We start from the raw sequence: 115,343 nt of genomic DNA on the forward strand, positions 1-115,343 counted from the left end.
GCAGCACAGTTTGGTGCAGCTGGTCGGCCAGCGTCACGGTGGCCAGCAGGCGCCCATCTACGGCCCGCATCGACACGAGCTGGCGGTATTGCTTGGTATCGAACTCTTGCGTGTGTACCTGCCCACCGCGAACGTTGTAAGCGGCCACCAACAGGCGGCCCGGCATGATACGCGAACGAAACAGGGCGTATACCACGCCCGGCTCGCTGCTCAACCGCACCAGGTCATACTCGTCTTTTATGGTTACTGCCTGCTCGTGGCGCAGCGCCAAATCGGCGCGGTACTGCGCGAAGTAGTATTGCGGGGGCCCCATTAGCTTGGGCTGGCGGCTGATAAGCAGCACTACGGCCGAGTCGGACGGCAGGCTTTGCACGGCCACCTCATCGGTATCGGGGTCAAGCAATAGCTCGGTACGAGCGGTTTGAACCGGAGCGCCGGGGGGGGACGGGGCTTCGGCTTGCTGCGCCCACGAGGCCAATGACCCCAGGCATAGCAAGAGTGCGCAGAAGTGTTTCATAGCAGTCGAGGTTAACGGTGTGAACAGCCGACCCCTAGGCCGCCTGCCCTCCTTACGAAGATACCTTATTTGATGGCTGTTCGCAACCTCAACCGAGACCTAATTTGCCCCTAATTCGAGCACAATATCAAACTCTTCGGGGCGCACGGGCAGCACCGATAAGCGCGACTGCCGCAGCAGCGCCAGCTGCCCCAGGCGCGCCTCAGCCTTGAGGGCGGCCAGCGGCACTGGGCGGGGTAGCGGGGCATGCGGGCGCAGGTGCACGGCCACCCAGGGGCTGCCGGCCTCGGCTGTGGCATCGGGGGCGGCGGCGGTGTGCACCACGGCCACGCCCACTACGGCTTTTTCGCTTACGCTGTGGTAAAAGAGCACCAAATCGCCGGGCTGCATGGCCTGCAGATTGTTGCGCGCCTGGTAGTTGCGCACGCCCGTCCAGTCGGTGCCCGTTTCGCGCACCAGGTCGGCCCAGGCGTAGGCCTCGGGCTCCGATTTAACCAACCAATAGTTCATGGCCGCAAAGGTCGGCAGCACCGCCCTAGGTCGCACCTAGGGCGTGCGGATAACCTCTACCGCGGGCCGCTCGGCTAGCCGGCGCAGGCGCAGCACACCCTGCTTGTACGAAACCAGTTCTAGCTCGTAGTCGGGCTCGGTGGGCTCTAGGTCGGGCAGGTGCACGAGCAGGCGGCCGGTGCTGGTTTCGGTCCAGGTGCCCTCCTGCGCCAGCAGCCCGCCGCCGGGGGCCACATCGTAGCGCACAAAGCTGCCGGCCGGCCCTAGGCGGAAGCCCGGCCGCCCCCCAGGCCGGTAGCGGAAGCGGTAGGTATTGCGCCGGTACGTGAGCGTGTCGGCACGGCTGGCCTCGGGCACCAGCAGCCACGTGCCATGCAGCCCCGCCAGTGTACCTAGCGGCAGCTGGGCGGGGTGCTGGGGCTGGCAGGCGGCCGGGCCCAGCAGAAAGAAGAAAGCCGCTAGTCGGGCTACTCGAGGGGAAAACATAGGCGTAGATACTACGAGAAGTTGCCTCCGGGCGGCGAGGTGTACTTTTGATTGTGGATGGCGGCGGGGCTTTTGCGTCGGCCGCCGGGCCCGCTCCTGCGTAAGCCCTCCTACCCTTCCGCCCTAACCTGACTCACGCTAGTGGATAACCGCGCCCTCATTCGTGCCTTTAAGCTCACCGCCCAACTGCTGGAGCTGCACGACGAGAACCCGTTCAAAATCAGAGCCTACGACGGCACCGTCACGGCCCTCGAGCAGCTGGAGTTTCCGGTGTCAGAGGTAGACCGCCCTGGCCTGCCCGACCGCACCGGCCTCAGCAAAACCCAGGCCGCTAAAGTAGCCGAGCTGCTCGACACCGGCACCTTTAAGGAGCTGCAAGAGCTGCTCGATAAAACGCCGCCCGGCGTGGTAGAGCTGCTAAATATCAAGGGCATCGGCCCCAAGAAAGTGCGTGCCCTGTGGCGCGACGCCGGCATTGAGGGCCCCGACCAGCTGCGCGAAGCCGCCGAGGCCGGCCAGGTAGCCAAGCTCAAGGGCTTCGGGGCTAAAACGCAAGAGAGCATCTTGGCCGCCCTTGCCTTCACCGACCAAAGCGCGGGCAAGCTGCTGTTTTCGCAAGCCGAGCGCCTAGGGCACGACCTGGCCGAGCGCCTGCGCCAAGTGCCCGGCGTGACTGAGGCCGCCGCTACGGGCGAAGTCCGCCGCGCCCTTGAAATCGTGGAAACAGTAGAAATCCTGGTTGCTACTACCGACCTCGCGGCCATTCATGCCGTGCTCGATGCGGCGCCCGGCCTACGCGCCGAGCCCAGCCGCTCGGGGCCGTGGGCGTGGGTGGGCACCGCCGTAGAGGGCGGCGTGGGCGTGACGGTGCGCTTGGTAGACCCCGCCGACTTTGTTAATCAACTTTTCCTCAGCACGGGCACCGAAGCGCACCTAGGCGCGCCGCTACCCAATGCCACGCCTCCCGCTCCGCGCACATTGCGCCAGTGGGCCAAGCGCGAGCAGTTTGCCAGCGAAGAGGCACTGTATGAGAAAGCTGGCCTGCAATATGTGGTGCCTGAGCTGCGCGAAGGCCTGGGCGAAATCGAGCTGGCAGCTGAGCGCAAAATCCCACAGCTCTTGCAAGACAGTGACTTGCGCGGCTCGCTACACAACCACAGTACTTACTCAGACGGCAACCACACGCTGCGCCAGATGGCCACTTTCCTGCGCGACGCGGGCTACGAGTACCTCGGCATCTGCGACCACTCGCAGGCGGCGCACTACGCCAATGGCCTAGGGCCCGAGCGTGTGCGCCAGCAGCAGCGCGAGATTGACGAGTTGAACCAGGAGCTGGCACCGTTCCGCATTTTCAAAGGTATCGAGGCTGATATTCTGAGCGATGGCAGCTTGGACTATGACACTGAGCTGCGCAACTCGTTCGATTTCATCGTGGCCTCCATTCACTCCAATCTGAAGATGGATGAAGCCCGCGCCACCGAGCGCCTGCTGGCCGCTATTTCTAACCCGCATTGCACCATGCTAGGCCACCCCACCGGTCGGCTGCTGCTGCGCCGCGCCGGCTACCCTATTGATTTTAAGGCCGTCATTGATGCCTGCGCCGAGCACCAGGTCATTATTGAAATCAACGCTAACCCTTGGCGCCTCGACCTTGACTGGCGCTGGGTGCGCTACGCCCTCACCCAGGGCGTACAGCTCAGTATCAACCCCGATGCCCACCACACCGATGGCTACGCCGACATGCGCTACGGCGTGCTGGCTGGCCGCAAAGGCATGCTGACTAAGGAGATGACTTTCAACGCCAAGTCGGCGGATGAAGTAGCCGCGTATTTCGCAGCACGCAAAGCCCGGCGATAAAGAATAAATTGTCATGCAGAGCGCAGCGAAGCATCTCGCGTGGTGCAGTAATCTCCCACGTTCGTAAACGTGAACATGCGAGATGCTTCGCTGCGCTCTGCATGATAGACGCGGTACTGACACACCCATGAAGATTCTCGTCCTCCGCTTTTCCTCCATCGGCGATATCGTGCTCACGACGCCGGTAGTACGGCAGCTCAAAACCCAGGTGCCGGGCGCGCGGGTGCACTTCGCCACCAAGCCTGCCTACCGCAGCTTGCTCGAAGCCAACCCCTACGTAGACCGCACGCACGTGCTGAGCGGCACCCTGGGCGAGCTAGTGCGTGAGTTACGCGCCGAGCAGTTCGACTTCATCGTAGACCTACACAATAACCTACGCACCCGGCTCATTCGCTTGCAGCTGCCGGGTGTGCTGGGGCGCGCCTTCGACAAGCTGAACTGGCAGAAGTGGCTGCTGGTTAACTTCAAAATTGACCGCCTGCCGCCCGTGCACATCGTAGACCGCTACCGGGCGGCGGCCGCCGCGTTTGGCATTCGCGACGATGGAGGCGGGCTCGACTATTTTATTCCGCCTGGCCAGGAGGTAGAGGTCACGGCAGCGTTGCCTTCCGGCTTCCAAGCCGGCAACTACGTGGCGGTGGCCATCGGCGCCCAGCACGCCACCAAGCGCCTGCCCGTTGAAAAACTTATCGAGCTGGTAGCCAAGCTTGCGCCCCGGCCCGTGGTGCTCCTAGGTGGCCCCGAAGACGAAAGCACCGGCCATGTCATTGAGCTGGCTTTTCAACACCCGCATTCGCCCGTGTTTAACGCGTGCGGGCAGTTTTCGCTGCACCAGTCGGCCTCGCTGGTGCAGCAGGCCGACTTTGTGGTGAGCCACGACACGGGGCTAATGCACATTGCGGCGGCCTTTGGCAAAGAAATTTTTAGCGTGTGGGGCAACACCGTGCCGCAGTTCGGTATGTACCCCTACCGCACTAGTTTTCAAGCCCTCGAAGTGCTAGGCTTACCCTGCCGGCCGTGCTCCAAAATAGGCTTTGCCAAGTGCCCGCAGGGGCATTTTAAGTGCATGCGTGACCAGATATTACCCCTGCCGCCGGCACTCGATTAAGGTTGGTTTAGCTGCACATTAGTATCTTTGTGGCTTCGGCTATTTTTCATTAATAGCTCATTCTTAACAATTTCTTCCCTCACTCGCTCTCGTTTTCACCGAACCATCTGCGCAGCCGGGCCGTTTTATAGCTACTCCCACCCCCCTTCCGGCCGCTGGCTTCTTCGCTAGCAGCCGGAAGGGGGTTATGCATTTCACCTAGCCCTAGGTGGTTCTTCTTCTGCAACTACGCTACAACTACATTAATTATGAATACTTATTCTTCTTCGTCGCATCCTGCCAGCGTTGCTGCTCCCCGCCGTACGCACGAGCTAACTATCTGGCCCGATTCCTTTAGTGCCGTAGCCAATGGCTCCAAGCCGTTTGATGTGCGCAAAAACGACCAGAACTTTCAAGTAGGCGACGCCTTGGTGCTGCGCGAACTCAACCCTACTACCCACGAGTACACTGGCCAAACGCTGATTCGGTGGGTAAGCCACGTACTGCCCGGCAATACCTTCGGCGTAGAAGCCGGCTGGTGCGTATTGGGCCTCAGCACGATGGCACCCTTGCCAGCTGGCATCACAGATACCAAACTGTGGTAGAGTAGGCTGTTTGAGTGGCTTGGCTAGCAATAACTGTTATACTAGGCCCTCAAACTTTTCCTCCACATTGACTATCACTTCGCAGTCGCAGTAGCCCCCCACTGTTTCCAACCAAGCCTTGAGGTTTGCGAACGAAACACCGGCTTCTACTGCGAATTGTGCTGTGTGGTATAGTGTATCATCGCATCCCTGTTCGGAAAGCTTACTATCTAAGTATTCGAACAGAGCTTTTAGCTGATTACCAGCTACTGGCATACCATACAGCAAAGAAGCGGCCTGCGCTGTTTTAAGCTGCTGCATAGCCGCTTTTCGGCGTTGTTTCTCTAGGGCACTAGGCATCAGCGAGTTGTTAATTACTAAGAACAATTCGGGCTTCTTACTCTGGCTTAATCAGCCGGAACTCTACCCGGCGGTTGATGCGGGCATCTTCCTCAGTTAGCTCATTTTTAAGGGGTTTGCTGGAGCCGTAGCCGAAGCTCTCGATGCGATTGGGGCCTAGCTTGCCTTTGCGCTCGATGTAGCGGCGAATCTCCTCGGCCCGGTCCTGCGACAGCTTTTCATTTACGTCGGGGTCACCCCGGCCATCGGTGTGCCCAGCAATATTGAGCCTGAAATCGGGGTGGTCTACTAAAAACAGCGTGATACGGTCGAGCGTGGGCTGCATTGCGGGCCGAATGCCCGACTTATTCGCTTCAAATTCAATATTTTTGAAGATGAGCGGCAGCTTATAGTCGATGCTATTAGTGAGCAGCGACATTACCGTGTCACCCTTCAGAGCAAACTGCTTCTCAACGGTAAAGGCGTCGGGGCTCTGAATGAGCATGACGTAGTGCGAACCTTCTATCAGCTCGAAGTTGAAGGAGCCATCTGGGCGCAGGTATTTGCTAGCTACCTCAATACCACTATCTAGGTCGATAATACTGACAATACCCTGCAGCGGCTTGTGGCTTATCGAATCGACCAACGTGCCAGCTACCTCCGTGGTAGCCTGGGGCTGCGCCTCCATGGGCAGCGGAAACGAGTACAGGTCGAGGTTGGCAATGTCTTGCTCCTCAGAGCGGGCGTAGTAGAGATTTTTACTCTGGCTATCAATGGTGAAGTAGTACTCTGACCCTTTGCCGTTTACGAGCGGCCCGATGTTGCGCGGCTCTTGCCAATGGCCGGCCACGCGGTAGGTTTTGTAGATGTCGAAGTCGCCAAAATTGAGTAGTTGCCCCCGCGAACTGAAGTACAGTACTTGGTAAAGCGGGTGAAAGAAGGGGCTCACTTCGCTCTCGCGGGTGTTCACGACCGGGCCCATGTTTTGGGCGCGGCCCCACTGGCCGTTTTTCTGCTTCACAGTGAAGTAGATATCCGACAAGCCGAAGCCACCTAGGCGGTCGGAAGCAAAGTAGAGCGTGTCTTCCTTGGGCGAGAGTGTGGGCTGCGAATCCCAGGCATTGGAGTTTACTAGTGGGCCCAGGCTCTTGGGCACACCCCACTTACCATCTTTGCCCAGCGTGGCGCTGTATAAGTCGCAGTTGCCGTGACAGGTAGCGCACTCGCAACGCGCAAAAAAGATGGTGCGCCCATCGTGCGAGAAGCACGCCGAGCCTTCGTTATCGGGCGAGTTGATGGGCTTGGGCAAGGGCTTGGCCTCTGACCAATAGTTGGGGCCTTCGCGGTGCGACACGTAGAGGTTTTCGTCGGGCTGCGGATGCACGCCGCGTCGTGCCAGGCGCTTAGACGAGAACAGCAGCACCGAATCGCCAGCGCCCAGGGTTGGGCCGTAGTCAGGAAACTTCGAATTGATGCCGTCACCCATGTTAGTGTACACGTTTTTGGGCGGATGAAACGTGTTCACACTTTTGCGATACTCCACCACGTCGTAATACACCTTGAGCGGCACGTAGAGGTCCGCGTTTTTCTGCTCCAGTGAGTCGTAGTAGAGCTGCACCCGCTTAATATCGGTGCGGTGGTGCTTGAGCGCCAGGCGGAAATACGCCTTGGCTACTTCCTGCTGGGTAGAATCGCGCTGCAAAAGCTGCCCTAGGTGCCACAGCAAGTCGGTATTGCGGTAGAAGTTCTCGATGCCAAACTGCGCCACGTACTTGGTGAGTAGCGTCCGCGCTTCGGCGTAGTGCCGCCGCCGCTCGGCCCGCTGAATGGCCCGCAGCGCTTTCTTATCCTCGTAAAAGGCTATCCTGTTAACATTTACAAAAGTGGGGGTGCCATCGGGGCGCACGCGCAGGCGGCGGCTACTGAGGCGGCCTGGCAGCGCCCGCTGCTGGTAGGCCGGGCGGACTGCTGGTGTTCGCGTAGCTGGGCTGGCTACGGGCGCGGGCTTGGCCTTGGGGGCGCGCGGGCGCGGCTGGGCATTGGCTGTAGTGCCTAGGCCCAGAAGCAGCCACGCTGCCAAAACCCACCGTAAAGAATAGTAATAAACCGATAGGCTACGCATATTAAACTACTTGATAAGCAGAACTAAGGTGCAAGTTCATACATAGCCGCCATTTATGCCGTACACCGCCCTTAAACTGCCCCTAGGTACGCCGCTTTGGCGGCTCTAGGAGGCTGGCACGCCCCTTGAACCCGTATTGTCCATGCGCCGCCTTACCTTAGGCGCGGGCTCGTGGCTGCCACTCTGGCAGCTAGTTGGCCGCCTAGCGGCGCCTTTACCTTCTGCTGATGACCATTGCTACTTCCCGCCCCAGTTTATCGCTAGCTGGGGGCTCCGACTCGGCTCCGGAAGCCATTGCCATTATGGCGGCTGACCCCGACCATCTTATCTCGGCCAACGATGCGCCGGCAGTGCTGGCACTGCTGCCCGTGCGCAATACCGTGTTGTTTCCGGGCGTGGTGCTGCCCGTGACGGTGACCCGCAAGAAAAGCATTCGGCTAGTGCGCAAGCTGGCGGCTAAGAATGAAAAGTTAGTAGGTGTGGTGGCCCAGCGCAACCCCGAAGCCGACGAGCCGGGCCTAGAGGACCTCTACCCGGTGGGCACGTTGGCCCGCATTCTGAAGCTGATAGACCAGCCCGATGGGCAGGTAACCATCATCATTCAGGGGCAACTGCGTTTTCAAATTACGGAGCAGGTCACGTTCACGCCCCAGCTTACAGCGCGTGTCACATACTTCGAGGAGCGGGCGCTGAACGCTGACAAAGACGGCGAGCTAGTGCTGCTACAAAGCCTGCGCGAAGCCGCGAGCAAGGTACTGGAGCTCACGCCCGAAATTCCGAACGAGGCACGGGCCATGCTGGATGGTATTCAGTCGCCGGCCTTCCTCATTCACTTTTTGTCGTCGAACGTGCAGCTCGACCTGCCCGCCAAGCAGCAGCTTCTGGAGTTGGCTGACCCCGAGGCGCAGGCCGGCCAGCTGCTCGAAGCCCTGCTGCGGCAGATTGAGCTGCTCGAAATCAAGAACGACATTCGCACCAAGGTGCACACGGGTATTGATGCGCAGCAGCGCGAGTACTTTCTGCGCCAGCAGCTCAAAACGCTGCAAGACGAGCTAGGGCAAGGCGAGAGCGCCGAGCAGGACGTAGCCGACTTGAAAACCCGCGCCAAAGCCAAAAACTGGCCCGAAAACGTGGCCAAGCATTTCGACAAGGAAGTGAGCAAGCTGGCGCGCATCAACCAAATGTCGCCTGACTATCCGGTGACGCTCAACTACGTCGAGTTTTTGCTCGACCTGCCGTGGGGCGAGTACACCAAGGATAAGTTTAACCTCAAGAACACCAAGAAAATACTTGATGCCGACCACTTTGGCCTCGAAAAGGTAAAGGAGCGCATCCTGGAATACCTGGCGGTGCTGAAGCTGAAGCAGGACCTGAAGGCACCAATTTTGTGCCTCTACGGCCCGCCCGGCGTGGGCAAAACCAGCCTAGGGCGCAGTATAGCCACGGCCCTGGGCCGCAAGTACGTGCGCATGAGCCTAGGTGGCGTGCGCGACGAAGCCGAGATACGGGGCCACCGCAAGACCTACGTGGGCGCCATGCCGGGGCGCATCATTTCGCAGATTAAGAAGGCGGGTGCAAGCAACCCGGTTATTATTCTGGATGAGATAGATAAGGTGAGCAGTGACTTCCGCGGCGACCCTAGCTCGGCGCTGCTGGAGGTACTGGACCCTGAGCAAAACTCGACCTTCACCGACAACTACCTGGAGGTGGAGTATGACCTGAGCAAGGTGTTGTTCATCGCGACGGCCAACTCGCTAGAAACCATTCAGCCCGCGCTGCGCGACCGGATGGAGATTATCGACCTGACCGGCTACACGCAGGAGGAAAAGACTCAGATTGCGAAGAAACACCTCTGGCCCAAGCAGCTGCGTGAGCACGGCCTAGGGGAGCAAGAAGTAAAAATAACCGACCAAGCGCTGCACCGCGTGGCCGACGACTATACCCGCGAGAGCGGCGTGCGCAACCTCGACCGGCAGCTGGCGGCCCTCACTCGCAACTTGGCCCGCCGCAAGGCTGGCAAAGAAACCCTGCCGGGTGTACTGGAGCCGCAGGACGTGCTTAAAATCTTGGGGGCGCCGCGCTTCGACCGTGACCTTTACCAGGAAGCCGATACGGCGGGCGTAGTAACGGGCCTGGCCTGGACGAGCGTAGGCGGCGATATTCTCTTCGTAGAGAGCCTCCTAAGCCGTGGCCGCGGCAAGCTCACGCTCAGCGGTCAGCTTGGCGATGTGATGAAGGAATCGGCCATTACGGCCCTCTCCTACCTGCGTGCCCGCGCCGATGAGCTAGGTATCGATTACCGCTTGTTTGAGCAATACGACCTGCACATCCACTTCCCCGAGGGCGGCATCCCGAAGGATGGGCCGAGCGCGGGTATCGCCATTTTTACCAGCATCGCCTCGGCTTACACCCAGCGCCGCGTGCGCCCGCACCTCGCCATGACCGGCGAGATAACCCTACGCGGACGGGTGCTGCCAGTGGGCGGCATCAAGGAGAAGCTATTGGCCGCCCGCCGCGCCGGCGTGCGCGACGTGATACTGTCGCCTAAAAACCGCAAGGACGTGGAGGAAATCACGGCTGATTACCTCAAAGGCCTAACTATTCACTACGCCGAGCGGGTCGACGACGTGTTGCAGGTAGCCTTGCTCCAAGAGAAGGTAGCTCGCCCGCAGTCATTGCCCGTGCGCGACGAAGCCCCTGCCCCAACGGGCCCCAGCGTGGAAGTACAGTAAACGCAGCTTGGATTTGAACCCTAAGGTGAAGGCAGCGAGCACTACAAGCGTGCTTGTTGCCTTCACCTTGGGGTTATCAAATTCAAGCTAGTTGGCCCCGTAACTTTAGCCTCATGAAGCACCTCTTCGCGCGCTGGTTCGTCGTCCTCTTCGGGAGCCTAGGGGCGCACGCCGCGCAGGCGCAAGTTGGTGGGCGCACAGCCTTTCCTTTTCTAAGCCTACCGCCTTCGGCGCAGCTAGCTGCCAGCGGAGGCATGAACGCTTCGGCTCGTAGCAGCGACCCTACGCAGCTCTTTGGCAGCCCAGCCCTGCTAAACAAAGAGATGGACCAGGTAGCGGCTATTAGCTACGTGGCCTACGTGGGCAGCATCAAGCAGAGCACGGCCGCCTACGCGTTCAACACCGAGAAGCGTGGGCGTTTCGGACTTGGCTTCACCTACCTGAATTACGGCGATATTCCGAGCTTCGATGCGGCTGGCAACTCCCTAGGTACCGTTGGGGTCAATGAATACGCTTTTACCGGGGCCGACTCGTACACCAAGGGCAAGTTCACCTTCGGGCTGGCGGCCAAGCTGGCCGTATCGAGCCTGGCTACCAACCGAGCCGTAGCCCTGGCCGGCGATGTCGGCGTGCTGTATAAGCCCAACGAGCAAGACTTTACGGTGGGAATAGTGGTAAAAAATGCTGGCTATATGCTAAAGCCCTACATAGCCAGCAGCCGCGAGCCGCTGCCGCTCGATGTGCAACTGGGCACCACCATTAAGCCCGAGCACATGCCGCTGCGTTTTACGCTTACGGCCCACCACCTGCAGCAGTGGAATATTCAGTACCTCGACCCGAACGCGCCGGGTACAACTACGGCGGGCGGCGACACGGTGCGCGCCAGCCGCAACTTTGGCGACAACCTGGCCCGGCACTTCACGGTGGGCGCTGAGCTGCTCCTAGGTACCGGTTTTCGGGCGCGGGTAGGCTACAACCACTTGCAGGCCCGCGAGCTACGCCTTGACAACACGAGCGGCGCCGCGGGCTTTAGCTTCGGTTTTTTGTTGCGCATCAGTCAGTTTCAGCTCGACTATACCCATGCTACCCTGCAAGCGGCGGGGTCGAGCAATTACTTCACTCTCAGCCGCAGCTTGAATAACCTGTTTAAAAAAAACTAGTAAAACTTTGTCATGCGGCGCCCGCACAGCATCTTCTTGGGCCAGCAGCTGTTTAGAAGTATTGCTTCCTGACAGCCCGGCCCAAATACCCCACCTAGGTCGCGCCGCCTGAACTACCAGACCCGAATGCTCAACGACACCTTTCTTACCCCGGCCCAGATTGTGGCCGAGCTCGACAAGTACATCATCGGCCAGCACGAGGCCAAGCGCCACGTGGCCATTGCGCTGCGCAACCGCTGGCGCCGCCTGCACGCCCCGGCCGACATGCAGCAGGAGATTGTACCGAATAATATCTTGATGATTGGGGCTACCGGCGTGGGCAAAACCGAGATTGCTCGCCGCCTAGCCCACCTCGCCGATGCGCCCTTTGTGAAGGTAGAGGCCAGTAAATTTACCGAAGTCGGCTACGTGGGCCGCGATGTGGAGAGCATGGTGCGCGACCTGGCCGAGCAGTCGGTAAGCCGCCTGCGCCAGCGCCGCCAGGAGGAAGTGAAGGTCCAGGCCCAGCAGGCGGTAGAGGATATTATCCTCGACGCCCTCATTCCGCCCATGAAAGCCCCGGCTAATGGTAATGGGGGCAGCTTAGGCTTCGGCATCAGCGGTGAGAGCATCGCGGCCGATGCTGTGCCAACCTCTGACCAAGAGTTGAACGAGCGCACTCGCGAGCGCTTTCGCCAGAAAATCCGCAACGGCGAGCTTGAGGACCGCCGCATTGAAATCAATGTAGCACAGTCGGGCCCCAGCGTAGGTATCATGGGCGCACCGGGCATGATGGACGAGGCCACCATGTCGGGCCTGCAAGACATGCTAGGCAGCATGATGCCAAAGAAATCGCGCAAGCGCAAAGTGAGCGTGGCCGAAGCCCGCAAGCTGCTGCTCGATGAAGAAGCCGCTAAGCTTGTGGATATGGACGAGGTAAAGGAAGAGGCCATCCGCCAGGCCGAGAACTCGGGCATCATCTTCATCGATGAAATCGATAAGGTGGCCACCAGTGGCAGCGGTAAGAGCGGCGGTCCCGACGTAAGCCGCCAGGGCGTGCAGCGCGACCTGCTACCCATCGTGGAAGGTTCGGCCGTCAATACCAAGTACGGTGTGGTCAACACCGACCACATTCTATTTATCGCCGCGGGTGCTTTCCACGTGAGCAAGCCCAGCGACCTCATTCCCGAGCTACAGGGCCGCTTCCCCATTCGCGTCGAGCTCCAAAGCCTGACCAAGGATGACTTCTACCGCATTCTGAAGGACCCAAAAAACGCGCTTACCAAACAGTACCAAGCCCTACTAGCGGCGGAGGACGTGCAGTTGGACTTCGACGATGCAGCGTTGTCGCGCCTGGCCGAAATCGCGTTTGAAGTCAACTCGGAGGTAGAAAACATTGGGGCTCGCCGCTTGCACACGGTCATGAGCCGACTGCTGAACGACTTGCTCTTTGACGTGCCCGACCAACTGCCCGCTGGCACCCACCTCACCGTGACGCCCCAGTTGGTAGAAGAGCGCCTGCGCGACATGGTGAAAAACCGCGATTTGAGCCAGTATATTTTGTGAGTAAAACGGGCCAAACTGCCACCTAGGGCAGCCTAAGCCAACGGAGCCGGTAGTCAGCACGTAGCTAGCTGACTACCGGCTCTTGTCTTTAGGGCCCCTGTTCACTCCCGCTTATGCACTACTACCTCATCACAGGCGCCAGCCAGGGTCTGGGCCGCGCACTCGCCGAAGCCATTCTCCAGCGCCCCGATACGCAGGTGCTCGGCATCTCGCGCCACGCCACCATCGAGCACGCGCGCTACCAGCACCAGCCGCTCGACCTTTCGGATATCGAAGCCGTGGAGCACAACCTAGGAAAGATTTTTGGACCGCGGCCCGATGCGCAGAGCCTCACGCTCATCAACAACGCGGGCACGCTGGGCGAAATCGGCTACGTAGGCGAGTTACCCAATGAGCATTTCCAGTTCGTGTTCGACCTGAATGTGGTGGCGCCCGCCATGCTCATGAACACCTTTCTGAGCACTTACGGCGCCTTAGGCAGCATCCCACGCACCGTACTCAACATCAGCAGTGGCGCCGCCCAACGCCCCGTCGATGGCTGGGGGGCTTACTGTGCCTCGAAGGCGGCGCTGAATGCGCTGTCCGAAACAGCCCAGAAAGAGCAAGACCTGCGCGGCTCCGGCGTGCGCGTGTGGGCCTTAGCTCCCGGTGTGGTCGATACGGATATGCAAGCGCACATCCGCACGGCAGCAGCAGGACAATTCAGTGAACATGAGAAGTTCGCAGGACTTCACGCCGAAGGGCAGCTGCGCAGTTCGGATGAAGTGGCTAAAGACATATTGGAGTGGCTGGCTGAGCCTAGACAGCCCGGGACCTCGGTGCTCACACGTATATAGCAGCACATATTACTACTATTCTAGGGACAGGTACAACGTAAAACCCAGCAAAAAGCCCCACCGGAGAATCCGAGTGGGGCTTTTGATTATTCTCTAGCTCCTGTCAATAAGAAGCGAGAGTAGCTACACCGAAATATTGATTAATAGCCGGGGTTTTGCGTAATAACTAACCCGTTGGTGAGCTGCACTTCGCGCAGTGGAAGCGGGAAAAGATTGCGATAAAGCTCTTGGTAAGTAGGGCGAGCTATCTGCACTGTATTGGTCCGCCGCAGGTCGTACCAATACATGCCCTCATACGCAAACTCCAAGCGGCGCTGCAGCAGGATATCAGTCACTAAACCGGCTGCCGTGGTAGCCGTAGTATTAGCCAGACCAGCGCGCGAGCGGATAATGTTTAGGTTAGTGGTAGCTGTAGCTATGTCACCGGTTTGAGCGGCAGCTTCTGCAATAGTCAGGACTACTTCGGCGTAGCGCACAGCGTTGAAGGGGTCATCACGGTTCGCAGTTTGCGTGTATTTAGCCGTGGTGCTGCTCGTTAACACATTGATGGCGAGACGGCGGTCACCAGTGGGGTGCGCGGCAGAAATAGCCGTACCTGGGTCGAACTCATCACGGCCGCCCGGCGAAGGGTACCAGTAGAAAGCGTACTGGCTCTGGTCGGTGTTATTGAAAGCCAGCTGCCAGAGCACATCGGTTGCAGCGCTGCCAGCACCAATGGTAGCGCTGCTAAAGTTGGCTACTACAGGCACCTGCTGGGCAAACTTCAATGCATCAGCGTACTGACGCATACGCAGTTCAAAGCGAGCCCGTAGTGCCAGTGCGGCTGATTTTGTGATTCGAGTACCCGAACCTACGGCCAAGTTTGCAATAGCATAGTCTAAGTCGGCGCGGATAGCTTCAGCCACAGCTGCCTCAGTAGCCCGCGGAATAGCCTCCGTTTCGGTACCTATAGATGTGGTTGGCGTTAGACGCAGGGGCACCCCTAGGCCATTGGGATAGCCGTAGCCTTGGGGCGTGCCACCCCACAGGGCCAACAGATTCATGTAGTGGAACGCGCGCAAAGCGCGGGCTTGTGCGATAGTAGACTGCTTCGCAAACGCAGGGTCATTAATCAATTCGCTCTGCTGAATCAGGTAGTTAGCGCGATTGATACCTACGTAGATGGCATTCCAAGTATTGCTAATCTGAGTATTATCAGGCGAAGCCAAGTTCTGTGCAATCACTCCATAGGTGGTAGTGAAGGTGCCACGAAATGAGATATCACCCGAAATCAAGTCAGAAATGGTAGGAAAGGCCAGGCCTGCATAATCAGAAGATTGCACAGCGTCGTAGGCACCTAGCAGGCCAGCAGCGGCATCTTCCTTTGTAGTGAAGCCAGTGTCAGAACTAACGCTGTTGGATGGCTCCACATTAATAGCCTTTTCGCATGAGCCCGCAGTCAAGCCCAGTGTCAGGAGCAAGGCCGAGCGAGTAGCAAGTTGGCGAATGGTGAATAGGTTCATATCTAGTATAAGGTCAGAGTATTAGAAGCCCAAAGTGATGCCGCCCGTGATAGTGCGCGCTTGCGGGAAGGTGAAGAAGTCGGTACCCAGCGCGGTGTTGTTGCCGCTAAACGAGCTCACCTCCGGGTCGAGGCCCGAGTACTTCGTGAAGGTCACCAGGTTTTGTGCTTGTGCATAAACGCGCAGTGAGCGGATGTGCGCCCGCGTGATAAAACCAGACGTAAATGTGTAGCCCAGCGTCACCGTCTTGAAACGGCCATACGAACCATCTTCCAAGAACCGGTCGGAGTTACGCGCATTCGTATTGGGGTCGCCGTACACTGCACGCGGGATGTTAGTGTTGGTGTTAGTGGGTGTCCAACGATTTAGCACCGCAGCATCCTGACCGTAGTCCGTGCTCATACCTTGGGTATTGCTAGCTGCCGAATTGTAGATTTTGTTGCCCACGTTGTACTGGAATAGTACGCTCAAGTCAAAATTCATATAGCGCAGCGTATTGGTGATGCCCCCGAAGAACTTGGGCTGGGCATTGCCAATAATCTCTTGGTCGTCAGCAGTGATGCGGCCGTCGTTATTCAAGTCACGAAACTTGATGTCGCCGGGGCGAGTCAGGGCAGCCTGGTATATACCAGTAGACGAAGTCCGGTTCAGCGCATTAATTTCTTCCTGTGTTTGGAAGATGCCATCGACGCGATAGCCGTAGAAAGCACCTAGGGGCTGGTCTACGATGAGGCGGCTGGCAAAGCCCGATGGAGTACCAGTAACGCTGGGGTCAGATAGCTTGGTAACCTTATTGCGGTTAAAGCTGATATTGAAGTTGGTCTCCCAGTTAAAGCCTGTGCCTTCGTTGCGCAGGTTTATGGTAGTTAGCGCTACTTCCAGACCTTTATTCTCCAAATTACCTACGTTGGCGCTGTAGCCAGTGAAGCCCGTGTCGGAGGTCAGGCGTTGTGTTAGCAGCAGGTCGTCGGTTTTACGCTTGTACAAATCAACCGACACGTAGAGTCGGTTTTCAAGGAAACCTAAGTCAAAGCCAACGTTAGTTTGGCGCGTACGCTCCCATTTTAGGTTGGGGTTAGCTAGCTGGGTCAGAGACAAGCCGCCTTGGGTCAAATAGTTAGCGCCAGGGCTAATCAGGCCTCGCGAGCCAAAGTTGCCCGTGGGCTGGTTACCCGTTTCGCCATAGCTGCCACGCAGCTTCAATTCGCTCAGTACGGTTTGGTCTTTCAGGAACGACTCGTCAATCACGCGCCAGCCCAACGAGCCCGATGGGAAGTAGCCTACTTGGTTATCGGCGCCAAAGCGTGATGACTGGTCACGCCGCACCGAGGCGCTAGCCAAGTAGCGACCCTTATAGGCATAGTCAACTTTTGCTAGCAGGCCAAACAGCGCGTTGCCGGTCGAGGTAGAAGTGGCGCTCACCTTGGTAGCACCAGCCGACAATTCCCGTATAGCATTGCTGGGAAAGCTGGTGGCTTGCGAATAAGAATCGCTGTAAGAATCACGCTGGTATTCAGCTACAAACAGCGCGTTCAGCGAGTGGTCATCACCAAAGGTCTTGGAGTAGTTCAGCGAGCTGATGTGGTTGTAGTTCAGGTCTTGTAGGGTGGCTAGAGTAGCTTCACCGCGCACCGCTGCACCAGGGTTGGTAAGCGTAGAATAGAACCGGTCGTCGCGGCCGTAGGTAAAGTCTAGGCCGAACGAAGCGCGATACCGGAGGTTTTTGATAAACTCAAACTCAATGAACTGCGAGCCAATCAAGCGGTTGTTAACGCTACGGATAAACGGCTCGTTAGCAGCCGCCACAGGGTTTTCCAGCGACCCAATTTTAAAATAAGTGCCGTTGGTATTGTAAATGGGCAGGTCTGCCGAGTACAGGCGAGCGGTAGTCAGCACCCCGTAGATGCTGTTATCGTTATTGATACGGTTGTTGGTGCTGCGGGTCAGGCCAACAGAGGTACCCATCCGTACCTTATCTGATAGCTTGCTATCAACGGACAAACGCATGCTGCCACGGCTGAAGCCCGAGCCCACGATAGTACCTTGCTGATCGAAGTAGTTCAACGCCAACCGGTACCGGGTAGCATCATTGCCGCCCGAGAATGTTAGGCCGTAGTTGCTGATGGGTGCCGTGCGCAGTACTTCATTGCTCCAGTTAGTGCTGGTAGCCGTACTAGGGTTCTGAAACTGGCTGAGCGGGCGGTACGTGGCGGGCGAGGCATCAACGTAAGATACCAGCCCCCCGGTGCCACTGGTGTTTCTTACCCCGTATAGATAAGCGGCAAGTTCAGCGTTAGTGCGGAAAGCAAAGGGATTGCCAGCTGGCCCCTGGTTAGTAACATAGTTACCGGCCGCGTTAGCCGGAAAGCGGTTGGCTGCGGCTTCCAAAAACAGCTGCGTCTGTTGTTCGCCGTTGAGCACTTCCGGGCGCTTCCAAACTGATTGAGCACCAGTATAGTAGTCTACATCAACGCGAGCCTTGCCCGATTTACCACGCTTGGTGGTAATAAGCACTACCCCGTTCGACGCCCGCGAACCGTAGATAGCCGCCGCCGCCGCATCTTTCAATACCTCAATCGACTCAATGTCGTTCGGGTTCAAGTCATTCAAGCCATTGGTAAGCTGGTTACCAGAACCTAGCTGTGTGGTATTGCCCGTAACTACGGGCAGGCCGTCTACTACATACAATGGTTCGTTGCTACCATTGATAGAGGCGGCGCCACGTACACGCACCGAAATACCCGAACCAGGAGTACCCGAGTTTTGGGTTACCTGCACCCCGGCAGCCCGGCCTTGCAAGGCCTGGTCTACCCCAATCACAGGCTGGTCTTTATACTGAGCCGAGCTGACACTCGCGATAGCACCCGTTACCTCGCGGCGCTCTAGCTGCTGGCCGTAGCCTGTTACTATTACCTCGCTTAGCTCCTTATTATCAGCAGTTAATACTAAGTCAATATTAGTGCGGCTGCCGATAGCTACTTCTTGCGTAGCCATACCCAGCGAACTGATAACTAGCGTACCGCCAGTTTCGGGCACGTTCAGGGTAAAACGGCCATCAACACTAGTTGATACGCCAGTTGTTGTACCCTTCAATAGCACAGTCGCGCCTGGTAGGCCTTCCCCTGTTTTTTGGTCAGTTACCCGCCCTGTCACCGTCCGTGACTGGGCAAATGCCGTGTGGCATGAGGCAACTATGAGCACAGTGCTCATTAGTAAGTTTTTGTTCATTGAAAAATGTAAGAAGGTAAAAGAGAAGATTTAGCTATTCCTTAATAACAAGTTAAAAGTTGGGCATGCAAGATAACTTAAATACCGTTGCCAAACAACATCTTTTTTTCATATCAGGAAGACAATTAATTATAATATTAACTGCAATAAATATACATTTTTGCTATACCCTATTAATTCAGTTAAGAATCACTAAGTTAAACATTAAAGCTTAATGACACCCTATCTATCAACTCACTCCACATTCGCACCATTTCTAATAAGCTGCTTAGTACAGCACTACAGCTATCATGTATCAATATATTAATTATTATTAATATATTGATACATTTGTTTTAATTAATAAATCACTGTTATATTATACTCAGTTCCTCTTCTAATCTATATCACCATGATAGTGCCACTATTATTCTAGCGCTCGCAAGGCTTATTCTACATTTTTATATAGGCCCTAGGGTGGCACAAGAATGTATGGATACTCTTATGCAGCTCACATAGCCCTCTCCCTGTGCCACAAGCTTAGCATTTTTTATGCCTGCCAACGACACTACGAATTGATACTATTCTGATATCCAAGGCTTCAACAGGACTATCTAAGCCCATCTTTTTTTCTGTAACAATTGCCTGTTAATGTTTTACTAAAGCCTTCTTACCTGAGTGTACTACCCTACTGCTGGTAATATTCAAATAATGCAGCGCCCTCTACCTATGCTATAGCTTGCTACGCTATATCTGGTTTTATACTAGCAGATTAAGTTACTAATCGCATCAATTGCCTGCGGCTTTCGCATCACATAGCGCATACACCATACAAAGGCGAAGACGACCTCTTTTAATTAACTTTTTGTGAATATCTTGCCAGCTCAATCCGGTTGATTGGGAAGTTGCTTTTACTCCCCCCATTCTTTTTTCTTTTCACATGAGACAATTTACCCCTTTAGTTATCTTACTCTCAGCGGGCCTCTCCCAAGTGGCTATGGCCCAGAGCCGGAGCATCTCCGGTCGGGTCATCGACCAAAAGAGTGGCGAGGGGCTGCCTGGTGTAACGGTACTAGTGAAAGGCACAACGCTCGGCACTGGCACCGGTAACGACGGCAGCTTTACACTCAACGTACCCGCTTCGGCTACCACGCTTACTTTCAGCTTCGTAGGCTATACCACCGTTGAGCAGCCTATTGGCAGTGGCTCAACTGTCAACGTTTCTTTAACAGCCGATACCAAGCAGCTAAATGAAGTAGTAGTTACGGCACAAAACGTAGAGCGGACCCGCAACTCGCTAGCTTATGCTGCCACTGTAGTAGAGGGCCAGCAAATAACAGCCGCCCGTAACCCTAATGCCATCAATGGCCTGTCGGGCAAAGTAGCTGGTGTGCAGATTCGTCAAAGCAATACCCTAGGCGGCTCGACTAACATTCTGATTCGGGGTACGAAGTCTATCGGTGGCAATAACCAGCCGCTGTTTGTGGTAGACGGTGTTCCGATTAGTAACGCGAACACAAACTCTAGTGGTCAGCAAACGGGCGGTGGCGGCTACGACTACGGTAACGCAGCAGCCGACATCAACCCCGATGATATTGCTACGATGACCATCCTGAAGGGCGCGTCTGCTACAGCGCTCTATGGTGAGCGTGCGGGTAATGGCGTTATTCTAATCACTACTAAGAAAGGCCGTCAGGGCCTAGGGGTTACTATCAATGCAGGTATCACCGCGGGCCGCATTGATAAGAGTACCTTCATCAAGTACCAAAAGGAGTACGGCGCAGGTTACGCTCCGTTCTTCTCGCAGGAGGATGTTGATGGCGACGGTACCCCAGACCTGTACAATGATTTGGCCGCCGACGCCTCTATCGGCCCGCGCTTCGACCCAAACCTGCAGGTATACCAGTGGAATGCGTTCCAGCCCGGTAGCGACCACTTCGGCCAGAAGACTCCTTGGGTAGCTGCGGCAAATGACCCCAGCACCTTCTTCAAAACTGGCCTGACGCTGAATAATAGCATCACCATTGATGGGGCCAATGAAAAAGGCACTTTCAAGCTGGGCTATAACAGTGTTATTGACAAAGGCATACTACCCAATAGCCAGGTTAATAAAAACGTAATCAACTTTGCGGGCTCGTTGAACCTGACGCCGCGCTTAGTTGCTAGCGCCAGCGTCAACTTCTCGGTAGTAAACGGCAAAGGCCGCTACGGCACTGGCTACAGCGGCAGCTTTAGCGAAAACCAAATGACCAACTTCCGTCAATGGTGGCAGACCAACGTTGACATGAAGGAGTTGGAGAAAGCTTACGAATATCAGGGCCTGAATGCCAGCTGGAACCTCACGGGCCCAGGCTCGTCGACGGCGCAGTACTGGAACAACCCGTATTGGTCGCGCCACAAGAGCTACGAAACTGATGCCCGCTACCGGACTTTCGGCAACGTAGCCCTGACCTATAAGGTCAACGACTGGTTCAACGTGCTAGGCCGCGTGACTCTGGATACGAACGATGACCTGCAGGAAGAGCGCCTGGCCTACGGAGCAGTGGGTGTCTCCGGCTACAACCGCTTCAACCGTACCTACCGCGAGGCCAACTTTGACCTGATTGGCAACTTCAAAGCGCGCATTGCAGAAAATTTTAGCTTCACCGGCTTGCTCGGTGCCAACCTGCGTCGCCAGTCAACCAAGTCTATCTACGCTGCAACCAACGGCGGCCTGGTTATTCCTGACTTCTACGCGCTGTCGAACAGTGTTTCGCCCATTAATGCACCTACTGAAGGCGACGTGCGCCAAGCAGTTGACGGGGTATTTGCCAACGCTAACTTTGGCTACCGCGATATGGTGTATTTGGAGCTGACGGCCAGAAGAGACCAATCATCTACCCTACCCAAGGCTAACAATGCTTACTTCTACCCTTCGGTAGCCTTAAACTTTGTTTTCTCGGAGTTGACAAAGGAAACCGCTCCTTGGCTGTCGTACGGTAAAATCCGGGGCAACTATGCCGAGGTGGGTAGCAGCGCAAACCCCTACAACATCACGGACATCTACGACAAGCCTGTTGCTTTTGGCTCAGTTCCCTTGTTCTCGGTACCTAGCACTAAGAACAACCCTGACTTGAAGCCTGAGCGTATCAAGAGCGCTGAGATTGGTTTAGAGACAGCGTTTTTGAATAGCCGCCTTGGCTTCGAAGCTAACTTCTACCAATCGAACACCATCAACCAGATTCTAGCCATCACTACCTCGGCTACTACTGGCTATACTGGCCGCTTCGTTAACGCTGGTACGGTGCGCAACCGCGGCGTTGAACTTTCGGGCTACGCATCACCGTTCCGCAGTGACAACTTCACCTGGACGATTAATGCTAACTGGACGAAAAACCAGAACCGCGTAGTAGAGCTCATCGGCGGTGTTGACAACATCGTACTCGCCACTTACCAAGGTGGTATCTCGACTAACGCCACAGTAGGCCGGCCTATTAACAGCATCCGCGGCCAGAACTTCCAGTACCGCGATGGCCAGCGCATTGTTGGCACCGATGGCTACTACCTCAAGACGCCTGACTCGAACCAAGAGATTGCTAACCCTAACCCCAACTGGACGGCTGGTATCTCGAACACGCTTACTTACAAAGGCGTTTCGCTGTACTTCTTAGTTGACGTCCGCCAAGGCGGCTCTATCTACTCGCTCGACCGTGCTTATGGCCTAGGTACCGGCCTGCAGCCAGAAACTGCTGGTCTCAACGACCTAGGCAACCCTTCGCGCAACACTATCGCCAACGGCGGTGGGGTTATCTTCCCCGGTGTGCAGGCAGACGGAACTCGGAACACTGTGCGTGCTGAGAACAGCGGCCTCGCACTCCAGCCAGATGGTACGTATGAGAACACCAATGCCAGTGCTTACGGTATCGATTTCAACCCGAATGCTGCATTCGTATACGACGCCAGCTACGTGAAGCTGCGCGAAGTATCGCTGACCTACTCGCTGCCTAAAACTGTGGTAGCTAAAATGGGTGGGGTACGCGGCATCGACTTCTCCATCGTAGGTCGTAACCTGTGGCTCATCCACAAAAACCTGCCCGACGCTGACCCTGAAGATGCCGCTAGCTCGGGCAACTTTGGCCAAGGCTATTCTACTGGTGCCTATCCTGCCGTCCGCACGCTCGGTGCTAACATCCGCCTCAGCTTCTAATCTATTATGAAAAAATTACTTGTTCTTGGTGCATCTGCTCTAGCGTTCACGACTTCCTGCGTGAGTAATTTGAGCGATGACTATAACACCAACCCTAAAAGCTCTACCAGCGCTATTGCATCTGGCTTGATTTCTAATGCGGAGCGCACGCTTGTCCGGACGGTTAATAGCTCCAGCGTTAACCTAAACCCCCTGCGCTTCTACGTACAATACTGGGCTGCTACTGATTACCCCAACGAGTCGCAGTACGACCTAATTACCCGTTCTATACCCAATGCAGTTTGGAACGCGCTGTATCGGGATTGCCTACGCGACTTGCGCGAAGCCAAGAATACTATTCCAAACGACATTACCATTCCGGATGCTAGTAAAGCCAATGCCCTAGCAGTTGAGGAAGTATTGGAAGTCTACACTTGGGCAACCTTGGTGGAAACCTTTGGTAATATTCCATACTCGCAAGCGCTTGACTTCAATAATAGCCAGCCCAAGTATGACAGCCAGGCAACCATCTACGCTGACCTAGCCACCCGGCTGGATGCGGCTATTGGTAAGTTCGACGCATCGCAGCCGTTGGGTTTCGGCGCAAACGAGCTGCTTTTCCCGGGTACCACCGCTGCCGCTACTACGGGCCAATGGATTAAGTTTGCAAACGCGCTGAAGCTGCGCATGGCACTGGTTACCGCCGACGTCGACGCTGCCAAATCTAAGACGATGGCTGAGGCTACGGTGGGTAAGCTTCCGACTTCTAACTCGGACGCTGTTGACCTTACCTTCAACGGGGCGCCTCCTAACACCAATCCGCTGTTCGAAGACCTAGTGAGAAGTGGCCGTACTGACTTCGTTGGTGCTAACATTTTCATCAACTCTCTGAAAGGCACTGCTGGCCCATCAACTGGCGTGACGGACCCGCGTTTGGATGACTATTTCAATGCGGCTACGTCGACCAACGTACCAGCTGGCACTTACGCCGGGGGTGTGGTAGGCACTGGTAACAGCAAGACTAATTTCTCACAGCCGGGCTCTAAGCTCCGGGCAGCGACACTGCCGGGGGTGCTCATCTCATATGCAGAGGTAGAGCTATTGCAGGCCGAGGCCATTGAGCGGGGCTTCAATATGGGCGGCACCGCCGAGTCGCACTACAATGCGGGTGTTACTGCTTCCATTCTAGAATGGGGCGGCACTGCTGCTGATGCCAGTACTTACCTCGCGTCCAATAAGGTGGCTTACACAACGGCTCCTGGTGACTACAAGCAGAAAATTGGCTATCAGCTCTGGGTGGCGCTCTACAATCAGCCTACCGAGTCTTGGACGCAGTGGCGCCGCCTGGATTACCCCCAGCTGCCGCTTGCTTCCAACGCCATCTACCCGGTTATTCCGCGTCGTTACCTGTACCCGACTGTTGAGCAAAACCTCAACAATGCTAACTACGCTGAAGCTTCGGCAGCCCTTGGTAGCACTGGCGACAACGTTGCGACTAAGCTCTTCTGGGATAAGTTTTAATCCCATTTAGCACTAGTAAAAAAGGCTGCCCTATTGGGCAGCCTTTTTTATTGATATAGTAGGTAAGAGTGCGAGTTCCTAGCTCTGCATCAGAAAGCCTTTGATATACTCGTCTAGGTCGCCATCAAGCACGTTTTGCACGTCGGTGCGCTCTATGCCCGTACGGAGGTCTTTGATGAGCTTGTAAGGGTGCAAGACGTAATTGCGAATCTGCGAGCCGAAGTCGATACGCTTTTTACCGGCTTCTACTTTGTCGCGCTCAGCGTTGCGCTTGTCCATTTCTAGTTGGTAGAGGCGCGACTTGAGCATACGCAGGGCGTGCTCCTTGTTCATGAGCTGCGAGCGCTCTATCTGCACCGCGATGATGATGCCGCTGGGGGCGTGCGTGAGGCGCACGGCCGTTTCGACCTTGTTCACGTTCTGGCCACCCGCGCCACCGGCCCGGAAGGTATCCCAACTGATGTCGGCAGGATTGATTTCGATGTTAATGGTATCATCGACTACGGGGTAGGCAAACACGGACGCAAACGACGTATGCCGGCGCCCACTGCTATCGAAGGGCGAGATGCGCACTAGGCGGTGCACGCCGATTTCGCTTTTGAGATAGCCGTAGGCAAACGGGCCATCTATCTCGAGCGAGGCCGACTTAATGCCGGCGCCCTCGCCAGGCTGGTAGCTGACCTGCTTCACGGTGAAGCCCTTGCTTTCGCCCCACATGATGTACATGCGCATCAGCATCTCGGCCCAGTCCTGGCTTTCGGTACCGCCGGCGCCGGGGTTGATGTCGATAATGGCCGATAGCTGGTCTTCCTCGTCAGAAAGCATACGCTTGAACTCCAGCGCTTCTACTTTCTGCTGGGTGGCATCGTACTCGGCCTGAATTTCGGCTTCCGTGGCTTCGCCTTCCTTATAAAAGTCGAAGAGCACGTCGGTATCGGCTACGGCCTGTTGCACAGCTTCGTAGTCGTCGGTCCAGGTTTTGATGCTTTTGATTTCTTTCAGCTTGGCTTCGGCCGCCTTGGAATCGTCCCAAAAATCGGGCGCCAGGGTTTCGGCTTCGGCGCTAACTACCTGTTCTTTACGGGCATCGTAGTCAAAGATACCTCCTCAGAGCCTCGGCGCGGCCCTTCAAGTCCTTTATCTGGTCTTGGGTCATGTGGTAGATAAAAAGTAACCTAGGGTGCATAGTACACCTTATGTGGCAACAAAGGTCGGTATAAAAAAAGCCGCCCGTATACCGGGCGGCTTTTCTATGGCGAAGGAGGCGCTACACGGCCACCATCCAGCCGTGCGGGTCGGCCGTGTGGCCTGTGCGGATGGCTTCGAGCTCGGCCCCTACCCGGCGGGCAAACGAGGTATCGGCCAAGGCCGGCAGGTCGTAGTCGTGGCCTTCGTGGCCGATGGTAGCAATGGCCGCGATGGTAGCAGCCGTGCCCACGCCAAAGGCCTCGGTGAGGCGGCCTTCCTGAATGGCCGCCACTACTTCGCGGCTCGATACGCGGCGCTCCTCTACGGGCATGCCCCAGTCGCGGGCCAACTGCAGCACCGAGCGGCGGGTAATACCATCGAGGATGGACGTAGAAAGTTCGGGCGTAATGAGGATGCCGTCGATAACAAACATAACGTTCATGGCGCCAGACTCCTCCACATACTGGTGCTCCGAGGCATCGGTCCACAGCAGCTGGTGGTAGCCTTCTTGCTGAGCCAGCTTGCTGGGCAGCATGGCTGCGCCGTAGTTGCCCGCATTCTTGGCATAGCCGGCGCCACCGGGGGCAGCGCGCACGTATTTCTGCTCGAAGCGCACGCGCACCGGTTTGTTGAAGAATGCCGCTACCGGGCAGGTGATGATGCCGAAGTGATACGTTTCGGACGGCCGCACCCCTAGGAAGCCATCGGTGGCGAACATGAAGGGGCGGATGTAGAGCGAGCTACCCGCCGCGCTGGGTACCCAGCCCGCATCAAGCTTCACCAACTCGCGCAGGCCTTGCAGGTAAATATCTTCAGGGATGGTGGGCATGGCCATGCGCTCGGCCGAGGCATTGAGGCGGCGCCAGTTGTCGAGGGGTCGGAACAGACCTACGCTGCCATCGGCCTGCCGGTAGGCTTTGGCGCCTTCAAAAATGGCTTGCCCGTAATGCAGGGCCGAGTTGGCGGGGCTGACGGCCAGGGGGCCATAGGGCAAGATGCGGGGCTGCTGCCATTCGCCTTGGCGATACTCAACGGCCAGCATGTGGTCGGCAAAAGACTTGCCGAATTCAAGATTAGCCAGGTCGAGCTCGGCGAGGCGAGACGTAGCAGCGGGCTGCACGTCAATGGTCAAAGTGTCAAGCATAGGAGTAGCAGGGATTAGTCAGAAGGCGGCCGCACGCGAACGCCAGAGTGGGTGGGATAGGTAAGAGTAGGGACAGGCAAGCCAGCTAAAAGTTGCAGTAACGCGCTTGCCGCCGCGCTGCAAGCGGCAAGTTACAGCCGAGGCTTCCAGGTAACCTCCTCTACACCTAGGTCGTGGGCCATGGCCCGGCTCAGCACGAAGAGGTAATCGGACAGCCGATTGAGATACATAATAACCAGGTCTTCTACGGGCGAGCTTGCGCGCAGCTCCACGGCCAGGCGCTCGGCACGGCGGCACACGCAGCGCGCCACGTGTCCAAACGACACAGCCGGGTGCCCGCCGGGCAGCACAAATTCGCGCAGCGGGGCCAGGGTTTCATTTAGCTGGTCCATCTCCGCTTCGAGCAGGGCTACGTCGGCGGCGTGCAGGTCGGGCAGGCGCTTGTGCACCTCGTGGTCGGGGTCAGTGGCCAGGTGCGAGCCGATGGTGAATAGCCGGTCCTGGATTTCCTTTAGCAAGCCGCGACGCGGGGCGTTCACTTCCTGGTCGCGCAGCAGCCCTAGGTAGGCATTTAGCTCATCGACCGTGCCGTAGCAGTCGATGCGCAGGCTCGACTTGGGCACGCGTGCCCCACCAATGAGTGAGGTCAGCCCCTGGTCGCCGGTTTTGGTGTATATCTTCATCGCAGATTATAACGGATTTATCGGATTTCGCAGATACGCCTACCTGCGGCAGGCTGCCTATGACTGGCGATGGCGATTACTAAGCCGTAGTGTGGGGTACGCTTTAGTTGAGGTAGCGGCTAAAAGATGCCCTAGGCGCTCAAGGAGTTGATGGCGGGCTGCGTCACGTTGTGGTTTACGTCGTCGGTTTCGATGAGGCCGTCGCGGAGGCGCACAATGCGGTGGGCGTAGTGGGCAATGTCTTCTTCGTGCGTTACCATGATGATGGTGTTGCCCTTGGCATAGAGCGCCTCAAACAAGCCCATAATTTCGTAGCTGGTCTTGGAGTCGAGGGCACCAGTGGGCTCGTCGGCCAGCAGCACACTGGGGGTATTGACGAGCGCGCGCGCAATGGCCACGCGCTGGCGCTGGCCCCCGCTGAGCTCATTGGGGCGGTGGCCGGCGCGGTCGGCCAGGCCCACTGCGCGCAGAGACTCTAAGGCTAGCTCGTTGCGCTCGCGCTTATTGAGGCCCGCGTAGATGAGCGGCAGAGCCACATTTTCGAGGGCTGAGGAGCGCGGCAATAGGTTAAACGTCTGGAAGACGAAGCCGATTTCTTTGTTGCGCACCTCCGCCAGTTGGTTGTCGCTCATGCGGCTTACATCCTGGCCGTTGAGGATGTATTGGCCGCTGCTTGGGGTATCGAGGCAGCCCACAATGTTCATGAGCGTGCTTTTGCCTGAGCCCGATGGCCCCATAAAAGCCACGTATTCGCCGCGCTTGATGTCGATGCTCACCGAGCGCAAGGCGTGAATGTGCTCGGTGCCCATCACGTATTCCTTGGCGATGTTGGTGGTTTGAATAACGAGCGGCGAAGTGTTGGCAGCGAGCATGGGCAGAAAAAGTTAGCGGCTAGAAGTGGGCACGGGCGCAGCGTCGGCCGCAAAAGCGGCCATCGCCGCCGCGTGGGCCGCCCGGCGCGCCGCAAATTGCGTCAGCAAGTTAGCGTAAGTAGCCGCGTCTAGGTGCGTTCGCAGCTGAGCGAGCGCGGGCTCAGCCAGCTCGGCCAGGCCCGCATCGGCTGCTGCCAGCACAAAAGCTTGCTGCAGCGGCACCGAGCTGGGGTTCTCCACCAAGCCTAGGCGCAGAGCCTCATAGGCGTCGCTAGGCTGCTTGCGGGCCGTGTAGAAGCGGGCCGCTGCCAGCACTGCTTTTTCATTGAAGGGCGCTGTACTCAGCAATTGCTGGTAAAGCTTGGCAGCTTTAGCAGGGTCTTGCTCGGCCTGCTGTGCCTGCTTTAATAACTGGCTGCCACTAGCTGGCGCTTGGTTACCCAGCTCTATTTTACTGGTGCTGGCCAGCGCTGCCAATAGCTGCCGCCCGGCGGGGCGCTGGGCTGTGTCGGCGCTTGTAGCCAAGCGCTGCGCTGCCACGCGCGCCGAATCGGCCGGCCCACCTAGGGCCAGCGCCCACCCGCGGGCGGCCGGGGCTAGGGGCAGCCCGTGCTCGGCGGCAAGGTCAAACTGCGCAGCGGCCGTAGCATATTGCTGCTGTTGCAATTGCCAGATTCCCAATAGGTACTGATAGTAAGCCGCCGAGGCGCTCGTGCCCGCCGCCAGCGGGGCGAGCGTTTGGCGGGCGGCTAGCTCTCGGCCTGCTTTGTGCAGCAGCAGCGCTTGCAGAAAAACTAACTGCTCGTAGTACGTACCGTTTTCGGGCTGAGCGGCGAGCTGCTGCAAATGGGGTAGCCAACTCGCTGCCGCACCGCTACGCTGCACTACCCAGAGCACGTCGTGGTAGAGCGCCGCAAACGACGCCTCGCTCAGGAGCAACGGCCCCTTGGCAGTGGCGGGCAAAGCACTAGAGGCTTTCGTGAGCAGGGCCAGCAGCGTTTGATTGCTTCGCAGGGCAGGCTCCTTGGCGGTTGGCTTCATTTGCGCGCTGAGCTTGGTGGCGGCGGGCAATAGGCCTTGCTGCGTCAGGAAAGCCAGTTGGTTAGTCTGGCTAGCGTAGGACTTGGGCGCGAGCTTCTCGGCTTTGTCTAAGTAAAAAGCGACCGAATCGGTGAGGGCCGATTGGGTGAAGAGCTGTGCTAGGTCAGACGTCAGGGCCACGCTGGCAGGAAAGTCCCGGCGGCCTTTGCGCAGGATGTCCAGGCCCTCAAAAAAATCGCTAGGTCCGGCGTAGAGCGCGGCCAGGCGCAAGGTCAGCTTTTCGTCGGGGCGCACCAGCAGGGCGCGGCGCAGGGCATTAAGCTCGTTTTGGCGCTGGTCGTGGAAGCGGTACAGCGCGGCGCGGCCCAGCTGTGCCGTGCGGTTGAAGCGGTCGAGCACGTCGCCGCTTTCGGCGTAGTAGCGCTCAGCCAGCAGGGCCAAAGCCAGGTCGTCGGGCCGCGACTCACTCTGCTGGCGGGCCAGGTCGCCGAGCAAGTTGTATTGGCCGGCTTCTACCTGGTCGAGCAGGGGCCAACTGGCTCGCATCTGCGTCAGCCCGATGGCCGCCAGCCCCAGGATGTACACCGTGAAGAATGGCAACCGGCGCGGCTCAAATACCACCCGGTACACCCGCAGCCGCTGCCGCAACAGCGACCCAAAATTGATGAGCACGTACAGCAGGAAAGCGGCTCCCAGCCACAGCAGCGCCAGGGTAGTGAACGACCGCGCCGCCGACAAAAGCGGGGTATTGACCGTGGCCAGGGCGTAGCCGAGCGCGCCAGCGGCTCCAGCCGCGAGTAGCCAGTAAAGAGACCGGGCAGCGGCATAAGGTAGCCAGGCACCGTAGCTGGGCAGGCGCTGGGGCAGGCCTAGGCCCCCTGCCAACACAGCTGGCAGCAGCAGCACCAGCGGGTCGAGGCGCAGTCCAAACAGTAGCTTTACTTCGCCGTTGCTCCAGTAGTAGAAAGCTAGAGCCCCTAGGTATAGCGCGCTGGCCAGCACCAGCGGCAGCAGGCCATACCGGCTTTCGGGCCGCTCGGCCTGGGTGTTAAACCAAACCAATGCCCGGATATTTTCTACCCCCACCCACAGCACTAAGGCGGCCACCAGCACTGCGCCGCCGGGCGTGGCGTAGGCGGCCAGCTGCAGTAGCGTTTCTTCGACTGGCAGGCTCGTTTTGGCAAAAATCAGCCAGACCAGACCAGCCACCAGCGCGCCAAACAGCAGTATCCGCCACCGAATACCGACTCGGCCTCCGAAGGCGTGCAGCCCGAAGGCTGTGCCACCTAGGAGGCTCAGGCTCAAGATTAAAAACCCCTGTCGGCTGCCCTGAAAGATTTCCAGCGTATCGACATTCAGCGACATCAGCAGGAAAATAACTGGCAGCGTACCCGCCAGAAAAGCTGGGCGGCGCAGCATGCTCACCACCGCCAGCCAGCCGGCCAGGCCCGTGGCCAGCAGCCCCAGCCACACCCCAGCAGCCACGGACTGGGTAAAGGGCCCGGCAAAATCGTGGGTGAGGGTCGTGAGGTACCCGTTGGCCGGCACCGGCAAGTGCGCCGGGCCCACCGCCACCGAGTCGAGCGCGAGCGGCAAGGGTGCTAGGTGCGGCACCAGCACTAGGGGCAGCGTCGCGGCCTCGCCCGTGAAGTAGTAGTAGATGGCCAGCCCTACGGCCAGCGCCGCCAGCAGCCCCGGCACCAGTGCCGAGCGGCGCACGAAAGAGAAGTCAGCCACCGAGGTACAGCGTTAGTCGAGCACCTTGGGCACGCGGAAGTAGTCGGAGTCTTTGCGCGGCGCGTTGCGCAGGCCTTCCTGGTGGCTCACGGTATTGCGGGCCTCATCATCGCGCAGTACGTTGATTTCGTGCGATAAATGCACTAGCGGCTCCACGCCCGTAGTATCTACTTGCGAAAGCTGGTCTACCCAGTCCAGGATGCCGTTTAGGTCCTTGAGCATCTGCTCTTCGCGGGCGGGGTCAAATTCGAGGCGAGCTAGGTGCGCTAGGCCGCGGAGAGTTTCAGTATTCATATGGGTAGTGCGTGTGATTAGAATAATGGAATGAGGAGTAAGCAACGTAATGGGTTCAGAGGTAACGACGTAAGTAGTACACTCATTGTCCATCAGGCTATTTACTCATTACCCCCGCCAGGTGCTGGGCTCAGGAATACCCCGGCCCTCGGGCATAAAGTCGTCGGCAATTTGGGCCGCTACCTGCGCCTTGAGGGCGGGCACGTCGGCCTGGGTTAGGGTTTTGGTTTCGATGGGTGCGTGAAATACGGCGCGCAGCCGCGCATAGCGCACTCGCAGGCCCTTCACGGAGGGCATAAACTTGTGGTTGAAGGGCATGCTCACGGGCACGATGGGTACGCCCGTGGCAATGGCCAATTGAAAAGCACCATCTAGGAAAGGCCCTAGCTCCTCGCCGGGCTTGTCGCCGATGGTGCCTTCTGCAAACACGGCCAGCGACCGGCCTTCCTGCAACTCTTTCTTAGCTTGGGCAAAGGCGCGGCCCCGGCCCACTGCACTGCCGCGGTTTACCACGATGTAGGTGCTGGCAAACAGCGGCCCCCACAGCGGCACCTTGGCCAGCGAGTCTTTGCCCATCATGTTCAAAAACCCCGGAATGGTGCGAAACAGCACTAGAATGTCAATGTATGAGCCGTGGTTGGATACATAAATGCAGGGCTGCGGCACAGGTGCAGTGCTTTCGCGCACCACATCAAGCGGCACGCCCCACATAAAAATTGAGAACCTGGCCCAGCTGCGGTTAAGGGTGTGCAAATGCCGCCGCCAGGCTGGCCGCCGGCTCAGAAGCCACTGTAGCGGATAGGTGACGAAGAAAGGCGTTACAAACCAGAAGGTCGCCCACGTGGTGTAGAGGCGGTGACCGATATAACGAAGCAGCGCACGCATAGGACAAAGGTAGGAGCTACCGCTAGTTGGGGGCCGCGCCCTACCCTAGGGCACTAATGGGTCGGCAACTCCCATAACGCAATAGCTATCTATTAGCGAGCACTTTTTCAGCTTTCAGTAAGCCGGCCACGCTAATGGCGTCAGTTATTTCGTTGCTCATGGCCAAGGCTACTGCTTGGGCCAAGGGCAGCTTCCACAGGCGCAGGTCTTCAGTTTCTTCGGGCTCCCAGTCGGTTTGGGTCAGGTCTTCGGCCAAGAACACGAAGCCTTCTTCATCGGTCACCGAGTTGGAGGTGTGCAGGCGGGCAATGCACGTCCAGTGGTTGGCCAGCAGGCCGGTTTCTTCGCGCAGCTCGCGCTGGGCCGATTCCGTGATATCGACATCGAGCAGGCCGCCGCCCATTGGAATTTCCCAGCTGTATTCATTCAGGGTATAGCGGTACTGGCCTACCAGCCACGTATTTCCTTCTGCATCGATGGGCACAATGCCAATGGCTTTGTTGCGCATCGACACCACCCCGTAAATACCTCGTCCACCTTTAGGGTTGAGCACTTGGTCTTCGCGCACCCGAATCCAAGGGTTTTCATACTTGGGCTCAGTACTCAGCGTTTGCCAAGGGTTGTGCGTGGGGTCGAAGTCGGCAGGCGGTAAAGTTGGCTCCATCAGGTGAGGCACGGGGGTTGGTAACGCGCCAAAATTACAACACCCGCCGCTGTGCCAACCTCCCGCCGCTCGGCGCGTACTATCTAGCACCCGGTGGCTGTTTATTTCCCGGCCGGCCGGCGCTATCTCATGGCTCAAGACAAAAAGAAAGATACCCCCACTACCTCGGCCGACGATTCGCTGCTCAACCTCAAATTTGCTCAGGCCGAAGCCGACCTAGCCGAGAAAACCGGCGGCCTAGGTCCTACCACCAACGTCTATGTATCGTCGGACGAAGACGATGAGATTACGGCTGCCGAAGGTCCCGTGGACAAGCAAGGCCAGCGCCGCGGTGTAACCGACCCCACCGATGAAGGCTCGACGGCTGGCAGCCATAGCTAAGCAGTTTCTTTGTTTATAGCGGCAGCGGCAGTAAAATGCGGACCTAGGCACACTGTTTGCCCTACCTCCGTTTTTTACTGCCGCTCTTTTGCACCTGCTTCTTATGCGTTTTTCCTCTCCTGCTCATCGCTACCCCGCCGCCCGGCTGGCCTTAGGCCTTCTGCTAATTGGGCTGGCGCTGCTCGGCGCCTGCCGGGCTAGTGGGCCGGCCACGCCGGCGCGCACGGTGGCCGCTTTCTTCAACAAATACGAGAAGCGCCCCGGCTTCCACACCACCGAATGGTCGGCCAGCTTACTGCAGCGCCTAGCGCTGGTAAAGGCCGCCAATCTATTCGGAGGCAATGATTTGACTCAAGCCATTACGGGTATTCGGGCCGCACGGGCGCTTACCTTTGCCCCTACCTCTACGAGGGCCCTAGACCTGTCGCAGCAAGGCCTGCTTAATGAGGCTACTGGCCTGCTGCAAGCCGAACGCTACACGCCGCTTTCGGCCGCCACCTCTTCGGGAGGCAACTACAACTCGGTGGTGCGCATGTCGGGCGATAAGGTGAGTGAGCTAGTCGCTACCGGCACTGTGCCCAACGCCGCCGACTCTTTCGTGCTGGTGCAGGTAGAAGGAAACTTCACCCGTGCTCAAGCAGAAGCCCTGGCTAAGGTGCTGCCACAAGTAGTGCAGCAAACAGGCCAATAGCTGAGACTTCACAAGCCCCTAGGTCAGTAAAAAGGCCCCGCGCATCATATAACGATGCGCGGGGCCTTTTTGCTGACCTAGGGACACCTTAAACTTAGAGCTTCTTTAGAATTAGGTCCATTCCGCTCGCGATTTATTAGTTCTCTTCCTATTTATTTTAGGTATCCAACCTCAATAAGAATAAAGCCACCTACTAACAATGGGCTCTCAACTCGACCTCAGAATGGTGGGTGATAAGTATGACGAGCGGCAGCTATCCCCTTTTCTTGGTCGAGATTTTAAGTTTGAAATAGCGGGTGGCGACATCTGGATGGACCGTCCCCCCTTCCTTACTCCAGAGGAAAGGGTACTTATTGAAGGACCTTATTATGAAGATTTTGATGAGTACCCGCCCGTCACAATTAGTCCACTAGAGCTAGCTCGCGTACTAACAAAAATCAAAGACTACCTATGGACGCATCAAGATTCGCTACAGCAGGAAATTAGCCTCGACTACGAGCGAATGGAGCAAGAGGGATTATCCACTTATATAATCGTTAACCAAAGCCATTGCTGGATAGACAATTACCCTGGGCGTTGTTTCAAAGAGTGGTGGCCGGTTGGGAAAACGGAGCATCAAATACGCATTACCAGCTACCCTCTCGAACCCAATGAGGTAGAGCTATGGATGGACGCTGGGGAGCGGCTAGAAATAGAAGGTAGAACCTACTACCTAAAAAGAACTAGTCCGTACGAAAAATTCGCTTCTGCTCTTGATAAAGCCATTATCTTTTGCACGTACGCTGATAGCATCGGCGAACAGGTATTTTGGCTGCACGACTGTTGAACTCATTAGCATTTGCGCATAGATTTTCAACTGTATTGGGCTGCCGCAAGTAGTGCAGCAAACAGGCCAATAATCACGACCTCGTAAGTCCCTAGGTGAGTATAAAGGCCCTGCGCATCCTATAGCGATGCGCGGGGCCTTTGTACTCACCTAGGGATACCACCTACTTAAATATCAAACTTAATACCCTGCGCCAGTGGCAGCTCGGTGCCGTAGTTGATGGTGTTGGTCTGGCGGCGCATGTACACGCGCCAGGCATCGGAGCCCGACTCGCGGCCGCCGCCGGTTTCTTTCTCGCCACCAAACGCCCCGCCGATTTCGGCGCCGCTGGTGCCAATGTTCACGTTGGCAATGCCACAGTCGGAGCCAGGGTGCGCCAGGAAAGCTTCGGCCTCGCGCAGGTTCAGGGTGAAAATGGCCGACGACAGGCCCTGCCGCACGTCGTTTTGCAGGCGAATGGCTTCTTCGACCCCGCCGCTGTACTTGATAAGGTAGAGGATGGGCGCGAAGGTTTCGGCCTGCACCGTAGAATAGTGGTTTTCGGCCGCTACCAGGGCCGGCAGCACGTAGTGGCCACCGTGCAGTTCGGCGCTGCTCACTACCTGGCCGCCCGCGAGCAGGGTGCCTCCCTCCTGCTGCACCTGCTCGAGCGCCGCGGTGAAGTGACCCACCGCATCGGCATCAATGAGCGGACCCACCAGCGTGCCGGGCTGCAAGGGGTGGCCAATGGGCAGCTTGGCATAAGCCGCTAGCAGGCGCTGGCTTACTTCGTCGTAAATGCTGTCGTGGATGATGAGCCGGCGCGTGGTGGTGCAGCGCTGTCCCGCCGTGCCCACCGCCCCAAACACTATGGCGCGCATGGCCATGTCGAGGTCGGCCTGCGGCGTTAGAATAATGGCGTTGTTGCCACCCAGCTCGAGCAAGGCGCGACCTAGGCGCTGGCCCACGGCTGCGCCCACGGCCCGTCCCATACGAGTGCTGCCAGTGGCCGACACCAGCGGCACGCGCTCGTCGGCGGCCAGGGCGGCGCCTACATCGGGGCCGCCCAGCACCAGGTTAAATACGCCTTCGGGCAAGTCGTTTTCGGCAAGCACCTTGCGCAGAAGGTGCTGCACTGCTACGGCCACCAGCGGCGTTTTTTCCGAAGGTTTCCAGATGCAGACATCGCCACACACGGCAGCCAGCATGGCGTTCCAGCTCCACACGGCCACCGGAAAGTTGAAGGCCGAGATAATGCCCACCACGCCCAGCGGGTGATACTGCTCGTACATGCGGTGGGCTGGGCGCTCCGAGTGCATGGTGAAGCCGTGCAGTTGCCGGCTCAGCCCAACGGCAAAGTCGCAGATGTCTATCATTTCCTGCACCTCACCTAGGCCCTCCTGCAAGATTTTGCCCATCTCGTAGCTCACCAGCTTACCTAGGGCTTCTTTGTGGCGGCGTAGCTCCAGCCCGATTTGACGCACCACGTCGCCGCGCTTGGGTGCGGGCACCAGCCGCCATACCGAAAAAGCCGCTTGGGCGGCCTGCACCACGGTTTCGTAGTCGGCCACGGTCGCTACCGTGATGGCCGCGATGGGCTGCCCATCGGCGGGTGAAACGATGGTTTTGGCCGGCTGGCCCGGGTGGCCCCAGTGGCGGCCCGTGCTATAGGCGGGGCTGTGCGCGGGCACCCCGAGCTGGCGCAGCACGTCTTGCATGCCGTGCGGGTCGGCGTGGGGATGGGCCACGGTTACATCGGGGGTGGTTGCTTCTTCGAGGGCCTGTTTCATACACTGCGGAGATAAACTAGAGGCTTCAAAGGTACTTCGCCGGGCTTAGCGGCACGGTAGGCTACGCCCACCACCGGGCTACCCCCTAGGTGGGCAGCTTAACCTTAGCAGGGCCGGAGCTAACCACGCTGCATTTTGCTAGCCTACTGCATCACTGGGCAAGCGTTCTTAGCCACTAGATGCCACCTAGGTTCATAGCCGAGCGAAAAGCGGTCGGACAAGACCACCTGCATGCGGAGACAACTGCTTAGCTCAATACTGCCCACGTAGACCCAACGGTAAGCCGGCCCTACGGCTGCTGCGCCAACCACGTCATCGCTGCGCGCTCCTGGTCGAAGTAGCAGTACTGTGCGCCTTGCGAGGAACCCTGACGGATATTTTCTTGCAAACCGGGGTCGGCCACGGCTACCTCCTGCCCTACCATGGCAAAGTAGGCGACCACCACCGGCTGCCCTAGCAACTGAGGCAGCTGGGGCCCAAACTCTTGACCAAACCATTGGATTACCGCCGCATCGTCGATGCGGCGGCGACGCACATCGAGCAGCCAGTGGCGGCAGCTATCGTGCACGAGTGCTGCCGCGAGCAGCTCCTGGTAATGCGCTTGTAGCTCGCCCAGTGTCACCGGCCGTAGCCACCGGCCAATGAGAATGTGCTGGTCGGGCAAGTAGGCCAGCGTAAAGCTGCTAGGGTCACGAGTCGTAAGCAATTGCATAAGAATAGGCGTAAGTAACTGGCGGACGGCCACAAACTTACTTGCGCTGCTTCTATTCTGAAAAGACTATTCTACCACTAAGCGAGCCACCTGAGGAGCTTGCTGCGGCACAGTGGCCCGCACCAGGTATACTCCGGCCGGCAAGCCTGCCACCTCAAGGGCCGTGGTAGTGGGGCGCACCACCCGGCCTAGATTATCATAAACGGTAAGGGTAGCCCCAGCAGGCAGGCCCAGTACCTGCACGGGGCCACGGGCCGGATTGGGCGCCAGGGTCAGGCTGGCCGCCGCGCCGGCTACCAGCCGCACCGGCGAGTAGATTGCTGTGCCATCTTGGTCGAGCTGCGCCAGGCGGTAGTAGCACTGGCCCGCGGCCTGTGCATCGCGAAACGTATAGGTGTGCGCGGTGGTGCTACTGCCCGCGCCAGCCACAAAGCCGAGCGCCGCAAACGTGGTGCCGTCGGTCGACTTCTCGACCCGAAACCCTAGGTTGCCGGTTTCAGAGGCCGTAGCCCATGTAAGCACCGCCGCGCCGGAGCCATTGCGCTGGGCATCGAAGCGCACCAGCACCACGGGCAGGGGCAGCGAGATAGACATCTGCCCCTGCAGCGGCACTAGGCGGTCAAAGCGCAGTGCGGTGTCAGTGGTGCCATCGCCGAGCTGGCCCGCTTCGTTGGCACCGGTGCTCGACAAAGCCTGCGCCGATGCCGTACGCGCCAACGAAAAATTGCCACTGCTGCCGCTCCCGAGGGTAGCCCAGTCGGTGCTGCGGGTCGCCTCCTGGCTAAAGGCCGCACTGGCTTGGCTCGATACCGTACCTAGGCCCAGCTCGCCGCTGTCGTTGTCGCCCCAGGCGTACAGGGTACCCGCCGCTGTGAGAGCCAGGCTATGGGCCGCCCCCGTTGCCAGCTGCGTCAGGAGGGGCGCATCGGCCACCAGCGTGGGCACACCAACCGCCTGGCCGCTGCTGAGGCCAAGCTGGCCGTAGGTGTTGTCGCCCCAGGCGTAGAGCGCACCGCTAGCCGTAAGGGCCAGGCTATGTTGGCGGCCAGCGGCTAGCTGGGCTAGCGGCACGCCTAGGCTCACCAGCGCCGGCTGGCTGGCGGAGCTGGCCGTACCAAGCTGGCCATAGGTGTTGTCGCCCCAGACGTAAAGCGCTCCGGTAGCCGTGAGGGCCAGGCTGTGCTGCCCGCCAGCTACCACTTGCGCAAACGTGAAGCCCCCCCCCACCGCGGCCGGGGCGGTGCCCCCGGCAGTGGTGCCTAGCTGGCCGGCACTATTGCTGCCCCAGGCGTAGAGCTGCCCCGCGCCGGTCAGGGCTAGGCTGTGCTGCGCCCCGGCTGCAATGCGCGCAAATGTGAGCCCGCCCCCCACGAGGGTAGGCGTAATAGCTGCGTTGGCAGTGCCTAGCTGGCCGGCGTTGTTGCTGCCCCAAGCATAGAGCTGGCCAGTGGCTTTAAGTGCCAAGCTGAAGTTTTGGCCGGCGGCCACCTGCAGCCAGTCCGTGTCAGTGCCTATCTGCACGGGCTGGCGCTGGCTGGTGCGGGTGCCATCGCCGAGCTGGCCGTCGGCATTGCTGCCCCAAGCCCAGAGAGTACCATCGCCCCGAATAGCCAACCCGAAATTGCTGCCTGCGGCCGTGCTGCGCGTGGGGAGGGCTTGGCCGGTAGTCACGGGCGAATACTTCGTGTCAATGGTGCCGTCGCCGAGTTGGCCGTTATCGTTCAGACCCCAGGCCAGGAGGCGGCCACTGGCTTTCAGCGCCTGCGTGAAGTTCTGACCGGCGGCCACCTGCACAAATCTTCCTCCCCCATTCACGGTAGTGGGCACCAGTCTATCGTTCATATCACCGGTACCGAGCTGACCTTGGGCATTAGAGCCCCAGGCATCGAGCTGGCCCGTAGCCCGCCGCGCCAGGCTGTGAAAGCTACCTGTTGCAATGGTAGTATAGGGCACGTTACTATCCACGACTGTAGGCACCAGTTTCGTTTCTTTTGTGCCATTGCCTACCTGGCCGTTACTATTGCTACCCCAGCCATATATGGTACCGTCGACCCGCAGCGCCAAGCTGTGGAGGCCGCCGGCGGCTATCTGCACATAGGCCGCCGCGCCCGCAACAGCTTTGGGCTCTGAACTACTCGTCGTGGTGCTCGAGCCCAACTGGCCGTACGAATTGCGACCCCAGGCCAGCACCGTGCCATCGGCGCGCAGGCCCAGGCTGTGGAAGAAGCCCGCCGCCAGCTGCGTAAAGACTTGGCCGCCGGTTATAGCAGTAGGTACCAGCCGTGACACTAGTGTACCATCACCTAGCTGGCCGCCGCTGTTGTCGCCCCAGGCGTAAGCCTTGCCATCGGCTTGCAAGCCAAGACTAAAGCGGTAGCCCGCGGCCACTTGCGTATACACAGCGCCCGCCAGGGCGGTTGGCGTTGCTACATCGGTGGTAGTGCCGGTGCCGAGCTGGCCATACGTATTATCGCCCCACGCGTACAGCTGGCCGTTGGCTTTGAGGGCGAGACTATGGCTATTGCCAGCCGCCACCTGTACCCAATCGGTGTCGCTGCCGAGCTGCACCCAACTAAGTTGGCCGGTAGCTGAGGGGGCGCCGGTGCCAAGCTGCCCGTGGTCGTTCTTGCCAGTTGCCCACAGTGTACCATCGGCATGAATACTCAGAGAATGCCCGCCGCCTGCGGCAAACGTGCCACGCACTGCCTGGGCCTGGGCGGCCAGAGCCGTTAGCAGCCCCAACAGCAGCGCTAAAAGTCTCTTACCCATTTGCGTACCTGGTGCCTGCATAGCCTGTATTAAGTAATGAGAAAGCCTACCCGACGGGGGAGCCGAGAAAAGCAAAGGTCGCAAAAAGCTTGTATTATGAAAATACTAGGTTGACTGTTACCTATATCCACCCCAGGCTGCCGACCTTACCAGGGGGCAGGCTAGTAGTACAAAGCCCGGCTCCTCTTTCGCATACTTCATTTAGGCAAACTTTTTTTTGGATTGCTGCCCGCAGTAGCAAGTCAAATAAAAAAAGCTCCTGCCAACTAGTGGCAGGAGCTTTTTAACTCTATAATGCTTGGAATAGCTACCCTAGGGCGCCTATTCGCGGCCAATGGGGTAGTACGCCTTGCGGCCGTCGGGGTACACGCCTTCTACCAGCGCACCCGAGTTGTCTTTGGCTTGCTCTAAGAAGTTTTGCACGTCGGCGGGCTTGCGCACGGGGTTTTTGTCGATGCGCGTGATGATGAAGCCTTCCGCCATACCAGTTTCCCGGAAATTGCTGCCCTTCACACCCGTAATCTGAGCGCCACCGTCAATGCCCAGCTCATTCTGCAAGCGTGCCGATACAGGGCCAAACTTGGCACCTTCGTAGGTCACAGCAGCGCTGGCTGGCATCTCTTTCACCACCGAAGTCGTGTTAGAAGCGTTGAAAAGGGTAGCTGTGGCTATCGCTTTGTCGCCACCGCGCAGGTAACCTACTTTAATTTTATCGCCGGGACGGAAGCGCGAGACTTGCTCTTGCAACTGCGCCGAGGTGTTTACTGCAATGCCGTTGATATCAGTTATAACATCACCTACTTTCAAGCCGGCTACTGCAGCGGCACTATTAGGAACTAGGCTCTGCACATACACCCCGTTTAGCGTATTAAGCTTCTTTTCAGAAGCCAAACGAGCGTCTACCTCCGTAAAGCGCACGCCAAGCAGGGCGCGCTGCACTACTTTATATTTTAAGAGGTCGTCTACTACCTTGCTCACAATGGCGCTAGGCACGGCAAAAGCATAGCCCTCGAATGAACCGGTGTGCGACGAGATAGCCGAATTAATACCAATCAGGTCGCCATTAGTATTCACCAGAGCACCACCCGAGTTGCCAGGGTTTACTACCGCATCAGTCTGGATAAAAGACTCAATGCCCATGTTATTCTGGTCGCGCGAAAGGATACCGATGCTCCGGCCCTTGGCCGATACGATACCTGCCGTCACGGTCGTGTTCAGGCTGAAGGGGTTGCCCACGGCGAGTACCCACTGGCCTACTTTCACTTCATCCGAGTTGCCGTATTTGATAAAGGGCAGGTTATCCGCCTTAACCTTAATTACAGCAATGTCGGTGCTGGGGTCGGTGCCCACTAGCTCGGCGTCGAACTTGCGCTTGTCGTCGAGCACTACCGTTATTTTTGAGGCCTTGTCAATCACGTGGTTGTTCGTGACGATGTAGCCGTTGGCGGCAATAATTACGCCCGAGCCGGAGCCTTCGCCCCCACCCTGCGGCTGCTGCCCGCGCAACTGGTCCTCAAACTGGTCGCCAAAGAATTGGCGAAACAGCGGGTCCATCTGCATGCGCTGCGAGCGCTGCCGGGGCTCGGCCTTGTATTCAGTCATTACGTGCACTACGGCGGGCGTAGTAGCAGCGGCGGCGGCCACAAAGTTGAGGCCTTCAGGTGCGGCGTAGGCGCTGCTGCGCATGGCCGACGTGTAGCGTACCTGCGGGTCAGAGGCCACCGTCGACTGAGCCACATTGCCCGGCTCGGCTTCCAGCAGCTTGTACCCCCCTACGGCCACGCCACCGCCAAGTACGGCGGAAGTCAGCAGGCCGAGCATCATGTTTTTAGCTTGCATTGGGGTTACTTAAAAAAAGATGAAAAAAGGTGTTGCGAAGTAACAAAGCGGACCCGAACAGGTCAAGCCCCACTTTTTATAATTAAGCCACCTAAGTAGCCCTTAGTTCCCTACGAGTTTCAACGCAAATTAGAGCTTATTTCGTGCCCGAAGGTTGCGTCTTGCCTAAATATTATGCAAGTTTTAGACCAAAAAAGGCACCCTTGACGGGTGCCTTCTGAGGTTCTTGGTGAGCAGCTTAGCGAACTTCGATGTGCTGCTTAGTCACTTTCTCCGTGTCGAAGGGCAGTGTCACGCGTAGCAGGCCGTCGGTTAGCTCGGCGCTGATGGCCTTCACATTTACCGTGTCGGGCAGGCGGAAGGTGCGGCTAAACTCACCAAAGCGGGTTTCGAGGCGGTGAGCTTTGGGAGCATCTTCACCTTCGGCGGCGGGGGCCGGGCGGCTACCGGCTACCACCAGTTGGTTGTCTTGGAAGTCGATACTTACGGCATCCTTCGCTACACCGGGCAGAGCAAGGTGCAGTTCATAGCCAGTGGCCGTTTCGAAGATGTCGGCAGCAGGCACGAAGGAAGCAGAAGCTTTGGGGGCAGCGGGCAGGGCGTCGCGCAGTACTTCGTTTAGGAGCGAGTTAAAAGCGCGGGCAGGACGTAGGGCAGGCTGATTATAAAGCAGGGCGGCCATGATAATTGATAAGTTAGAAAGGTTTTGGTCTGTTAATAGGCTGCCATTTCTAGCAGCGACACCTCACTATCTATAAACATTATGCCGAACCAGGATTACTGACAAAAAGTCTTTATATTATAATTATTGCTTCAATTAATTTCGAGCAAGAAACACAAAAGGGCCTTCACACTGTCGTGAAAGCCCTTTATAGAAAATAACAAATAAGCCAAATTGTCACTATAACTATTCCTTAGTGTTGGGTTGGGAGCTGCTGCCTGTCGGTTTTACTACCCGTTGGTAGCAGCGTAAAGCGAAAATCCAGCCCTAGGGTCGGATACACGTTATTGGTGCGCCCGCCTCGTACCTGCACCATCATACCATTCGCATCTTGCTGGTATTGGGGTAGCGCTATACTGTATTGTGTTTGATAAGCGACCCAGGGCGTGACATCGATAGCCGATGACAAACGCACGCCTACCTCGCCCCGCAAGCTGGTAAATTGAATAGTACGCTCATCAGGGTCACCCGTGTCCTTTTGAAAACGTAGATGCGTACTGGCTGCATAGCTTATACGGGGCCGCAAAGCAAACCCGGCTGCATCGCTTTGCAGCGGAAAAAGCCGCTCAACATCCACGCGCAGCCGGCCCCAAAATTGGCCATCGGGCCCAGGGCCACCCAGAGAACGCCGGATGCCATAAAACTGCCGCTCTACCCCTAAGCGCTGCCCGAAAGTGAGGCCGCCAAAAATGGGCGAGCGGTGCCGCAGCAATACTTCTGGCACCAACATATCACCGCCGCTACCCGCTTCAAAGCGGGCGTCTGACTCGTAGCGCAGGCTCCCGCCCCAGCTCCAGGTAGGGCTCCAGAAGTGCTCGTAAGTAGCACTCACACGTCGGGTATCAAACCCTAAGGAACGGCTAGACTGTACATCCGTGGTATTACGCTCGCCCCGCACACTCAGCAGTAAGTAGTCGCCGTTGCGAAAGGCTACTTCGCCTTGCAGCTCGGGCCACAGCTCCAGCTTCTGCACCAGGCGCTGGGTGGCATCGGGGTCATAGGCCGGAGTTGTAGTCTGGGCCCGTACTGCTTGGCTAGTAGCTAACAGACTACCTAGCACTATTACTGAAGCAAATAAAGAACGCATATAAGTACTTAAATTACAATAAAATATACCATAAAATTCGACTAGCCAAGCTCTTGCAACGTGAGCCAAGCCATCAGCCCCGCCCCTACGCTCAGCGCCTGCTCGTCGATGTCGAAGATGGGCGTGTGCACCGAAGCAGCAAAGCGCCCATCGGTGGCGCGCGTACCTAAGCGGTAGAAGCAAGCCGGCGCGGCCTGGGAAAAGTAAGCAAAGTCCTCAGCGGCCAGCCACTGGTCGAGCTCAATCACATTTTCGGCACCTAGGTAGGCTTCGGCAGCGGCGCGCACGCGGGCCGTTACGGCGGGGTTGTTGTCGAGGCAGGGGTACCCCCGGCGGATTTCCAACTCGCATACGGCGCCCATGCTGGCGGCCAGCCCTTCGCAAAGCTGCCGCAGGTGCTGGTGGGCCTCGTCGCGCCACGTCTCATCGAGGGTGCGGAAAGTGCCTTCGATGTACACCTCGTCAGGGATGACGTTGGTGGCGCCATTGGCGATAACCTTGCCGAAGCTCAGTACTGAGGGCATTTTGGGGTTGGCGCGGCGGCTCACTATTTGCTGCGCAGCCACAATGATATGGGCGGCTACCAGCACCGGGTCTAGGTTAAGCTCGGGCATGGCGCCGTGGCCGCCCTTGCCCTTAATGCGCAAATACAGCTCATCGGTGCTGGCCATGTAGCGGCCGGGCCGCAGGCCAATCTGCCCCACTGGCAGCCGCGGAAACACGTGTTGCCCAATCACTTCGGTCGGCGCGGGGTTTTCCAGCACCCCGTCCTTTATCATGAGCGAAGCACCACCGGGCAGCAGCTCTTCGCCGGGCTGAAAAATCAGCTTGACCGTACCCTTAAATTGGTCTTTAACCTCCGTGAGCAGCTGGGCGGCACCTAGGAGACAAGTCGTGTGTACATCGTGACCGCAAGCGTGCATCACGCCCGCGTTCTGCGACTTATAGGGCACCTCACTTAGCTCCTGAATAGGCAGCGCGTCCATGTCGGCGCGCAGCGCTACCACTGGGCCACCCAGCTGCCCTTCTATCAAGGCCACTACCCCGGTACCCGCCACGGCGTAGGGCTGCAGCCCCATGTCCCCCAGCTTTTTAGTTACGAAGGCCGCCGTCTGCGTTTCTTTAAAGGACAGCTCGGGGTTGGCGTGCAGGTGGCGGCGCAACGCCGACAACTCAGGGGCTAGGGCCGCGGCGCGGTCACGAATTGTCTGAACCGCGGATTGGTCGAATTGGTCGGATTTCACGAAGTATGAAGACGATAAAGTAATTCTTTTAAGCACGCCAACTGCCTGCGTTGGGCCAGTACCGCAGTTGGTAGGCAACCCACAGAATCCGTAAAATCTAGGAAATTCGACGAATCCGCGGCTCAGCTACTTACGGCACCTTATTCAGGAGCACCTGCATGGGCTCCAGCTCGGCCTTGGGTACAAACTGCCGCACCCGCACCAGGGCACGCGCGGCATCTAGCTTGGTGGTGTAGTCGCCGATATAAAGCCGGTACACGGGCTGCTTAAACGTGAGATAATCAGTCTCGTCGGGGTAGCGCGCAATAACCTGGCGCCGCACACTCATGGCCTGCTCGCGCTCGAAGCCCGAATAGGCCTTGATGCGGTAGCCACTGGTGTACTTCACGTTCTGGTTGGTGAAGGCCTGGTCGCGCAGGCGCTGCTCCATCTGGGCATTTACGTGGTTGGTTGGTACGGGCGCAGCTGCCTTAGCCGCCTTGGCATCGGCCGCTACGGCCTTGGGAGCCGCCGCTGGCGTGGAGGGAACAGATGCCGTCGGCGTCGGAAACGTGGGCCGGTACTTAGTCAGGTCCTCGGCGGGTACCGTGGCCACGGTTTTGCGGGTGGTGTCGACGGGGGTGGCTGCCCGCGTCTTGGGGGCCGCGGGTGCCGTAGCGGCACAGGCGGCCAGCAGAGGCAGACCTAGGACTAGCACCGCGTTACGAAAGTGTAGGTTCATCTTCCTGAATAATTACCAAACTGTTTGAAGTGCCTAGACGGTCGGCCCCGGCGGCCAGCATCGCCAGCGCCTGCTCGCGAGTGCGAATGCCCCCACTTGCCTTAATGCGCACCCCGGTCGGCAGCACCCGCCGCAGCAATTCTACATCGGCTACCGACGCGCCCCGGCTGGCAAAACCCGTACTGGTTTTCACAAAGTTGGCGCCGGCCTCGGCACACAGTCGGGCGGCAGTTTCCATTTCCTCTTCCGTCAGCAGTGCCGTCTCAATAATAACTTTGAGAAGGGCGTCGTGCACATCGCAGAGGTCTGCCAGGTCCTCCACCTCAGCTTTCACGGCCTCAAACTGGCCCGATTTCAAGGCCGAGATATTAAGCACCAAGTCAAGCTCGGTAGCTCCTTCGCCCAAGGCAATCTCGGCTTCGCGGAATTTCACCCGGGGGCTATTATAGCCTAGCGGAAAGCCAATGACCGTGCTCACGGCCACGCCCGAACCACTAAGCTCGCGGGCGGCCACTGGCACGTAGCACGGCGGCACGCAGGCGCTGGCAAAGCCGTGTGTCCGCGCCTCCTGGCACAACTGGATTATCTGGGCTTCGGTGCAATCGGGCCGCAGCAGTGTATGGTCGAGAGTAGCGGCGAGGTTAGGCGTGGGCATAGCGCAAAGGTACGGCTTGCAATTGGGCAGTTGGCGCATCCTAGGTGTCGACTGAGCTGGCCTACAGATTACGGCGTGGACCACAAAAAAGGCCCGCTTGCGCGGGCCTTTTTCTTTTTATTACTTCTCTTGGGGATTAAGCCTCTTCTACCAGCACGCAGCGCTCGGCGGCGAGGTCTTCCTCTACGCTCTTGTACTTCACGTCGCGTTTGATGCTGCCGTCCATGTACTGCACCGTCACCTTGTCGTTGCGGTTAGCTACTTTCTGCGAGCGCACGGGCTCCTGCTTGATGGCGGGGGCCAAGCCTAGCTCGGCGGCTTGGTCTAGGTCTTCTGGGCCGGCACCTAGGCTCACGTCCGACACGGCTTTTTCGGCCTTCAGCTTGGGCAAGGGCTCCACGATGTCGTCCTCGTAGTAGGAATCCGGCTCGGCAAAACCAGCCTCGGCAGCCACGGGCACGTCGGCTTTGAAGAGGAAGCCAGCCGTTTCGTGGTTCACCTTGCTCAGCATGCGCTTGAACAGCTCAAAAGCCTCAAACTTGTACACCAATAGTGGGTCTTTCTGCTCGTACACGGCGTTTTGCACTACCTGCTTGAGGTCGTCCATCTGGCGCAGGTGCTGGGTCCAAGCCTCGTCGATAGTCGAGAGCACGGCGCCTTTTTCCATCTGGCGCACAATGTCGAGGCCGTTGCTGGCTTGGGCACGGCGCAGGTTAGCAATTACCTGGGTGTGCTTACGGCCATCGGTGAAGGGCACCGCGATGTTCTCGTAGGGCGTGTTCTGGCTCAGCAGGTTGTTCACCAGCGGCATCGAGTTTTGGCCGATGTGCTCGTTTTTGCTCTCGTAGTAGCCAGTTGCCTCGTCGTAGAGCTTCTGCGTGAGTTGCTCCGCGTTCAGGGCGCTGAATTCGGCCTGCGTGATATGCGTTTCGTAGCCGAAATCTTTGATAACCGACAGCTTGAAGTCCTCAAAATCGTTGCTGACCTTGTGGCCGGCCGCGATGTCTTCGCTCACGTCGTAGATGAGGTTCAGGATATCTAGCTCCAAGCGCTCGCCAAAAAGGGCGTTGCGACGGCGGCGGTACACTACCTCGCGCTGGGCATTCATCACGTCGTCGTATTCGAGCAGGCGCTTACGAGTACCGAAGTTGTTTTCTTCAACCTTCTTCTGCGCACGCTCAATCGACGAGGTAATCATCGAGTGCTGAATCACTTCGCCCTCTTCCATACCCATGCGGTCCATGAGCTTGGCAATGCGCTCAGAGCCAAACAGACGCATCAGGTTGTCTTCGAGCGATACGAAGAACTGCGACGAGCCCGGGTCGCCCTGGCGGCCGGCACGACCACGCAGCTGGCGGTCAACGCGGCGGCTTTCGTGGCGCTCGGTACCGATGATGGCCAAGCCACCCGATTCACGCGAAGTTTCCCGCAGCTTGATGTCGGTACCACGGCCGGCCATGTTGGTGGCAATGGTAACGGTGCCGGGGTAGCCGGCAGCGGCCACAATCTCAGCTTCGCGCTGATTTTGCTTAGCGTTCAGCACTTGGTGCTTGATGCCCCGCAGCTTCAGCATGCGGCTTACCAACTCCGAAATTTCTACCGACGTAGTACCTACCAGCACGGGGCGGCCCGCTTGCACTAGGGTCTGGATTTCTTCGGCTACGGCGTTGTACTTCTCGCGTACCGTGCGGTACACCTTATCGTGGTGGTCGTGGCGCTGAATGCCGCGGTTGGTCGGAATCACGACCACGTCGAGCTTGTAGATTTCCCACAGTTCGCCCGCTTCCGTTTCGGCCGTACCGGTCATGCCACCTAGCTTGTGATACATGCGGAAGAAGTTCTGCAACGTTACCGTGGCGTAGGTCTGGGTAGCATCTTCGATGCGCACACCTTCCTTGGCCTCGATAGCTTGGTGCAAGCCGTCGGAGTAGCGGCGGCCTTCCATCACACGGCCGGTTTGCTCGTCCACAATCATCACCTTGCCGTCTTGGCTCAGGATGTACTGGTCGTCTTTTTCAAACAGGGTGTAGGCTTTCAGAAGCTGATTCACGGTGTGCACCCGCTCGCTCTTCTCCTGGTAGTCGCTCATGAGCTGCTCTTTCTGCGCAAGTTTCTCCTCGGCAGTCAGAGCTTCGGCGCGCTCGATGTTGGCAATCTCCACCCCGATGTCGGGCATGATGAACAGGTGCGGGTCTTCGCCCTGCGCCGTAATCAAGTCAATGCCTTTTTCGGTCAGCTCAATCTGATTGTTCTTCTCGTCGATAGTGAAGAACAGTGGCTTGTCAGCCTCCGGCATCTGGCGCGCATTGTCTTGCAGGTAGAAGTTCTCTACCTTTTGCAAGGCCGTGCGCACGCCCGTTTCGGACAGGAACTTAATGAGGGGCTTGCTCTTGGGTAGGCCGCGGTAGGCACGGAACAGCGCTAGGCCACCTTCACCTTCTTTCGCCCCTTCCAAGGTGCCTTCCTTCATATTGCGGCGCGCTTCTACTAGGTAGCTCTGCACCAGCTTTTTCTGCTCATCTACTAGGCGCTGAATCCGCGGTTTGAGCTGCAAGAATTCGTGTACGTCGCCCTTGGGCACCGGGCCCGAGATGATGAGCGGCGTGCGCGCATCGTCAATCAGTACCGAGTCCACTTCGTCGACCATGGCATAGTGGTGCTTGCGCTGCACCAGCTCTGCAGGGTCGCGGGCCATGTTGTCGCGCAGGTAGTCGAAGCCAAACTCGTTGTTAGTGCCGTAGGTGATATCAGCCAAGTAGGCGTTGCGGCGAGCATCGGTGTTAGGCTGGTGCTTGTCGATGCAGTCTACGGTGAGGCCGTGGAACTCGAACAGCGGCGCATTCCACTCCGAGTCACGCTTGGCCAGGTAGTCGTTTACGGTTACCAAGTGCACCCCACGGCCACCTAGGGCGTTGAGGAACGCTGGCAGCGTCGAAACGAGCGTTTTACCTTCACCAGTGGCCATCTCCGCAATTTTACCCTGGTGCAGCACCACGCCGCCGATAAGCTGCACATCGTAGTGCACCATGTCCCAAGTGATTTCGGCGCCAGCGGCCAGCCACTTGTTACTCCACACGGCCTTGTCACCCTGAATGGTCACGTTGCCCTTGGTGCGAGAAATGTCACGGTCCATGTCAGTGACAGTCACCACCAGCTGGCCATTTTGCGCGTAGCGGCGCGCCGTTTCTTTTACAATGGCAAACGCCTGGGGAAGCGCTGCCATGAGAGCAGCTTCAAGTTCTTTGTTGCGCTGCTTTTCGAGGGTATCGATTTGCTCAAAAATCTGCTCCTTGCGCGATACGTCCAGGTTGGGCTGCGAGTCAATCTGGCCTTGCAACCCTGCTACTTGCCCATCGATGCTGGCGAGCCGGCCGTCAATCTGCTGGCGGACTTCCTGGGTGCGCTGGCGCAACTGGTCATCGGTCAAGCCGGCCAGTTTGGCATATTCCGCATTGATGAGGGCCACGTAAGGCACCACGTCCTTGAGGTCCTTTTCTGCTTTGGAGCCAAACAGCTTGGCGACGGTTTTGCCGAGGAAATCTAACATTGGGTAAATAATTAACGAAAAAGGGCGGCGCGTTCTGGGCAAATTTACAGCCCACCCGCCGAACCGGGCGAGCCGCCGTAAACTATAAAACCCCACACACTCAAAAAGAGTGCGGGGTTTTAAGAAGCGGTAATAATGGCAGAGGCCAATTGGCCCGCGTCAGGGCCGAATAAGGATGGGAGGCCCATGCCGGCGGTAGTAAGGCCGCGGCCGGTAGTAGTAGCGCCCACCATAGCTGCGGTACGGGGCCGCATGGTAGTAACGCGGGCCATAGTAGGGCCGATAAGCCGGTGCCCGGTAGTAGCGACGCGGCACCGGCCGCCCATAATACTGGCCACGACCCCGGTAATAACGGCGCTGGGCCTGCGCCTCAGGAGCCAGCCCAATCAGCAGTCCCAATACGAGCATTAAACAAGCAGCTAAACGCTTCATGGCAGCAACAGTTAAGATGGCTAACTACATTCTAGAGGCACCTAGGCGCACGCTAGCTATTTTCTTTGCGCAAGGGCCATACAAACTCGCGAAGGTCTGCTACCAGTAAGCCCGGTTCTTCGAGAGCGGCGAAGTGCCCTCCGCGGGGCATCTCGGTCCAGTGCTGCACATTGAAGAAGCGCTCGGCAAATTCGCGGGGGGCGGGCGTAATATCCTCCGGGAAAATGGCAAAACCGGTGGGCACCTTGGTATGTGTAGGAGCCGCTAACGAGGGGCTGTGCATAGCTTCATAGTAAAGCCGCACCGACGAGCCGATGGTTTGCGTCACCCAATAAATCATGACGTTGGTGAGTAGGTCGTCCTTGGTAAACGTGTGCTCGATGTTGCCGTCATGGTCACTCCAGGCGTGGAATTTCTCGATAATCCACCCTAGGAGGCCTACCGGCGAATCGTTGAGACCATAGGCCAGCGTTTCGGGCTTGGTGCCTTGTATTTTCTGGTAGCCAGCCTCTTTTTCCTGCCAAGCTTTGTTTTTCACTACAAAGGCTTTTTCGGCCAGCGACAAATTGGACAGCTTGTCGGCCGTCTTGGCATGGCTGGCGGGCACATCAGTGAGGTGAATACCCAACAGGTTGTCGGCGTGGTTCAGGGCCAACTGCTCCACGATGCTGCTGCCCCAGTCGCCGCCGTGCGCTACATACTTTTTGTAGCCTAGGGTCTTGGTCATGAGTTTAGCCAGCACGTCGGCCATGCGCTTCGGGTCGTAGCCTTTCTCGGTGGGGCGCGCCGAGAAGCCGTAGCCCGGCAGGTTAGGCACTATCACCGTGAAGGCATCTTCGGCCCGCCCGCCGTGCGCGGCCGGGTCGGTGAGCAGGGGAATGAGCTTCACCATCCGAAAAAATGAATCGGGCCAGCCGTGCACCAGCAGCAACGGCACCGGGTTAGGGCCTTTGCCTTCGATGTGGATGAAATGCAACACTAGGTCCTCCACATCGGCTGTGAACTAGGCAAACTCATTAAGCTTGGCCTCCTGGGCCCGCCAATCGTAAGTATTTTGCCAATAAGCAGCTAGCTGCTGCAAATACGCACGGTTGGTGCCATAGTCCCAATCGGCATCCGCTAGCTGGTCAGGCCAGCGGGTGTGGGCTAGGCGGTAGTGCAGGTCGTCCAGCACGGGCTGGGGCACCTCTATCTTGAAGGGCTGCATAAGCTAGGTAGAAAAGCAAAAAGCCTCCCCTAGGTAGGGGAGGCTTTTTGTACGGCTATTAAACGCAAGTCGATACTATTCTTTAGAAGGCTCGCGGTTGATGAGCTTCTCTACCAGCGAGGTAGAACCAGCGATGGCCGGACGCACGGGCTTCGCAGCCTCTTCTTTGTCGGTCAGCTTCTTGTACAGCGTCAGGGCCTGGGCTACTACCTGGTCCATGTTGTAGTACTTGTAAGTAGCCAAGCGGCCCACGAAGTGAACATTCGGCGTTTCGTCGGCTGCCTTTTTGTACTTGGCGTACAATTCAGCGTTTTCCGGCATCGGGATGGGGTAGTAAGGGTCACCCTCGGCCTGTGGGTACTCGTACACGATGGCCGTTTTAGAGTGCTTCTGGCCGGTGAGGGCCTTAAACTCAGTGATACGGGTGTAAGCGTGCTCGTTGGGGAAGTTTACCACCGGGGCGGCCAGGTGCTGCTCCTCGTTCAGGGTGTCGTGCTTGAACTCGAGCGAGCGGTAGGGCAGCTTGCCAAACTGGAAGTCGAAATATTCATCGACCGGACCCGTGAAAATCATTTCCTTGAACGGAATAAATTTCACAATTTCTTTATAGTCGGTGTTCAGCATGATTTTGATGTTCGGGTGGTCGAGCATCTTTTCAAACATGCGGGTGTAGCCGTGCAGCGGCATAGCCTGGAACGTATCGGTGAAGTACCGGTCGTCGCGGTTGGTGCGGGTGGGCACGCGGCTTGTCACCGACTTATCTAGCTGCGAGGGGTCGAGGCCCCACTGCTTGTTGGTGTAGTTCTTGAAGAATTTGTTGTACAGCTCACGGCCTACCTTGCTCACTACTACGTCTTCCGACGTTTTGATAACGGGCACTTGCTCAGCTACCGACTCGAAGAACTGCTCTACCTCAAAGCTGGTCAGCTTCAGCCCATACAACTTATTGATGGTATCGAGGTTAATCGGCATCGGCACCAGTTGGCCGTCTACCGAGGCGAGCACACGGTGCTCGTAAGGACGCCACTCGGTGAAGTTGCCTAGGTAGTCGAATACATCCTTCGAGTTGGTGTGAAAGATGTGCGGGCCGTACTTGTGAATCAGGATGCCGTCCTCGTTATAGTGGTCGTAGGCATTGCCCCCAATGTGGCTACGCTTATCAATAACGAGCACTTTCTTGTTGCTCCGGGTGGCGAGCCGCTCGGCTAGGACGCTGCCGGCGAAGCCGGCTCCAACGATGAGATAGTCGAACATAAAGGGGGGATGATTGGAAAAGGAGTAAATAAAAAGCTGTGAGAGAACTCGTAAATAAGGTTGCTGCTAAGCAGGTAAAGCGCGAGTTGGTTGGTCTTTGGCAGTGAGGCGGCTCTGCATGAGCTGCACCATGTTCTGCCAGGTGAGGTCCCAGCTGATGGTAGCTAGGTAGTCGTCAGTGCGAGTGCGCCAGCTAGCATCCTTGCCTTGCTCGAGGGCGCGGGCGATGGCTTGGCCGAATTCCCGCGGGTCGTCGGCAATTTGTACGAGGTTCAGGTCGCCGTAAGGGCGCACCACATCGCGGATGCTGGTGCTCACTACCGGCCGGCCAGCGGCCAGGTATTCAGGCGTTTTGGTGGGAGAGATAAACTCCGTGCTCTCGTTACGAGCGAAGAGTAGGGTGGCCACATCCCAGCCACGAAGGTAGGCGGGAAGTTCTTGATAATCCTTACCGCCTAAGTAATGAATATTGGCGTTGTGCGGCAAAGATGCGGGGTCAATTTTAACCACCGGCCCGATTATTACGAATTGCCACTCCGGATGGTTCGTGGCCAGCTGGCCCAATAGCTCGATATCGAGGCGCTCATCTACTACCCCGAAGAACCCGATGCGCGGGTGCGCAATACCTACCTGGTCGGCGGGCTCAGCTAATTTGTTGTCGCGGGCCTGGCCAAAATGTTGCTTATCAATGCTGCTCGGAAAAGCGTGAGCATCGGCATGTTGCTCGCGCTTGGCTTCGTAGAGGCGCTGCCCACCCGTGAAAACGAGGTCGGCTTTTTCGAATAACTCTTGTTCGCGCTGGCGTAGCTCCGGCGGAGCAAACTTGAACTGGGCCAGCTCATCCATGCAATCGTATACCGTGAGCACCGGCTGGAAGTGCCGCGCCCGACTCATAGCCATAGGCGTATAAATCCAGAAGGCGTAGGTAGTGACGTCGTTGTCGGTAAAAAACTGCTTCAACACGTCTACCTGCGCTTGGTCGGCGGCCGCTTCGTCGCCGCGTAGGCGGCCAGGCAAATGCACTACCAATACTTTCACCCCATTTTGCCGCTCCTTCACTTCCATGTGCGGCTCGATGAGGTCATCGGCATGGAAGAAAGCATCCTCAACATAAAAAACTCGTCCGTACTGAGCAAAGCGCGACAGCAAATGCTGAGGGCGCTGCCATACAAAATCCCAATGAAGGTGCGCGAAGCAAACCAAATCGGGCAGCGAATACGTAAGGGAATTAGAGTCGGCTTGGTCCGCGGCCGGGGCGGTGGAGGCGGCACGCGTAGGTACCTCCGCCAGAGTAGAAAGCGGCATGAAAAAAGATAGGAAAGAGCTTTGAGCCGCACCAGCCAGGCAAAACATCTGGCTACGGGCAGCACTTGCCTACTTATACGAAGGACCCTACGGAAAGGATATGGCCGGGTTTAAAATAGTGGTTTTTACCTTCAATTTTCTGCTATTTTCTAAGTAAAAGTTGCATTTCTGCGGCATCTACCCATCCCGTACCGGTAGTATTACGTAGCCACTGTTGGCGTAGGCCAACCCACCGAAAGCCGACCCGCTCGAACAGCCTGATGCTCGCCTCGTTATCTACAGCAATGGTGCAGTACAATTGGTGCAGCCGTAGCGCTTCGCGGGCGTAGGGCAGCAGCTTTTGTAGTGCTGCCTGGGCATAGCCGCGCCGGCGCTCACTTTGGAGCACCGCGATGCCCACGCCAGCCCGCTGGTGCAACGCCGAATACTCGTAAAGGTCGAGGGTGCCCACGGCCTGCTTCTTTTCGTTACTGATTATCAAGCGCATCTGCCCAGCTTCGGCGAGGCTGGCGGCGCTGTGGCGCAGGTATTCGCGCAGAGCGTGGCGCGAAATAGGCGCGGGCAGCACGTCAGAAACGGCCCACAGGTCGGGGTCGTTTTCGAGAGCAAATAAAAATTCTAAATCTTCTGGCTCTAGTGCACGAAGTGAGACGCTGGCTTGGTCGTCTGCGGCGAAATTTTGAGCGTGAGCTGGGTCTTTAGACATCGCTTCTTATACAAACGACCAAGAATAACGACCTAGGCGATTTCGCCCCCAAACACGCGCACGGCCGGGCCGCTCAGCCACACATTGGTGAAGCTGCCGTTGGCCTGCGTTTCAAACGATACCTCTAGCCCGCCACCGGGCGTGCTCAGGCGCACTGGCGAAGCCGCGCCGCGCTGCGAAGCAGCCAGCGCTACGGCCGTGACGCCCGTGCCGCAGGAGTAGGTTTCGTCTTCGACGCCGCGCTCGTAGGTGCGCACGGGCCAGAGCTGGGTGGGGTCGGCGGGCACCTGCACAAAGTTGACGTTGGTGCCGGCCGGGTCGTAGGCTTGGTCGTAGCGGATGTCGTGGCCCGCGGCAAATACGTTGAACTCGGCCAAGCTCGGCGACTCTTCGGGGTCGAGGAAGTGGATGTGGTGGGGCGAGCCGGTGTGCAGAAATACGTCCTCCTCCCCTACGTCGGCGGGCTGCGGGGCTGCTACGTCTATCATCTTGAGGCGCACGGTGCCGTCGGCTTCTACGCGGGCCTCGTGTGGGCCATCTACGGCCAGGAAATGAGCTTTAGTCTCGATGACCCCTAGGTACTTGGCGAAGGCCACGAGGCAGCGGCCACCGTTGCCACACATGCTGCTGGGCGCGCCATCGGCGTTGAAATATACCATCTCGAAGTCGTAGCCTTCGCGGTTGCGCAGCAGCATGAGGCCATCGGCCCCAATGCCGAAGCGGCGGTGGCAGAGCGCCGCAATGCGGGCCTGGTCGGTGGGGTCAAACTGCGCGGCACGGTCGTCGATGATGACGAAGTCGTTGCCGGTGCCTTGGTATTTATGAAAGGTCAAACTCATGTAAAGCAGCTGTAAGCAGGCGAATTTCGGCACAATCGGGGCGCGGCCCAAACTAGTGGCTTTAACTTGCCGGGCCAATGCTGCAGCTTATTGGCTGCGGCTGGTGCTATTTACCCCCACGCTATGCTTTTTTCTAAACATGTAGCGGCTGCGCTACTGCTGGCCACTAGCCTGCCCGCCGCCGCCCAAACCCGCCAGGAAACGCTGCTTACCAGCGGCTGGAAATTTACTAAAGGTGACCAGCCCAACGGGGCCAAGCCCGAGTTTAACGATGCCAAGTGGCAGGCCGTGCGCATTCCGCACGACTGGGCCATTACGGGCCCTTTCGATGGCCGCAACGACCAGCAAGTGGTTAAAATAGAGCAGAATGGCGAGAAAGAAGCCACGCTGAAATCGGGCCGCACGGGCGGCCTGCCGTTCATCGGGGTGGGCTGGTATCGGCGCCAGCTGAATGTACCCGCCCTAGGTAAGGATGGCCGAGCGGTGCTGCTGTTTGATGGCGCCATGAGCAACGCTCGCGTGTATATCAATGGGAAGGAAGTGATGTTTTGGCCCTACGGCTACAACTCGTTTTCGGTAGATATCACGCCGCACCTGAACGCTAAAGGCTCCAATACGCTGGCCGTGCGCCTCGAAAACCAGACCGAAGCGTCGCGCTGGTACCCAGGGGCGGGCCTGTACCGCAACGTGCACCTCATCACCACGCCGGGCGCGCACGTGCCGGTGTGGGGCACTTACCTCACCACGCCCGAGGTATCGGCGGCCTCGGCCACCGTCAAGCTCAAAACCAAGGTGGAAGTACCCGCCGGCACGCCCGGCCTCATCCTGTACACCGCCCTGCTCGACGCCAAAGGCCAGATGGTAGCACAGGCCAGCACGCCCGTAACGGTGGGCCAGGAAACCGAGCAAACGTTCACAGTAACGTCACCCAAGCTGTGGTCGCCAGAAACGCCGACTATGTACACCGCTGCTTCGAGGCTGATGATGGGCAAGGTGATACAAGACAAGTACGAGACGCCGTTCGGCATTCGCACGTTTAAGTTTGAGAAGGAAAAAGGCTTCTCGCTAAATGGCCAGCCGCGCAAGTTTAAGGGCGTGTGCAACCACCACGACCTAGGGCCGCTGGGCACGGCCATCAACGTGGCGGCGCTGCGTCACCAGCTGACTATCCTCAAGGACATGGGCTGCGATGCCATTCGCACTTCGCACAACATGCCCGCGCCCGAGCTGATGACGCTCTGCGATGAGATGGGCTTTATGGTGATGGTGGAGTCGTTTGACGAGTGGAAGACGCCGAAGGTGAAGAACGGCTACAGCCAGTACTTCGACCAGTGGGTAGAGAAGGACCTGGTGAACATGGTGCACCGCGACCGCAACCACCCCTCGGCCATTATGTGGAGCATTGGCAACGAGGTACCCGACCAAAGCAACCCCAACGGCCCGGCCATTGCGAAGCGCCTGCAAGACATTGTGCACCGCGAAGACCCTACCCGCCCCGTGACCATGGGCATGGACCGCTACGCCGACGACTTAAAGTACGGCATCGCGGCCGTGCTCGACATTCCGGGCTTCAACTACAAGCCCCATTGGTACGCCGATGCGCATAGCAAATTGCCGCAGGGCTTCCTCCTAGGTTCCGAAACGGCCTCTACGGTGAGCTCGCGCGGGGTGTACAAGTTTCCGGCTGTGCTAGGCAAGGAAATGCGCTACCCCGATAATCAGTCGTCGAGCTATGACCTCGAATACTGCCCCTGGTCGCAGATTCCGGATATTGAGTTTGCGGCCCAGGACGACCTGCCGTACGCGATGGGCGAGTTTGTGTGGACGGGCTTCGACTACCTCGGCGAGCCCACGCCTTATGATGAAAAGTGGCCGTCGCACAGCTCGTACTTCGGCATTATTGACCTAGCCAGCCAACCCAAAGACCGGTACTACCTCTATCGCGCCCGCTGGAACCCCGCTCAGCCCACCGTGCACCTGCTGCCGCACTGGACCTGGCCCGGCCGCGAAGGCAAAGTAACACCCGTGTTCTGCTACACTAATGGTGCGTCGGCCGAGCTCTTCGTAAACGGCAAAAGCCAGGGTCGCCAAACCAAAGCCGGCCCAGGCGCCACCGACCCGCAAACCCGTTACCGCTTGCAGTGGAAAGATGTAGTGTACCAGCCCGGTAGCATCAAGGTAGTGGCCTACGACGCCCAGGGCAAAACCATTGGTACGGAGGAAATTCGTACGGCCGGCGCGCCCCACCACATCAAGCTGGTAACCGACCGCCAGAAGCTTACTGCCGACGGCCAGGACCTGGCCTACATCACCGCCCGCGTCGAAGATGCGCAGGGTAACCTCTGCCCCGACGCCACCAACGAGCTCCGCTTCGCGGTGAGCGGCGCGGGCACGTTCCGCGCCGTCGGCAACGGCGACGCCACCAACCTAGAGGCTTTCCAGAAGCCCCAGATGCACGCCTTCCAAGGGCAGCTCGTGGCGATAGTACAGGCCGGTGAAAAGGCCGGCGCGGTGCAGGTGAATGCTTCGGCAGCAGGGCTGAAGGACGGCACGTTGCAGTTGGCGACGGGGAAGTAAACCTCACGCGGGGCACCTCACCCCACCCCCGGCTCGCTTAATGCGCGAAGCCTGGGGAGATGGGGAGCTTGACGACAGTTTCTGAACAATAGAAAAGGGCTCTCAGCACTGCTGCGAGCCCTTTTTGGTGTACCTAATAGAATAATGATAGAAGCGCGATTGAGTGCGTTCGGCTCCTCTTCTCCCCAAGGTTTCGCGCATCAAGCGAACCGAGGGGCGAGGTAACCATATCAGGTCAGTGCCTCTGGTTCGCCAGATTGCCGCAGCGCAGCCAGTTTTCCCACTTCTTGCGCTTGGGCGCGATGTGGCCCTTCAAATACTTCTCCATCACGAGCGCGGCGCAGGGCGCGGCCGACAGCCCGCCAAAGCCCGCATTCTCGATGTAAACCGCCACCACAATCCTAGGCTTAGTGGCCGGAGCGAAGCCCGCGAAGGTGGCGTGGTCGTCGCCCTCGTCGTTTTGGACGGTGCCGGTTTTGCCAGCTACCGTAATGCCAACATCGGCGAGGCTGGCTAGCTCGGCGGTGCCGCCAGGCTGCATGGCGGCCACCATGCCGGGCACGAGGGCCGCGATGTTGGCGCTATCGACCAGCGTGCGGTGCTTTTCGAGGAAGCGCGGCAACGGCTTGCCAGTGCGGCCGATAGCTTTCACAAAGTGCGGCGTGATGTACCACCCTCGATTGGCAATAATAGCTTGCACATTAGCCATTTGCAAACCTGTTAGATTGATTTCGCCCTGCCCGATGCTGAGCGAGTAGATGGATTTAAACGTCCAGTTCTTGGTGCGGCGCGCTTTGTCGTAATACGCCGGCGTGGGCAAAAAGCCGGGCTGCTCGCGGGCAATGTCCACGCCCAGCAGCGTGTCGAGGCCAAACGAGCGCACGTAGCGCCGCCACGCGCCTAGGTTGGTGTGGCGGGCCGCTACGGTGTCGGCCAGCGTGGCGGCCGAGTCGGGGCGCGGCTCCACCACGGCGCGCAGCGTTTGGTAGAAATACGGATTGCAGCTGTATTTGAGGGCCAGCGTGAGGTTGCGGGCCTGCGGGTGCCGGTGCACGCAGTTGACGAGCGACTGGTCGCAGGGAAACGACGTGTTATTGGTAATGGCCCCGAGCTGCAAGGCCACAGCGGCATTCACGAGCTTGAACACCGAGCCGGGCGGACTAGCGGCCACGGCGGGCCGGTTGAGCAGCGGTCGGTTTTCGCGGTCCTGAATCAGGGCGCGGCGCTCGGGGTTGCGGCCGGGCGCCGTGAGCACGGCGGGGTCGTAGGCGGGGGCCGACACGCAAGCCAGGATTTCGCCGGTGCTGGGCTCCAGAGCCACGATGTAGCCGCGGCGCTCGCCTAGCAGGCGCTCGGCATAGGCTTGCAGCTTGGCGTCGAGGCTGAGGTGCAAGTCTTGCCCGGCTTGGTAGATAGTATCGGCGGCCCAGCGGCCGTGCACGCGGCCGTGGCCATCGGTGCGCGGGTGGTAGGCGCCCCGGTGGCCGGTTAGCAGGGCGTTGTAGTAGCCCTCGATGCCGGGGTTGCGCAGGCGGTAGTAGCGGCCACGCTCCAGCTTTTGGGCCAGGTAGAGGAAGGGCGCGGCATTGGCCGGCTGGTAGCCCAGCACCGGCGCGGCGGCCTGCGTGAGGTAGGTGCGCTCGCGGCGGCGGCGCACCACCAGGCCCGGCCACTCGGCGGCGTGGTGGCGCAGGCTAGCGGCTTCGGGCTGCGTAAGGGTCAGTTCGATGGGCCAGCGTTGCACCCTAGGTGGGGCGGGCTTGGGCTTGGCCGTATCAGGCGGCAGATTGCCCAGCGAATCGGGCACCAGCTCGGGGCGGCGGGGGGGAGGGCCTGCCGGCAGCCGCGCCGCAAATACCCGTGCCTGCAACGCACCCTCGGGCCAGCCCATAAGCTGGTTAAACGCCACGGTGTCAAATTCGGCCAGCTTGGGCAGCGTGAGCGTGTAGTGCGCCCGCGTGGCCACCAGCGACTCGCCGTGGCGGTCGAGCAACTGGCCCCGAATGGGCTCGTACACCTCGCGGCACTCGTAGTATTCTTCGGCTGGGGATGAGGCGGTTGGGCCCGAGCACGCGGCCAGGCCGCCTAGGGTAGTTAGTAGCGCAGAAGCAGTCAGTAAGCGGGTGGGAACCATCAGGTAAAGTTACTGCGGGCGTACTTTTGCGTTGTGTACGACTTTCTCACCACCTCGCCCTGGCCTGACTACGAGCTGCTCGACAGCGGTAATTTTCAAAAGCTCGAACGTTTCGGCAAGTACGTGCTAGCCCGCCCCGAGCCGCAGGCCATCTGGGATACGGCCCTGCCCGCCAGCGAGTGGCAGCGCGCCGATGCCACCTTCGCCCGCGCCCCCGGTAGCACTGAAAAAGGCCAGTGGAATCTCAAAAAAGGCATGCCCGAGCAATGGGTTATCGGCTACGAACGGCCCGATGGCCTGAAGCTGCGCTTCCGCCTGGGTTTGTCGTCGTTCAAGCACGTGGGGCTGTTTCCGGAGCAAGACACCAACTGGCAATTTATTTATAACCAGACTCGTAAGCGCCAGGCCAAGCTGCCTAGGGTGCTCAATTTATTTGCTTACACCGGCGCAGCCACCCTGGCCGCCCGCGCCGCTGGGGCCGACGTCACGCACCTCGACTCGGTGAAGCAAGTTAACTTCTGGGCCCGCGACAATATGGAAGCCAGCGGCCTCGACGGCGTGCGTTGGCTGGTCGAAGACGCCATGAAATACGTGCGCCGCGAGGTGAAGCGTGGCAGCAAGTACCAAGGTCTCATCCTAGACCCGCCCGCCTACGGCCGTGGCCCCAATGGCGAGAAGTGGCAACTCGAAGACGAACTCAACGAGATGCTCAAGCTCAGCCAGCAGCTACTCGACCCAGAGGACCATTTCCTGGTGATAAACCTGTACTCGCTAGGCTTTTCGGGGCTGATACTAGATAATTTGACCAAGGCCATTTTCCCAGGCAAGAAAGCTGTGCGGGAGCTAGGCGAAATCTACCTGCAAGACGCGAATAAGCGCAAGCTGCCCCTAGGTACCTTCTGCCGCTTCGCTACGTAGCGGCTCAGTGGCAAACGGGTTTATTTAGCCACCGCTGAAAGGCTAGCCCGCCCAGGGCATAGGCCACCACGTCGAGCGGGTCGGCGGTAGTCTGAGCCGACCACAGCGGCAGCAGGCCCTCAAACCAAACCGATACGGCCAGCCAGGCGGCCAGCACCCACGAGCCCGGCAGCGTGCCCGTGCGGCAAATCAGCGCCCGGTGCAGCGCCAGCGCCGCGCTCAGCATAAGGGGCAGGCATAGCAAATCGCCGAGGTAGGCCCCCAGCAGCCCGGACAGGGGCCAGTGCAGCCAGCGCCGGGCCAGTTGCCCGCTGCCATACGCCAGCGCGGCGCCCACCACCAGCGGATGGCGCAGCCCTGCTAACGGGTGGGCACTACGAGGCAATGGCAGTGACTAGCCAGATGAAAAAGCCCATGAGGGCAATGAACAGCAGCTGCCCACCGCGCACCATGGTCTTCCAAAAGCGCGTGAAGCCTTTGTCCTCCGGCCCAACTTCGAGCAGACGAATGGTCGGCTTCTGCTGCGCAGCGGCTGCTTGCTCCTGGGCGCGGCTATGGCCCTGTGGGTCGAGCAGTTGGCCGCAGTGCTCGCACCGGTCGGTGGGTTGCAGCCGCCAGCTCGACCATTGCTGGCAATGGGGGCATTTTTTGGTAGAAACCAGTTCTTCGTCGGGCATGCTTTGGGGTTTACGCGGGTAGCCGCCTACCCTTATCCGCGGGCGCCGCTCTTATCTTGCGGCCTACGGCTAAATTATACCACGTATTCCAATTTCGCTTTTTTAGATGCATCAGCAAGTATCGCAGCACCGCCGCCTGGCCCTTATTGATATGGGTACCAACACCTTCCACCTACTTATTGTGGAAGACCAGCCTGGCCAGCCGCCGCACACGCTGCTACGCACCAAGGTGGGCGTGCGCCTGGGCGAAGGCGGCATCAGCCACGGTGAAATAGCGCCCGCGCCCTACGCCCGCGCCCTCCAAACGCTGCGCGGCTTCAAGGAAGAAATGGAATTGCACCAGGTAACGGAGGTGCGCGCCACGGCCACCAGCGCCATGCGCGTCTCGCGCAACGGCCCCGACCTAGTGCGCGACATCCTGGACCAAACTGGTATTCAGGTAGAGGTAATCGGTGGCGAGCGCGAGGCCGAGCTCATTGCCAAAGGCATCCGGCAGGCAGTGGCCCTAGGTCCCGAAAAACACCTGCTGATGGACATAGGCGGCGGCTCGGTTGAGTTCATCATTGCCAATGAGGACACGATTTTCTGGAAGCAGAGCTTCGAGATTGGCGCGCAGCGGCTGCTCGATAAGTTTTTCACCGAGCCCAGCGGCGTGTTTCCCCGCGAAAGCTTGCGCGCCCAAATCGCCTACCTGGCCGAGGTACTGGCCCCACTCACGGCGGCTATTGCCGAGCACAAGCCGCTAGCCGGCCTCGTGGGCAGCAGCGGCAGCTTCGACACGCTTGCCGACCTCACGGTGGGCCGCGTGCGCAAGGAAGCCGAACTGCCGCCCAGCACCTGGCTGTCGGTATCCAACTTTGAGCAACACTTCGCCCAGCTGCTCACGCTAAACCATGACGAGCGTGTGGCCCTGCCCGGTATGTTCCCGATGCGGGCCGATATGCTAGTGGTAGCCAGCGTGATTGTGGAATACGTGTTGAAAACCTACGGTTTGATGCGCATTACGACCTCGGCATTTGCCTTGAAGGAAGGGCTGCTGGCCGAGTTGCTAGGCAAGTAGCTCGGACTACAAAGTCCCAGTTACTTTTTGCTTGAGGCCAGCCCTACCCTATCACCGGCCACTTTATGAATGAAGGCAAGCTTGCGCTGTACATCGGGGCTAATGATGAAGGGGTACGGGTCGGGCTGGCCCATACTGCGGTTGAGGCTGTTGAGCGCGAAAGTGAGCGGCAGCCACATGGCCATAATCTGACCGAAATCAGCTATTTGATAGGGGTCTTGAATGGCGGCGCGCAGGCCTTGCGCTGATAATTCTTCGAGGGGCTCAAGGCGCAGACCGTAGGCCGAGCCCGTTTGCAGTGTGTCGATGATGTGGAGGTAGTGGGCCCAGGTTTCAGCCCAGTCTTCCCAGGGGTGGCTGGTGGCGTAAGCGCTGATGAAGTGCTGCTGCCAGTCGGGCGGGGCGCCCTGGGCGTAGTGCCTTTTAAGGGCTTCGCCGTAGTCCTGGCGGTCGTCGCCAAAAATCTGCCGAAACTCCTTTAGGTGGGGCGAATTGGCGATAAGGCGGTCCCAGTAGTAATGGCCCACCTCGTGGCGGAAGTGACCTAGTAGCGTGCGGTACAACTCGTGCATGGCCTGCCGGGCCTGCTCGCGCTCGATGGCATCGGCCTCCGCTATATTAATGGTTATAAGCCCGTTGTCGTGACCCGTCATGACGCGCTGCTCGGGGCTTTCGTCGGCTTTGAAATCAAATTGCAAGCCTTCGTCAGGGTACACGCGCTTGCTCACCACGGGTAGGTGCAGGCACAGCAGGCTGTATACAAGGCGGTGCTTGGCCACTTCGATATTCTGCCAGCGTTGCAAGAAGCCGGGTTGCCCTAGGTCAGGAATGGTGCGATTGAGGTCGCAAGCTAGGCAGAAGGGCGTGGCGCTATCGGTAGGCACTAGCCAGTTGCAAGCGTCGTGCTGGTGGTTTTGGCAATAAGCGTATGTGCTGCTAGCTAGCTCGTTATAAGTGCGATAGGTGCGGCCGTCGGGCTCGGCTACCAGTGGGCGCAGCTGGAGCTGGGTAGATTCAAAACCCAGCGGGTAATGGCATTTTTCGCACTGGCTGTTTTCAAAATATACTACTTGCCCACAGTGGGTGCAGCTAAAGATTTTCACACTGAATTTGGCTTGATATGGTGGCTATGAACGGACAAGCGGCGGGGAAGTTGAGTACCAAACAGCGGCAAACATTAGCATCGCCGTTTTTTAGATAGCTATGATTTCTTAAGGTGGTTTGCATACCACTCAGCTATAAATTGAAATTTTACGTTGTTTATTTAGCCCCTAGGGTCTTTAAAATAGCATTTTCAATCTGAAAGCACCCCTGAATCTATACTACCTACGCCATGCCGAGCAATCCGCTTTTGAGTTCTTACCCCGAGCAGCCCCAGGTATGGGATGAGATGTTTCAGGCCGGTGCGGTGCGGCCCGAATACCAGGCCTTTGTGGCAGCGCTTGAAAACCTAGCTGGCGCAGAAATGACACGCAAGGACGAGTTGGCCAAGAAGCTTTTTATGAGCCAGGGGATTACGTTCACGGTGTATAGCAGCGGTGAGGGGATAGAGAAGATTTTTCCGTTCGATGTTATTCCGCGCATTATCTCCAATAGCGAGTGGCTGCGTATCGAGGCGGGCATCAAGCAGCGGTTGAAGGCGCTAAATATCTTTTTAAAAGATATTTACCACCAGCAGTTTATCTTAAAGGATGGCGTGGTGCCGGCGGCGCTCGTGTACTCGTGCCCGCAGTTTTTGCGCGAAATGATGAATGTGCAGGTGCCGCACGACGTGTACACGCACATTGCGGGTGTGGACCTCATTCGGGACCACGATGGCGAGTTTTACGTGCTTGAGGATAACCTGCGCACGCCCTCCGGGGTGTCGTACATGCTGGAGAATCGCAGCATCACGTACCGCATTTTCCCCGACCTGCTGCCCAAAAGCAACGTGCTGCCGGTCAAAGGCTACCCCGATTTGCTGTACCGCAACTTACAGGCCCTGGCCGACCACCAGACCAGCGACCCCACGGTGGTACTGCTCTCGCCGGGCATCTACAACTCGGCGTATTTTGAGCATAGTACCCTAGCCCGCCTCATGGGCATTCAGCTGGTGGAGGGCCGCGACCTCATCGTGCACAACCACTTTGTGTACATGAAAACCACGAAGGGGCTGGAAAAAGTGGACGTTATCTACCGCCGCGTCGATGATGAGTTTCTCGACCCACTCGCCTTCCGGCCCGACAGCGCCCTCGGCGTGCCGGGCCTGTACTGGGCTTACCGCAAGGGCAACGTCGCCATTGCCAACGCCATGGGCAACGGCGTGGCCGACGACAAAGCCGTGTATTGCTACGTGCCCGACATGATACGCTATTACCTAGGCGAGGAGCCGATTCTGAAAAACGTGCCTACCTACCAGCTCGAAAATGCCGAGCACCGCGAGCTGGTTTTCAAGGACATGGACAAGATGGTGGTTAAGCGCACCAACGAGAGCGGGGGTTACGGCATGCTCATCGGCAGCGCCGCTACGGAGGCCGAGATGGCCGATTTTCGCCAAGCCATTCTGGGCGACCCGCGCAGCTTCATTGCTCAGCCCATTATCAGCCTCTCGTCTACTCCGTGCTACATCGACGGCAAACTGCAACCTAGGCGCATCGACCTGCGGCCGTTTGCGCTGTGCGGGCCTTCGGGCATCGACATTGTGCCCGGCGGGCTCACGCGGGTAGCCCTACGAGAAGGGTCGCTGATTGTGAATTCGTCGCAGGGCGGGGGCAGCAAGGATACGTGGGTGCTGGGGAATTAAGCGCTAGCGTGTAACCCCACCCCCCGGCCCCCTCCCCTCCGGGAGAGGGAAGCCCAATGTAATTCGACAGCTTTTTTACTTATAAACAGCACTTTACTCAAAGCTTACCACTATCGTCAGGCTCCCCCTCTCCCGGAGGGGAGGGGGCCGGGGGGTGGGGTTACACGCTAGCACAACCTTATGCTTTCTCGCGTTGCCGACACTATCTACTGGCTGGGCCGCTACATGGAGCGCACCCAGGCCATGCTGCAGGTTATTCGTATTCAATACATTGCTTCGCAAGACGAGCCGCACTACTGGGGCTGGCTGCCGCTGCTGTATGCCTTCGGCGACCTCAGTGACGAGGACATTGCCAAAAAGGCGCCGCACACGCCACAGGTACTCTACCACCTCATTTTTGACCGCGAAAACGGGGCGTCGGTCTATCATAATATCGTGCGGGGCCGTGAGAATGCGCGCGCCGTACAAGACCACATTACGAAGGAGGTGTGGCAGAGCCTCAATGACTACTACCACCTCATCAGGCGCGACGACATGGCGCACCTTACCCTCGGCGAAGACCCCGTATCGGGCCTCGATGCGCTTACGCAGCAGGGCGTGCTGTATGTGGGCACGGTCCAAAACACTATGCCCCGCGATGAAGGCTACCTCTACCTTAAGCTAGGCAAGTTTCTGGAGCGCGCACTACAAACGGTTGACTTACTGCGCATAAACCAGCATCTATTTGACCAGGAAAACGTGGCGCACTCGCCCGAGCTGCGCTACCTGCTCTACGGTCTGCTGGGCTATGAGCTGTACGTAAAAACCTACCAGGGCCAGATTGACGCCACCAGCGTGCTAGAGCTGGTGCTTTACAATTCAGACTTTCCGCACTCGCTACGCTACAGCCTCGAGCAACTGCTGCGCTACTGCGAGCGCCTCAAGGACAAAAGCCGGCCCGAGAGCTACGAGCAGCTGCGCTTTCTCATTGGCAAGGCGCGCACCACGGTAGCCTACAGCACCATGCATGCACAGCAGCCCGGCGCCCTAGGTCAATTTTTGGGCCAAGTGCGAGGCGAACTGCTGGACGTGACGGCCGCCTTGAGCAACCTGTACTTTGGCAACGGCTAAGGTACCCTAACGCGTCTGTCCTTGCGAGCGCCGGGCAGCAAGCGCACTAAGGATGGCGCGGCTCAATAAGTGCGCTTGCTGCCCGGCCCGGTGCTCGCAAGGACAAAATCGACTTGCTATTTAAACTTATGCCTACCTATAAAATCCTGCATCGCACGCGCTACGCCTACGCCGCGCCAGTTACCGACTGCACCAACCAGCTGATGATATACCCGCTGCCCGACCACCGGCTGACGGTAAAGAGCCACACCGTGAGCATCACGGGGCAGCCGGAGGTAGCGCTGTTCACCGATTATTTCGGCAATCAGGTCGGCGTTTTCTCACTCATTGCGCCGCATTCCGAGCTGCTGATTGAGTCAGTGGCCGAGGTTGAAACGCATGCCATCCAGTTTCCGATGGATGAGGAACCCACCGCTACGCAGTGGGAAAACCTGGCCAACCTGCGCACCGATGTAGCCTTCATGGACTTCCTAAAATCGCCGCATTCGGAGCTGGAGGCCGAGCTGCGGACGGCACTAGGGAGCATTGTCACTTTTGGGGCTAAGCCGCTGAAGCAGGCACTCGAACTCTCCGAATATGTGCACGATAAGTTTGAGTACCGCCAGGGCGTAACCAGCATCGAAACGCCCATCGAAGAAATCTGGCGGCTGCGGGCGGGCGTGTGCCAAGACTTTGCGCACATGCTGCTTTACTTGCTGCGCCTTATGGGGCTGCCGGCCCGCTACGTGAGCGGCTACGTGTGCCCCCGCCAAGAGGGCGTGCGCGGGGCGGGCGCTACTCACGCCTGGGTCGAGGTTTACGTACCGTTCTACGGCTGGCTGGGCCTCGACCCCACCAACAACTGCATCGTCAACGATGGGCACGTGCGCATGGCCATCGGCCGCGAGTTTGCCGACTGCACGCCCACCAAAGGCACTTACAAAGGCACCGGCGCACACACCTTGGAAGTTTCGGTGCACATCGAAAACGGCACCCCTCGCCTACCCGACGAAGTAACCGAGGCGCCGGTGTACGTGCAGCAGTCGCCCGCCGCTGAGGCCCCCGTCAACTCCTATCGCAAGTATCTGCTGTGGGAGCAGCAACAGCAACAACAGCAGCAGTAGTCGAGGTGCCGCGCAATTAAAAGCCCGCCGGGCGAGCCAAAGGGCTTGCCCGGCGGGCTTTATTTCTTCTAGTGGTATTTAGCCACGTAGAGCTTATAGAAATGTTATGGGCACAGTAAAGCTTACTGCAACCGGCTTACCATCTTGCCGGCCGGGCTCAAAGCGGGGTAGCTGCTGTATGGAAGCTAACACAGCATTATCAAGAGCTGGGTTTAAGCCTTTCACAATTTTAGTTTCCCGCACTTCGCCTTTGTCATTCACTAGAAACTGCGCAAGAACGCTGCCTTTTGGAGTATTTCCTTTAGTCATTGATTTTGGATACTCCACGTTTTGCCGAATGGTCTTCACGATAGCTGCTTGCCCACCTCCACCGGGCAATTGCGGCATTTGCTCAACATAAGTATAAATTTTTTGGCCGCTACTGGTCGTGGGCCGTGGAGCAGCTGGCGGTATCGGCACTCGCGTGATAGTCACAACATCCTCACCTGGTTTCTTTCCATAAGTGATATTGACCTGCTGCGTAGTACCCGGCTCATACTTGCCCCCTGTTCGTATAGAGTCTTCGCGCTCAGCTAGGCGTCTTTTACGACCAATATCATCTAGCCAAGCTTTTTGCTGCGCCTCATCAGACACTGGCGCAACTTGAGCCAGCGCCGCGTGGCTACCGAGAAAGAACAACCCACCTAGAGCGGGCAACACGAGCCACTGCTTCCAGCGACGCACGGGAACTTGGTTCTGCAACATAGCAATGCGGGTGAGGGTGAAGGAAAATATGAAGGGCTGAAGAAGTGTGGAATACGCTACCCCACCCAGTTGCTGAGCTGCCAAGCGAGCTAGCAAGGCAGGGTAAACAATGGATTGGGAAGCGCCACCAGCAGCGGCTCGGTCGGCCAGCAGCTCGTGAGTGAGGCGCAGGGCCGGCAGCAGTAAGTGGGCAAAAGGGTTGGGCCAGAGCACAGCCCGCCACGCTTCGAGCCACAGTATATCGAAGGTGTGGCGCTGCTGCACGTGGGCCAGCTCGTGGGTGAGCACGGCGGCAGCTTCGGCAGGCGGTAGGTTGGCCGTTTCATCCCAGAAAACGACCCGGCCGAATGAGCTAGCCGGCAGCTGCCCCCCAGTATAGGCTAGCACGTAGCCGGGCCGCACCTCGCGGGGCAGGCGGTGGGCCAGCCACCACAGCCGCCCTACCTGCCAGGCCAGCCGCCCCAGGCCTAGGGCGACCCCAGCGAGGTAAACGGCCCCAAGCCACTCCCACGCCGACCACCCAACGGAGGGGGCCGCTACTTGCCCAGTCTGCACTACCGGCAGCAGCACCGCCGCTACGCTAGTTTTGCTGGCTGCCATGGCCACAACGGGGCTGTTGAGCCACAGCGGCAAGGCCGGGTGAGGCAGCAAGGGCAGCGCGGCTGCTAGCAGCGGGGCCAGCAGCAAGAAAGCGCGGTTGTAGCCGAAGCAGCGCTCGCCACGCAGCGCCAGCCGGTACACTAGCCATAGGGCACCTAGGGGTAGCAGTGTGCCCGCCAGCCAGGTTAGCAGAAAGGAAATGCTCATAGTTGCGGGTCGGCTTTGGAGGTGGCTTAATCAGGGCGCGGGCGGGGCGTCGAGTTGGGCGGCGTCGAGATTTTCGTCTTGAGCGATGAAGGAAACGAGCCGCCGAAGTAGCCCCGCAGCAGCGTGTGTAGCGGAAAGCGGCGTTAGTTGTCTTGTGCCGCCAGGGCGTGATAGCGGTAGCCGCGCCCCACCGGCTCATAGCTTACTAAGCGCTCTTGCCTTAGTATCCGCACGGTGGTAAACACCTAGGGCTTTTGTGTAAACTGTATCGGAACCGTAAAACTTACGGCCACCGGCTTTCCATCCTGCTTGCCAGGCTCAAAACGAGGTAGTTGCTTGATGGCCTCTATTACTGCATCATCGAAAGCAGGACTCAGGCCTTTCATTATCTTAGCCCCCTGCACCGTGCCGTCAGTGTCCACCGTGAAGTTGGCAAATACCATACCTCTGGGCAGGGTTTCGCCAGGAGCAGCTTTTGGGTACTTAATCTTGCTCGTGATTGCAGCCGAAATAGCCTGCTGCCCACCTCCCCCGGGTAGCGCTGGCATTTGCTCTACATAGGCGTACACTTTTGCGCCGCTTTTGCTGAATTCAGGAGGAAGTGGGTGCGGCTTGGGCACACGTGTAATGGTAACTACATCCCCACCCAGTTTATCCGCGTATTTGATATTAATCTGCTGCACGGTACCCGGCTCAAACTTGCCACCCGTACGCATCGAGTCTTCATGCATTGCCACGCGCACCTTACGATGAAGCTCATCTTTGTCAGCTTTTTGCTGCGCGGCGCTAGGCACTGGCCCGCCTTGCGCAAGGGCTACGTGGCTACCAATGAAAAATAACCCACCTAGGGCAGGAAACACGAGCCACTGCTTCCAGCGGCGCACGGGATTTTGATTCTGCAACATGGCAATGCGGGTAAGGGTGAAGGAAAAGGTGAACGACTGAAGCAAAGGAGAATACGCCGGGCCACTGAGCCGCTGAGCCGCTAGTCGGGCCAGCAGCGTGGGGTAGGCCGCCGGCTGGGCTGCACCGCTGGCCGCCTCGGCATCGGCCAGCAGCTCGTGGGTGAGGCGCAGGGCCGGCAGCAGTAAGTGGGCAAAAGGGTTGGGCCAGAGCACAGCCCGCCACGCTTCGAGCCACAGTATATCGAAGGTGTGGCGCTGCTGCACGTGGGCCAGCTCGTGGGTGAGCACGGCGGCAGCTTCGGCAGGCGGTAGGTTGGCCGTTTCATCCCAGAAAACGACCCGGCCGAATGAGCTAGCCGGCAGCTGCCCCCCGGTGTAGGCTAGCACGTAGCCGGACCGCACCTCGCGGGGCAGGCGGCGGGCTAGCCACCACAGCCGCCCTACCTGCCAGGCCAGCCGCCCCAGGCCTAGGGCGACCCCAGCGAGGTAAACGGCCCCAAGCCACTCCCACGCCGACCACCCAACGGAGGGGGCCGCTACTTGCCCAGTCTGCACTACCGGCAGCAGCACCGCCGCTACGCTAGTTTTGCTGGCTGCCATGGCCACAACGGGGCTGTTGAGCCATAGCGGCAAGGCCGGGTGAGGCAGCAAGGGCAGTGCGGCTGCTAGCAGCGGGGCCAGCAGCAAGAACGCGCGGTTATAGCCGAAGCAGCGCTCGCCACGCAGCGCCAGCCGGTATACCAGCCACAGGGTACCTAGGGGTAGCAACGTGCCCACCAGCCAGGTTAGTAGAAAGGGCGCGTTCACGGCTGTGGGTCGGTTTCGGGGGTGGCGGCATCGGCGTCGGCCTGGGCCTGGCGCAGCAAGGCATCGAGCTGGGCGGCATCGAGGTTTTCGTCTTGGGCGAAGAAGGAAACGAGCTGCGTAAACGAGCCGCCGAAGTAGCCCCGCAGCAGCTTGCGCAGCGAAAAGCGGCGGTAGTCGTCTTGCGCCACTAGGGCGTGATAGCGGTAGCCGCGCCCCACCGGCTCGTAGCCCACAAAGCCTTTTTGCTCCAGTATCCGCACGATGGTGCTCACGGTGGTAAGGGCCGGCTGGGGCGCGGGCAGGTCAGTTAACACGTCTTTCACGGCGCTGGGGCCACGCCGCCAGAGAATTTGCATTACCTGCTCTTCGGCGCGAGTGAGTTCAGGAAAGGGAGTAGACATAAAAACTTGATTTGCTTGACAAAACGAAGTACGTACATTTTCAACGTAAATATTAGTTTATAACTAATATTTACGTTGAAAATGCGTATAATATTGATTTACAGACAATAAATTTTTATATAAACTACTTAATCTCCAAAGTCTTTTAAGAAGGCCAGTAGGTTTGTATTTCATCAATCCTCCCCTTGCGTCGCGCTGACGCGGACTATCGGGCAGTTTGTTTCCGCTATGACGTTTTCCTATCAACAGCTTTTCACCTTCGCCGAGCAGGTATTCTTAAGTATCGGCTGCCCGCCTGCTGATGCCACGTTAGCCACCGAAACCCTGCTTTCGGCCGATTTGCGGGGCGTGGACTCGCACGGCGTGGCGCGGCTTTCGGGCTACGTGCGCCTCTGGGAGGCAGGCCGCATCAATGCCACCCCTAGGGTGGGCGTCACCTACGAAACGCCCAGCACGGCCGTGGTTGATGGCGACGGTGGCTTGGGGCTCGTAGTGGGGCCGAAAGCCATGCGCGTGGCCATGCAAAAAGCCGAGCAGGTGGGCACTGGCTGGGTGTCGGTGAAGAACTCCAACCACTTCGGCATTGCGGGCTACCACGCCATGCTGGCCCTGGCTCAGGACATGATAGGCGTGGCTATGACCAACGCCTCGCCGCTCGTGGCGCCCACTTACTCGCTTGAGCGGCTCCTAGGTACCAACCCCATCGCGGTGGCCGTGCCGGCCGGCGAGCAGCCCGATTTTGTGCTCGACATGGCCACTACCACGGCCGCCAACGGCAAGCTCGAAATCGCGCAGCGCAAAAACCTACCCATCCCCGAAGGCTGGGCCCAAGATGCTGAAGGCCGCCCCAGCACTGATGCCAATGCCGTGAAAAACGGCGGCGCGTTGCAGCCCCTAGGTGGCGCCACCGGCTCGCACAAGGGCTACGGCTTGGGCGCGGTGGTCGACATCTTTTCGGCCGTACTCAGCGGCGCCAACTATGGGCCGTGGGTGCCGCCCTTCGTAGCTTTCTTGCAGCCCTCGGCCAACCCCGTGGGTCAAGGCCTAGGTCACTTCTTCGGCGCAATGCGCGTCGATGCCTTTCGGCCGGCCGATGAATTTAAAAGCCACATGGATAACTGGATAACGACTTTCCGCGAAGCCAAGGCCGTGGAAAATCAGCGCGTGCTCATCCCCGGTGACCCCGAGCGCGAGATGGCCGCCCACCGGCTGCTCGAAGGCCTGCCGCTGCTCGATGCTGTAGTGAAAGATTTGGAAGCCGTGGGCGCAAAGTTTGGAGTAAAGCTATAATACTTATAGGCAGCTAATTGCGTAAAACCAACTGTCATGCTGAGCGCAGCGAAGCATCTCTGCTGCCTCGTTAGACGGTGCGATAGAGATGCTTCGCTGCGCTCAGCATGACAGTTGGTTTTAGGCTAGCCTCGATTTGGAAACGGACGCGACATTCCGCGCGGCCCACAATTGCACCAGCAGCACCCAGCCTACGGCGCTGCTCCAGCCAGCCAATACATCAGAAGGAAAATGCACCCCTAGGTACATGCGCGCCCAGCCTACACTTAGCGCAAACAAGGGCGCTAGAGCCCACCACTTGCGCCGGTGGGGCGGCGTGATAAAAAATAGTGCGGCCGCCAGCGCAGCCGTATCCATGGCGTGGCCGCTCGGGAAGCTGAACGTGTGCTCGGGCCGCAAGCTGGGCCAGAGGTCGGGCCGCGGGCGCTCGGCTATTCGCTTGATAACCTGCGTGAGCAGCATCGAGCCGCCCACGCCCAGCGCAAATAGCCAGGCCTCGCGCCGACGACCGGCGTAGGCTAGCGCGGCGGTGGTGAGCACACCGGCCGCTATCATTGGGCCAGTGTTGCCCACGATGGTAAAAAACACGGCCACCCGGTCGAGCACCGGCGTGGCGGCGCGGTGCAGCGCCAGCAGCACCGGCGCATCGAAGGGTACACTACCCCGTCCGAATACAAGCGCTGCCATTGTGCCAAATGTGCCCCAGGCCAGATTAGCGGGCAGCCATAGGCTGCGTGGGCGACTAGCAGTGGCGGCTAACGAGGGCGAAGTAGCAGGCATAACGGGCAGGTAAGCAAGCTGCTTACGCAAAAGCTCGGCAGACAGCGGCGAGAGCGGCGTTATTTCATTAGGTTGCTTCCGTTTTTGCCCAAAGCCTTGCTGAACAGTAGGCGTGTTACCCGGCCAGGCCACGCTACCGGGGCGGCAGTAGCGGCTTTATTCCCAAGAGAGCAGCGTAGCTCCTCTACCCTTCTAGGCTACCCCAGTGCAGCACGCAGCTGCTGCCACATACGCTAATTAGCCAGCAAAAGCGGATAGAGAGGCCGGGAAAGGCACCTCCATTCGCTTTTGCTGGCTATTAAACATCGTAGGCTATCGAGTGGCATCCGCTACGCGGCTGGCTCGCAGCCGGCCACAGGGGCTATTCTTTGTGCAGGCGCAGGGCCTGGCGAAGCGGCGTGCCATCGGCCTGCGGGCCCGTTACCAGTACCGTGAACAGGCCGGGAACTACAGAGCTCAGGTCGAGGCGCTGGGGCTGCCCCCCGGCAAGCAGCATGCGCTGCACCTGGCGGCCTGTAGCGTCAAGTACCAGTACTTGGTAGCTAGCCGTGGCGGGCAGAGCGCTCAGGTCGAGGGTAGTGCTGGCTTGGGCGGGGTTGGGATACAGGCTGAGGCTGGCTGCCCCGGCTGCATTAGCAACACCTAGGCGCACCGGGCGCACCGGCGAGTAGGTGGCCGTGCCATCGAGGTCTACCTGGCGCAAGCGGTAGTACACCAGACCGGCCGGCTGCGCGCCCAGGCCTTGCTCGTCTACAAAGGCGTAGGTAGTGGTCGTCGCCTTCATACCCTGGCCGGCTACGCGGCCCAGCGGCGCGTAGGTAGCGCCGTCGAAGCTGCGCTCTACTTCAAAATAAGCGTTGTTTACCTCCGTGGCAGTAGCCCAGGCCAGCTGTGCGCTGCGGCCACCGGGGGCCGCCTGCGCCGTAAACTCGACCAGCCGCACCGGTAGCGGGGCTATGCTAGCAGCCGTGTTGGCCGTAGTGGCTGTGCGCGTCGATACGCTGATAAGCCAGCCATCGCCGAGGTGGGTGGTGGCATTATCGCCGTGGATAGTCCCGCCGCTCGCCGCCGGGCGCAGGTACAGCCGGAACACCAGCGTGGTAATGCCTTGGCTTGGCGTCGTTACCAGCACCGAGCCGCTAGCGGCTCCGCTGCCCGTGGTACCGTCGGGCTGCGCCGCGTTGTTGAGAATCTGGGTGCTGTTGACCGTCAGTTCAGTCGAGCCGCTGAGCTCCGATAGCGTCAAGCCCTTGGTCAGGAGGTCTAATTCGGTGGTGTAGCCCGTTTTGACGCCGCCCGTGGTGAACGAGCCGCCCAGGCCCGTGAGGTGCACTACCGGGTTGACTACCGCCCGGTTGAAGGTGAGGGTCAGGTCGGCATACTGGTAGCGGGCCGTGTTGGCGGGCAGGGTGGCGGGCAGCGGCTCGATAGAGGTAAATACCTCCGCCCCGCTGTTGGCCGCCACGTCGATGCCGCCCGCCACGCCGCTGGCCGAGGTGTAGTTGGCATTGCTAGAGCCGCCCACGGCATTGAGCAGCGGCAGCAGCGCGAAAGCCGGGGCCGTGCCGCTTGTAGTAGACAACCCCGCACCGAAAGCCACGCCGGCCCCGTTGGCAATGCGGCTGGTGGGCAGCGTAAACTGCTGGTTGCTGAGCGCGAACGTGGTGGTGACGGCCGGCGAATAAGCCGTCATCGTATTGCTGGTAGGGTTAGTCGTGTTGTTTTGGAAAGTAACCAGCTGATTGGCGGCTGTGGGGCCGCTGGCCGTAGAGTTGCCCGCGCCGGGGGCAAACTCCAGAGTAGGCGTCTGGGCCTGGGCGGCGGTGGCACCCAGCGTAGCGAGCAAAAGCAAAAAGGAGCGGAAAGCGATAGCCATAACCTGAGATAGCGTAAAGATTTTGCGAGAAGGGAGCGGGATAAGAATCAGGAGCTTTTGCTGGTCGCCCGTAGCGAGCCCATTTCAAAAACTCTTCTCTATTGAATTTATATAACTTTTTATCAGCGCCTTGCGATGACATTACAAAAGTAATTTCCGCCCCAGCCTGCCTTTTCTCTTTCTCGCTCAACCCAGCCTTCTATACCGCGAACCGCTAGATTTAGTAAGCGAAGAATAGCGAGGGTTAGCTGGGCCCAGCCGGTCCCGCGCCTACCCGCCGGGGGCCGTTATTTTGCCACGCCGCGCTGCCCTTGCTTTTTTGTACAAAACCTCGCCACGGCGCACCTGCCGCGCCCGCTTACCTGGGCCGATGCCCCTTAGCCACAGCAGCCCGGCAGCGGCTAAGGGGCAGCGCTAGCCATCCTTCCCGCGTATAGCACGCTCTACCTTTCTTTTTGCGCGGGCTAGCTCGGCCACGCGCCTTTTCGCTTATGTCCGACGCGCACCCGCACGCCCACCGCTTCACCGTAGCTCACCCCGAATGGGCCGCCACCGCCACGATTTACGAAGTAAATGTGCGCAACTACACGCCTGAGGGCACTTTTCGGGCTTTCGAGACGCACCTGCCGCGCCTGGCAAAAATGGGCGTCGTTATTGTGTGGCTGATGCCGATTCACCCCATCGGGCAGGTGGGGCGCAAGGGCAGCCTAGGTTCGCCCTACGCAGTGCAAGACTACTATGGGGTAAACCCAGAGTTTGGCACCCTAGACGACCTCAAGCACCTCGTGCAAACGGCCCACGACCTAGGGCTGAAAGTCATCCTCGACTGGGTGGCCAACCACACCAGCCGCGACAATGCCCTGATACAGCAGCACCCCGAGTGGTACCAGCACGATGCGGCCGGCGAGCTAGTGCCGCCCGTGGCCGACTGGACCGATGTGGTCGCCTTCGACTACACCAACCGCGAGCTGCGCCAGTACATGACCGACGCACTCTGCTATTGGATGCGTGAAGCCAATATCGACGGCTACCGCTGCGACGTGGCCGGCCTGGTACCTACCGACTTTTGGGACGAGGCCCGCCCCGCGCTCGACGCCATTAAGCCCGTATTTATGCTGGCTGAGTGGGACGAGCTTTATCCCTCAGGCGGCCTCAGCTGGGAGGAGTTCAACTCCGAAACCCAGCTGCTGGAACGGGCCTTTAACATGACCTTCGGCCTGCGCCTACACTATCTGCTCGACCACATTGCCGAGGGCAAAGCCGACCTAGGCGACATCGACGCGTACCTGGCCGCCGAGCGCGAAAAGTACCCGCCCAGCGTGTACCTCATGCACTTCATCAGCAACCACGACGTGAACTCCTGGGATGGCACCGAGTACGAGCGCCTAGGGCCACTGGCGCTGCCCTTCGCCGTGCTCACGGCCCTGCTGCCAGGTATGCCCCTGCTCTACTCGGGCCAGGAAGCTGCGTTGAACAAGCGGCTCGAATTTTTCGAGCGCGACACAATAGACTGGCAGGATTTTCCGCTGCAGGGTTTCTACACTAAGCTTTTGCAGCTCAAAAAGCGCCACCCCGCTCTGCGCAATGGCGACCCCGGCAGCCGCTTCCAGCGCCTCACGGGGCCGGCCGGTCTCTATGGCTTCGTGCGCGAAAAGGGCGGCTCGGCTATCATCGTACTCATCAACGCCACGGCCGAGCCGCTGGAGCTGCCGGGCCAAAAAACGGTCGTCAATCCGCAAAAGGGCTTGTTCGATGTGTTCAGCGGCGAGCAGCTAACGCTGGCGCAGGCCAAGGCGCGCACCGTGCCCGCCCACGGCTACCGCGTGCTGCGCACCCGCGATTAACGCTATCATCCATAAGCGCCTACTAACGTTGGTTATACAAAGCGCAGCGAAGCATCTGGCGTGGTGTAGTAAACCTAGGTGCCTGAGTTTACTGCACCACGCGAGTTGCTTCGCTGCGCGCTGCCTGACAGCCTGTATTTCCCTCCCCTACCCCATGCCCTACGTCTTCCTTTTTCTGGCCATCATCAGCGAGGTCATCGGTACTTCTGCCTTGGCGGCCTCGAACCAGTTCACCAAGCTCGTGCCCAGCCTCATTACGGTGGCGGGCTATGGCCTAGGGTTCTACTTTTTCAGCTTTGCGCTCAAGAGCATTCCGATGGGCGTGGCGTATGCCATCTGGGGCGGCGTGGGCATTGTGCTGGTCACGATTATCGGCTTCGTTTTTCTCAAGCAAAAGCTTGATTTCCCAGCCTTAGCCGGCATTGCGCTCATCGTCATCGGTGTGCTCGTGATGCAGCTTTTCTCCAAGACGATTTCGCATTAGCCTTGCGGTAGCTTTATTGAGTAAACCCGCGCTATTAATCCTCTAGCACTGCCTCCAGCGTCAGTACCTGCCCGCCAATTTGCCGGAGGCGGGCCAGGTATGTAGCAGGCTCCAGGAGCTGGTACGGGAAGTACAGCCCCGGCGGCACCGCGGGCTGGCCATCCAGGCCGAGCAGCCGCTCTAGCAGCAGGGCCACGCCAAGGCCCGTCAAGGGCATTTGCCCCTGCGGATGCACCACCGCGTGCCGGGTACGCAGCGGCTGCCCCGCGTGGTCTTCGCCGGCGAGGTCGATGAGAATTTCAGTAGACATAGGCCCGCCCTGGCGGCGGGTAGAGCTGACGCCCAGCGCCAATTGAAACTGCACATTGGGTGCGCCGGTGGCCGTGGCTAGACCGAGCACGTCGTAGAAGGAGAAAATGTCGGCTGGTTGCTCGGTGCCGTCTACGGCGCGAAACGAGGTTTTATTCTCGTCGCCTGCTTGCCAGATAAAGGCCCCGTCGCGCCGCACCAGCGCCGCGGGCATGGTTTTATTTTGGCGCTCGAAGTCCGCGAAGCCGGCCGGGCCCGTGGCGTCTTGCTCATCGAGCAGCGCGCCAATCGTGATGGCGTGCACCCGGCTGAATGTCTTTGCAAATTCCAGCGTGGGAATAGTAGTAGCGCCGACCAGCCACTCCGTACCCAGCACCACGGGGGCCGCCTGCGGCTGGTGCATGTAGGTGGCTACCTCAGGGCCCATCTCGAAGATGCCCGCCGAAATGCTCAGGTGCGGCACGCCGCGGGCCTGAGCAAACCGCAGTGCGGCCAGTTGGTGGTCGGTAAAGAAAACCACCACGGCACTCACGGGGCGCTGGCCTAGTCCTAGGTCTTCCGCAGCAAGATTGAGCGCGATGCCTTCGGCGCTGGGCACCGCGGCCGCGGCTTCCTGCGCCTTGGTCAGGTCGCGGCCGCCCAGCAGCAGGGGTACGTTGGGGTGGGCCTCGTGCAACAAGTGGGCTACCCAGCGGCCCACCGTGCCCGAGCCACCAACCAAAAGAATGGGATGTTGTGTCATGAGAGATGCGAACAGGTAGTGATTACTTTTGACAAAGATAACCTACCATTAGTAAGTTACCAATAGTAAGTTACTTAATATTCTCGAAGGAGACTATGCTAGTTATGGCTCAACCCTCAGAAAAAGAAGCGTTTAAACCCACTGCCAGCAGACTATCAAAAGAGAGCCGTCGGCAACAACTGCTTGACACGGCCCTCGTTATTATCCGCAAGGAGGGGGCCGACCGCCTTACCCTAGGGCACCTAGCCACCCGGGCCGGCGTGTCGAAGCCCATTACCTACGAGCATTTCAGCACCCGTCTAGGGCTACTGACCGCGCTCTATAAGCTGCTAGATGAGCAGCAATTGCAGGCTTTGCAGGAAGCCCTAACGCGCGTTCAGGATAATTTGCGGGACACGGCCGACGTACTTGCCACAGCCTACATTCACTGCGCTGTTGACACGGGCGGCGAGCTACACGCGGTAAGGGCCGCGCTGGCAGGCAGCGAGGAAATGGGCGCGGTGCAGCAGGAGCTGCTGGCCGGTTATGTACAGCTGTTCAGTGCTACCCTGGCGCCCCACAGCTCGCTACTCCCAGCCGCACTGCACAGATGCTGCGTCGGGCTGGTTGGCGCCGGAGAAGCCCTCTGCGCACTCATGCTGAGCGGGCAGAGCAGCGAGCAGGAAGCGGCCATCGCCTTTTCCGCCCTCATTCGGGGCGGCCTCTCGGTATCTTCTCAGTCATGAACCTAGAGCCTGCCCAGTCGCCTTCAGGCCCTAGGCGCGCTACCTTATTAAAAACAAAAAGGCCTTTCACGCTAGCGTGAAAGGCCTTTTTATTGTGAAGAAGCGTGCAGTTTACTCAGCCAGCTTCTGTGCCCGCCAGGTGTTGTTGCTCCGGTTTACGTCGGGTAAAATGTTAGTCGGGTTCAGCACTACCTGCGTGAGCGGCGAGGTGGTGCTGGTGCGGAAAGTCCAGGTGCCGCCGCGCTGCCAGATTTCGACGGGCAGGCGCACGGTGGTTTTCTTGCCGTTGGTTTCCGTGATTTCGGCGGTCACGGGCATGGCGGCCTGGCCTTTGTTTTCGATGGTGATGAGGGCGCCCTTGGTGGGGTCCTGGTTCACGTAGGCTACCGAGTTTACGGCCTGGTCGAGCAGCCAGTTCTCGAAGAACCACTCGTGGTAGAACCAGCTCAGGTCTTCGCCGGCCACCTCGTTCATGGTGCGGAAGAAGTCGCGCGGCTGCGGGTGCTTGAAGGCCCAGCGCTTGATGTAGGTGCGGAAGGCGTAGTCGAAGCGCTCGGGGCCCAGGATTTCCTGGCGCAGCAAGTACAGGCCGTAGCCGGTTTTGGAGTAGGCGGCGTAGCCTAGGTTGCGGCTCTGCGTCACGTCGGGCACGGTGTAGGGCACGTCGGCCTCGGGGGCGTACATGGCGCGGGTCACGCCGGGTGCAATGCGGTTGGCTACGTCGCCCTGCTCTTTATACTCGCCGTTGTTGAAGTCTTGGCTGCTCAAGATGTTGATAAAGGTGTTGAAACCTTCGTCCATCCAGGGGTATTTGCGCTCGTTCGAGCCCACTATCATCGGGAACCAATTGTGGCCAAACTCGTGGTCGGTTACGCCCCACAGGCTGCCCTTCTTGGCGCGCACGCCGCAGAATACGATGCCCGGGTATTCCATGCCGCCTACTACGCCAGCCACGTTGGTGGCCACGGGGTAGGTGTACTCGTACCACTGCTTCGAGTTGTATTCGATGCTCTTCTTCACGTATTCGGTCGAGCGGCCCCAGGCCGAGTCCTGCGCTACTTCGGCGGGGTACAGCGACATGGCCAGCGACTTGCGGCCGCTGGGCAGGTTCATTTTGGCGGCATCCCACACGAAGGCGGCCGAGGCGGCCCAAGCCACATCGCGGGCCTGCTGGCACTTAAAGTGCCAGGTGAGGCGGCCGTTGCGGCCGGCCGGGCGCGAGCTGGCCTGCGTCACCTCGTCGGCGCCGCGCACGATTACGGTTTTGTCAGAAGTAGCGGCCTGGGCTAGGCGCTGCACTTGCTTGGCCGTCAGCACTTCGGCGCCGTTCACGAGTTGGCCCGAGCCACCCACTAGATAGTTGGCGGGCACGTTGAGGGTGTAGTCGAAGTTGCCGTAGTCGAGGTAAAACTCGGCCGACATATAAGGCAGCGTATTCCAGCCCGAAATGTCGTCGTACACGGCCATGCGCGGGTACCACTGCGCCACCTCGAATATTTCGCCATTGGGAGTTTTGAGGCGCCCTAGGCGGTCGGCCCCGTACTCAGGGATGTTGAAGCCGTAGGCAATGGTGATTTTGAGCTTGTCGCCCTTGGGCTTCATGGCCTCGGGCAAGATGATTTGCAGGCGCGTATCGCTCACGCGATAGCTGGCTTTCAGCTTCTTGCCGTGCAGCTCGATGTTCACCGACTGCAGCGAATCGCCGCCCTGGAAGCCCCGCGCCGAGTTGCCGAAGCGCCCGCCGCCGATGGGCGTGGCCGCTGCCCCGCGCGAGTCGTTGCGAAACAGATTCTGGTCTACTTGCAGCCACACGAAGGGCAGTTCGTCGGGGCTGTTGTTGGTGTAAGTAATGGTGGCGGTAGCCGTTACGCGAGCAGCCTTCTCATCAAGGTTGGCCGCGATTTGGTAGTCAGCCGCGTTTTGCCAGTAGGTAGCGCCGGGCTTGCCGCCGCCGGTGCGGGTGCTAGGCGCCGGCTGGTCGAGATAGTCGGGCTGAAACAGCGCCCGCGCATCGTAGGGCGGCATATTGGCCGGGGGCGGCGGGGGTGGCGGCGTGCGTTGGGCCTGGGCCGTGGCCGCGCCGAGCAGCAGCGCTGCGCCAGCCAGCAGCCGGGTAATAGAGGGTTTGGTCATGAAAAATAGGGGGATTGGGCGATAAGCGAGCCGCTAGATAAGGTTTGGGGGCGCAAGAAACGTCTGCCTAGGTTAGCGGTTGATAAAGACAGTGCGCCAACCGCCGCGGTTGCAGGTGCACTGGCATCTGCCCTTGCGAGCGCAGCGAAGCAATCGCACCTGTTCAGCCACGCCATTTGGGTGCGCTTGCTTCGCTGCGCGCGCAATGACAGTCCATTAGAAATCACTCTTTAGTTCGTTACATGTCCTTCAATCCCCAGCAGCTCAACGACCTTATTCGCACGCGGCGCAGCGTCTTTGTGGCGCAGTTCGAACCCGGTAAAATCATCCCCGACGACATTATTTGGCAGCTGCTCGAAAACGCTAACTGGGCGCCCAGCCACAAGCGCACCGAGTCGTGGCGCTTCACCGTGTTCACGGGCGCAGGCTTGCAAAAGCTCGCTGATTTTCAGGCCGAGCTGTACAAGCAAACGGCTGGCCCCAAGTTCAGCGAGGGCAAGTATGACAAGCTGCGCGAGTCGCCAGGGCAGTGCTCGCACGTCATTGCCATCGGGATGAAGCGCGTAGACCAAGGCCTACCCGAAATCGAGGAAGTAGAAGCCGTGGCCTGCGCCGTGCAAAACCTGGCGCTGTCGGCCCACGCCTACGGCGTAGGTGGCTTTTGGAGCACCGGCGGCGTCACGTACACCGACGAAGCCAAGGCATTTTTCGGCCTCGGGCCCGAGGATAAATTACTTGGTTTCTTTAACCTAGGGTATCCGCGTACCACTGTGCCCGATGGCAAGCGTAGCCCCATAGCCGAGAAAGTAAGCTGGGTAGCGTAGCGCGAGCTTTCAGTCGGCGAGTGAGGGTGCCGACCACTCGCCGACTGAAAGTATGCCCTACTTTCGCCCCATGACTACTCCCCTGCTTGGCGTGCACCACATCGCCATCATCTGCGCCGACTATGCGCGCTCCAAAGCCTTTTATACTGAGGCCCTAGGTCTCGAAATTATCCGCGAGGTGCACCGCGCCGAGCGCTACTCTTACAAGCTCGATTTGGCGGTGCAGGGGCAGTACGTCATCGAGCTGTTTTCTTTCCCTAATCCGCCGCCGCGCGCCAGCCGGCCCGAGGCGCAAGGCCTACGCCACCTGGCCTTCGCGGTGGCCGATGTAGAAGCCGCCATCGCGCACCTGGGGGCGCACGGCGTGGCGTGCGAGCCGGTGCGGGTCGATGAGTTTACGGGGCGGCGGTTTACGTTTTTCAGCGACCCCGACGGACTGCCGCTGGAGCTGTACGAGGTAGCTTAGGGCTCTCAACTAACCTCGTGCGTTAGCTCTATGCCGAAGCTCTACCTCTGCGCCCTGCTCCTCATGCTGGCTAGCTGCGCCGGTACCCGCTCTACCACCCGCCTGCGCGTGGCCGCCGGCTACTGCGACCCGCCCCTCTCCTACCGCTACGACCCGGCCCTGCTGCCCAAGGCCAATTTTGAGGCGGCCCTAACGCCCGCACTGCTGGCTCGCTACCCGCGCCGCAACCTACTGGCGGCCAATGCGGCGGGTATTTTGCCGCAGCTGCAAGAGCTGCTGACCCTGGAGCAAACCGCCCGCCGCCAGCCCAGCACCGCCGCCGACCTAGCCGTAGTGCGTCAGCGCCAGCGCATCATGGCCCAGGTAATCCTGGTGAGCACCGCCGTGGCCAGCGTGGCCGCCGAGCTCGACTGCGAGGGCGAGCGCGCCGACCAGGTGGCGGGCTACCTCAGCGAGCAGGACGACCGCCGCACCCAGCGCTTCAACGTGCTGTCTATTGGCATTGGGGCAATCAGTGGCATTGGCACCACGGTTCTCGAAAACAAGTCGGCGCAGTACGCCTTTGGCATTGGGGGTGGGCTGCTGGCAGCGGGGCTGGGGCTGCTGACCCTAGGCGGCGAGCACACGGCCGAGTTTAAGCATCCGCGTAATCTGCTGGCCGATGTTTGGGGCGAAAAGCCTGCATCTGACGTGTTTTCGCCCAGCGTGTGGTACATGCTCACCGAGCCGGCGTTCAGCAACAGCGGTCAAACTAGCCTGGCCCACAACACCCGCCAGCGCTGGGAGCACTACGGCCAGCTCGCCCGCCCCGAATCAAAGAAGGGCCGGCAGTTTGCCGCGCTGCTGTTCGGTCAGGGCGGCCAGTACTCGGCCGAAGAGCTCACGGTGCGCGCCAACATGCTGAACGAGCTGCAATCGGCCGTGCGCCTGCTCAACCAGGAGTTGCAAGGCCTGCTGCTAGTGCTGAATAAGGAGTAGCATGACAAACGTTGTTGAATGATAACCTAGGGTAGCCCTAAGCTTGGTGAAGTAACCTAGGTCGCGTTTGGGAGTTATAAACCACGAGGCAACGGCGGCTTGGCGCCTGCGCTCCGCGCAACGACTCCTTCATTCGACGATTCAACTTATGGCAACCCATCGTGAACTTGGCCACTCGGGCCTGCACATCGCCCCGCTGGTGCTGGGCGGCAACGTATTCGGCTGGACGGCCGACGAACCGACTTCCTTCGCCGTGCTCGACGCATTTGTGGCGGGCGGCGGCAATGCTATCGACACCGCCGACGTGTACTCGGCCTGGGTGCCCGGCCACCAGGGCGGCGGGCAGTCCGAAACCGTGATTGGCAAGTGGCTCAAGCAGCGCGGCCGCCGCGACGACGTGCTCATTTTCACCAAAGTGGGCATGGACCTAGGTGATGGCAAGCAAGGCTTGTCGAAAGCCTACATCAAGCAGGCCGTGGAGGCGTCCTTGAAGCGCTTGCAAACCGATTACATTGACCTCTACCAGAGCCACAAAGACGACGAGAGCCTGCCCGTAACTGAGCCGCTCGAAGCTTACGCCGAGCTGCTGAAAGAAGGTAAAATCCGGGCCATCGGCGCGTCCAACTTCAAGCCCGAGCGCCTGCAAGCCGCCCTCGACGCCGCTCAGCACGGCCTGCCGCGCTATGAAAGCCTCCAGCCCGAATACAACCTCTACGACCGTGAGACCTTCGAAAAAGACGACCTAGGCATTGTGCAGGCCAGCGGCATCGGCGTGATTCCGTATTTCGGGCTGGCCGCCGGCTTCCTCACCGGCAAGTACCGCAGCGAGGCCGACTTGCAGAAAAGCCAGCGCGGTGCGGGCATCGGCAAGAAGTACCTCAACGACAAAGGCTTCCAAATCTTGAAAGCCCTCGACGCGGTGGCCGACCGCCACTCGGCCACTCCGGCCCAGGTAGCGCTGGCCTGGCTGATGCAGGCGCCCGGCATCACGGCGCCCATAGCAAGCGGCACCAGCCCCGGCCAGGTGCAGGAGCTTACCGAAGCCATGGACCTTCAGCTCACCGCCGCCGATGTGGCCGAGCTGCAAGCGCCCGCCCCTGCTAAAGCCGCCTAGTTTTCCATCAAAAAGCGCCGCCTACCTAGGGCGGCGCTTTCAGTTAGTTACATTCCCTATGTCTTATTCCAACAATCGCGTGCTGCTGGCCTCGCGCCCCAAAGGCCTGCCCCAGCCCGAAAACTTAACCATCGAAACTGTTGAGGTGCCGCCCCTCACCGCGGGCCAAGTACTTGTCAAAGTCGACTTAATCTCGCTCGACCCCGCCATGCGCGGCTGGATGAATGAGGGCAAAAGCTACGCGCCGCCCATCGGAATCGGCGAGGTGTTTCGGGCGCTGGCAGCAGGCCAAGTCGTGGAGTCGCAGCACCCCAGCTTTGCGGTGGGCGACTACGTGACGGGCGTCCTAGGTGCTCAGCAGTACGTGGTGCGCGAGGGCGACGCCGCCCAGGACCCCGCTAACCCCGCTTACCTGCTCAAGGTTGATACCAGCCTCGCGCCCCTCGAAACCTACCTGGCTACCCTCGGCATGCCCGGCATGACGGCCTACTTTGGCTTGCTCGACACCGGCCAGCCCCAGCCCGGCAACACGGTAGTGGTGAGCGGCGCGGCCGGCGCCGTGGGCAGCGTGGTAGGCCAAATTGCCAAGCTCAAAGGCTGCCGCGTGGTGGGCATCGCCGGCGACCAGGCCAAGGTGGATTACTGTGTCAACGAACTGGGGTTTGATGCCTGCATCAACTATAAAACCGAGGACGTGGCTGCCGCCCTGCGCGCCGCCTGCCCCCAGGGCATCGACGTGTATTTCGACAACGTGGGCGGCGAAATCCTGGACACGGTACTGCTTCAGATTAATTTGAAGGCCCGCATCGTCATCTGCGGCGCCATCTCACAGTATAACAACACGGCCCCGGGCAAAGGCCCCGCCAACTATATGATGCTGCTCGTGAACCGCGCCCGCATGGAAGGCATTTTGGTGGGCGACAACGCCGCCCGCTTCGGCGACGCGGCCCGCGAAATGGCTGGCTGGCTGCGCGAAGGCAAGCTCACCACGCCCAAAGTGCAAACCGAGCACGGCATCGAAAACTTCCTCCCCACGCTGAATAAGCTGTTTTCGGGCGAGAACTTCGGTAAGCTAGTGCTGGCGCCCTAGTCTTCATAGGTAGTGTACTAGCTACATAATAACTACTAAAAACCGTAACCAAAAGCCGGCTGTCATGCTGAGCTTGCGAAGCATCTTATCACGCTAGGATGAGTTATTCCAACGTGAGAAGATGCTTCGCAAGCTCAGCAGGACAGCCGGGTTTTTAGGTGGCTAATATGCCTTGATTACTTCTCCGCTACGTCTTCAAACGTGTAGGTGCGGGCCACATTTTCTATCGGCTGGCCGTCGGCCTCGGCGTAGGGATACACGAAATAATTGAGCGGCGGTCCGGCTTGCTTGGGCATCAGCGTAAGGTCGCGGCCGCGGGTAAACTCAACGCGGTTTTCGTCGTGCGCGCCGAAGAAGTACTTGCGCTTGTCGGGGTTTTTGGCTGCCTCCGAGGCATCGACGGGCACCCAGCCGGTTTCTTTCGTGAAAAACTCGGCCCAGCAGTGGTAGCCTTTCACCTCACCCTTGCCGCGGTCGGCGGGCAGCGGCAGGCCGATGCTGAAGCGCGCCGGGATACCTAGGGCCCGGCAATAGCCGATGACGATGGCGTGGAAGTCGGTACAGTTGCCGCGCCGGGCGTCGCAGGCGTAGTAAATGTCGCCGCGGCCCCAGCCCTGGCCAGTTTTGTCGTAGGTCACGGTGCTGACTACGTGCTCGTAGATGGCGCGGGCCTTGGCCAGTGGCGTGGTGGCGTGGGCGTTGGCTACCACTTCCTGAGCCTGGGCCTTGATTTTAGCGTCGAGCGGCACCAACCGGTCGGCCGCTAGCCAGCGCTTGAGATTGGGGTCGGTGGCTTCGGTTTCGGCGGGGGCGTGGTCGTCAGTGGCGCGCAGGTTGAGATGCTCGCGCCGCGTAACCTGGGCCGTGAGCGTGACGGTGAACGGCTCGATGGGAGCAGCCGGAAGCTGAGCAACTTGCTTAGAGGTAAGAGAAACATCTGGCACAACTGAGGCAGCCGATACTATTAGGTGCAGGATTTTATTACCGTAGAGGTCAGTCTCGATGGTGTAATTGGGTCCATCGACCTGCGTATCCCCCGCTTTGCGAATCCTGTAGGGCGCAGATGCCTCAATCTTGAGGTCGCGAATATTCTGGCTTTTGTCGTTGTGCGGCACCGGCATCCAGAACTCTACCTGCTTAGTGCCAACCGACTGCGCGGGCACCACGGCCTTGCACGTCAGCAAAAACGTGCGGCTGCGCGGCGCGACTGTGGTAGTGGCCGGCGCGGCGGCGGTAAGCAGCAGCGCGGTAGCGGCGAGCAGCGGGTATCTCATAGCGGAGGTTATCGTAAAAGCAGGCTGTAAAATTACGGGCTGCCGCCGGGCGGCTGTTCCTACCTACTCCTCTACGCGCTTTTAGTTTATGCTGCTCGCCGCCACGCCGCTCGTGCCCTTCGACTGGCACCGCATCATCTGGACGCCCCGCACGCCCCCGGCCTACCTAGGCGAAATTGTGTTTCGCTGCGTGGTTATGTACTTTATTATCATCATCGCACTGCGGGTCACGGGCCGGCGCGGGGTGCGGCAGTTGTCCATTTTTGAAATCAGCCTGGTGCTGGCGCTCGGCTCGGCGGCGGGTGACACTATGTTTTACGGTACTACCTCGCTGCTCTATGCGGCGGTGGTGTTCGTGGTCGTCACGGGCCTGTACTGGCTGTTCAACCTGCTCACGCGGCGCTTTCCGCGCCTCAGCGACTGGCTGGAGGGCAAGCCCGTGCTGCTCATTGAGGATGGCCGCATCAAGCTTGAAAACTTTAAGCAGCTGCGGCTTACGCAGAAAGAGCTGTTTGGCGAGCTGCGGCAGCAGCAGGTCGAGCATCTGGGCCAGGTGCGCCTGGCCTACATGGAAGCCACCGGCAGCCTGAGCGTCTATTTCTACCCCACCACCGACCCCGTGCAGGCGGGTCTGCCCATCAGGCCCGAGCGCTGCGAGCGCCTGCTGCGCCGCGCCGATACCGCCGGCCCCCACGCCTGCTACTGCTGCGGCCACGTGCAGCACTTGGCCACCGACACGCCCGCCACCTGCCCCGGCTGCCTACGCGACGAGTGGCTGCCCGTGAGCACCGCCGAGCGGGCAGGCTAGCCTTAGTTAGCATCTTTGCACCTAGGTATCCTATTCGCACGTTTGAAAGCCCCTACCCCGCCGGTGCTGGCGCTGGCCCCGTTTCCGCACGCCCGCACGCCTTACTATGCCGAGCAGCTGCGCGCGCACGTCGAGCGGTTTCCGCACGTGAATGCGCCGCACGGGCACTCGTTTTACCTGCTGCTGTATGTCACGCAGGGCTCCGGCACACACACCGTGGACCTGGTAACGTATGACCTAGGGCCGGGCAGCGTGTTCTTTCTGGCGCCGGGGCAGGTGCACCAGTGGCACCTAGGGCCCGATGCCGAGGGCATCGTGGTGTTTTTCGAGCCCAGCTTTTACCAGTTTCGCTACCCCGAGCGCGACCTGCTGGCGCTGCCTTTCTTCGACAATGCCCACCCGCCCGCGCTTTACTTGCCGGCTGCTAATGAGCTAGCACCGCTTTTCGAGCAGCTGCTACACGAGTACCAGACCGACCACCCTAACCAGGTCGAGGTACTACGCGCCTACCTAGGGCTCATCCTGGAGCTGGCTACCCGCTACTACCCCGCTGCCCCGGCCACTACCGAGGCTGGCCTGGCCCAAAGCCAGATTCGGCAGTTTGGCGCGCTGCTCAATCAGCACTACCGCACTCGGCGCGGCGTGCGCGAATATGCCGAGCTTTTGCACCTCACGGCCAACTATCTCAACGCCCTTTGCCGGCGCGTACTGGGCCAAACCGCCAGCGACCTCATCCACGCCCGTGTGGTGCTCGAAGCCCAACGGCTGCTCACGCATACCGCCCTGAGCGTGGCGCAAGTAGCCGATGAGCTAGGCTTCGACGACCCGTCGTATTTCGGGCGCTACTTTCGTAAGTATGTGGGCCTGAGCCCCGAGGCGTTTCGGCAAAAAGGTAACTTGTCCTAGAAGAGGCCGTAATTGGGCTAGTCGGGTGGGGTGCGCGGGTCGGACCTTTGTAGTGCCCATTCGGCTAGTGCCCTTTGTGGCTTCACTCCTTGACTCCTACCATCATGGCTGCCCCTGCCTCTCCCACGCTTGCCCTGCTTTCGCTGCGTTGCCCCCACTGCCACGAGGGGCGCTTGTTCACGCATTCAGCCTTCAACCTGGCGCACTTTACCGACATGCCCGAGCATTGCGAAGTGTGCGCCGTGCCCCTCGAGCCTGAGCCCGGCTTCTACTGGGGCGCCATGTTTATCAGCTACGGCTTCAACGTGGCCACGGTGCTCACGATAGGCGCGCTGCTCTACTTCGTGGGCGGCGACCCCGACGTGTGGGTCTATGTGCTCACGGTGGCTGGCGCGGCGCTAGCGCTGGCCCCGGCTGCTCTGCGCTACTCGCGGGCACTCATGCTGTACTGGTTTGGCGGGGCGCGCTACCGCTTCGACCCAAGGCGGTTAGCCAGGGCTTAGCCCTAGGTACCCAAAAAGGCCCGGCGCTACACGTAGCGCCGGGCCTTTTTTAGTGGGTTATACGCTGCTACTCAGCGTTTTTCAGCGTGGCCATGTCGATGACGTAGCGGAAGCGCACGTCGTTATCGAGCATCTTGTCGAAGGCCTCGTTGATGTCCTGCATGTTTATCACCTGCACCTCGGGCGCGATGTTGTGCTCGGCGCAGAAATCGAGCACCTCCTGCGTTTCAGCAATGCTGCCGATGATGGAGCCCGAGATAGAACGGCGGTGCATGGCAACCTCCATGTTGTTGACGGGCAGCTTATACGGCCCTAGGAGACCCACCGTCGTGAGCACGCCGTTGCGCTTGGCCAGCTTCACATAGGTGTTGATGTCGAAGGCATCGGGAATGGTAATGAGGATGAAATCGTACTGCGACTCGTGGGCTTCCATCGCCTTCGAGTCGCTCGAAATCAGCACTTCGTGCGCGCCTAGCTGCTCGGCAGCCTCGCGCTTTTTCTCGTCTTGCGTGATGGCCGTAACCGTGGCGCCCAGCGCCCGCGCCAGCTGTACGGCCATGTGGCCCAGCCCGCCAATGCCCACCACGCCCACGCTTGTGCCGGGGCCTACATTCCAGTGCTTAAGGGGCGCGAAGGTGGTAACGCCCGCGCACAAGATGGGTGCAGCGGCCTCAATATTCAGCGCCTCCGGAATGCGCAACACAAACGACTCCTTCACCACGATGTCGGTGGAATAGCCACCGAAGGTGTTAAAGTCCTTGTTCTGGGGCTTCATGTAGCCGTTGTAAGTGGCCGTCCAGCTCACGGGACCTTCGCAGTAGTTTTCTTCGCCGTGGGTGCAGGGCTCGCAACTGCCGCACGAGTCGACCATGCAGCCTACGCCCACTAGGTCGCCCACTTTGTACTTGGTCACAGTGCTGCCTACTTCCTTTACCCGGCCCACCACCTCGTGGCCCGGCACGCAGGGATAAATTGTGTTCATCCAGTCGTTTTTGGCTTGGTGCAGGTCTGAGTGGCACACGCCGCAGTACAGCACCTCGATGTGCAGCTCGTCGGGCTTGGGCGCGTAGCGCTCGATTTCCATCTCCTTGAGGCCGTTGAAGATGGAGTTGGTAGCGCCGTAGGCTTTTACTTTGTAGGCTTCCATGAAATCTGGTTGGTTTTAAAGAAAGAGAGTGATACTCTTGTTTAAACGCCCGCTAGCTGAGGGGGTTGGGCGTCCAGCTTATAAGATTTGGGGGTAATAGACGCGTACCGCGCCGCCGGGCCGGCTTTTGCCGTATGCTTCCGCAAGGCCGGGCGGGCAACGCAAGCGGCGCTGCCCGGCAGCTGGTCCTTTTCCTTTTCTTATGAGCAACCAATCACAAGCCCCGCGCCGCCGCGTGGCCGTAACCGGCGGCACCGGCAAGCTGGGCCGCGTCTGCGTGCAAGACCTACAAGCCCACGGCTACGACGTATTTGTCATTGACACCGTGGCGCCCGCCAAAGGCATTCCGCACATCATCGCCGACCTCGCCGACTTTGGCCAGACGCTCGACGCGCTTTCCTCAGTGGGGTTCGACATCCACGCAGGCGTGGGCAACGATGCCTTCGACGCCGTGGTGCACCTAGCGGCCTTCCCCACCCCGCGCCAGTACCCCGATGCCCACTTGTTTCAAAACAACATGATGGGCACCTACAACGTGTTTGAAGCGTCTCGCCGCCTGGGCATCCGCAACGTCATCTGGGCCAGCTCTGAAACCACCCTAGGCGAGCCTTTCGAGAACGACGCGCCCTACGCCCCCGTGGATGAAGACTACCCCCTGCGCGCCAAAAGCGCTTACGCCCTGGCTAAGGTTTTGATGGAGGACATGGCCCGCCAGTTTTGCTACCAAACGCCTGACCTCAAGCTCATCGGCCTGCGCTTCTCAAACGTGATGGAGCCGCAGGACTACGAAAAATTTGCCAGCTACCAAGCCGACCCTGAAGAGCGCAAGTGGAACATGTGGGCCTACATCGACGCCCGCGACGGCGCCCAGGCCATCCGCAAAGCCCTTAAGTGGGAGGCCACCGGCATGCACCCCTTCATTATCGCCAACGCCGATACGGTGATGGAAAAATCATCAGCCGAGCTCATGAAGGAAACATTGCCCGGCGTGGAGGTGCGCAAGGACCTAGGCGAGCACGAAACGCTACTTTCGATAGAAAAAGCCCGCCGCGTACTGGGCTACGAGCCTACGCACACCTGGCGCGACAAGGCCAACTGGAAATAACTGCCTAAAAAAGACGCAAAAAACCCCTGCTTTTGGGATGCTGCTACCGAATAGCGGCATCCCAAAAGCAGGGGTTTTTATGAATTAGCAAGTTGCTAATCAGCAACCACTACGCCGTGATAGTCACGCTATCCAAGCCTTTTTGCACGGCGGTGTCTTGCACGCCGGGAATGGCGAGGCCTTCGGCACGTACTACGGTCACATCGGTCATACCTAGGAAGCCGAGCACGGCTTTCAGGTAAGGAGCTACGAAGTCGTAGCCGGCCGACGGGCCTTCCGAGTAGATGCCGCCGCTCGACATAGCCACGTACACTTTCTTGCCGGTGATGAGGCCTTGGGGGGCACCATCGACATACTTGAACGTGATGCCGGCGCGGGCAATATGGTCAACCCAGGCCTTCAGCGTCGAGGGGATGCCAAAGTTGTAGAGCGGCGCGCCAATCACGATGATGTCGGCGTCCTTAATCTCCTGAATGGCATCGTCGGAGTGCTTGGCAGCGGCCGATTGCTCGGGCGTGCGGCTTTCGGCCGGCGTGAAGAACGACTGGAGCTTGGCCTCCTCCAGGTGCGGGAAGGGGTTGGTAGCCAGGTCGTGCACCACTACGTTGCTGCCGGGATGGGCGGCTTGCAGCTTCTCGATGATACCATTGGCAAGCTGGATGCTAGCCGAAGCCCCTTTGCGCGGGCTGGAAATGATGTGCAGAATATTCATAAGATAGTAAGGGTGGCCAGTGGCCGGTAGAAATGACAGCTTGATTACGGCTACAAATGTACATACATTTTATGTACCTACATCGTTCTACGGCTTGATATATTTTATCTATTTCTGCCTGCTAAGGCCATTTCTTTCTTCGGCCCGCGCAGCCGGATTAGCGCCTGCAAGCCCAATCTGCCCAGCCGGGCCTATAGCGCCTATGGAAGCGGCCTGCGCAGACTTATATTTCTCATTCACTTGTGCAGCCATAAAGTCGGGCTTACCGTTTAACGCGCTTGTGCTACCTGCCCAGCTTATCGGGCTTGGTTGAGCAGGCGCATTTTCGTTTTTATCACCCTGGCATTTCTTCTTTATGAAGCACTTTTTCCTCCCCGCGGCGCTCGTGCTGAGCGCCCTCACCGCCCATGCACAAAAAGGCTCGCTCTACATAGGTGGGCAGGCCGGGTTCAATAACACCACGACCACTGCCGACAACGGCAGCATTAGCACCACTACCAGCAAGCTCAGCAACTGGAGCTTTTCGCCCGAGGTTGGCACCTTCCTCAGCAACCAACTGCAACTTGGCGTAGGCTTCACTTTCAGCGGCTCGCGGCAAGAGACGCCCGCCAACGGCATTAACATGGCCGCTATCACCAACCGCTACGGGGGCACAGCCTACAGCCGTTACTTCTTCGGTGAAGGCAACTTCCGGCCCTTCGTCGGCCTCAACGTGTCGGTGCTACCCGGCAACAGCCGCACCGAAAATACCGGCGCCGTAAACTCGACTACTAGGTACAGCACCTTCGACTTCGGTACCAACCTCAACGCGGGCTTCGCTTACGGCCTCAACAAGCGCCTGGCCGTGGTGGGCTCGTTTGGAACATTCGGCTTCCAGCGCTCGACCTCCAAGCAAGACGATACCAATAACAAAACCACGACTACCAACTTTGGCCTCAATGCCAACACCCTAGGTAACTTGTTTACGGTGGGCGTGTACTATACCTTCCGGCAGCCAACCGAGTAGTGTCAAATGCGGCGGCTCGCATACGCTGGCTAGCTCAGGCTACCGATTGGTGATAAAACCCGCTAGCCAATGTAGTTGCTTTTTAAGTTCTTGGTAGCAGCAGGACCACTAGCTCTCAGCTACTGAGAGTGAGGCTTTGGTTAGGCCACCTATTAGTACCGCTTCGTGCTGCATAAATCATAGCAGCTGGCAGAACAATCGGCTTCTGGCTCGCGAAAGCGGAGCCAGAAGCTTGACTGACTCCTTCTTAAGCTAGCTTGTTTCAAATTTGGTAAAATTTGAATAAACTGCATTGACATAGTCTGACAAGGTAGCGCCCGCCCCATCTTTGCGCTCATGCCTGACCCTGCTGCCCCTCTCCCCTATCTCGTTTTCGACTTCGATAGCACTTTTACCCAAGTAGAAGGCCTCGATGAATTAGCTGCCATTGCTCTCACCGGGCAGCCCGACCAGGCCCAGCGCGTAGCCGCTATCAAGGCGCTCACCGACCAGGGCATGGCCGGCGAAATCGGCTTCCAGGAATCCTTGAGTAAGCGGCTGGCACTGCTGGGGGCGCACCAGCAGCACCTAGGGCCATTGGTGGCCCACCTGCGCGGCAAAGTGAGCGAGAGCATCCGCCGCAACGGCGACTTTTTCCGGCAGCACGCCGACCGCATTTATGTGGTAAGCAGCGGCTTTCGCGAGTTTATCGAGCCCGTGGTAGCCGAGTTTGGCATTGCGGCCGACCACGTCCTGGCCAATACCTTCACCTTCGATGCGAACGGCGCCATCACGGGCTGCGATGCCGGCAACGTACTGAGCCGCGACGGCGGCAAGATTCAGCAGCTAAAGGACTTGCAGCTTGATGGGCCGGTGTACGTGCTCGGCGACGGCTATACCGACTACCAGATTCGTGAGGCCGGCCTAGCCAAGCGCTTCTACGCCTACACCGAAAACGTGAGCCGCCCCACCGTAGTGGCCGCCGCCGACGAGGTGATCCCGACTTTTGACGAGTTTTTGTATCAATTGAAGCTACCCATGACCCTGAGCTACCCCAAAAACCGCATCAAGGTATTGCTGCTCGAAAACCCCGATGCCCGCGCCGCCGAGCTTTTCCGCCAGGAAGGCTACCAGGTGGAGTTGGTGCCCGGCGCCCTCGACGAAGACGAGCTGATTCAGCGCATTGAAGGCGTGAGCATCCTCGGCATCCGCTCGAAAACCAACGTGACCGAGCGCGTGCTGGCCGCCGCCAACCGCCTCATCGCCATTGGCGCCTTCTGCATCGGCACCAACCAGATAGACCTGCCGGCCGCCATGCGCAAGGGCGTGGCCGTGTTCAACGCCCCGTTCTCGAACACCCGCTCGGTGGTCGAGCTGACCTTGGCCGAGTTGATTGTGTTGGCCCGCCGCATTCCGGAGAAGAACCCCAAGATGCACGCCGGCGAGTGGGACAAGTCGGCCAAGGGTGCGTTTGAGGTGCGCGGCAAAACGCTAGGCATCATTGGCTACGGCAACATCGGGGCGCAGCTGTCGGTAGTGGCCGAGGCCCTAGGCCTGAAAGTGCTGTACTACGACGTAGCCGAAAAGCTCCAGCTCGGCAACGCCACTAAGGTGAACATGCTGGAAGAGCTGCTACCTCAGGCCGACATCGTAACGCTGCACATCGACGGCCGCCCCGAAAACAAGAACTTCTTCGGCGCCAAGCACTTCGCCCTGATGAAGCCCGGCGCACTGTTTATCAATAATGCCCGCGGCCACGTGGTAGACGTGCCGGCCCTGGCCGAAGTACTGCACAACGGCCACCTAGGGGGCGCCGCCATCGACGTATTCCCCTACGAGCCCAAGACCAACCAGGAGGTATTTGAGAGCGAGCTGCGCGGCCTGCCCAACGTACTACTCACGCCGCATATCGGCGGCAGCACGGCCGAGGCCCAGCGCAACATTGCCGAGTTTGTGCCCGAGCGCATTATGCAGTACATCAACACCGGCAACACCCAGCAGAGCGTCAACTTCCCCAACATTTTGCTGCCCACGCAGCAGGCGCACCGCCTCATCCACATCCACGCCAACGTGCCCGGTGTGCTGGCCAAAATCAACAACGTGCTGGCCGCGCACCACGTCAACATCCTGGGTCAGTACTTGAAAACCAACGAGCTGGTGGGCTACGTGATTACCGACATCGACAAGGCCTACGACCAGGATGTGATTCAGGCCCTGCGCGAGGTCGAGCACACCATCAAGTTCCGGGTGCTGTATTAGGCAGGAAGCAGTAAGTGAGCCATGTAGCAGCTCGAAGGACGGGATTTTACTCCCGTCCTTCGAGCTGCTCTTCTTCGGGGGCAGCTGGTTGCTGGCTGGCCAATAGCTCGGGGGGCAGGGCCAGCACCGACGGCAGCGGAATTTGCCATACCTCAGCCGCTGGAATATGCGATTTCATCTCATTCTGCAACTCGCCGAGCAGTTGCAAGGCGTCGCCGGGTGGGCAGTTGTGCTTGTGCATCAAGTGGCCCGTAGCCAAGCTTATCCATTGGTCGATGCTTTGCTGCACTAGCAGCAACATTGCATCGGGCGCCTCGCGCAGCTGCGGCTGCTGCTGGAGTAGGGCATTCTCTTCTAGGTGCAGCCGAATGATATTCAGGCACAAGGAAAAAATAGTTTTATCGCGGCGCAACTGGCGCAGGCGGAGAGCAGCCATAGAAACGTGGGTAGGGCGGTAAGGAAGGCTGTAAAGGTAGAACGGGCGCGGGTCGCTCCGTTACTTTTCGGCTGCTAGGCGCTGCCCTAAACAGAACAGGCTGCCCCACTAGGTAGCGGGGCAGCCTGTTTGGTGAAAGAAGTGGTGAGTTGGCTTGCGAAGATTAGTTGCGCACTACGCGCTGGGTGCTGGCGCCAGTGGCCGTAGCCACCCGCAGCAGGTACACGCCGGGGGCTAGCGTGGGCAGCTCGGCCAGGGCCTGAGGAGCGGTCCCCAGCTGTATGGTGCGGCTGTACACGGGGCGGCCGTCGGTGGTGAGCAGGGCTATGGTGGCAGCCTGAGCTTCGGCGCCAGGCAGGGCCACGTTCAGCTCGCTGGTGAAGGCAGTGGGATAGGCCACAAGCTTGGCAGTAACCTGGGCGGCGGGGCGGGCGGCCAGTATAACCACCGGCGAGTAGGTAGCCGTGCCGTCAAAGTCTACTTGGCGCAGGCGGTAGTAGCTGGTAGCCGTGGCAGCATCGTCGATAAACTGATAGCTACGAGCAGCCGTGGTAGTGCCGGCAGCAGCAAGCTGACCGATTTTCACGAATGCCTGCCCATCGGCCGAGCGCTCTACCTCGAAGTGGTCGCTGCTGGTTTCGGAAGCGGTAGCCCAGCGCAGCACGTTGCCAGCGCTACCAGCCTGGCCGGTAAAGGAGGTGAGCACGACGGGTAGCGGGGCGGGGCTGGCGAGGGCACCCGAAGCCAGCGAGGGCTGGGTGGCCGACTGTGCCTGCTCGAAGCGGTAGATGGTGCCGTTGGCGTTGCCCACGAAGAGGTCAAGCAAGCCGTTATTATCGATGTCGGTGATGGAAGGGGCGGCGTAGGTGCCCACGCTGATGGTGGTGCCGTTGCTTTTCAGAAAGTCTACCTTCTTGAAAACAGCCGAGTTAGCAGTCGTTTGCGTGTAGAGGATGATGTTGCCAGCCTGGTTGCCCAGCAGCATGTCGAGGTAGCCATCGCCATCGTAGTCGGTCAGCAGGGGCTTGTCTACGGCACCAGCGTCGATGATGGCGCCTAGGTTGTCGCGCATCTGGCCTAGGGCAGAGAAGGTGGCCGCGTTGGCGGCGGTTTGCTCGTAGCGGCGCAGCGTGCCATCGTTGCTGCCTACCAGCACGTCGAGCAGGCCGTTGTTGTCGAGGTCGGCCACCGTGGGGCGAGGATACGAGCCGCCGTTGGGGGCACTTGAGGTAGCCGCACCAATGGGGTTGGTGAACAAGACACTGCGGTTGAAGGTCTGGGCGCCGGCGGCCGTTTGCTCGTAGCGTAGCACGCTGCCGTTTTCTTCGCCTACTAGCAGCTCGAGCAGGCCGTCGCCGTCGAGGTCGGCCACGGTGGGCTTGGCAAAGTTGCCTACGTCGAGGGTCGTGCCATCGGCGTTTTTCAACAGGGTGCCTGTGCCAAACGTGGTTGCGTTGGCGGCCGTTTGCTCATACACCATAATGGTGCCATCGCCCTGGCCCTGAATAATCTCTATCCGACCATTGCTATTGAGGTCGCCCATGGTGGGCGTCGAGTAGCTGCCGGAAGCCGATGCCCCCGTGACGCTGGCCGAAGACTGACCGTAGCTAACCGACGACGACTTGCGGGTGATGCCGAGCTTATTGTTGGAGATGGCCGTGCCATCGGTGGTGGTGATGCGAATGCGCCCGGTAGCGGCGGCCACGGGCACTATCACCCGCATCGAAACGCCCACTGGCGTACCTGTTACCTTCATAGGTTGCCCATTAATCATGACCGATTTAACATTGGCCAACCCCGTACCCGTGATATTAACAGTGGAGCCGGCGGCGGCTTGGGCTGGCGAGAAGCCGGTAATGGTTTGGGCGTTGGCAGCTACCGGTAGCAGACCTAGGCTGGCTAGGGCAAGGCGGCGGAATGAGGGCAACAAAACGGCAGTAGGCAGGCGGAACATAGTAGTGCAGAAGGAGGCGTAAATAATATATCAGAGCAGAAAGCATTGGCATCAAATAACTATCTTACAGATAGTAGCATCCTTTAGTAGGAGGCTTAGATGGCCGCTGCTTTTTAGTGATACAAAATTATTTTACCCCTTCAGGCCCGGTTGGCCGTTCTCGCTTAAAGGTTTTACTTAATCTGCCAAAGTGGTTATTTCCTGTGCGAGTTACTGTTCCGCTAACCTTATAGTAAGTCAACACTAGATAAAAGCATTTAGCTAATAGTCAAAATAATATTGTTTATTACTCGCGTAATGCCAAGCAGCAACTCTACAGTCGCTCGTGCACCTCGCGCAGCAGGCGCTCCATGGCATTGCGGGTAGCCTGGTCGTCGCCAGGAATGCTGTTGTTGAAGAACGTAACGGCCACCAGCCGACCGCTTTTGCAGCGCACGTAGCCCGCTAGGTTGCAGGTGTGAGTGAGGGTGCCGGTTTTGCCCCACAGCCAGGGTGCCTTGGGGGGGCCGGCTTCGAAGTAGCGGCGGCGCAGGGTACCCTGGCCTCCCCCGGCCGCCAGCAAGCTCAGCAGGCGGCGCTTGGGCACTTGCTGGTGCAGCCGCACCAGCAGCGCCGTGAGGGTGCGCGGCGTGAGCAGGTTCAGGCGCGATAACCCTGAGCCATCGACCCAGTCAGGGCGGTCGGGCAGGTCTTTCAGCTGGTTTTTGAGTAAATGCCGAATGGCTCGCGGCCCGCTCAGCGAGTCGCGGTACCCTAGGCGGCTGCTGGTCATCAGCAAGAGCTGCTCGGCCAAGAAGTTGTCGCTCACGCGCAGCATGCGGCGGTAGAGCGAGTCAGCGCGCAGTCCGCGCAGGGTGCGAATGCTGTCTTGGCCGGGGCGCGGGTGCCACCCGGTGCCCACAATGGCGCGGCGCAGGGTGTCGCCGAGCAGGCGCAGCAGCAGCTGGCGGCTGGTGCGGTAGGGCACCTCATCTATCCACTTTTTGCTACCTAGGCGGTAGGTAAAGCGGTTTTCGAGCGGCGCCCGGTACACGTGCATCTCGTCGTCCTGATCGGGTGAGAGGCGAAAGTCGGGGCCGGCGGCCGCCGTGAGCGGCGCAAAGGCCCGCGGAAACACCCGCACCCGCTGCGGCAGCGCCTGGGCTGGCGCCCCCGGCCTAGGGCGCACCACCTGCGGCGCGCTGGCGTAGAAGCGCACCGTATTGCCGTAGAGCGGAAACGCCGTGCGCTCGGGTTGAAAGTAGTAGTTAAAATCGTCCCAGGTCCAGCCGGGGCCGTAGGCGGGCACGGTCGCGATGTCGCAGTATGCCAGCAGCTTCTCGGGCCGATTGGCCAAGAAGGTGTAGGCCCGGCGCGAGGGCACGTCGCCGTGCAGCAGCGTGGGGTCGCCGGTGCCTTGGAAGAACAGCGTGTCGCCTCGTGAGAAGTAGCGCAGGCTGGGCAGCGAGTCGGGCAGCAGCGCCAGGCCCGCGTAGAGGCTCAGCAGCTTCATGGTGCTGGCGGGCGTGAAGTATTTGGCCTCGTTGTAGCCAAACAGCGCTTCGCCGGTGGTGGCATCGGCCAGGGCCACGCCTACCTGCTGGCGGCGCAGCGTGCGGCTGCTGTCGAGCTGCTGGCGCAGCCAGGGCATGTCGGCGCGGCCGGTGGCCGAGTCCGTTACGATGGCGGGCGGCACGGGCGGCGTAGTAGTGGTTTGGCCGCAGGCAGTAGTGAGCGAGAGCAGCGCTAGCGCAAACAGCGCCAGGGGGCGCCGGCCCTGGCCGCGAATAGTAGAAACAAGCAAAGTAGGCACAGCCGCAACTTAAGCAGAAACCGCCCAGCACGCGCCTAGGTAGGGCTGCCCAGGCTGCACCCAGCCAAGTGGGCTTACTACGCCAGACCTGGCACAAATACAATTTTAGCTACGCATTGTGGCATAACCAGCCGCTTGGTTTGGCTGGGCCAATGCCGTACCTACCTTTGATGTACGTACTTTTTAGTAGCGCTATTGATTTGCTGGTTCAATAGCTCCTTTCTCATTATATGGAGAAAATCCTTACCCAATCGGAATTTGACACCATAGCCGGGGCCTGGACTACTTTTATTCAAGGCGCCTCGCCCACCGAGGTGCAGGCGCTTTTTCAGGCTGCCCCTCCCGCCACCAACCAGTACCAGCTCAGCGCCAGCTTTAGCCTAGCGGGCACTGCCACCAACCCGAGCTACCTGGTGGCCATGCTTTCTACGCCGGGCATTGCCCAGGTAGCGGCGCGCTTTGTGCTGCTGTCCCCCGCCGAGGCGGGCGCCGGTACGCCGGCCGCGCCGCGCTTTCGGCTGGTGCTCTACGCCGCCGACCAGCGGGGAGCGCGCCTATCGGCCTATTACCAAAGCGATGCCACCTGGCAAACCATCGCGCCCCAGCAGCTCACGGCCATTGGGGGCCTGGTGCCCTACAACATGGTCAAAGGCTGGCTTAATGGTTGGGCCATCGCGGCCACCACGCAGCAATTGCAGCCGGCGCTGTTTAATACCGCCTACGGGCCACTGCAAGGCTACAATTTCGACCTAGGCGACTTTTTAGACCCACTGTTCGCGGCGAAGACCTTCACCGACCAGCGCCTATTTCTACGCTTTGGGCTGAAAACCTACTATCCCGCCTACCCCGAAAGCCTAGCCGCCCCGGCCCAGACGTTTGGGCTGGTGGTGCGCCTGTACTCGCCCAGCGAGGAGGCCGATGGTGCCGAGCTAAGCGGGCCGTCTTACGATATGTCGTTGCAAGTGCCCCCTGGCTAACCGCCAAGTGATAAACGTTTGCCTAATGCCCTACACGCACTATTATGCTTAAAGAGGTTCTCAGAGTTTTTGCTGAGCTTACTATTAGTCCCGTAATTATAGCGAGCATACTTGGTTTGGTCCGTTACAAGCGGCTACCTCTTGGCCTACGTTGGCTCACGCTGCTGGCCTGCTTCGATGTACTAATGGAAGTAACTTCAATGCTGATAGTTACACTACCAGGAGTACGCAGTAATCTCTTTCTGCTACCCGTTATCGCCGTCGGTGAGGTAGCCCTGTTAGCCTTGGCATATCGCCCGGTGCTGCAGTCGGCCGCTTTCAACAAAGCACTACCCTGGGCGCTGGGATTATTCAGCGCTTATGCGTTGTTTATCAGCTTCAGCCAGCTCGGGGTAGTGGGCCACGCGGTTGGCCTAGAAATCATTGGCGACTTACTTACCATCGGCATTGCAGGGCTTTATTTTCGCAAGCTGCTCAACGAGTTGCACATCGAGCACCTGCGCCGCGACCCTTTCTTTTGGGTATCGGCGGCCCTCTTGGTGCATGGGTTAGGCAATTTGCTTATTTCCTTGTTTAGCAACTACTTGCTTAAGCACTATTCTGTGCAGTTTCAGCTAATTATTATGTGGGGTGTGCGCAATCTCTTCAATGTGCTGCTCTATATATCTTACTGCGTGGCCTTGTGGCTGCGCCCAGCAAAAGAGCCGATAGCCGTGGATAGCCTAGGCGCCCCACGCAGCGCATGGTAACTCCCACATTTTACCTAGCCCTAGATTGGCTAACCGTGGCCGTTATCATCTTAGCCAGCCTCGTTGGGGCAGTACGCTTTCGCCAGCTGCCACCCAGCCTGCGCTACCTCACCTTGTTTGCGAGCTTTGAGGTATTTACCGAGCTACTTTCCAGATCCTTAATACGGGTATTTCATCTAAAGTCTAACCTCTTTCTGATACCCATTGCCGCCATTGGGGAGGTGGGGCTGTTGGCCCTGGCCTACCGCCAGGTGCTGCGTTCGGCGGCGTTTGGCAGGGCCCTGCCATGGGTCCTAGGTCTGTTTAGCAGCTACGCCCTGCTCGAAGCGCTGGCCGGGCTGGGCACCGTGCGCTTCGCCCCCACCGTGCAGGTTAGCACCGACCTGCTGATGCTAGGCTTCGCCGGCTTATACTTTCGCAAGCTGCTTCATGAACTGCAAGTCAATGAATTGCGGCACGAGCCTTTCTTTTGGATGTCGGCCGGAATGATTATTTACGCCCTGGGCGACTTGCAAATCGCCTTATTCAGCAACTATCTGCTACTTCACAGCTCGCTCCAGCTCCAGCGCCTAGTCATTGTCGAAGTGCACTTATTCTTACTTCTCATCTTCTACAGCGGCTGCGGCCTGGCCTTATGGATGCGCCCGCAGAAGTAGAGTTTGGGCAGCTGCTGCTCGGCGGCATTGGGCTGATGCTGCTGGCAGCCGGGCTGCTGGTGGTGTTCGTAGTCACGTACCAGAAGCGCTTGCTGCGGCAGCAGCTGGCTCTGCGCACCGCCGAAGCCGAGTACCAGCAGCAGCTACTCGCCGCCGTGATAGAGGCACAAGAGCACGAGCGTGAGCGCATCGGCCGCGACTTGCATGATGGTATCGGCTCGACCATCGCCACGGCCAAAATGCTGGTCAACCGCCTCGAAAGCAACCAGCCCACCGACAACCGCCCCGAGCTATTCGGCATGGTGAAGGAAATCATGGGCGCTGCCGTGCACGACGTGCGCAGCATTTCGCACTCGCTCTTCCCTGCCGTGCTGGCCCGCTACGGCCTCGCCGACGCCCTGCAGCACTTAGTAGATGTAAGCAACGAAACCGGCACCCTCGACATTGAACTCGAAGCGGATTACCCGCAGCCACTACCACTGGCTCAGGAGCTGGCCCTCTACCGCATTTGCCAGGAGCTCATTCACAATGCTCTTAAGCACGCCCGCGGCGCCACCCGCCTCGATGTGCTGCTGCGCCAGCGCGGCCCGCTGCTCACGCTAGTGGTCGAGGACGACGGCCCCGGCTTCGACCCCACCCACCTAGGCCCCGATGGCCAGCCCGCCACCAAGGGCGCCGGCCTGCGCAGCATCGACGTGCGCGTGCAGCTGCTGCAAGCCCGGCTGCGCCAGCAGTCGGCCCCCGGCCAGGGCGTGCGCACCGTGGTAGAAGTTACCTCGCCGGTGTAGTGGCCATTAGCTGGTCTGTGCACGTACTACTTGCCCCACGCTGCCCTCTCTCCTCTTATGGCTACTATTACTACTCCGGTGCAAATAGCGCTGCTCGACGACCACCCGCTGTTTCGGCAGGGCATGCGCTACATCTTGCAGACGCTGCCTTATGTGGAGTCGGTGGTCGAGGCCGCCGAGTTTGGCGAGCTGCTAGCGCTGTGCCGCCAACGCCTGCCCGATGTGCTACTGCTCGACCTGCAAATGCCCGGCATGGATGGCCCCGAAGTGGCGCAGCAGCTCCTAGGTGAGTTTCCTGACCTCAAAATCATCGTGCTCTCGATGTTCTCGGCCGACAAATTCATCACCCAGATGATGAAGCTGGGCGCCCGCAGTTACCTGCCCAAAGACGTAGACCAGCCACAGCTCGTCCAGGCCCTCGAAGACGTGCTTACCACGGGCCATCACTTCACCGAGCGCGTATCGAAAGCCATGCTGCGCGGCGTGCAGCAGCCCTCCCGCCCCACCTCACTTAGCCTTACTGAGGAGATACATTTTACTCCGCGCGAGCTCGATGTGCTGCGCCTCATTTGCGAGGGCCGGCCCACGGCCGATATTGCCGAGCAGCTTTTTCTGGGCCGCCGCACCGTGGAGGGCCACCGCCAGCGCCTACTCGAAAAAACCGGCGCCGCCAATGCGGCCGGCTTGGTAGTATATGCCGTGCGCCACGGCCTACTTGACACCTAGGCGGCACCCCCGTAAAAATACGGGGGTCAAAAAAAGCGTAGAACTACGCTAAAACCCCGATAGACACAGGAGCCACTTTTGCAGCGCAAATGCCTGGTCACGGCAGGTGCGTACTGCTCTCTCCTTCTTTCCTATGAAGACAGGCCTAGCCTTCTCCTTTACCGGTTAGCCACCCTCGTACTTTCTGCCTACTGGCCATCGGGCCATTGAAAACTACTTAGCTTGCCAGCCCCGCCGGGGCCTCTTGCCACTCACCTAAGTAGCAGGAGGCTCCGGCGGGTCTTTTTTGTGGCCAGCGTCCGCAGCGCCCCTGCAGGCAACGCCCTAGGTCGGGCACGGGAGCAATAACGGTACCAGTGCTCGGCCTAGGGCGCTACCAACGGCTATTTCATCGTCAGGAATTTCTGCTGCATCACATCCTGCACCGAGCGGCCCGACACCTTGCTTTCGAGCCATGAGATGATATCGAAGTACAGAAACGGCCGCCGGTCAAAGGGCCGGGAGGCTATTTCTTCCAGCTTGGTTTTTAGCTTACTGAACTCCTCGCGCAACTGGCTGGGGGCAATGTGGCCCGCCCGCCGCAAAAATCGAAATACCTCGACTTGCATGGGCTGCTGGTCATTCATCTTACCTAAGAAGTGGTACACCGAGCGCACTTGATATTCAAGCTCAGCATCTTGCCCATCCTCAAAGTGCGCTACTAGGTTAAGGATACGCGCAAAGCACTGCAAATCCTCGCGCAAGCTCAAATCCTTTTGGTCGATAATGCGCGTTAAGTACTTGATAGCTTGCTTGTACTGTCCGCTACCAAAATACAGGCAAGCGATTTTGTAGTAGAACACCAGCGTGCGGTGCAGGTCGAGCTGCGACTTGTGCTCGCCCAGCTGCTCTAGCAGCTCCGGCACCATCTCAACCCCCTCCGTAAAGCGCGCCTCCAGAAAAACGGCATTGATGCGGTTGGTCCAGATATACTGAAACAGCAGTGCCTCGGTATTAGGCGTAGCCCGGCGCGTCTGGTTGGCACCAAAGTCCTCCAAAGCTTGCAGCACTTCCTTGAATTTACTATAATACAGCAAGTTGAATAAAGCTGCCAGTAAATTGTGCAGGCCTTTGATGTAAAGCATCGTCTGGCTCTCTTTTAAATCGGGCTGCTGCTCAAACAGGTTTACCCACTTCTGCGCGTAGCGGTAGCACTCCCGAAACTCCTGGTTGATGGTGTGGTACCACACGTGCGCCTGGTAGAAATACAGCTTTTCCCAAAAGCCACTACCCCGGCCGATAGTGGCCGGCACGTGCGCCCGAAAATAGGCAGTAAACTGCTCGTGGTCAGCTTGGTTACGTGCGTGCCCAGTTTGCAGGTACAGTCCATACAGCCGCAGCGAGGCATTGGACAAGGCATGCTGCTGCCCTAGGTGGGCCGCCGTGGCCGTAGCCTCGGCCGCCAGCGACTCGGCCCGGCCCTGCAAGCTCCGCGTGATATACTGCGACTCAATAAGCTTCTCAAAATCGATGGCAAGCAAGGCCACGTGCGGCAGCTCGGCCTGCTGGGCGGCTAGCTTCACGCGGGCCAGCATGCGCAGGGCCTGCTGATAAAAGCCTTTATTGTAGAGCACGCGGGCGTAGTCGAGTTGCTCGTGCAGCTGGATATCCAGGTTTTGGCCGGCGTGGTAGAGACGCAAGCTCGCCAGCAGCTGCTTGTACAGATTAGCCTTGAGGTTGGCCAGCTGGGCGCGCTTGAGAGTGGGCACCTGTGTGAGCACGCGCTCCTCGTCGTGCAGCTCCTGCGCGTCAAAAGCATCGAAGAGTTGCAAGAATTTTAGTCCCTCGGTAGAGCCCTGGCGGTTGGCAAACAGCCGAAAATGACGCTTTTCGGACTGCGTTAAGGATTTTATGAGCTGAAAAACCGGGTCGCTGTTCTTATTTGGCATTGTAAAATACCGTCTTATAAACTTATGATTAGCAGAATATTATTGAAATAATCTGACCACTTGGAAATAGTAAAAAACATCAAAAAATGTTTTTTACACCTAGAAAAGTACTGGTACTTGCAGCGCAATAACAAAGCTGGCCCTGTGCTGGCAGGTTTCTACTCCTATGGCGACGCAAAAAATTCAGATTTTCGATACCACTCTCCGCGACGGCGAACAGGTGCCGGGCTGCAAGCTAAACCAGCAGGAGAAGCTAGTTATTGCCCGGCAGCTCGAAGCGCTCGGCGTTGATGTCATCGAGGCCGGCTTCCCGGTATCGAGCCCCGGCGACTTCGCTGCCGTAGCGGCCATTGCGGCCCAAACTACCGAAGCTACGGTGTGCGGCCTCACCCGCGCCGTCGAAAACGACATTCGGGTGGCCGCCGATGCCCTGCGCTCTGCCCGCCGCCCGCGCATCCACACCGGCATCGGTACCTCCGACCTACACGTGCAGCAGAAGCTGCGCACCACCCGCGAAGACGTAGTAGAGCGCGCTGTGGCTGCTGTGAAGCTCGCAAAGAGCTTCGTTGAAGACGTCGAGTTTTACGCCGAAGACGCGGGCCGCACCGACAATGAGTTTCTGGCCCGCGTGTGCGAGGCTGTGATTGCGGCTGGGGCCACAGTGCTCAACATCCCCGATACCACTGGCTACTGCCTGCCCCACGAGTACGGCGCCAAGATTAAATACTTGTACGAGAACGTAAAAGGCATTGACCGGGCCATCCTCTCGACGCACTGCCACAACGACCTAGGGCTGGCCACGGCCAACTCCATCGCGGGCGTGAGCAATGGCGCCCGCCAGATAGAGTGCACCATCAACGGTGTGGGCGAGCGCGCCGGCAATACCTCGCTCGAAGAGGTGGTGATGATACTGCGCCAGCACCCCACGCTCAACCTTTACACCGACGTCAACACCCGTCTGCTCACCGAAACCTCGGCCCTCGTGTCGCACCTCATGAGCATGCCGGTGCAAGCCAACAAGGCCATTGTGGGCGCTAACGCCTTCGCGCACAGCAGCGGCATCCACCAGGATGGCGTGATTAAGTGCCGCGAAACCTACGAAATTATTGACCCCAAAGAGGTTGGCGCCGTCGATTCGACCATCGTGCTCACGGCCCGCTCGGGTCGCGCTGCCCTCGCCTACCGCCTCCAGAAGCTGGGCTACAACCTAGAGCGCCCCGCTCTGAATGCGGCCTATGCCAGCTTCTTGCAGCTCGCCGACCGCCAGCGCGAAGTGATTGACAATGACTTACACATTCTTATCGAACAAGAAAAACTAGTAGCCATCGGCTAATCGGGCTAAGGAAACGGGGTGGCAGGCGCTGCCAGTGGGTGGGAGCAGGGAAGTCAGGGGGTCGGGTTAACAACCCAATAACGCCATTCTTTCACACTCGTTGACACGACCAAAACTTCCCCCTGTTGCTTCGTTTCCTTAGCTTTTATTACTAACCTGTCATGCGTTACAAACTCAGCATGAGAGACGAAAGTGATAGTTACATTATTCTATTTCTACCCTACCCATGCCGCGCACATTAGTTGATAAAATATGGGATGCCCACGTCGTTCGCTCCATCGCGAGCGGGCAGGACGTGGTGTACATCGACCGCCACCTGATTCATGAAGTAACCAGCCCCCAGGCTTTTGATGAAATAGCGGCGCGCGGCCTAGAGCTGTTTCGCCCCAACCAGATTATCGCCACGGCCGACCACAACGTGCCGACCCTCAACCAGCATCTGCCCATCGCGGAGCCGCTCTCGCGCTCGCAGGTAGACAAGCTGACCGAGAACTGCCAGAAATATGGTATTGAATTGTACGGCCTAGGTCATCAGCGCCAAGGCATTGTGCACGTTATCGGGCCGGAGCTGGGTTTGACCCAGCCGGGCCTGACGATGGTGTGCGGCGACAGCCACACCAGCACGCACGGCGCGTTTGGCGCCATTGCTTTCGGTATCGGCACCAGCCAGGTAGCGCAGGTAATGGCCTCGCAGTGCCTGCTGCTCACGCGCCCCAAGCGGATGCGTGTAGCGGTAGAAGGTGATTTGCGGCCCGGAGTTACGGCCAAAGACTTGATTCTATACATCATCGCGCAACTCGGCACGGGTGGTGCTACCGGCTACTTTGTAGAATACGCGGGCAGCGCGGTGCGCAGCCTGAGCATGGAAGGCCGCATGACGGTCTGCAACATGAGCATCGAGATGGGTGCCCGCGGTGGCCTCATCGCCCCCGATGCTACCACGTTTGCTTATGTAGAGGGCCGGCCCTTCGCTCCCAAAGGTCAGGCGTGGAACAACGCTGTAGCTTACTGGGAAACGCTGTATTCGGACGAGGACGCGGTATTTGACGCTGAGTTTGTATACGACGCGGCCGACATCACGCCGATGATAACCTACGGCACGAACCCTGGCATGGGCATTCCGCTCACCGGCAACGTGCCCAGCCAGGTGCCCGACGCCGAGGCTGAGAGCTTCGACAAATCGCTGAAGTACATGGGCTTCGAGCGCGGCGAATCGCTCCTAGGTAAGCAAATCGACTACGTATTCATTGGCAGTTGCACAAACTCGCGCATCGAGGACCTGCGCACGGTAGCCGCCTACGTGCAGGGCAAGCATAAGGCCGGGCACGTGGAGGCCATCATCGTGCCTGGCTCTAAGCAGGTAGAGCAGCAAGCCATTGCCGAAGGCATTGACAAGATTCTGGCCGAAGCTGGCTTTGAACTGCGCGAGCCGGGTTGCAGCGCCTGCCTGGCTATGAACGAGGACAAGATTCCGGCCGGCAAGTACTGCGTGGCTACCTCCAACCGCAATTTCGAAGGCCGCCAAGGCCCAGGCTCGCGCACGCTGCTGGCCTCGCCGCTGGTGGCCGCCATCACGGCCGTGCAGGGCCGCATCGTTGACATTACGCAGTATTTGAACTAATGGAAAAATTTCAAACCCTGCACACTACCGGCCGGCCGCTGCCGTTGGAAAACGTTGATACCGACCAGATTATTCCGGCCCGGTTTCTGAAAGCAACTACCCGCGAGGGCTTTGGCGAAAACCTGTTTCGCGACTGGCGCTACAACGCCGACGGCTCGCCCAAGGCCGACTTCGTGCTGAATAACCCGCGCTACAGCGGTCAAATTTTGGTAGCCGGCAAAAACTTCGGCTGCGGCTCTAGCCGTGAGCACGCCGCTTGGGCGCTCTACGATGCTGGTTTTCGCACTGTCATTTCGAGCTACTTCGCCGATATCTTTCGGGGTAATGCTTTGAATACTGGCCTGCTGCCTTTGCAAGTGAGCGACGAAGTGTTGGCACGCTTGCTAGCTGCCATTGAGGCTGACCCGACCCTAGAACTCGTTGTAGACCTGCCCGCCCAAACGCTCGCCGTGCCGGCCTGGGGCGAAACCTTCAGCTTCGCTATCGACCCCTACAAAAAGGAGTGCCTGATTAACGGCTACGACGACATCGACTTTTTAGTAAATCAAAAATCGGCCATTGAGGCCTACGAACAACAACGCGCATGGACATGGTAACTAAGAAAATAGCCTTGCTGCCCGGCGATGGCATCGGGCCGGAAGTCTGTCGACAGGCCGTGAAAGTGCTCGACGCCGTAGCCGAGCGCTTTGGCCACCGCTTTGAGTTTACCTCGCACCTCGTGGGTGCCTGCGCCATCGATGCTACCGGCAACCCGCTGCCCGATGAGACCCTCGCTGCCTGCCGCGCCTCCGACGCGGTGCTCTTCGGCGCCATCGGCGACCCGAAGTACGACAACGACCCGACCGCCAAAGTGCGCCCCGAGCAGGGCTTGCTGAAGATGCGCAAGGAACTGGGCTTGTTTGCCAACATCCGGCCCGTAACGGCCTACAAGGCGCTGCTGAAGCATTCGCCACTGAAGTCGGACCGCATCGAAGGCACCGACTTAGTGATTTTCCGGGAACTGACGGGCGGCATCTACTTCGGCGGCAAGGGCCGGGCCGAAGATGGCTCGGCGTACGATAACTGCACTTACTCGCGCGCCGAGATTGAGCGCATTGCGCACCTTGCGTTTCAGTCGGCCGATAGCCGCCGCAAACACCTGACGCTAGTAGATAAGGCCAACGTACTGGAAACCTCACGCTTGTGGCGCGAAGTGGTGCAGGAAATTGCCCCTAGCTACCCCGAAGTGGCCGTTGATTATCTGTTCGTGGATAACGCCGCGATGCAAATTATCATCAACCCCAAACAGTTCGACGTGATGCTGACCGAGAACATGTTCGGCGACATCATTTCGGACGAAGCCTCGGTAATTGCCGGTTCAATGGGCCTACTACCCTCGGCCTCGGTGGGCGCCGAAGTAGCGGTGTTTGAGCCTATTCACGGCTCTTACCCACAGGCCAAGGGCAAAGGCATTGCCAACCCGTTGGCTGCCATCCTCTCGGCCGCTATGCTGCTCGACCACCTAGGGCTGGCTGCCGAAGCCGAACTGGTGCGCGAAGCCGTGGACGAGGCTTTGACCAACCAAATTCTGACGCCTGAGCTGAACCCTACGGCGCCCTACACCACCGAGCAGGTGGGTAGCTACGTGGCCTTCTGGATTGCCGACTCAAACGAGCAGCAGTGGAACGCCCACAACATCGCGGTAGGCGTGAGCACGATTATCTAACCGTTGCGCGGACTTTGTAGTCCGCACAACGGCGGCTTCTACACCATCGCGGAATACAAAGTCCGCGCAACATTTTGCAATAAAAACGCCCACTTCAGTGAAAAAGCTCGCAACTAGCTGTATGTTTGCGCTATGCACCAGCAGCTGTTCGTCATTATTAGCGTCATCACCGTGATTATTTCACGGGGAGCGAGGATGCTATGCAGCTAGGGTAACCACCCATTTGCCGCCGGCCATCCTCACCCAGGATGGCTTTTTTTATGACCGCTTTTTCTCAATTTTAGTCATGCGCTGTTTCCTACTACCAGTCGTCATTATTATTCCTACCCTGGCGGGCTAGCAGGTACTTCTTATGCCAAAGAAAACCTTCCTAGCCCGCTGGCAGGAAGGTTTTTTTAGAGCCTTGTCGAAAATAAGCACGTATTCACACGCTTGAAAATGAACACTATAGAAGCCCAATTCAATCAAATAGCGGCGAAGTACGACCAGCAGCGGCCGTACCTGATTCCGTGTTTTGATGACTTATATGGTGCGGCAAATGCGCTACTGGCCAACCGGCCGCAAGCGCGCACGGTGCTAGATGTAGGCGCGGGCACGGGGCTCTTTTCCTACTTCCTCTATCAGCAGCGGCCCGACCTAGAGTTTACGCTCGTGGACCTAGCGCCGGAGATGCTAGCGGTAGCGCGGCAGCGGTTCGCAGGCTTACCGGGCTTCACCTTTCAAGAGCTGAATGTGGCTACCCAGCCCCTACCGGGCAGCTACGATGTAGTGATTTCGAGCTTGGCCATTCACCACCTACCCGATGCGGAGAAGGCAGCGCTTTACCAACGCATTTACAGCGCATTAAATCCTGGTGGCTTGTTCATTAATGCTGACCAAGTACTAGGACGCACGGTCGGTTTCGACGCGTTTAACCGCCAGCACTGGGCGCGCACCGTCCAAGCATCAGGCTTACCCGAGGAAGCTATCGAGCGAGCCTTCGAGCGCATCAAGCTGGATGACTTTGGCACCCTGGAGGCCCAGCTGCAGATGCTGGAAACAGCCGGCTTTCAAGAAGTCGACTGCGTGTACAAGAACTTAAGTTTTGCGGTGCTTGCCGCCGTGAAAGACAACATAACCCACTGGAATTGATGCGGCCTGCGCCCTAGCACTACGCACCAAACACTACGCACTAAGACACATGGCACTCAATAAATTCAGCCGCATCTATACCCAAGACGACAGCTTGCCCGCCTCGCAGGCCATGCTTATCGGTGCGGGCTTGTCGGATGCGGATTTGCGCAAGCCATTCGTGGGCATCTGCTCCACGGGCTTCGAGGGCAACACCTGCAACATGCACCTCGACGGCCTAGCCGATGAGGTGAAGCGTGGCGTGGCCGCCCAGGGGCTGGTAGGGCTGCGCTTCAACACCATCGGCGTGAGCGACGGCATCACGAATGGCAACGCGGGCATGCGCTTTTCGCTGGTGTCGCGGGAGATAATTGCCGATTCGATTGAGGCCATGGCGGGCGCGCACTACTACGACGCCATTGCCACGGTGGTGGGCTGCGATAAGAACATGCCGGGTGCCCTCATCGCCATGGCGCGGCTGAATCGGCCGTCGCTGATGGTGTACGGTGGCACCATCCGGGGCGGCGAGTTTAAGGGGCAGCAGCTCAACATTGTATCGTGCTTTGAGGCCTACGGCAAGAAGGTAAACGGGCAGATTTCGGAGGAAGACTACCAGGGCATCATCCACAATGCGTGCCCTGGGCCGGGCGCCTGCGGTGGCATGTACACCGCCAACACCATGGCCGCCGCTATCGAAACCCTAGGGATGACGGTGCCGGCCTCCTCGTCGCTACCCGCCGAGAGCAGCGCAAAAGTGCAGGAATGCCTCGACACGGGCGCCTACCTGCGCCGCTTGCTGGAGCTGGACTTGAAGCCCCGCGACATCCTGACCCGCGAGGCGTTTGAGAATGCGATGGTGGTGATAACGGTCCTCGGCGGCTCAACCAATGCCGTGCTGCACCTCATCGCCATTGCCCACGCGGCCGGTGTGCACCTCACCATGGAGGATTTTCAGGCCGTCAGCAACCGCGTACCGGTGCTGGCCGACCTCAAGCCGAGCGGCAAGTACCTGATGGAGGATTTGTCGAAAATCGGGGGCGTGCCCGCCGTGCAGCGCACCTTGCTCGACTACGGCTTGCTGAATGGTGACCTCATGACCGTGACTGGCCGCACGCTGGCCGAGAACCTTGCCGATGTAAAGCCCCTAGGTGCCGAGCAAGACCTGCTGCGGCCCCTCGACCAACCCATCAAGGCCGACGGGCACATCCAGATGCTGTACGGCAACCTCGCTACCAAGGGCAGTGTGGCCAAAATCAGCGGCAAGGAAGGCTTGCGGTTTGAAGGCCCGGCCATTGTGTTCAACTCGGAAGAAGAACTAAACCAAGGCATTACGGAGCACAAAATCCAGCCCGGCCAGGTGGTCGTGATTCGCTACGTCGGGCCGAAAGGCGGGCCGGGCATGCCCGAAATGCTAAAGCCGACCTCCGCCATCATGGGCGCCGGCCTAGGTGACAAAGTGGCCCTGATAACTGACGGACGCTTCTCGGGCGGCACCCACGGCTTCGTAATTGGCCACGTTTGCCCCGAAGCCTTCGACGGGGGCGGGCTGGCGCTGGTAGAAGATGGTGACTGGATTATCCTCGACGCCACCGCAAACACCATCAACGTGCAGCTTAGCGACGAAGAATTAGCCGCCCGCCGTGCTGCCTGGCAGCGTCCGCCGCTGCCCGCCAAGCAGGGCGTACTTCTCAAATATATCCGCACCGTGAGCGACGCCAGCCACGGCTGCATCACTGATTTAGTAGAAGAAAATTATGTCAACGCAGACCTTAGCCCAGCCCGCCGCTAGCCCGGCCGCCGCCCCCGAGACTACGCCCATCACCGGCGCAGTAGCCACGCTGCAAGCGCTGGTGGCCGAGGGCGTGGACACGATTTTTGGCTACCCCGGTGGGGCCATTATCCCGATTTACGACGCGCTCTACGACTTTCAGCCGGAGCTCAACCACGTGCTGGTGCGCCACGAGCAGGGCGGCATCCACGCGGCGCAGGGTTATGCGCGCAGCTCAGGCCGGGTGGGTGTGGCGCTGGCCACGAGCGGGCCGGGTGCGACCAACCTCGTAACTGGGCTAGCCGATGCCATGATTGACAGCACGCCGTTGGTGTGCATTACAGGGCAGGTATTTGCGCACTTGCTGGGCACCGATGCCTTTCAGGAGACGGACATCATCAACATCACGACGCCCGTTACGAAGTGGAACTACCAGGTAACGCGGGCAGAGGAAATTCCAGAGGCGCTAGCCAAGGCGTTTTACATCGCGCGTAGCGGCCGGCCTGGGCCGGTGCTAGTAGACATCACCAAGAATGCGCAGATGCAGACCTTCGACGCGCCGGCCTATGAGCGCTGCACGCACATCCGCAGCTACCGGCCCGCGCCGGTAGTGCGCAAGGAGTACATCGAGCAGGCGGCGGCTTTGATTAACAGCGCTAAGCGGCCGTTCATCCTCTGGGGGCAGGGCGTGGTACTGGGCAAGGCCGAGCAGGAGTTTAAGGAGTTTGTCGATAAGAGCGGCATCCCGGCCGCGTGGACCATCCTAGGCGTAGGCGCGCTAGCTACCGGCCACCCACTAAACGTGGGCATGCTGGGTATGCACGGCAACTACGGCCCCAACGTGCTCACCAATGAATGCGACGTGCTGATTGCCATTGGGATGCGCTTCGACGACCGCGTAACCGGCCGCCTCGACAAGTACGCCAAGCAGGCGCAGGTGGTACACCTAGACATCGACCCTACCGAGATTGACAAGAACGTAAAAACCACCGTGCCGGTGTGGGGCGACTGCAAGGAAACCCTACCCCTGCTGACAGCCCTGGTCGAGCGCAAAGAGCACCCCGAGTGGCTAGCCCGCTTCAATGAGTACACCGCGGAGGAGGTAGACGCTGTGATTCGGGAAGAGCTGTTCCCGACCTCGGAAGAACTGACGATGGGCGAGGTACTACAACAGCTAAACGAAATCACGGGCGGCGAGGCGGTTATCGTATCCGACGTGGGGCAGCACCAAATGGTGGCTTGCCGCTACGCCCTGCAAAACCAGTCGCGCAGCCACGTCACGAGCGGCGGCCTAGGTACCATGGGCTTTGCCCTACCGGCGGCCATCGGGGCCAAATTTGGCGCGCCTCACCGGCCGGTAGTCGCCATCATCGGCGATGGCGGCGTGCAGATGACCATTCAGGAATTGGGCACCATCATGCAGACGGGCGTGGATGTAAAAATCATCATCCTCAATAACCAGTTCCTAGGTATGGTGCGGCAGTGGCAAGAGCTGTTTCACCAGCGGCGCTACTCATTTGTGGATATACAAAGCCCTGATTTTGTGACGGTGGCCGCAGGTTATCGCATTGCGGGCCAGCGAGTGGATGACCGCGCCGAGCTGCGCTCGGCGCTGGAAAAGATGCTGGCACACCCAGGCTCCTTCTTGCTCGAAGTGATGGTGACCAAGGAGAATAATATCTTCCCAATGGTGCCGCAGGGGTGCAGCGTGGCCGAGATAAGGCTGCGGTAACTCCTCACGGTTGTCATGCAGCGCATTCTGCGCATCAAGCAGAATGCGCTGCATGACAGACGACCTTAACAAATTGATTTGCAATGGAACGCCAGGAATACAACATCACCGCGTACACCGAGAACCAGGTAGGCTTGCTCAATCGCATTGCCATCATCTTTTCGCGCCGCAAAATCAACATTGAGAGCCTCAATGTGTCTCCTTCCGAGATTGAAGGCATCCACCGCTTCAACATCGTGATTGTGGAAACGGAGGAAGTGGTGGAGAAGCTCGCCAAGCAAATCGAGAAGCAGGTGGAAGTACTGA

The 115,343-nt window shown here is 59.1% G+C and carries 94 protein-coding genes and 1 pseudogene (2 of these 95 only partly in view); 46 read left to right on the forward strand and 49 right to left on the reverse strand.

What is annotated here, in order from left to right; translation table 11 throughout:
• The 3 genes from JAO77_RS17505 to JAO77_RS17515 form a co-directional block, all read right to left on the reverse strand.
• Window positions 1-517: the beginning of a hypothetical protein gene (locus JAO77_RS17505; protein ID WP_198991695.1), read on the reverse strand. It extends 1,076 nt beyond the left edge of the window; 517 of the gene's 1,593 nt are visible here — the first part of the coding sequence; the start codon lies at window positions 515-517; its stop codon lies beyond the left edge, outside the window.
• A gap of 99 nt (window positions 518-616) precedes the next feature.
• Window positions 617-1,027 (reverse strand): EVE domain-containing protein, encoded by a 411-nt coding sequence (locus tag JAO77_RS17510; protein ID WP_198991696.1) that lies wholly within the window; start codon window positions 1,025-1,027, stop codon window positions 617-619.
• A 36-nt stretch (window positions 1,028-1,063) separates the two neighbouring features.
• On the reverse strand, window positions 1,064-1,513 hold the full coding sequence (locus JAO77_RS17515; protein WP_198991697.1) for a hypothetical protein: 450 nt from the start codon (window positions 1,511-1,513) through the stop codon (window positions 1,064-1,066).
• A gap of 141 nt (window positions 1,514-1,654) precedes the next feature.
• On the opposite strand from JAO77_RS17515, the gene polX reads away from it, so the two are divergent.
• From polX to JAO77_RS17530, 3 genes are all read left to right on the forward strand, one after another.
• Entirely contained in the window at window positions 1,655-3,370 is a 1,716-nt protein-coding gene (gene polX / locus JAO77_RS17520; RefSeq protein WP_198991698.1) for a DNA polymerase/3'-5' exonuclease PolX, read from the forward strand.
• Between the two features lie 127 nt (window positions 3,371-3,497).
• Entirely contained in the window at window positions 3,498-4,478 is a 981-nt protein-coding gene (locus tag JAO77_RS17525) for a glycosyltransferase family 9 protein (protein ID WP_198991699.1), read from the forward strand.
• A 248-nt stretch (window positions 4,479-4,726) separates the two neighbouring features.
• Window positions 4,727-5,062, forward strand: coding sequence for an ASCH/PUA domain-containing protein (locus tag JAO77_RS17530; RefSeq protein WP_198991700.1), 336 nt, complete (start codon window positions 4,727-4,729; stop codon window positions 5,060-5,062).
• Between the two features lie 36 nt (window positions 5,063-5,098).
• On the opposite strand, the gene JAO77_RS17535 is transcribed toward JAO77_RS17530, so the two are convergent.
• Together JAO77_RS17535 and JAO77_RS17540 are read right to left on the reverse strand one after the other, a co-directional pair.
• Window positions 5,099-5,401 (reverse strand): DUF2695 domain-containing protein, encoded by a 303-nt coding sequence (locus JAO77_RS17535; RefSeq protein WP_198991701.1) that lies wholly within the window; start codon window positions 5,399-5,401, stop codon window positions 5,099-5,101.
• A 37-nt stretch (window positions 5,402-5,438) separates the two neighbouring features.
• Window positions 5,439-7,460: an OmpA family protein gene (locus tag JAO77_RS17540; protein ID WP_235998491.1), complete on the reverse strand. Its 2,022-nt coding sequence runs from the start codon at window positions 7,458-7,460 to the stop codon at window positions 5,439-5,441.
• A gap of 269 nt (window positions 7,461-7,729) precedes the next feature.
• On the opposite strand from JAO77_RS17540, the gene lon reads away from it, so the two are divergent.
• The 4 genes from lon (at window position 7,730) to JAO77_RS17560 (ending at window position 13,775) form a co-directional block, all read left to right on the forward strand.
• A complete protein-coding gene (gene lon, locus JAO77_RS17545) occupies window positions 7,730-10,234 on the forward strand; it encodes an endopeptidase La (protein WP_198991703.1) in 2,505 nt (834 codons plus the stop codon).
• A 113-nt stretch (window positions 10,235-10,347) separates the two neighbouring features.
• Window positions 10,348-11,394, forward strand: a complete 1,047-nt coding sequence (porQ, locus tag JAO77_RS17550) for a type IX secretion system protein PorQ (RefSeq protein ID WP_198991704.1) — start codon at window positions 10,348-10,350, stop codon at window positions 11,392-11,394.
• 126 nt (window positions 11,395-11,520) lie between these two features.
• On the forward strand, window positions 11,521-12,939 hold the full coding sequence (hslU, locus tag JAO77_RS17555) for an ATP-dependent protease ATPase subunit HslU (protein ID WP_198991705.1): 1,419 nt from the start codon (window positions 11,521-11,523) through the stop codon (window positions 12,937-12,939).
• Window positions 12,940-13,052: 113 nt separating this feature from the next.
• Complete coding sequence (locus JAO77_RS17560; RefSeq protein ID WP_198991706.1) at window positions 13,053-13,775, forward strand: SDR family NAD(P)-dependent oxidoreductase; 723 nt, start codon at window positions 13,053-13,055, stop codon at window positions 13,773-13,775.
• 140 nt (window positions 13,776-13,915) lie between these two features.
• On the opposite strand, the gene JAO77_RS17565 is transcribed toward JAO77_RS17560, so the two are convergent.
• Complete coding sequence (locus JAO77_RS17565; protein WP_198991707.1) at window positions 13,916-15,277, reverse strand: RagB/SusD family nutrient uptake outer membrane protein; 1,362 nt, start codon at window positions 15,275-15,277, stop codon at window positions 13,916-13,918.
• A 21-nt stretch (window positions 15,278-15,298) separates the two neighbouring features.
• Complete coding sequence (locus JAO77_RS17570) at window positions 15,299-18,505, reverse strand: SusC/RagA family TonB-linked outer membrane protein (RefSeq protein WP_198991708.1); 3,207 nt, start codon at window positions 18,503-18,505, stop codon at window positions 15,299-15,301.
• A gap of 919 nt (window positions 18,506-19,424) precedes the next feature.
• Here JAO77_RS17570 and JAO77_RS17575 point away from each other — a divergent pair.
• Both JAO77_RS17575 and JAO77_RS17580 read left to right on the forward strand, forming a co-directional pair.
• Window positions 19,425-22,670 carry a SusC/RagA family TonB-linked outer membrane protein gene (locus tag JAO77_RS17575; protein WP_198991709.1) on the forward strand — a complete coding sequence of 1,082 codons (3,246 nt, stop codon included), beginning with the start codon at window positions 19,425-19,427 and terminating at the stop codon, window positions 22,668-22,670.
• A gap of 6 nt (window positions 22,671-22,676) precedes the next feature.
• Window positions 22,677-24,170, forward strand: coding sequence for a SusD/RagB family nutrient-binding outer membrane lipoprotein (locus JAO77_RS17580; protein WP_198991710.1), 1,494 nt, complete (start codon window positions 22,677-22,679; stop codon window positions 24,168-24,170).
• Window positions 24,171-24,248: 78 nt separating this feature from the next.
• Here the strand turns inward: JAO77_RS17580 and prfB are convergent.
• From prfB to JAO77_RS17620, 8 genes are all read right to left on the reverse strand, one after another.
• A protein-coding gene (prfB, locus tag JAO77_RS17585; RefSeq protein WP_198991711.1) for a peptide chain release factor 2 occupies window positions 24,249-25,326 on the reverse strand; the annotation gives its coding sequence in 2 pieces (ribosomal slippage) (window positions 24,249-25,265 and window positions 25,267-25,326; 1,077 coding nt in all).
• Window positions 25,327-25,437: 111 nt separating this feature from the next.
• Complete coding sequence (locus JAO77_RS17590) at window positions 25,438-26,502, reverse strand: branched-chain amino acid aminotransferase (protein WP_198991712.1); 1,065 nt, start codon at window positions 26,500-26,502, stop codon at window positions 25,438-25,440.
• A gap of 131 nt (window positions 26,503-26,633) precedes the next feature.
• Entirely contained in the window at window positions 26,634-27,185 is a 552-nt protein-coding gene (locus JAO77_RS17595) for a cob(I)yrinic acid a,c-diamide adenosyltransferase (RefSeq protein ID WP_198991713.1), read from the reverse strand.
• Between the two features lie 131 nt (window positions 27,186-27,316).
• Window positions 27,317-28,057, reverse strand: a complete 741-nt coding sequence (locus JAO77_RS17600) for an ABC transporter ATP-binding protein (RefSeq protein WP_198991714.1) — start codon at window positions 28,055-28,057, stop codon at window positions 27,317-27,319.
• Between the two features lie 12 nt (window positions 28,058-28,069).
• Window positions 28,070-30,835 carry a tetratricopeptide repeat protein gene (locus JAO77_RS17605; protein WP_198991715.1) on the reverse strand — a complete coding sequence of 922 codons (2,766 nt, stop codon included), beginning with the start codon at window positions 30,833-30,835 and terminating at the stop codon, window positions 28,070-28,072.
• Window positions 30,836-30,847: 12 nt separating this feature from the next.
• Window positions 30,848-31,129, reverse strand: coding sequence for an Asp-tRNA(Asn)/Glu-tRNA(Gln) amidotransferase subunit GatC (gatC, locus tag JAO77_RS17610; RefSeq protein ID WP_198991716.1), 282 nt, complete (start codon window positions 31,127-31,129; stop codon window positions 30,848-30,850).
• A gap of 108 nt (window positions 31,130-31,237) precedes the next feature.
• A complete protein-coding gene (locus JAO77_RS17615) occupies window positions 31,238-32,014 on the reverse strand; it encodes a lysophospholipid acyltransferase family protein (RefSeq protein ID WP_198991717.1) in 777 nt (258 codons plus the stop codon).
• 85 nt (window positions 32,015-32,099) lie between these two features.
• Entirely contained in the window at window positions 32,100-32,678 is a 579-nt protein-coding gene (locus tag JAO77_RS17620; RefSeq protein ID WP_198991718.1) for an NUDIX domain-containing protein, read from the reverse strand.
• 129 nt (window positions 32,679-32,807) lie between these two features.
• Here JAO77_RS17620 and JAO77_RS17625 point away from each other — a divergent pair, with 129 nt between their 5' ends.
• From JAO77_RS17625 to JAO77_RS17635, 3 genes are all read left to right on the forward strand, one after another.
• Window positions 32,808-33,059, forward strand: coding sequence for a hypothetical protein (locus JAO77_RS17625; protein ID WP_198991719.1), 252 nt, complete (start codon window positions 32,808-32,810; stop codon window positions 33,057-33,059).
• Window positions 33,060-33,162: 103 nt separating this feature from the next.
• A complete protein-coding gene (locus JAO77_RS17630; protein WP_198991720.1) occupies window positions 33,163-33,750 on the forward strand; it encodes a DUF4252 domain-containing protein in 588 nt (195 codons plus the stop codon).
• A gap of 199 nt (window positions 33,751-33,949) precedes the next feature.
• Entirely contained in the window at window positions 33,950-34,576 is a 627-nt protein-coding gene (locus tag JAO77_RS17635) for a hypothetical protein (RefSeq protein ID WP_198991721.1), read from the forward strand.
• 167 nt (window positions 34,577-34,743) lie between these two features.
• On the opposite strand, the gene amaB is transcribed toward JAO77_RS17635, so the two are convergent.
• From amaB to dapF, 16 genes and pseudogenes are all read right to left on the reverse strand, one after another.
• Window positions 34,744-36,345 carry an L-piperidine-6-carboxylate dehydrogenase gene (gene amaB, locus JAO77_RS17640; RefSeq protein ID WP_198991722.1) on the reverse strand — a complete coding sequence of 534 codons (1,602 nt, stop codon included), beginning with the start codon at window positions 36,343-36,345 and terminating at the stop codon, window positions 34,744-34,746.
• Window positions 36,346-36,634: 289 nt separating this feature from the next.
• Window positions 36,635-37,057 (reverse strand): hypothetical protein, encoded by a 423-nt coding sequence (locus JAO77_RS17645; protein ID WP_198991723.1) that lies wholly within the window; start codon window positions 37,055-37,057, stop codon window positions 36,635-36,637.
• A 66-nt stretch (window positions 37,058-37,123) separates the two neighbouring features.
• Window positions 37,124-39,826: an RCC1 domain-containing protein gene (locus JAO77_RS17650; RefSeq protein WP_198991724.1), complete on the reverse strand. Its 2,703-nt coding sequence runs from the start codon at window positions 39,824-39,826 to the stop codon at window positions 37,124-37,126.
• Between the two features lie 321 nt (window positions 39,827-40,147).
• A complete protein-coding gene (locus JAO77_RS17655; RefSeq protein ID WP_235998492.1) occupies window positions 40,148-41,665 on the reverse strand; it encodes a Do family serine endopeptidase in 1,518 nt (505 codons plus the stop codon).
• A gap of 238 nt (window positions 41,666-41,903) precedes the next feature.
• Window positions 41,904-42,347: an Hsp20/alpha crystallin family protein gene (locus JAO77_RS17660; RefSeq protein ID WP_198991725.1), complete on the reverse strand. Its 444-nt coding sequence runs from the start codon at window positions 42,345-42,347 to the stop codon at window positions 41,904-41,906.
• Between the two features lie 232 nt (window positions 42,348-42,579).
• Window positions 42,580-43,473, reverse strand: coding sequence for a hypothetical protein (locus JAO77_RS17665; RefSeq protein WP_198991726.1), 894 nt, complete (start codon window positions 43,471-43,473; stop codon window positions 42,580-42,582).
• 41 nt (window positions 43,474-43,514) lie between these two features.
• Window positions 43,515-44,717, reverse strand: coding sequence for a M20 metallopeptidase family protein (locus tag JAO77_RS17670; RefSeq protein WP_370550233.1), 1,203 nt, complete (start codon window positions 44,715-44,717; stop codon window positions 43,515-43,517).
• 130 nt (window positions 44,718-44,847) lie between these two features.
• The gene (locus JAO77_RS17675; RefSeq protein WP_198991727.1) at window positions 44,848-45,438 is read right to left on the reverse strand and encodes an SPOR domain-containing protein; all 591 of its coding nucleotides are present in this window, start codon (window positions 45,436-45,438) and stop codon (window positions 44,848-44,850) included.
• Window positions 45,419-46,093: a deoxyribose-phosphate aldolase gene (gene deoC, locus JAO77_RS17680; RefSeq protein WP_198991728.1), complete on the reverse strand. Its 675-nt coding sequence runs from the start codon at window positions 46,091-46,093 to the stop codon at window positions 45,419-45,421. The genes JAO77_RS17675 and deoC overlap by 20 nt, the downstream gene beginning before the upstream one ends.
• Window positions 46,094-46,229: 136 nt before the next feature.
• The gene (gene secA, locus JAO77_RS17685; RefSeq protein WP_198991729.1) at window positions 46,230-49,640 is read right to left on the reverse strand and encodes a preprotein translocase subunit SecA; all 3,411 of its coding nucleotides are present in this window, start codon (window positions 49,638-49,640) and stop codon (window positions 46,230-46,232) included.
• A 159-nt stretch (window positions 49,641-49,799) separates the two neighbouring features.
• Window positions 49,800-50,048, reverse strand: a complete 249-nt coding sequence (locus JAO77_RS17690; RefSeq protein WP_198991730.1) for a hypothetical protein — start codon at window positions 50,046-50,048, stop codon at window positions 49,800-49,802.
• Between the two features lie 76 nt (window positions 50,049-50,124).
• Window positions 50,125-51,279, reverse strand: a pseudogene (locus JAO77_RS17695) (epoxide hydrolase family protein).
• Between the two features lie 75 nt (window positions 51,280-51,354).
• The gene (gene glf, locus JAO77_RS17700) at window positions 51,355-52,533 is read right to left on the reverse strand and encodes a UDP-galactopyranose mutase (RefSeq protein WP_198991731.1); all 1,179 of its coding nucleotides are present in this window, start codon (window positions 52,531-52,533) and stop codon (window positions 51,355-51,357) included.
• Window positions 52,534-52,599: 66 nt separating this feature from the next.
• The gene (locus JAO77_RS17705; RefSeq protein WP_198991732.1) at window positions 52,600-53,838 is read right to left on the reverse strand and encodes a glycosyltransferase family 1 protein; all 1,239 of its coding nucleotides are present in this window, start codon (window positions 53,836-53,838) and stop codon (window positions 52,600-52,602) included.
• A 142-nt stretch (window positions 53,839-53,980) separates the two neighbouring features.
• The gene (locus JAO77_RS17710; protein ID WP_198991733.1) at window positions 53,981-54,544 is read right to left on the reverse strand and encodes a GNAT family N-acetyltransferase; all 564 of its coding nucleotides are present in this window, start codon (window positions 54,542-54,544) and stop codon (window positions 53,981-53,983) included.
• A 32-nt stretch (window positions 54,545-54,576) separates the two neighbouring features.
• Entirely contained in the window at window positions 54,577-55,383 is an 807-nt protein-coding gene (gene dapF / locus JAO77_RS17715; RefSeq protein ID WP_198991734.1) for a diaminopimelate epimerase, read from the reverse strand.
• Between the two features lie 123 nt (window positions 55,384-55,506).
• Here dapF and galB point away from each other — a divergent pair, with 123 nt between their 5' ends.
• Window positions 55,507-57,960 (forward strand): beta-galactosidase GalB, encoded by a 2,454-nt coding sequence (gene galB, locus JAO77_RS17720; protein WP_198991735.1) that lies wholly within the window; start codon window positions 55,507-55,509, stop codon window positions 57,958-57,960.
• Between the two features lie 235 nt (window positions 57,961-58,195).
• Here galB and JAO77_RS17725 read toward each other — a convergent pair whose 3' ends face one another.
• Window positions 58,196-60,094, reverse strand: coding sequence for a peptidoglycan D,D-transpeptidase FtsI family protein (locus JAO77_RS17725; protein WP_198991736.1), 1,899 nt, complete (start codon window positions 60,092-60,094; stop codon window positions 58,196-58,198).
• A gap of 33 nt (window positions 60,095-60,127) precedes the next feature.
• Here JAO77_RS17725 and JAO77_RS17730 point away from each other — a divergent pair, with 33 nt between their 5' ends.
• Window positions 60,128-61,012 (forward strand): class I SAM-dependent methyltransferase, encoded by an 885-nt coding sequence (locus JAO77_RS17730; RefSeq protein WP_198991737.1) that lies wholly within the window; start codon window positions 60,128-60,130, stop codon window positions 61,010-61,012.
• Between the two features lie 4 nt (window positions 61,013-61,016).
• On the opposite strand, the gene JAO77_RS17735 is transcribed toward JAO77_RS17730, so the two are convergent.
• Entirely contained in the window at window positions 61,017-61,397 is a 381-nt protein-coding gene (locus JAO77_RS17735) for a hypothetical protein (RefSeq protein ID WP_198991738.1), read from the reverse strand.
• Complete coding sequence (locus tag JAO77_RS17740; protein WP_198991739.1) at window positions 61,387-61,689, reverse strand: hypothetical protein; 303 nt, start codon at window positions 61,687-61,689, stop codon at window positions 61,387-61,389. Before JAO77_RS17740 ends, JAO77_RS17735 begins: the two co-directional genes overlap by 11 nt.
• Window positions 61,690-61,795: 106 nt before the next feature.
• Between JAO77_RS17740 and JAO77_RS17745 the strand changes: the two genes are divergently transcribed.
• Window positions 61,796-62,749: a Ppx/GppA phosphatase family protein gene (locus tag JAO77_RS17745; protein WP_198991740.1), complete on the forward strand. Its 954-nt coding sequence runs from the start codon at window positions 61,796-61,798 to the stop codon at window positions 62,747-62,749.
• Between the two features lie 20 nt (window positions 62,750-62,769).
• On the opposite strand, the gene JAO77_RS17750 is transcribed toward JAO77_RS17745, so the two are convergent.
• Window positions 62,770-63,852, reverse strand: coding sequence for a zinc-binding metallopeptidase family protein (locus JAO77_RS17750; protein ID WP_198991741.1), 1,083 nt, complete (start codon window positions 63,850-63,852; stop codon window positions 62,770-62,772).
• A 248-nt stretch (window positions 63,853-64,100) separates the two neighbouring features.
• On the opposite strand from JAO77_RS17750, the gene JAO77_RS17755 reads away from it, so the two are divergent.
• From JAO77_RS17755 to JAO77_RS17765, 3 genes are all read left to right on the forward strand, one after another.
• Entirely contained in the window at window positions 64,101-65,531 is a 1,431-nt protein-coding gene (locus tag JAO77_RS17755) for a circularly permuted type 2 ATP-grasp protein (RefSeq protein ID WP_235998493.1), read from the forward strand.
• Between the two features lie 180 nt (window positions 65,532-65,711).
• Window positions 65,712-66,641: an alpha-E domain-containing protein gene (locus JAO77_RS17760; protein WP_198991743.1), complete on the forward strand. Its 930-nt coding sequence runs from the start codon at window positions 65,712-65,714 to the stop codon at window positions 66,639-66,641.
• Window positions 66,642-66,769: 128 nt separating this feature from the next.
• Window positions 66,770-67,744: a transglutaminase family protein gene (locus JAO77_RS17765; RefSeq protein ID WP_198991744.1), complete on the forward strand. Its 975-nt coding sequence runs from the start codon at window positions 66,770-66,772 to the stop codon at window positions 67,742-67,744.
• Window positions 67,745-67,837: 93 nt separating this feature from the next.
• Here the strand turns inward: JAO77_RS17765 and JAO77_RS17770 are convergent, their stop codons facing one another.
• The 3 genes from JAO77_RS17770 to JAO77_RS17780 all read right to left on the reverse strand — a co-directional run bounded on the left by JAO77_RS17770 (window position 67,838) and on the right by JAO77_RS17780 (window position 71,408).
• Entirely contained in the window at window positions 67,838-69,295 is a 1,458-nt protein-coding gene (locus JAO77_RS17770; RefSeq protein WP_198991745.1) for a TonB family protein, read from the reverse strand.
• Between the two features lie 245 nt (window positions 69,296-69,540).
• Window positions 69,541-71,007 carry a TonB family protein gene (locus JAO77_RS17775; RefSeq protein ID WP_198991746.1) on the reverse strand — a complete coding sequence of 489 codons (1,467 nt, stop codon included), beginning with the start codon at window positions 71,005-71,007 and terminating at the stop codon, window positions 69,541-69,543.
• A complete protein-coding gene (locus JAO77_RS17780) occupies window positions 71,004-71,408 on the reverse strand; it encodes a BlaI/MecI/CopY family transcriptional regulator (RefSeq protein WP_198991747.1) in 405 nt (134 codons plus the stop codon). Before JAO77_RS17780 ends, JAO77_RS17775 begins: the two co-directional genes overlap by 4 nt.
• A 228-nt stretch (window positions 71,409-71,636) precedes the next feature.
• On the opposite strand from JAO77_RS17780, the gene JAO77_RS17785 reads away from it, so the two are divergent.
• Window positions 71,637-72,698, forward strand: a complete 1,062-nt coding sequence (locus JAO77_RS17785) for an Ldh family oxidoreductase (RefSeq protein ID WP_198991748.1) — start codon at window positions 71,637-71,639, stop codon at window positions 72,696-72,698.
• A 120-nt stretch (window positions 72,699-72,818) separates the two neighbouring features.
• Here JAO77_RS17785 and JAO77_RS17790 read toward each other — a convergent pair whose 3' ends face one another.
• Together JAO77_RS17790 and JAO77_RS17795 are read right to left on the reverse strand one after the other, a co-directional pair.
• Window positions 72,819-73,478, reverse strand: a complete 660-nt coding sequence (locus tag JAO77_RS17790) for a phosphatase PAP2 family protein (RefSeq protein ID WP_198991749.1) — start codon at window positions 73,476-73,478, stop codon at window positions 72,819-72,821.
• 361 nt (window positions 73,479-73,839) lie between these two features.
• Window positions 73,840-75,354, reverse strand: coding sequence for a T9SS type A sorting domain-containing protein (locus JAO77_RS17795; protein WP_198991750.1), 1,515 nt, complete (start codon window positions 75,352-75,354; stop codon window positions 73,840-73,842).
• Window positions 75,355-75,845: 491 nt separating this feature from the next.
• On the opposite strand from JAO77_RS17795, the gene JAO77_RS17800 reads away from it, so the two are divergent.
• Together JAO77_RS17800 and JAO77_RS17805 are read left to right on the forward strand one after the other, a co-directional pair.
• Entirely contained in the window at window positions 75,846-77,198 is a 1,353-nt protein-coding gene (locus JAO77_RS17800) for an alpha-amylase family glycosyl hydrolase (RefSeq protein WP_198991751.1), read from the forward strand.
• A gap of 154 nt (window positions 77,199-77,352) precedes the next feature.
• Complete coding sequence (locus tag JAO77_RS17805; RefSeq protein WP_144847193.1) at window positions 77,353-77,682, forward strand: DMT family transporter; 330 nt, start codon at window positions 77,353-77,355, stop codon at window positions 77,680-77,682.
• Window positions 77,683-77,716: 34 nt separating this feature from the next.
• Here the strand turns inward: JAO77_RS17805 and JAO77_RS17810 are convergent, their stop codons facing one another.
• Window positions 77,717-78,733 carry an SDR family oxidoreductase gene (locus tag JAO77_RS17810; protein ID WP_198991752.1) on the reverse strand — a complete coding sequence of 339 codons (1,017 nt, stop codon included), beginning with the start codon at window positions 78,731-78,733 and terminating at the stop codon, window positions 77,717-77,719.
• Between the two features lie 104 nt (window positions 78,734-78,837).
• Here JAO77_RS17810 and JAO77_RS17815 point away from each other — a divergent pair, with 104 nt between their 5' ends.
• On the forward strand, window positions 78,838-79,458 hold the full coding sequence (locus tag JAO77_RS17815; RefSeq protein ID WP_198991753.1) for a TetR/AcrR family transcriptional regulator: 621 nt from the start codon (window positions 78,838-78,840) through the stop codon (window positions 79,456-79,458).
• Between the two features lie 111 nt (window positions 79,459-79,569).
• On the opposite strand, the gene JAO77_RS17820 is transcribed toward JAO77_RS17815, so the two are convergent.
• Window positions 79,570-81,591, reverse strand: coding sequence for a M1 family metallopeptidase (locus JAO77_RS17820; RefSeq protein ID WP_198991754.1), 2,022 nt, complete (start codon window positions 81,589-81,591; stop codon window positions 79,570-79,572).
• 242 nt (window positions 81,592-81,833) lie between these two features.
• On the opposite strand from JAO77_RS17820, the gene JAO77_RS17825 reads away from it, so the two are divergent.
• The 5 genes from JAO77_RS17825 to JAO77_RS17845 all read left to right on the forward strand — a co-directional run bounded on the left by JAO77_RS17825 (window position 81,834) and on the right by JAO77_RS17845 (window position 86,063).
• On the forward strand, window positions 81,834-82,415 hold the full coding sequence (locus JAO77_RS17825; RefSeq protein ID WP_198991755.1) for a nitroreductase family protein: 582 nt from the start codon (window positions 81,834-81,836) through the stop codon (window positions 82,413-82,415).
• A 70-nt stretch (window positions 82,416-82,485) separates the two neighbouring features.
• On the forward strand, window positions 82,486-82,881 hold the full coding sequence (gloA2, locus tag JAO77_RS17830; RefSeq protein ID WP_198991756.1) for an SMU1112c/YaeR family gloxylase I-like metalloprotein: 396 nt from the start codon (window positions 82,486-82,488) through the stop codon (window positions 82,879-82,881).
• Between the two features lie 30 nt (window positions 82,882-82,911).
• The gene (locus JAO77_RS17835) at window positions 82,912-83,859 is read left to right on the forward strand and encodes a hypothetical protein (protein ID WP_198991757.1); all 948 of its coding nucleotides are present in this window, start codon (window positions 82,912-82,914) and stop codon (window positions 83,857-83,859) included.
• A gap of 148 nt (window positions 83,860-84,007) precedes the next feature.
• On the forward strand, window positions 84,008-84,973 hold the full coding sequence (locus JAO77_RS17840) for an aldo/keto reductase (RefSeq protein ID WP_198991758.1): 966 nt from the start codon (window positions 84,008-84,010) through the stop codon (window positions 84,971-84,973).
• Between the two features lie 58 nt (window positions 84,974-85,031).
• Window positions 85,032-86,063: an NADP-dependent oxidoreductase gene (locus JAO77_RS17845; protein ID WP_198991759.1), complete on the forward strand. Its 1,032-nt coding sequence runs from the start codon at window positions 85,032-85,034 to the stop codon at window positions 86,061-86,063.
• A gap of 176 nt (window positions 86,064-86,239) precedes the next feature.
• Here the strand turns inward: JAO77_RS17845 and JAO77_RS17850 are convergent, their stop codons facing one another.
• A complete protein-coding gene (locus tag JAO77_RS17850) occupies window positions 86,240-87,337 on the reverse strand; it encodes a transglutaminase-like domain-containing protein (RefSeq protein WP_198991760.1) in 1,098 nt (365 codons plus the stop codon).
• Window positions 87,338-87,425: 88 nt separating this feature from the next.
• Here JAO77_RS17850 and JAO77_RS17855 point away from each other — a divergent pair, with 88 nt between their 5' ends.
• From JAO77_RS17855 to JAO77_RS17865, 3 genes are all read left to right on the forward strand, one after another.
• Window positions 87,426-88,145: a DUF421 domain-containing protein gene (locus JAO77_RS17855; RefSeq protein WP_198991761.1), complete on the forward strand. Its 720-nt coding sequence runs from the start codon at window positions 87,426-87,428 to the stop codon at window positions 88,143-88,145.
• A 42-nt stretch (window positions 88,146-88,187) separates the two neighbouring features.
• Window positions 88,188-89,051, forward strand: coding sequence for an AraC family transcriptional regulator (locus JAO77_RS17860; RefSeq protein WP_198991762.1), 864 nt, complete (start codon window positions 88,188-88,190; stop codon window positions 89,049-89,051).
• 104 nt (window positions 89,052-89,155) lie between these two features.
• A complete protein-coding gene (locus JAO77_RS17865; protein WP_235998494.1) occupies window positions 89,156-89,554 on the forward strand; it encodes a DUF983 domain-containing protein in 399 nt (132 codons plus the stop codon).
• A gap of 67 nt (window positions 89,555-89,621) precedes the next feature.
• Here the strand turns inward: JAO77_RS17865 and JAO77_RS17870 are convergent, their stop codons facing one another.
• Entirely contained in the window at window positions 89,622-90,701 is a 1,080-nt protein-coding gene (locus JAO77_RS17870; RefSeq protein ID WP_198991763.1) for an NAD(P)-dependent alcohol dehydrogenase, read from the reverse strand.
• 202 nt (window positions 90,702-90,903) lie between these two features.
• Between JAO77_RS17870 and JAO77_RS17875 the strand changes: the two genes are divergently transcribed.
• Window positions 90,904-91,806, forward strand: a complete 903-nt coding sequence (locus tag JAO77_RS17875) for an NAD-dependent epimerase/dehydratase family protein (protein WP_198991764.1) — start codon at window positions 90,904-90,906, stop codon at window positions 91,804-91,806.
• Between the two features lie 109 nt (window positions 91,807-91,915).
• On the opposite strand, the gene JAO77_RS17880 is transcribed toward JAO77_RS17875, so the two are convergent.
• Window positions 91,916-92,518, reverse strand: coding sequence for an FMN-dependent NADH-azoreductase (locus tag JAO77_RS17880; protein ID WP_198991765.1), 603 nt, complete (start codon window positions 92,516-92,518; stop codon window positions 91,916-91,918).
• Between the two features lie 355 nt (window positions 92,519-92,873).
• Here JAO77_RS17880 and JAO77_RS17885 point away from each other — a divergent pair, with 355 nt between their 5' ends.
• Together JAO77_RS17885 and serA are read left to right on the forward strand one after the other, a co-directional pair.
• Window positions 92,874-93,524, forward strand: a complete 651-nt coding sequence (locus JAO77_RS17885; RefSeq protein ID WP_198991766.1) for an outer membrane beta-barrel protein — start codon at window positions 92,874-92,876, stop codon at window positions 93,522-93,524.
• A gap of 336 nt (window positions 93,525-93,860) precedes the next feature.
• Window positions 93,861-95,762, forward strand: coding sequence for a phosphoglycerate dehydrogenase (gene serA / locus JAO77_RS17890; RefSeq protein WP_198991767.1), 1,902 nt, complete (start codon window positions 93,861-93,863; stop codon window positions 95,760-95,762).
• Window positions 95,763-95,808: 46 nt separating this feature from the next.
• Here the strand turns inward: serA and JAO77_RS17895 are convergent, their stop codons facing one another.
• The 3 genes from JAO77_RS17895 to JAO77_RS17905 form a co-directional block, all read right to left on the reverse strand.
• Window positions 95,809-96,198, reverse strand: coding sequence for a hypothetical protein (locus JAO77_RS17895; protein ID WP_198991768.1), 390 nt, complete (start codon window positions 96,196-96,198; stop codon window positions 95,809-95,811).
• A gap of 163 nt (window positions 96,199-96,361) precedes the next feature.
• A complete protein-coding gene (locus JAO77_RS17900; protein WP_213019423.1) occupies window positions 96,362-98,128 on the reverse strand; it encodes an FG-GAP-like repeat-containing protein in 1,767 nt (588 codons plus the stop codon).
• A gap of 337 nt (window positions 98,129-98,465) precedes the next feature.
• Entirely contained in the window at window positions 98,466-99,944 is a 1,479-nt protein-coding gene (locus JAO77_RS17905) for a D-alanyl-D-alanine carboxypeptidase (protein ID WP_198991770.1), read from the reverse strand.
• A gap of 230 nt (window positions 99,945-100,174) precedes the next feature.
• Between JAO77_RS17905 and JAO77_RS17910 the strand changes: the two genes are divergently transcribed.
• From JAO77_RS17910 to JAO77_RS17930, 5 genes are all read left to right on the forward strand, one after another.
• Window positions 100,175-100,921 carry a hypothetical protein gene (locus JAO77_RS17910; protein WP_198991771.1) on the forward strand — a complete coding sequence of 249 codons (747 nt, stop codon included), beginning with the start codon at window positions 100,175-100,177 and terminating at the stop codon, window positions 100,919-100,921.
• A 185-nt stretch (window positions 100,922-101,106) separates the two neighbouring features.
• Window positions 101,107-101,670: a hypothetical protein gene (locus tag JAO77_RS17915; RefSeq protein ID WP_198991772.1), complete on the forward strand. Its 564-nt coding sequence runs from the start codon at window positions 101,107-101,109 to the stop codon at window positions 101,668-101,670.
• Window positions 101,664-102,326 (forward strand): hypothetical protein, encoded by a 663-nt coding sequence (locus tag JAO77_RS17920; RefSeq protein WP_198991773.1) that lies wholly within the window; start codon window positions 101,664-101,666, stop codon window positions 102,324-102,326. Before JAO77_RS17915 ends, JAO77_RS17920 begins: the two co-directional genes overlap by 7 nt.
• Window positions 102,305-103,114 (forward strand): sensor histidine kinase, encoded by an 810-nt coding sequence (locus JAO77_RS17925; protein WP_198991774.1) that lies wholly within the window; start codon window positions 102,305-102,307, stop codon window positions 103,112-103,114. The genes JAO77_RS17920 and JAO77_RS17925 overlap by 22 nt, the downstream gene beginning before the upstream one ends.
• A gap of 57 nt (window positions 103,115-103,171) precedes the next feature.
• Window positions 103,172-103,840: a response regulator transcription factor gene (locus JAO77_RS17930; RefSeq protein WP_198991775.1), complete on the forward strand. Its 669-nt coding sequence runs from the start codon at window positions 103,172-103,174 to the stop codon at window positions 103,838-103,840.
• A gap of 383 nt (window positions 103,841-104,223) precedes the next feature.
• On the opposite strand, the gene JAO77_RS17935 is transcribed toward JAO77_RS17930, so the two are convergent.
• Window positions 104,224-105,768: a hypothetical protein gene (locus JAO77_RS17935; RefSeq protein ID WP_198991776.1), complete on the reverse strand. Its 1,545-nt coding sequence runs from the start codon at window positions 105,766-105,768 to the stop codon at window positions 104,224-104,226.
• A gap of 166 nt (window positions 105,769-105,934) precedes the next feature.
• On the opposite strand from JAO77_RS17935, the gene JAO77_RS17940 reads away from it, so the two are divergent.
• The 8 genes from JAO77_RS17940 to ilvN form a co-directional block, all read left to right on the forward strand.
• Window positions 105,935-107,101, forward strand: a complete 1,167-nt coding sequence (locus tag JAO77_RS17940) for a 2-isopropylmalate synthase (RefSeq protein ID WP_198991777.1) — start codon at window positions 105,935-105,937, stop codon at window positions 107,099-107,101.
• 226 nt (window positions 107,102-107,327) lie between these two features.
• Window positions 107,328-108,722 carry a 3-isopropylmalate dehydratase large subunit gene (gene leuC / locus JAO77_RS17945; RefSeq protein ID WP_198991778.1) on the forward strand — a complete coding sequence of 465 codons (1,395 nt, stop codon included), beginning with the start codon at window positions 107,328-107,330 and terminating at the stop codon, window positions 108,720-108,722.
• Window positions 108,722-109,318, forward strand: a complete 597-nt coding sequence (gene leuD / locus JAO77_RS17950) for a 3-isopropylmalate dehydratase small subunit (protein ID WP_198991779.1) — start codon at window positions 108,722-108,724, stop codon at window positions 109,316-109,318. The genes leuC and leuD overlap by 1 nt, the downstream gene beginning before the upstream one ends.
• Complete coding sequence (gene leuB, locus JAO77_RS17955; RefSeq protein WP_198991780.1) at window positions 109,306-110,427, forward strand: 3-isopropylmalate dehydrogenase; 1,122 nt, start codon at window positions 109,306-109,308, stop codon at window positions 110,425-110,427. Before leuD ends, leuB begins: the two co-directional genes overlap by 13 nt.
• A 438-nt stretch (window positions 110,428-110,865) precedes the next feature.
• Window positions 110,866-111,558 (forward strand): class I SAM-dependent methyltransferase, encoded by a 693-nt coding sequence (locus JAO77_RS17960; protein WP_198991781.1) that lies wholly within the window; start codon window positions 110,866-110,868, stop codon window positions 111,556-111,558.
• A 49-nt stretch (window positions 111,559-111,607) separates the two neighbouring features.
• On the forward strand, window positions 111,608-113,326 hold the full coding sequence (gene ilvD, locus JAO77_RS17965; RefSeq protein WP_198991782.1) for a dihydroxy-acid dehydratase: 1,719 nt from the start codon (window positions 111,608-111,610) through the stop codon (window positions 113,324-113,326).
• A complete protein-coding gene (gene ilvB / locus JAO77_RS17970; protein WP_198991783.1) occupies window positions 113,292-115,037 on the forward strand; it encodes a biosynthetic-type acetolactate synthase large subunit in 1,746 nt (581 codons plus the stop codon). The genes ilvD and ilvB overlap by 35 nt, the downstream gene beginning before the upstream one ends.
• A gap of 83 nt (window positions 115,038-115,120) precedes the next feature.
• Window positions 115,121-115,343, forward strand: partial view of an acetolactate synthase small subunit gene (gene ilvN / locus JAO77_RS17975; RefSeq protein ID WP_198991784.1) — the beginning only. 368 nt of this gene lie beyond the right edge of the window; 223 of the gene's 591 nt are visible here — the first part of the coding sequence; the start codon lies at window positions 115,121-115,123; its stop codon lies beyond the right edge, outside the window.

The organism is Hymenobacter sp. BT559 (assembly GCF_016427535.1).
Taxonomy (GTDB): Bacteria; Bacteroidota; Bacteroidia; order Cytophagales; family Hymenobacteraceae; genus Hymenobacter.

Coding starts and splice junctions, on each gene's coding strand:
- JAO77_RS17510 (WP_198991696.1), bottom strand. CDS start 1,027: ATGAACTATTGGTTGGTTAAATCGGAGCCCGAGGCCTACGCCTGGGCC.
- JAO77_RS17515 (WP_198991697.1), bottom strand. CDS start 1,513: ATGTTTTCCCCTCGAGTAGCCCGACTAGCGGCTTTCTTCTTTCTGCTG.
- JAO77_RS17525 (WP_198991699.1), top strand. CDS start 3,498: ATGAAGATTCTCGTCCTCCGCTTTTCCTCCATCGGCGATATCGTGCTC.
- JAO77_RS17530 (WP_198991700.1), top strand. CDS start 4,727: ATGAATACTTATTCTTCTTCGTCGCATCCTGCCAGCGTTGCTGCTCCC.
- JAO77_RS17535 (WP_198991701.1), bottom strand. CDS start 5,401: ATGCCTAGTGCCCTAGAGAAACAACGCCGAAAAGCGGCTATGCAGCAG.
- lon (WP_198991703.1), top strand. CDS start 7,730: ATGACCATTGCTACTTCCCGCCCCAGTTTATCGCTAGCTGGGGGCTCC.
- porQ (WP_198991704.1), top strand. CDS start 10,348: ATGAAGCACCTCTTCGCGCGCTGGTTCGTCGTCCTCTTCGGGAGCCTA.
- hslU (WP_198991705.1), top strand. CDS start 11,521: ATGCTCAACGACACCTTTCTTACCCCGGCCCAGATTGTGGCCGAGCTC.
- JAO77_RS17560 (WP_198991706.1), top strand. CDS start 13,053: ATGCACTACTACCTCATCACAGGCGCCAGCCAGGGTCTGGGCCGCGCA.
- JAO77_RS17565 (WP_198991707.1), bottom strand. CDS start 15,277: ATGAACCTATTCACCATTCGCCAACTTGCTACTCGCTCGGCCTTGCTC.
- JAO77_RS17570 (WP_198991708.1), bottom strand. CDS start 18,505: ATGAACAAAAACTTACTAATGAGCACTGTGCTCATAGTTGCCTCATGC.
- JAO77_RS17575 (WP_198991709.1), top strand. CDS start 19,425: ATGAGACAATTTACCCCTTTAGTTATCTTACTCTCAGCGGGCCTCTCC.
- JAO77_RS17580 (WP_198991710.1), top strand. CDS start 22,677: ATGAAAAAATTACTTGTTCTTGGTGCATCTGCTCTAGCGTTCACGACT.
- JAO77_RS17590 (WP_198991712.1), bottom strand. CDS start 26,502: ATGCTTGACACTTTGACCATTGACGTGCAGCCCGCTGCTACGTCTCGC.
- JAO77_RS17595 (WP_198991713.1), bottom strand. CDS start 27,185: ATGAAGATATACACCAAAACCGGCGACCAGGGGCTGACCTCACTCATT.
- JAO77_RS17600 (WP_198991714.1), bottom strand. CDS start 28,057: ATGCTCGCTGCCAACACTTCGCCGCTCGTTATTCAAACCACCAACATC.
- gatC (WP_198991716.1), bottom strand. CDS start 31,129: ATGAATACTGAAACTCTCCGCGGCCTAGCGCACCTAGCTCGCCTCGAA.
- JAO77_RS17615 (WP_198991717.1), bottom strand. CDS start 32,014: ATGCGTGCGCTGCTTCGTTATATCGGTCACCGCCTCTACACCACGTGG.
- JAO77_RS17620 (WP_198991718.1), bottom strand. CDS start 32,678: ATGGAGCCAACTTTACCGCCTGCCGACTTCGACCCCACGCACAACCCT.
- JAO77_RS17625 (WP_198991719.1), top strand. CDS start 32,808: ATGGCTCAAGACAAAAAGAAAGATACCCCCACTACCTCGGCCGACGAT.
- JAO77_RS17630 (WP_198991720.1), top strand. CDS start 33,163: ATGCGTTTTTCCTCTCCTGCTCATCGCTACCCCGCCGCCCGGCTGGCC.
- JAO77_RS17635 (WP_198991721.1), top strand. CDS start 33,950: ATGGGCTCTCAACTCGACCTCAGAATGGTGGGTGATAAGTATGACGAG.
- amaB (WP_198991722.1), bottom strand. CDS start 36,345: ATGAAACAGGCCCTCGAAGAAGCAACCACCCCCGATGTAACCGTGGCC.
- JAO77_RS17645 (WP_198991723.1), bottom strand. CDS start 37,057: ATGCAATTGCTTACGACTCGTGACCCTAGCAGCTTTACGCTGGCCTAC.
- JAO77_RS17650 (WP_198991724.1), bottom strand. CDS start 39,826: ATGGGTAAGAGACTTTTAGCGCTGCTGTTGGGGCTGCTAACGGCTCTG.
- JAO77_RS17655 (WP_235998492.1), bottom strand. CDS start 41,665: ATGCAAGCTAAAAACATGATGCTCGGCCTGCTGACTTCCGCCGTACTT.
- JAO77_RS17660 (WP_198991725.1), bottom strand. CDS start 42,347: ATGGCCGCCCTGCTTTATAATCAGCCTGCCCTACGTCCTGCCCGCGCT.
- JAO77_RS17665 (WP_198991726.1), bottom strand. CDS start 43,473: ATGCGTTCTTTATTTGCTTCAGTAATAGTGCTAGGTAGTCTGTTAGCT.
- JAO77_RS17675 (WP_198991727.1), bottom strand. CDS start 45,438: ATGAACCTACACTTTCGTAACGCGGTGCTAGTCCTAGGTCTGCCTCTG.
- deoC (WP_198991728.1), bottom strand. CDS start 46,093: ATGCCCACGCCTAACCTCGCCGCTACTCTCGACCATACACTGCTGCGG.
- secA (WP_198991729.1), bottom strand. CDS start 49,640: ATGTTAGATTTCCTCGGCAAAACCGTCGCCAAGCTGTTTGGCTCCAAA.
- JAO77_RS17690 (WP_198991730.1), bottom strand. CDS start 50,048: ATGCTCGTATTGGGACTGCTGATTGGGCTGGCTCCTGAGGCGCAGGCC.
- glf (WP_198991731.1), bottom strand. CDS start 52,533: ATGTTCGACTATCTCATCGTTGGAGCCGGCTTCGCCGGCAGCGTCCTA.
- JAO77_RS17705 (WP_198991732.1), bottom strand. CDS start 53,838: ATGCCGCTTTCTACTCTGGCGGAGGTACCTACGCGTGCCGCCTCCACC.
- JAO77_RS17710 (WP_198991733.1), bottom strand. CDS start 54,544: ATGTCTAAAGACCCAGCTCACGCTCAAAATTTCGCCGCAGACGACCAA.
- dapF (WP_198991734.1), bottom strand. CDS start 55,383: ATGAGTTTGACCTTTCATAAATACCAAGGCACCGGCAACGACTTCGTC.
- galB (WP_198991735.1), top strand. CDS start 55,507: ATGCTTTTTTCTAAACATGTAGCGGCTGCGCTACTGCTGGCCACTAGC.
- JAO77_RS17725 (WP_198991736.1), bottom strand. CDS start 60,094: ATGGTTCCCACCCGCTTACTGACTGCTTCTGCGCTACTAACTACCCTA.
- JAO77_RS17740 (WP_198991739.1), bottom strand. CDS start 61,689: ATGCCCGACGAAGAACTGGTTTCTACCAAAAAATGCCCCCATTGCCAG.
- JAO77_RS17745 (WP_198991740.1), top strand. CDS start 61,796: ATGCATCAGCAAGTATCGCAGCACCGCCGCCTGGCCCTTATTGATATG.
- JAO77_RS17760 (WP_198991743.1), top strand. CDS start 65,712: ATGCTTTCTCGCGTTGCCGACACTATCTACTGGCTGGGCCGCTACATG.
- JAO77_RS17765 (WP_198991744.1), top strand. CDS start 66,770: ATGCCTACCTATAAAATCCTGCATCGCACGCGCTACGCCTACGCCGCG.
- JAO77_RS17770 (WP_198991745.1), bottom strand. CDS start 69,295: ATGAGCATTTCCTTTCTGCTAACCTGGCTGGCGGGCACACTGCTACCC.
- JAO77_RS17780 (WP_198991747.1), bottom strand. CDS start 71,408: ATGTCTACTCCCTTTCCTGAACTCACTCGCGCCGAAGAGCAGGTAATG.
- JAO77_RS17785 (WP_198991748.1), top strand. CDS start 71,637: ATGACGTTTTCCTATCAACAGCTTTTCACCTTCGCCGAGCAGGTATTC.
- JAO77_RS17790 (WP_198991749.1), bottom strand. CDS start 73,478: ATGCCTGCTACTTCGCCCTCGTTAGCCGCCACTGCTAGTCGCCCACGC.
- JAO77_RS17795 (WP_198991750.1), bottom strand. CDS start 75,354: ATGGCTATCGCTTTCCGCTCCTTTTTGCTTTTGCTCGCTACGCTGGGT.
- JAO77_RS17800 (WP_198991751.1), top strand. CDS start 75,846: ATGTCCGACGCGCACCCGCACGCCCACCGCTTCACCGTAGCTCACCCC.
- JAO77_RS17805 (WP_144847193.1), top strand. CDS start 77,353: ATGCCCTACGTCTTCCTTTTTCTGGCCATCATCAGCGAGGTCATCGGT.
- JAO77_RS17810 (WP_198991752.1), bottom strand. CDS start 78,733: ATGACACAACATCCCATTCTTTTGGTTGGTGGCTCGGGCACGGTGGGC.
- JAO77_RS17815 (WP_198991753.1), top strand. CDS start 78,838: ATGGCTCAACCCTCAGAAAAAGAAGCGTTTAAACCCACTGCCAGCAGA.
- JAO77_RS17820 (WP_198991754.1), bottom strand. CDS start 81,591: ATGACCAAACCCTCTATTACCCGGCTGCTGGCTGGCGCAGCGCTGCTG.
- JAO77_RS17825 (WP_198991755.1), top strand. CDS start 81,834: ATGTCCTTCAATCCCCAGCAGCTCAACGACCTTATTCGCACGCGGCGC.
- gloA2 (WP_198991756.1), top strand. CDS start 82,486: ATGACTACTCCCCTGCTTGGCGTGCACCACATCGCCATCATCTGCGCC.
- JAO77_RS17835 (WP_198991757.1), top strand. CDS start 82,912: ATGCCGAAGCTCTACCTCTGCGCCCTGCTCCTCATGCTGGCTAGCTGC.
- JAO77_RS17840 (WP_198991758.1), top strand. CDS start 84,008: ATGGCAACCCATCGTGAACTTGGCCACTCGGGCCTGCACATCGCCCCG.
- JAO77_RS17845 (WP_198991759.1), top strand. CDS start 85,032: ATGTCTTATTCCAACAATCGCGTGCTGCTGGCCTCGCGCCCCAAAGGC.
- JAO77_RS17850 (WP_198991760.1), bottom strand. CDS start 87,337: ATGAGATACCCGCTGCTCGCCGCTACCGCGCTGCTGCTTACCGCCGCC.
- JAO77_RS17855 (WP_198991761.1), top strand. CDS start 87,426: ATGCTGCTCGCCGCCACGCCGCTCGTGCCCTTCGACTGGCACCGCATC.
- JAO77_RS17865 (WP_235998494.1), top strand. CDS start 89,156: ATGGCTGCCCCTGCCTCTCCCACGCTTGCCCTGCTTTCGCTGCGTTGC.
- JAO77_RS17870 (WP_198991763.1), bottom strand. CDS start 90,701: ATGGAAGCCTACAAAGTAAAAGCCTACGGCGCTACCAACTCCATCTTC.
- JAO77_RS17875 (WP_198991764.1), top strand. CDS start 90,904: ATGAGCAACCAATCACAAGCCCCGCGCCGCCGCGTGGCCGTAACCGGC.
- JAO77_RS17880 (WP_198991765.1), bottom strand. CDS start 92,518: ATGAATATTCTGCACATCATTTCCAGCCCGCGCAAAGGGGCTTCGGCT.
- JAO77_RS17885 (WP_198991766.1), top strand. CDS start 92,874: ATGAAGCACTTTTTCCTCCCCGCGGCGCTCGTGCTGAGCGCCCTCACC.
- serA (WP_198991767.1), top strand. CDS start 93,861: ATGCCTGACCCTGCTGCCCCTCTCCCCTATCTCGTTTTCGACTTCGAT.
- JAO77_RS17895 (WP_198991768.1), bottom strand. CDS start 96,198: ATGGCTGCTCTCCGCCTGCGCCAGTTGCGCCGCGATAAAACTATTTTT.
- JAO77_RS17910 (WP_198991771.1), top strand. CDS start 100,175: ATGGAGAAAATCCTTACCCAATCGGAATTTGACACCATAGCCGGGGCC.
- JAO77_RS17915 (WP_198991772.1), top strand. CDS start 101,107: ATGGAAGTAACTTCAATGCTGATAGTTACACTACCAGGAGTACGCAGT.
- JAO77_RS17920 (WP_198991773.1), top strand. CDS start 101,664: ATGGTAACTCCCACATTTTACCTAGCCCTAGATTGGCTAACCGTGGCC.
- JAO77_RS17925 (WP_198991774.1), top strand. CDS start 102,305: ATGGATGCGCCCGCAGAAGTAGAGTTTGGGCAGCTGCTGCTCGGCGGC.
- JAO77_RS17930 (WP_198991775.1), top strand. CDS start 103,172: ATGGCTACTATTACTACTCCGGTGCAAATAGCGCTGCTCGACGACCAC.
- JAO77_RS17935 (WP_198991776.1), bottom strand. CDS start 105,768: ATGCCAAATAAGAACAGCGACCCGGTTTTTCAGCTCATAAAATCCTTA.
- JAO77_RS17940 (WP_198991777.1), top strand. CDS start 105,935: ATGGCGACGCAAAAAATTCAGATTTTCGATACCACTCTCCGCGACGGC.
- leuC (WP_198991778.1), top strand. CDS start 107,328: ATGCCGCGCACATTAGTTGATAAAATATGGGATGCCCACGTCGTTCGC.
- leuD (WP_198991779.1), top strand. CDS start 108,722: ATGGAAAAATTTCAAACCCTGCACACTACCGGCCGGCCGCTGCCGTTG.
- leuB (WP_198991780.1), top strand. CDS start 109,306: ATGGACATGGTAACTAAGAAAATAGCCTTGCTGCCCGGCGATGGCATC.
- JAO77_RS17960 (WP_198991781.1), top strand. CDS start 110,866: ATGAACACTATAGAAGCCCAATTCAATCAAATAGCGGCGAAGTACGAC.
- ilvD (WP_198991782.1), top strand. CDS start 111,608: ATGGCACTCAATAAATTCAGCCGCATCTATACCCAAGACGACAGCTTG.
- ilvB (WP_198991783.1), top strand. CDS start 113,292: ATGTCAACGCAGACCTTAGCCCAGCCCGCCGCTAGCCCGGCCGCCGCC.